This is a genomic window from Mycobacterium sp. 852002-51152_SCH6134967, assembly GCF_001667105.1.
In the GTDB taxonomy this organism is placed as follows: domain Bacteria; phylum Actinomycetota; class Actinomycetes; order Mycobacteriales; family Mycobacteriaceae; genus Mycobacterium; species Mycobacterium neumannii_A.
Window position 1 is genome coordinate 172,379 of the sequence record NZ_LZIK01000012.1, and the last position, 110,284, is coordinate 282,662.

123 protein-coding genes and 1 pseudogene (2 of these 124 cut by a window edge) are annotated in these 110,284 nt (G+C 67.0%); 60 read left to right on the forward strand and 64 right to left on the reverse strand.

Annotation, left to right across the window (positions count from 1 at the left end; translation table 11 throughout):
* Together dxs and nhaA are read right to left on the reverse strand one after the other, a co-directional pair.
* A protein-coding gene (gene dxs, locus A5790_RS03475; RefSeq protein WP_066841408.1) for a 1-deoxy-D-xylulose-5-phosphate synthase crosses the window boundary here: on the reverse strand, positions 1-994 show its 5' portion. It extends 920 nt beyond the left edge of the window; only the first 994 of its 1,914 coding nucleotides appear in the window; its start codon is at positions 992-994; its stop codon lies off the left edge, out of view.
* Between the two features lie 28 nt (positions 995-1,022).
* Entirely contained in the window at positions 1,023-2,351 is a 1,329-nt protein-coding gene (gene nhaA / locus A5790_RS03480; protein ID WP_066841409.1) for a Na+/H+ antiporter NhaA, read from the reverse strand.
* Positions 2,352-2,479: 128 nt separating this feature from the next.
* Between nhaA and A5790_RS03485 the strand changes: the two genes are divergently transcribed.
* Positions 2,480-2,941 carry a hypothetical protein gene (locus A5790_RS03485; RefSeq protein WP_066841410.1) on the forward strand — a complete coding sequence of 154 codons (462 nt, stop codon included), beginning with the start codon at positions 2,480-2,482 and terminating at the stop codon, positions 2,939-2,941.
* A 2-nt stretch (positions 2,942-2,943) separates the two neighbouring features.
* On the opposite strand, the gene A5790_RS03490 is transcribed toward A5790_RS03485, so the two are convergent.
* Genes A5790_RS03490 through A5790_RS03500 form a run of 3 tightly spaced genes read right to left on the reverse strand, consistent with a single transcriptional unit; the run spans position 2,944 to position 6,653 of the window.
* Complete coding sequence (locus A5790_RS03490) at positions 2,944-3,423, reverse strand: MSMEG_6728 family protein (RefSeq protein WP_066841411.1); 480 nt, start codon at positions 3,421-3,423, stop codon at positions 2,944-2,946.
* A gap of 18 nt (positions 3,424-3,441) precedes the next feature.
* Complete coding sequence (locus A5790_RS03495) at positions 3,442-4,632, reverse strand: class I SAM-dependent RNA methyltransferase (RefSeq protein ID WP_082961562.1); 1,191 nt, start codon at positions 4,630-4,632, stop codon at positions 3,442-3,444.
* Between the two features lie 26 nt (positions 4,633-4,658).
* On the reverse strand, positions 4,659-6,653 hold the full coding sequence (locus A5790_RS03500) for an APC family permease (protein WP_066841413.1): 1,995 nt from the start codon (positions 6,651-6,653) through the stop codon (positions 4,659-4,661).
* An 85-nt stretch (positions 6,654-6,738) separates the two neighbouring features.
* Here A5790_RS03500 and A5790_RS03505 point away from each other — a divergent pair, with 85 nt between their 5' ends.
* Together A5790_RS03505 and A5790_RS03510 are read left to right on the forward strand one after the other, a co-directional pair.
* Entirely contained in the window at positions 6,739-7,410 is a 672-nt protein-coding gene (locus A5790_RS03505) for a TrkA family potassium uptake protein (RefSeq protein WP_082961556.1), read from the forward strand.
* On the forward strand, positions 7,407-8,072 hold the full coding sequence (locus tag A5790_RS03510; protein WP_064395309.1) for a TrkA family potassium uptake protein: 666 nt from the start codon (positions 7,407-7,409) through the stop codon (positions 8,070-8,072). The genes A5790_RS03505 and A5790_RS03510 overlap by 4 nt, the downstream gene beginning before the upstream one ends.
* Before the next feature lie 2 nt (positions 8,073-8,074).
* On the opposite strand, the gene A5790_RS03515 is transcribed toward A5790_RS03510, so the two are convergent.
* Both A5790_RS03515 and A5790_RS03520 read right to left on the reverse strand, forming a co-directional pair.
* Entirely contained in the window at positions 8,075-8,758 is a 684-nt protein-coding gene (locus tag A5790_RS03515) for a DUF3159 domain-containing protein (protein ID WP_066841414.1), read from the reverse strand.
* Complete coding sequence (locus tag A5790_RS03520; protein ID WP_064395307.1) at positions 8,755-9,126, reverse strand: OB-fold nucleic acid binding domain-containing protein; 372 nt, start codon at positions 9,124-9,126, stop codon at positions 8,755-8,757. Before A5790_RS03520 ends, A5790_RS03515 begins: the two co-directional genes overlap by 4 nt.
* Positions 9,127-9,260: 134 nt before the next feature.
* On the opposite strand from A5790_RS03520, the gene A5790_RS03525 reads away from it, so the two are divergent.
* Positions 9,261-9,986: a serine aminopeptidase domain-containing protein gene (locus A5790_RS03525; RefSeq protein ID WP_066841415.1), complete on the forward strand. Its 726-nt coding sequence runs from the start codon at positions 9,261-9,263 to the stop codon at positions 9,984-9,986.
* 57 nt (positions 9,987-10,043) lie between these two features.
* Here the strand turns inward: A5790_RS03525 and A5790_RS03530 are convergent, their stop codons facing one another.
* Both A5790_RS03530 and dut read right to left on the reverse strand, forming a co-directional pair.
* On the reverse strand, positions 10,044-10,820 hold the full coding sequence (locus tag A5790_RS03530; protein WP_066841416.1) for a DUF3710 domain-containing protein: 777 nt from the start codon (positions 10,818-10,820) through the stop codon (positions 10,044-10,046).
* 1 nt (position 10,821) lies between these two features.
* On the reverse strand, positions 10,822-11,286 hold the full coding sequence (dut, locus tag A5790_RS03535) for a dUTP diphosphatase (RefSeq protein ID WP_066841417.1): 465 nt from the start codon (positions 11,284-11,286) through the stop codon (positions 10,822-10,824).
* 25 nt (positions 11,287-11,311) lie between these two features.
* Here dut and A5790_RS03540 point away from each other — a divergent pair, with 25 nt between their 5' ends.
* A complete protein-coding gene (locus A5790_RS03540) occupies positions 11,312-11,788 on the forward strand; it encodes a DUF3093 domain-containing protein (protein WP_064395303.1) in 477 nt (158 codons plus the stop codon).
* 17 nt (positions 11,789-11,805) lie between these two features.
* On the opposite strand, the gene A5790_RS03545 is transcribed toward A5790_RS03540, so the two are convergent.
* Positions 11,806-12,108, reverse strand: a complete 303-nt coding sequence (locus A5790_RS03545) for a DUF4193 domain-containing protein (RefSeq protein ID WP_064350907.1) — start codon at positions 12,106-12,108, stop codon at positions 11,806-11,808.
* A 165-nt stretch (positions 12,109-12,273) separates the two neighbouring features.
* Between A5790_RS03545 and cei the strand changes: the two genes are divergently transcribed.
* A complete protein-coding gene (gene cei / locus A5790_RS03550) occupies positions 12,274-12,930 on the forward strand; it encodes an envelope integrity protein Cei (RefSeq protein ID WP_066841418.1) in 657 nt (218 codons plus the stop codon).
* Between the two features lie 22 nt (positions 12,931-12,952).
* On the opposite strand, the gene A5790_RS03555 is transcribed toward cei, so the two are convergent.
* Positions 12,953-13,801 (reverse strand): inositol monophosphatase family protein, encoded by an 849-nt coding sequence (locus A5790_RS03555; RefSeq protein WP_066841419.1) that lies wholly within the window; start codon positions 13,799-13,801, stop codon positions 12,953-12,955.
* 135 nt (positions 13,802-13,936) lie between these two features.
* On the opposite strand from A5790_RS03555, the gene ppgK reads away from it, so the two are divergent.
* Entirely contained in the window at positions 13,937-14,743 is an 807-nt protein-coding gene (gene ppgK, locus A5790_RS03560) for a polyphosphate--glucose phosphotransferase (protein ID WP_066841420.1), read from the forward strand.
* Between the two features lie 172 nt (positions 14,744-14,915).
* The gene (locus tag A5790_RS03565) at positions 14,916-16,436 is read left to right on the forward strand and encodes an RNA polymerase sigma factor (RefSeq protein ID WP_082961563.1); all 1,521 of its coding nucleotides are present in this window, start codon (positions 14,916-14,918) and stop codon (positions 16,434-16,436) included.
* A gap of 115 nt (positions 16,437-16,551) precedes the next feature.
* On the opposite strand, the gene A5790_RS03570 is transcribed toward A5790_RS03565, so the two are convergent.
* Positions 16,552-17,031 (reverse strand): hypothetical protein, encoded by a 480-nt coding sequence (locus A5790_RS03570; protein WP_066841422.1) that lies wholly within the window; start codon positions 17,029-17,031, stop codon positions 16,552-16,554.
* 164 nt (positions 17,032-17,195) lie between these two features.
* The gene (locus A5790_RS03575; protein ID WP_126315875.1) at positions 17,196-17,684 is read right to left on the reverse strand and encodes a hypothetical protein; all 489 of its coding nucleotides are present in this window, start codon (positions 17,682-17,684) and stop codon (positions 17,196-17,198) included.
* A 248-nt stretch (positions 17,685-17,932) separates the two neighbouring features.
* On the opposite strand from A5790_RS03575, the gene A5790_RS03580 reads away from it, so the two are divergent.
* Entirely contained in the window at positions 17,933-18,997 is a 1,065-nt protein-coding gene (locus A5790_RS03580; protein WP_082961564.1) for a methyltransferase, read from the forward strand.
* A 12-nt stretch (positions 18,998-19,009) separates the two neighbouring features.
* Here A5790_RS03580 and A5790_RS03585 read toward each other — a convergent pair whose 3' ends face one another.
* Positions 19,010-19,792, reverse strand: a complete 783-nt coding sequence (locus A5790_RS03585) for a hypothetical protein (protein ID WP_066841424.1) — start codon at positions 19,790-19,792, stop codon at positions 19,010-19,012.
* A 108-nt stretch (positions 19,793-19,900) separates the two neighbouring features.
* Positions 19,901-20,260, reverse strand: a complete 360-nt coding sequence (locus A5790_RS03590; protein ID WP_066841425.1) for a DUF952 domain-containing protein — start codon at positions 20,258-20,260, stop codon at positions 19,901-19,903.
* A gap of 130 nt (positions 20,261-20,390) precedes the next feature.
* Here A5790_RS03590 and A5790_RS03595 point away from each other — a divergent pair, with 130 nt between their 5' ends.
* Both A5790_RS03595 and A5790_RS03600 read left to right on the forward strand, forming a co-directional pair.
* Entirely contained in the window at positions 20,391-20,585 is a 195-nt protein-coding gene (locus A5790_RS03595; RefSeq protein ID WP_066841426.1) for a hypothetical protein, read from the forward strand.
* A 64-nt stretch (positions 20,586-20,649) separates the two neighbouring features.
* A complete protein-coding gene (locus A5790_RS03600) occupies positions 20,650-21,663 on the forward strand; it encodes a YihY/virulence factor BrkB family protein (RefSeq protein WP_066841427.1) in 1,014 nt (337 codons plus the stop codon).
* Here A5790_RS03600 and A5790_RS03605 read toward each other — a convergent pair.
* Positions 21,653-21,889 carry a DUF3039 domain-containing protein gene (locus A5790_RS03605; protein WP_064350987.1) on the reverse strand — a complete coding sequence of 79 codons (237 nt, stop codon included), beginning with the start codon at positions 21,887-21,889 and terminating at the stop codon, positions 21,653-21,655. The two genes, A5790_RS03600 and A5790_RS03605, sit on opposite strands and share 11 nt — an antisense overlap.
* 66 nt (positions 21,890-21,955) lie before the next feature.
* Here A5790_RS03605 and A5790_RS03610 point away from each other — a divergent pair, with 66 nt between their 5' ends.
* The 3 genes from A5790_RS03610 (at position 21,956) to A5790_RS03620 (ending at position 24,293) form a co-directional block, all read left to right on the forward strand.
* Positions 21,956-22,357, forward strand: a complete 402-nt coding sequence (locus A5790_RS03610; protein ID WP_156656287.1) for a DUF3099 domain-containing protein — start codon at positions 21,956-21,958, stop codon at positions 22,355-22,357.
* A gap of 147 nt (positions 22,358-22,504) precedes the next feature.
* Positions 22,505-23,464 carry a sigma-70 family RNA polymerase sigma factor SigB gene (gene sigB, locus A5790_RS03615; protein WP_064426032.1) on the forward strand — a complete coding sequence of 320 codons (960 nt, stop codon included), beginning with the start codon at positions 22,505-22,507 and terminating at the stop codon, positions 23,462-23,464.
* A gap of 133 nt (positions 23,465-23,597) precedes the next feature.
* A complete protein-coding gene (locus tag A5790_RS03620; RefSeq protein ID WP_064417002.1) occupies positions 23,598-24,293 on the forward strand; it encodes a metal-dependent transcriptional regulator in 696 nt (231 codons plus the stop codon).
* Between the two features lie 28 nt (positions 24,294-24,321).
* On the opposite strand, the gene A5790_RS03625 is transcribed toward A5790_RS03620, so the two are convergent.
* Positions 24,322-25,362 carry a DUF4192 domain-containing protein gene (locus A5790_RS03625; RefSeq protein ID WP_066841429.1) on the reverse strand — a complete coding sequence of 347 codons (1,041 nt, stop codon included), beginning with the start codon at positions 25,360-25,362 and terminating at the stop codon, positions 24,322-24,324.
* Positions 25,363-25,523: 161 nt separating this feature from the next.
* Between A5790_RS03625 and sthA the strand changes: the two genes are divergently transcribed.
* From sthA to A5790_RS03645, 4 genes are all read left to right on the forward strand, one after another.
* Positions 25,524-26,930 carry a Si-specific NAD(P)(+) transhydrogenase gene (gene sthA / locus A5790_RS03630; protein WP_094292281.1) on the forward strand — a complete coding sequence of 469 codons (1,407 nt, stop codon included), beginning with the start codon at positions 25,524-25,526 and terminating at the stop codon, positions 26,928-26,930.
* Between the two features lie 138 nt (positions 26,931-27,068).
* The gene (locus A5790_RS03635; protein WP_066841430.1) at positions 27,069-28,058 is read left to right on the forward strand and encodes a proteasome assembly chaperone family protein; all 990 of its coding nucleotides are present in this window, start codon (positions 27,069-27,071) and stop codon (positions 28,056-28,058) included.
* Positions 28,059-28,125: 67 nt separating this feature from the next.
* Complete coding sequence (locus tag A5790_RS03640; RefSeq protein WP_066841431.1) at positions 28,126-29,148, forward strand: alpha/beta fold hydrolase; 1,023 nt, start codon at positions 28,126-28,128, stop codon at positions 29,146-29,148.
* Positions 29,149-29,206: 58 nt separating this feature from the next.
* Positions 29,207-29,893, forward strand: a complete 687-nt coding sequence (locus tag A5790_RS03645; RefSeq protein ID WP_066841432.1) for a PhzF family phenazine biosynthesis protein — start codon at positions 29,207-29,209, stop codon at positions 29,891-29,893.
* 19 nt (positions 29,894-29,912) lie between these two features.
* On the opposite strand, the gene nrdR is transcribed toward A5790_RS03645, so the two are convergent.
* Both nrdR and A5790_RS03655 read right to left on the reverse strand, forming a co-directional pair.
* Positions 29,913-30,383, reverse strand: coding sequence for a transcriptional regulator NrdR (gene nrdR, locus A5790_RS03650; protein ID WP_064350988.1), 471 nt, complete (start codon positions 30,381-30,383; stop codon positions 29,913-29,915).
* Between the two features lie 159 nt (positions 30,384-30,542).
* Positions 30,543-30,998: a LysM peptidoglycan-binding domain-containing protein gene (locus A5790_RS03655; protein WP_066841433.1), complete on the reverse strand. Its 456-nt coding sequence runs from the start codon at positions 30,996-30,998 to the stop codon at positions 30,543-30,545.
* A gap of 220 nt (positions 30,999-31,218) precedes the next feature.
* Here A5790_RS03655 and lexA point away from each other — a divergent pair, with 220 nt between their 5' ends.
* The gene (gene lexA, locus A5790_RS03660; protein WP_066841434.1) at positions 31,219-31,914 is read left to right on the forward strand and encodes a transcriptional repressor LexA; all 696 of its coding nucleotides are present in this window, start codon (positions 31,219-31,221) and stop codon (positions 31,912-31,914) included.
* On the opposite strand, the gene A5790_RS03665 is transcribed toward lexA, so the two are convergent.
* The gene (locus A5790_RS03665) at positions 31,911-34,070 is read right to left on the reverse strand and encodes an LGFP repeat-containing protein (protein WP_066841435.1); all 2,160 of its coding nucleotides are present in this window, start codon (positions 34,068-34,070) and stop codon (positions 31,911-31,913) included. The genes lexA and A5790_RS03665 overlap by 4 nt on opposite strands.
* A gap of 418 nt (positions 34,071-34,488) precedes the next feature.
* On the opposite strand from A5790_RS03665, the gene A5790_RS03670 reads away from it, so the two are divergent.
* Together A5790_RS03670 and A5790_RS03675 are read left to right on the forward strand one after the other, a co-directional pair.
* Positions 34,489-36,774: a molybdopterin guanine dinucleotide-containing S/N-oxide reductase gene (locus tag A5790_RS03670; RefSeq protein ID WP_066841436.1), complete on the forward strand. Its 2,286-nt coding sequence runs from the start codon at positions 34,489-34,491 to the stop codon at positions 36,772-36,774.
* An 87-nt stretch (positions 36,775-36,861) separates the two neighbouring features.
* Positions 36,862-37,119 carry a CsbD family protein gene (locus A5790_RS03675; protein WP_066841437.1) on the forward strand — a complete coding sequence of 86 codons (258 nt, stop codon included), beginning with the start codon at positions 36,862-36,864 and terminating at the stop codon, positions 37,117-37,119.
* Between the two features lie 72 nt (positions 37,120-37,191).
* Here the strand turns inward: A5790_RS03675 and hflX are convergent, their stop codons facing one another.
* From hflX to A5790_RS03700, 5 genes are read right to left on the reverse strand one after another with little or no spacing between them, the layout of a single operon-like run.
* Entirely contained in the window at positions 37,192-38,637 is a 1,446-nt protein-coding gene (gene hflX, locus A5790_RS03680; protein ID WP_156656288.1) for a GTPase HflX, read from the reverse strand.
* A gap of 45 nt (positions 38,638-38,682) precedes the next feature.
* Positions 38,683-39,555, reverse strand: a complete 873-nt coding sequence (gene dapF, locus A5790_RS03685) for a diaminopimelate epimerase (RefSeq protein ID WP_064395279.1) — start codon at positions 39,553-39,555, stop codon at positions 38,683-38,685.
* A 4-nt stretch (positions 39,556-39,559) separates the two neighbouring features.
* Positions 39,560-40,468 (reverse strand): tRNA (adenosine(37)-N6)-dimethylallyltransferase MiaA, encoded by a 909-nt coding sequence (gene miaA / locus A5790_RS03690; RefSeq protein ID WP_066841439.1) that lies wholly within the window; start codon positions 40,466-40,468, stop codon positions 39,560-39,562.
* A gap of 13 nt (positions 40,469-40,481) precedes the next feature.
* On the reverse strand, positions 40,482-41,171 hold the full coding sequence (locus A5790_RS03695; RefSeq protein ID WP_066841534.1) for a hypothetical protein: 690 nt from the start codon (positions 41,169-41,171) through the stop codon (positions 40,482-40,484).
* A gap of 10 nt (positions 41,172-41,181) precedes the next feature.
* Positions 41,182-42,057: a DMT family transporter gene (locus A5790_RS03700; protein ID WP_066841535.1), complete on the reverse strand. Its 876-nt coding sequence runs from the start codon at positions 42,055-42,057 to the stop codon at positions 41,182-41,184.
* Positions 42,058-42,229: 172 nt separating this feature from the next.
* On the opposite strand from A5790_RS03700, the gene A5790_RS03705 reads away from it, so the two are divergent.
* Positions 42,230-43,561: a DUF349 domain-containing protein gene (locus A5790_RS03705; RefSeq protein ID WP_066841440.1), complete on the forward strand. Its 1,332-nt coding sequence runs from the start codon at positions 42,230-42,232 to the stop codon at positions 43,559-43,561.
* 4 nt (positions 43,562-43,565) lie between these two features.
* On the opposite strand, the gene A5790_RS03710 is transcribed toward A5790_RS03705, so the two are convergent.
* On the reverse strand, positions 43,566-43,979 hold the full coding sequence (locus A5790_RS03710; RefSeq protein ID WP_066841441.1) for a lipoprotein LpqH: 414 nt from the start codon (positions 43,977-43,979) through the stop codon (positions 43,566-43,568).
* A 144-nt stretch (positions 43,980-44,123) separates the two neighbouring features.
* Here A5790_RS03710 and A5790_RS03715 point away from each other — a divergent pair, with 144 nt between their 5' ends.
* Positions 44,124-44,561 (forward strand): lipoprotein LpqH, encoded by a 438-nt coding sequence (locus tag A5790_RS03715; protein WP_064395275.1) that lies wholly within the window; start codon positions 44,124-44,126, stop codon positions 44,559-44,561.
* On the opposite strand, the gene A5790_RS03720 is transcribed toward A5790_RS03715, so the two are convergent.
* From A5790_RS03720 to A5790_RS03730, 3 genes are all read right to left on the reverse strand, one after another.
* Complete coding sequence (locus A5790_RS03720) at positions 44,558-45,637, reverse strand: S1C family serine protease (protein ID WP_231987584.1); 1,080 nt, start codon at positions 45,635-45,637, stop codon at positions 44,558-44,560. The genes A5790_RS03715 and A5790_RS03720 overlap by 4 nt on opposite strands.
* 91 nt (positions 45,638-45,728) lie before the next feature.
* The gene (locus tag A5790_RS03725) at positions 45,729-46,055 is read right to left on the reverse strand and encodes a hypothetical protein (protein ID WP_231984613.1); all 327 of its coding nucleotides are present in this window, start codon (positions 46,053-46,055) and stop codon (positions 45,729-45,731) included.
* Between the two features lie 14 nt (positions 46,056-46,069).
* Positions 46,070-46,927: a SigB/SigF/SigG family RNA polymerase sigma factor gene (locus tag A5790_RS03730; protein ID WP_082693878.1), complete on the reverse strand. Its 858-nt coding sequence runs from the start codon at positions 46,925-46,927 to the stop codon at positions 46,070-46,072.
* Between the two features lie 380 nt (positions 46,928-47,307).
* On the opposite strand from A5790_RS03730, the gene A5790_RS03735 reads away from it, so the two are divergent.
* Positions 47,308-47,829: a hypothetical protein gene (locus A5790_RS03735; RefSeq protein WP_066809181.1), complete on the forward strand. Its 522-nt coding sequence runs from the start codon at positions 47,308-47,310 to the stop codon at positions 47,827-47,829.
* Positions 47,830-47,858: 29 nt separating this feature from the next.
* On the opposite strand, the gene A5790_RS03740 is transcribed toward A5790_RS03735, so the two are convergent.
* Positions 47,859-48,467 carry a hypothetical protein gene (locus A5790_RS03740; protein WP_064395272.1) on the reverse strand — a complete coding sequence of 203 codons (609 nt, stop codon included), beginning with the start codon at positions 48,465-48,467 and terminating at the stop codon, positions 47,859-47,861.
* Positions 48,455-50,008 carry a tRNA (N6-isopentenyl adenosine(37)-C2)-methylthiotransferase MiaB gene (miaB, locus tag A5790_RS03745; protein ID WP_066841442.1) on the reverse strand — a complete coding sequence of 518 codons (1,554 nt, stop codon included), beginning with the start codon at positions 50,006-50,008 and terminating at the stop codon, positions 48,455-48,457. Before miaB ends, A5790_RS03740 begins: the two co-directional genes overlap by 13 nt.
* Positions 50,009-50,165: 157 nt before the next feature.
* Here miaB and A5790_RS03750 point away from each other — a divergent pair, with 157 nt between their 5' ends.
* The 4 genes from A5790_RS03750 to A5790_RS03765 are packed head-to-tail and all read left to right on the forward strand — an operon-like array spanning position 50,166 to position 53,321.
* Positions 50,166-50,894 (forward strand): amino acid ABC transporter ATP-binding protein, encoded by a 729-nt coding sequence (locus tag A5790_RS03750; RefSeq protein WP_066841537.1) that lies wholly within the window; start codon positions 50,166-50,168, stop codon positions 50,892-50,894.
* Between the two features lie 16 nt (positions 50,895-50,910).
* Positions 50,911-51,732 (forward strand): glutamate ABC transporter substrate-binding protein, encoded by an 822-nt coding sequence (locus A5790_RS03755; RefSeq protein WP_066841443.1) that lies wholly within the window; start codon positions 50,911-50,913, stop codon positions 51,730-51,732.
* Between the two features lie 27 nt (positions 51,733-51,759).
* Complete coding sequence (locus A5790_RS03760) at positions 51,760-52,443, forward strand: amino acid ABC transporter permease (protein ID WP_066841444.1); 684 nt, start codon at positions 51,760-51,762, stop codon at positions 52,441-52,443.
* The gene (locus tag A5790_RS03765) at positions 52,440-53,321 is read left to right on the forward strand and encodes an amino acid ABC transporter permease (protein WP_066841445.1); all 882 of its coding nucleotides are present in this window, start codon (positions 52,440-52,442) and stop codon (positions 53,319-53,321) included. Before A5790_RS03760 ends, A5790_RS03765 begins: the two co-directional genes overlap by 4 nt.
* On the opposite strand, the gene A5790_RS03770 is transcribed toward A5790_RS03765, so the two are convergent.
* From A5790_RS03770 to recA, 3 genes are all read right to left on the reverse strand, one after another.
* Positions 53,322-54,143 (reverse strand): TIGR03560 family F420-dependent LLM class oxidoreductase, encoded by an 822-nt coding sequence (locus A5790_RS03770; protein ID WP_066841446.1) that lies wholly within the window; start codon positions 54,141-54,143, stop codon positions 53,322-53,324.
* 86 nt (positions 54,144-54,229) lie between these two features.
* Positions 54,230-54,754 carry a recombination regulator RecX gene (gene recX / locus A5790_RS03775; protein ID WP_066841447.1) on the reverse strand — a complete coding sequence of 175 codons (525 nt, stop codon included), beginning with the start codon at positions 54,752-54,754 and terminating at the stop codon, positions 54,230-54,232.
* The gene (gene recA, locus A5790_RS03780; RefSeq protein WP_066841448.1) at positions 54,720-56,864 is read right to left on the reverse strand and encodes an intein-containing recombinase RecA; all 2,145 of its coding nucleotides are present in this window, start codon (positions 56,862-56,864) and stop codon (positions 54,720-54,722) included. Before recA ends, recX begins: the two co-directional genes overlap by 35 nt.
* A 272-nt stretch (positions 56,865-57,136) precedes the next feature.
* Here recA and A5790_RS03785 point away from each other — a divergent pair, with 272 nt between their 5' ends.
* The 18 genes from A5790_RS03785 to A5790_RS03870 all read left to right on the forward strand — a co-directional run bounded on the left by A5790_RS03785 (position 57,137) and on the right by A5790_RS03870 (position 73,217).
* Entirely contained in the window at positions 57,137-57,466 is a 330-nt protein-coding gene (locus tag A5790_RS03785) for a hydrogenase maturation nickel metallochaperone HypA (protein WP_066841449.1), read from the forward strand.
* Positions 57,467-57,468: 2 nt separating this feature from the next.
* Complete coding sequence (hypB, locus tag A5790_RS03790) at positions 57,469-58,284, forward strand: hydrogenase nickel incorporation protein HypB (protein ID WP_066841450.1); 816 nt, start codon at positions 57,469-57,471, stop codon at positions 58,282-58,284.
* 121 nt (positions 58,285-58,405) lie between these two features.
* Positions 58,406-59,461 carry a hydrogenase expression protein HypE gene (locus A5790_RS03795; RefSeq protein WP_066841451.1) on the forward strand — a complete coding sequence of 352 codons (1,056 nt, stop codon included), beginning with the start codon at positions 58,406-58,408 and terminating at the stop codon, positions 59,459-59,461.
* Between the two features lie 87 nt (positions 59,462-59,548).
* Positions 59,549-61,345 (forward strand): nickel-dependent hydrogenase large subunit, encoded by a 1,797-nt coding sequence (locus A5790_RS03800; RefSeq protein WP_066841538.1) that lies wholly within the window; start codon positions 59,549-59,551, stop codon positions 61,343-61,345.
* 3 nt (positions 61,346-61,348) lie between these two features.
* Positions 61,349-62,281 (forward strand): NifU family protein, encoded by a 933-nt coding sequence (locus A5790_RS03805; protein WP_066841452.1) that lies wholly within the window; start codon positions 61,349-61,351, stop codon positions 62,279-62,281.
* Positions 62,278-62,919 carry a DUF5947 family protein gene (locus A5790_RS03810; protein WP_066841453.1) on the forward strand — a complete coding sequence of 214 codons (642 nt, stop codon included), beginning with the start codon at positions 62,278-62,280 and terminating at the stop codon, positions 62,917-62,919. The genes A5790_RS03805 and A5790_RS03810 overlap by 4 nt, the downstream gene beginning before the upstream one ends.
* A complete protein-coding gene (locus A5790_RS03815; protein WP_066841454.1) occupies positions 62,907-63,551 on the forward strand; it encodes a DUF6084 family protein in 645 nt (214 codons plus the stop codon). The genes A5790_RS03810 and A5790_RS03815 overlap by 13 nt, the downstream gene beginning before the upstream one ends.
* Complete coding sequence (locus tag A5790_RS03820; protein WP_066841455.1) at positions 63,548-64,885, forward strand: hypothetical protein; 1,338 nt, start codon at positions 63,548-63,550, stop codon at positions 64,883-64,885. Before A5790_RS03815 ends, A5790_RS03820 begins: the two co-directional genes overlap by 4 nt.
* A gap of 141 nt (positions 64,886-65,026) precedes the next feature.
* Entirely contained in the window at positions 65,027-65,512 is a 486-nt protein-coding gene (locus A5790_RS03825; protein WP_082961557.1) for a hydrogenase maturation protease, read from the forward strand.
* A 3-nt stretch (positions 65,513-65,515) separates the two neighbouring features.
* A complete protein-coding gene (locus A5790_RS03830; RefSeq protein ID WP_066841457.1) occupies positions 65,516-65,779 on the forward strand; it encodes a HypC/HybG/HupF family hydrogenase formation chaperone in 264 nt (87 codons plus the stop codon).
* Complete coding sequence (gene hypF, locus A5790_RS03835; RefSeq protein ID WP_066841458.1) at positions 65,776-68,085, forward strand: carbamoyltransferase HypF; 2,310 nt, start codon at positions 65,776-65,778, stop codon at positions 68,083-68,085. Before A5790_RS03830 ends, hypF begins: the two co-directional genes overlap by 4 nt.
* Positions 68,082-68,801 carry a DUF6390 family protein gene (locus A5790_RS03840; protein ID WP_066841459.1) on the forward strand — a complete coding sequence of 240 codons (720 nt, stop codon included), beginning with the start codon at positions 68,082-68,084 and terminating at the stop codon, positions 68,799-68,801. The genes hypF and A5790_RS03840 overlap by 4 nt, the downstream gene beginning before the upstream one ends.
* Positions 68,798-69,523, forward strand: coding sequence for a hydrogenase assembly protein HupF (locus A5790_RS03845; protein WP_066841460.1), 726 nt, complete (start codon positions 68,798-68,800; stop codon positions 69,521-69,523). The genes A5790_RS03840 and A5790_RS03845 overlap by 4 nt, the downstream gene beginning before the upstream one ends.
* Positions 69,520-70,206 carry an SIS domain-containing protein gene (locus A5790_RS03850; RefSeq protein ID WP_066841461.1) on the forward strand — a complete coding sequence of 229 codons (687 nt, stop codon included), beginning with the start codon at positions 69,520-69,522 and terminating at the stop codon, positions 70,204-70,206. Before A5790_RS03845 ends, A5790_RS03850 begins: the two co-directional genes overlap by 4 nt.
* Positions 70,203-71,297, forward strand: a complete 1,095-nt coding sequence (gene hypE / locus A5790_RS03855) for a hydrogenase expression/formation protein HypE (RefSeq protein WP_066841462.1) — start codon at positions 70,203-70,205, stop codon at positions 71,295-71,297. Before A5790_RS03850 ends, hypE begins: the two co-directional genes overlap by 4 nt.
* A 12-nt stretch (positions 71,298-71,309) precedes the next feature.
* A complete protein-coding gene (locus tag A5790_RS03860; protein ID WP_066841463.1) occupies positions 71,310-71,582 on the forward strand; it encodes a HypC/HybG/HupF family hydrogenase formation chaperone in 273 nt (90 codons plus the stop codon).
* 10 nt (positions 71,583-71,592) lie between these two features.
* On the forward strand, positions 71,593-72,720 hold the full coding sequence (hypD, locus tag A5790_RS03865; protein WP_066841464.1) for a hydrogenase formation protein HypD: 1,128 nt from the start codon (positions 71,593-71,595) through the stop codon (positions 72,718-72,720).
* 53 nt (positions 72,721-72,773) lie between these two features.
* A complete protein-coding gene (locus A5790_RS03870) occupies positions 72,774-73,217 on the forward strand; it encodes a hypothetical protein (RefSeq protein WP_066841539.1) in 444 nt (147 codons plus the stop codon).
* A gap of 4 nt (positions 73,218-73,221) precedes the next feature.
* Here the strand turns inward: A5790_RS03870 and A5790_RS03875 are convergent, their stop codons facing one another.
* Positions 73,222-73,416 (reverse strand): DUF3046 domain-containing protein, encoded by a 195-nt coding sequence (locus tag A5790_RS03875; RefSeq protein ID WP_064395248.1) that lies wholly within the window; start codon positions 73,414-73,416, stop codon positions 73,222-73,224.
* A gap of 9 nt (positions 73,417-73,425) precedes the next feature.
* Complete coding sequence (locus A5790_RS03880) at positions 73,426-74,598, reverse strand: glycosyltransferase (protein WP_066841465.1); 1,173 nt, start codon at positions 74,596-74,598, stop codon at positions 73,426-73,428.
* Positions 74,599-74,640: 42 nt separating this feature from the next.
* On the opposite strand from A5790_RS03880, the gene A5790_RS03885 reads away from it, so the two are divergent.
* Positions 74,641-75,081: a limonene-1,2-epoxide hydrolase family protein gene (locus A5790_RS03885; RefSeq protein ID WP_066841466.1), complete on the forward strand. Its 441-nt coding sequence runs from the start codon at positions 74,641-74,643 to the stop codon at positions 75,079-75,081.
* Here A5790_RS03885 and A5790_RS03890 read toward each other — a convergent pair whose 3' ends face one another.
* From A5790_RS03890 to pgsA, 5 genes and pseudogenes are all read right to left on the reverse strand, one after another.
* The gene (locus tag A5790_RS03890; RefSeq protein WP_066841467.1) at positions 75,082-75,912 is read right to left on the reverse strand and encodes a hypothetical protein; all 831 of its coding nucleotides are present in this window, start codon (positions 75,910-75,912) and stop codon (positions 75,082-75,084) included.
* 15 nt (positions 75,913-75,927) lie between these two features.
* Positions 75,928-76,743: a phage shock protein PspA gene (gene pspA, locus A5790_RS03895; RefSeq protein WP_066841468.1), complete on the reverse strand. Its 816-nt coding sequence runs from the start codon at positions 76,741-76,743 to the stop codon at positions 75,928-75,930.
* Between the two features lie 116 nt (positions 76,744-76,859).
* Positions 76,860-77,180 (reverse strand): transcriptional regulator ClgR, encoded by a 321-nt coding sequence (gene clgR / locus A5790_RS03900; RefSeq protein WP_064395243.1) that lies wholly within the window; start codon positions 77,178-77,180, stop codon positions 76,860-76,862.
* 83 nt (positions 77,181-77,263) lie between these two features.
* Positions 77,264-77,558: pseudogene (locus A5790_RS25310) on the reverse strand (CinA family protein).
* On the reverse strand, positions 77,536-78,132 hold the full coding sequence (gene pgsA, locus A5790_RS03905) for a CDP-diacylglycerol--glycerol-3-phosphate 3-phosphatidyltransferase (protein WP_064426048.1): 597 nt from the start codon (positions 78,130-78,132) through the stop codon (positions 77,536-77,538). The pseudogene A5790_RS25310 and the gene pgsA overlap by 23 nt, the downstream one beginning before the upstream one ends.
* A gap of 41 nt (positions 78,133-78,173) precedes the next feature.
* Between pgsA and A5790_RS03910 the strand changes: the two genes are divergently transcribed.
* On the forward strand, positions 78,174-78,683 hold the full coding sequence (locus A5790_RS03910; protein WP_197696704.1) for an amino-acid N-acetyltransferase: 510 nt from the start codon (positions 78,174-78,176) through the stop codon (positions 78,681-78,683).
* 48 nt (positions 78,684-78,731) lie between these two features.
* Here the strand turns inward: A5790_RS03910 and A5790_RS03915 are convergent, their stop codons facing one another.
* A complete protein-coding gene (locus A5790_RS03915; RefSeq protein ID WP_066841469.1) occupies positions 78,732-81,218 on the reverse strand; it encodes a DNA translocase FtsK in 2,487 nt (828 codons plus the stop codon).
* 98 nt (positions 81,219-81,316) lie between these two features.
* On the opposite strand from A5790_RS03915, the gene A5790_RS03920 reads away from it, so the two are divergent.
* The 3 genes from A5790_RS03920 to A5790_RS03930 all read left to right on the forward strand — a co-directional run bounded on the left by A5790_RS03920 (position 81,317) and on the right by A5790_RS03930 (position 82,964).
* Positions 81,317-81,769, forward strand: coding sequence for a DUF2834 domain-containing protein (locus A5790_RS03920; protein ID WP_066841470.1), 453 nt, complete (start codon positions 81,317-81,319; stop codon positions 81,767-81,769).
* Between the two features lie 68 nt (positions 81,770-81,837).
* Positions 81,838-82,152, forward strand: coding sequence for a putative quinol monooxygenase (locus tag A5790_RS03925; protein ID WP_064349694.1), 315 nt, complete (start codon positions 81,838-81,840; stop codon positions 82,150-82,152).
* Positions 82,152-82,964, forward strand: coding sequence for a mycofactocin-coupled SDR family oxidoreductase (locus A5790_RS03930; RefSeq protein WP_066841471.1), 813 nt, complete (start codon positions 82,152-82,154; stop codon positions 82,962-82,964). Before A5790_RS03925 ends, A5790_RS03930 begins: the two co-directional genes overlap by 1 nt.
* A 297-nt stretch (positions 82,965-83,261) precedes the next feature.
* Here A5790_RS03930 and A5790_RS03935 read toward each other — a convergent pair whose 3' ends face one another.
* Genes A5790_RS03935 through thyX form a run of 3 tightly spaced genes read right to left on the reverse strand, consistent with a single transcriptional unit; the run spans position 83,262 to position 86,632 of the window.
* Positions 83,262-84,941 (reverse strand): ribonuclease J, encoded by a 1,680-nt coding sequence (locus A5790_RS03935; RefSeq protein WP_066841472.1) that lies wholly within the window; start codon positions 84,939-84,941, stop codon positions 83,262-83,264.
* The gene (gene dapA, locus A5790_RS03940; protein ID WP_066841473.1) at positions 84,941-85,843 is read right to left on the reverse strand and encodes a 4-hydroxy-tetrahydrodipicolinate synthase; all 903 of its coding nucleotides are present in this window, start codon (positions 85,841-85,843) and stop codon (positions 84,941-84,943) included. The genes A5790_RS03935 and dapA overlap by 1 nt, the downstream gene beginning before the upstream one ends.
* Positions 85,844-85,867: 24 nt before the next feature.
* On the reverse strand, positions 85,868-86,632 hold the full coding sequence (gene thyX / locus A5790_RS03945; RefSeq protein WP_066841474.1) for an FAD-dependent thymidylate synthase: 765 nt from the start codon (positions 86,630-86,632) through the stop codon (positions 85,868-85,870).
* A 228-nt stretch (positions 86,633-86,860) separates the two neighbouring features.
* Here thyX and A5790_RS03950 point away from each other — a divergent pair, with 228 nt between their 5' ends.
* A complete protein-coding gene (locus A5790_RS03950; RefSeq protein ID WP_066841475.1) occupies positions 86,861-87,160 on the forward strand; it encodes a DUF4193 domain-containing protein in 300 nt (99 codons plus the stop codon).
* A 30-nt stretch (positions 87,161-87,190) separates the two neighbouring features.
* Here A5790_RS03950 and A5790_RS03955 read toward each other — a convergent pair whose 3' ends face one another.
* Genes A5790_RS03955 through A5790_RS03965 form a run of 3 tightly spaced genes read right to left on the reverse strand, consistent with a single transcriptional unit; the run spans position 87,191 to position 89,720 of the window.
* On the reverse strand, positions 87,191-88,408 hold the full coding sequence (locus A5790_RS03955) for a winged helix-turn-helix domain-containing protein (protein ID WP_066841476.1): 1,218 nt from the start codon (positions 88,406-88,408) through the stop codon (positions 87,191-87,193).
* Positions 88,409-88,441: 33 nt separating this feature from the next.
* Complete coding sequence (locus A5790_RS03960; protein WP_066841477.1) at positions 88,442-88,930, reverse strand: dihydrofolate reductase; 489 nt, start codon at positions 88,928-88,930, stop codon at positions 88,442-88,444.
* The gene (locus A5790_RS03965; RefSeq protein WP_066841540.1) at positions 88,920-89,720 is read right to left on the reverse strand and encodes a thymidylate synthase; all 801 of its coding nucleotides are present in this window, start codon (positions 89,718-89,720) and stop codon (positions 88,920-88,922) included. Before A5790_RS03965 ends, A5790_RS03960 begins: the two co-directional genes overlap by 11 nt.
* Before the next feature lie 43 nt (positions 89,721-89,763).
* On the opposite strand from A5790_RS03965, the gene A5790_RS03970 reads away from it, so the two are divergent.
* Complete coding sequence (locus A5790_RS03970) at positions 89,764-90,504, forward strand: dienelactone hydrolase family protein (RefSeq protein WP_066841478.1); 741 nt, start codon at positions 89,764-89,766, stop codon at positions 90,502-90,504.
* Positions 90,505-90,561: 57 nt separating this feature from the next.
* Positions 90,562-91,485 carry a CoA ester lyase gene (locus tag A5790_RS03975; protein ID WP_066841479.1) on the forward strand — a complete coding sequence of 308 codons (924 nt, stop codon included), beginning with the start codon at positions 90,562-90,564 and terminating at the stop codon, positions 91,483-91,485.
* Here the strand turns inward: A5790_RS03975 and A5790_RS03980 are convergent.
* The 4 genes from A5790_RS03980 to dapB are packed head-to-tail and all read right to left on the reverse strand — an operon-like array spanning position 91,479 to position 93,596.
* Entirely contained in the window at positions 91,479-91,937 is a 459-nt protein-coding gene (locus A5790_RS03980; protein ID WP_066841480.1) for a hypothetical protein, read from the reverse strand. The genes A5790_RS03975 and A5790_RS03980 overlap by 7 nt on opposite strands.
* A 2-nt stretch (positions 91,938-91,939) precedes the next feature.
* Positions 91,940-92,398: a flavodoxin family protein gene (locus A5790_RS03985; protein ID WP_066841481.1), complete on the reverse strand. Its 459-nt coding sequence runs from the start codon at positions 92,396-92,398 to the stop codon at positions 91,940-91,942.
* On the reverse strand, positions 92,395-92,862 hold the full coding sequence (locus A5790_RS03990) for a hypothetical protein (RefSeq protein WP_066841482.1): 468 nt from the start codon (positions 92,860-92,862) through the stop codon (positions 92,395-92,397). Before A5790_RS03990 ends, A5790_RS03985 begins: the two co-directional genes overlap by 4 nt.
* On the reverse strand, positions 92,862-93,596 hold the full coding sequence (dapB, locus tag A5790_RS03995; RefSeq protein WP_066841483.1) for a 4-hydroxy-tetrahydrodipicolinate reductase: 735 nt from the start codon (positions 93,594-93,596) through the stop codon (positions 92,862-92,864). The genes A5790_RS03990 and dapB overlap by 1 nt, the downstream gene beginning before the upstream one ends.
* Before the next feature lie 92 nt (positions 93,597-93,688).
* On the opposite strand from dapB, the gene A5790_RS04000 reads away from it, so the two are divergent.
* Positions 93,689-94,207 carry a general stress protein gene (locus tag A5790_RS04000; protein WP_231987585.1) on the forward strand — a complete coding sequence of 173 codons (519 nt, stop codon included), beginning with the start codon at positions 93,689-93,691 and terminating at the stop codon, positions 94,205-94,207.
* Between the two features lie 19 nt (positions 94,208-94,226).
* Here the strand turns inward: A5790_RS04000 and A5790_RS04005 are convergent, their stop codons facing one another.
* The gene (locus tag A5790_RS04005; RefSeq protein WP_066841484.1) at positions 94,227-94,742 is read right to left on the reverse strand and encodes an Lrp/AsnC family transcriptional regulator; all 516 of its coding nucleotides are present in this window, start codon (positions 94,740-94,742) and stop codon (positions 94,227-94,229) included.
* Positions 94,743-94,831: 89 nt separating this feature from the next.
* Here A5790_RS04005 and ald point away from each other — a divergent pair, with 89 nt between their 5' ends.
* Positions 94,832-95,944: an alanine dehydrogenase gene (gene ald, locus A5790_RS04010; RefSeq protein WP_066841485.1), complete on the forward strand. Its 1,113-nt coding sequence runs from the start codon at positions 94,832-94,834 to the stop codon at positions 95,942-95,944.
* A 217-nt stretch (positions 95,945-96,161) separates the two neighbouring features.
* Here ald and bla read toward each other — a convergent pair whose 3' ends face one another.
* The 5 genes from bla to A5790_RS04035 all read right to left on the reverse strand — a co-directional run bounded on the left by bla (position 96,162) and on the right by A5790_RS04035 (position 102,360).
* Positions 96,162-97,058, reverse strand: coding sequence for a class A beta-lactamase (bla, locus tag A5790_RS04015; protein WP_066841486.1), 897 nt, complete (start codon positions 97,056-97,058; stop codon positions 96,162-96,164).
* Positions 97,059-97,077: 19 nt separating this feature from the next.
* Positions 97,078-98,418 (reverse strand): pitrilysin family protein, encoded by a 1,341-nt coding sequence (locus A5790_RS04020; protein WP_066841542.1) that lies wholly within the window; start codon positions 98,416-98,418, stop codon positions 97,078-97,080.
* Positions 98,396-100,654, reverse strand: coding sequence for a polyribonucleotide nucleotidyltransferase (locus tag A5790_RS04025; RefSeq protein ID WP_066841487.1), 2,259 nt, complete (start codon positions 100,652-100,654; stop codon positions 98,396-98,398). The genes A5790_RS04020 and A5790_RS04025 overlap by 23 nt, the downstream gene beginning before the upstream one ends.
* 311 nt (positions 100,655-100,965) lie before the next feature.
* Positions 100,966-101,235 (reverse strand): 30S ribosomal protein S15, encoded by a 270-nt coding sequence (gene rpsO / locus A5790_RS04030; protein ID WP_064394493.1) that lies wholly within the window; start codon positions 101,233-101,235, stop codon positions 100,966-100,968.
* Positions 101,236-101,385: 150 nt separating this feature from the next.
* A complete protein-coding gene (locus tag A5790_RS04035) occupies positions 101,386-102,360 on the reverse strand; it encodes a bifunctional riboflavin kinase/FAD synthetase (protein WP_156656290.1) in 975 nt (324 codons plus the stop codon).
* Between the two features lie 83 nt (positions 102,361-102,443).
* Between A5790_RS04035 and mntR the strand changes: the two genes are divergently transcribed.
* A complete protein-coding gene (gene mntR, locus A5790_RS04040) occupies positions 102,444-103,139 on the forward strand; it encodes a manganese-binding transcriptional regulator MntR (protein ID WP_064394496.1) in 696 nt (231 codons plus the stop codon).
* 171 nt (positions 103,140-103,310) lie between these two features.
* Here the strand turns inward: mntR and A5790_RS04045 are convergent, their stop codons facing one another.
* From A5790_RS04045 to A5790_RS04060, 4 genes are read right to left on the reverse strand one after another with little or no spacing between them, the layout of a single operon-like run.
* The gene (locus A5790_RS04045) at positions 103,311-103,727 is read right to left on the reverse strand and encodes a DUF6632 domain-containing protein (protein ID WP_066841489.1); all 417 of its coding nucleotides are present in this window, start codon (positions 103,725-103,727) and stop codon (positions 103,311-103,313) included.
* A 51-nt stretch (positions 103,728-103,778) separates the two neighbouring features.
* Positions 103,779-104,660, reverse strand: coding sequence for a tRNA pseudouridine(55) synthase TruB (gene truB / locus A5790_RS04050; RefSeq protein ID WP_066841490.1), 882 nt, complete (start codon positions 104,658-104,660; stop codon positions 103,779-103,781).
* Positions 104,657-105,337: a 4'-phosphopantetheinyl transferase gene (locus A5790_RS04055; protein ID WP_066841491.1), complete on the reverse strand. Its 681-nt coding sequence runs from the start codon at positions 105,335-105,337 to the stop codon at positions 104,657-104,659. Before A5790_RS04055 ends, truB begins: the two co-directional genes overlap by 4 nt.
* Entirely contained in the window at positions 105,334-106,290 is a 957-nt protein-coding gene (locus tag A5790_RS04060; protein ID WP_066841492.1) for a metallophosphoesterase, read from the reverse strand. Before A5790_RS04060 ends, A5790_RS04055 begins: the two co-directional genes overlap by 4 nt.
* A gap of 131 nt (positions 106,291-106,421) precedes the next feature.
* Here A5790_RS04060 and A5790_RS04065 point away from each other — a divergent pair, with 131 nt between their 5' ends.
* On the forward strand, positions 106,422-106,991 hold the full coding sequence (locus A5790_RS04065; protein ID WP_066841493.1) for a DUF3558 domain-containing protein: 570 nt from the start codon (positions 106,422-106,424) through the stop codon (positions 106,989-106,991).
* 22 nt (positions 106,992-107,013) lie between these two features.
* Here A5790_RS04065 and A5790_RS04070 read toward each other — a convergent pair whose 3' ends face one another.
* Positions 107,014-108,084 (reverse strand): hypothetical protein, encoded by a 1,071-nt coding sequence (locus tag A5790_RS04070; RefSeq protein WP_066841494.1) that lies wholly within the window; start codon positions 108,082-108,084, stop codon positions 107,014-107,016.
* Positions 108,081-109,235, reverse strand: coding sequence for a sulfotransferase (locus tag A5790_RS04075; protein ID WP_066841495.1), 1,155 nt, complete (start codon positions 109,233-109,235; stop codon positions 108,081-108,083). Before A5790_RS04075 ends, A5790_RS04070 begins: the two co-directional genes overlap by 4 nt.
* Before the next feature lie 43 nt (positions 109,236-109,278).
* Between A5790_RS04075 and A5790_RS04080 the strand changes: the two genes are divergently transcribed.
* Positions 109,279-109,887, forward strand: coding sequence for a TetR/AcrR family transcriptional regulator (locus A5790_RS04080; protein WP_066841496.1), 609 nt, complete (start codon positions 109,279-109,281; stop codon positions 109,885-109,887).
* Between the two features lie 9 nt (positions 109,888-109,896).
* Positions 109,897-110,284: the start of a CocE/NonD family hydrolase gene (locus tag A5790_RS04085; RefSeq protein WP_066841497.1), read on the forward strand. Its footprint extends 1,283 nt past the window's final position; the window shows 388 of its 1,671 coding nt (coding positions 1-388); its start codon is at positions 109,897-109,899; the stop codon falls past the right edge of the window.

Here is a 110,284-nt window from a genome sequence, read left to right on the forward strand (position 1 = left end):
GGCGGCGTGCCGCATAGCCAATCAGCGCCTCGGAGAACGTCGACGTCCAGCCGGGGCCGGGCACCGACGTCGCCAGCCCGGTCTCGGGGTCGATGACACCGCACGCGTGCATCTGGTCGGCCTCATCGTTCTCCGCCGGCGCGTAACCCATGCCTTTGCGGGTGACGACGTGCACGACGACGGGCATGTTGAAGCCCCGCGCCCGGCGCAGCGCGACCTCGACGGCGTGCTCGTCATGGCCGTCGATGGGCCCGACGTACTTCAGGCCCAGGTCGGTGAACATCACCTGCGGCGCCAACGCGTCCTTGATGCCGGCCTTGATGGAGTGCATGCACTGGTAGCAGACCTCGCCGATGACCGGGACGCCGCGCACCGCCTTGCGGCCCTCTTCGAGCACGCGTTCGTAGCCGGGCTGCAGCCGCAGGCCGGCCAGGTGTTCGGCGAAACCGCCGATGGTCGGCGCGTAGCTGCGGCCGTTGTCGTTGACGACGATTACCACGGGCCGTCGCGCCGCGGCGATGTTGTTCAGCGCCTCCCAGCACATACCGCCCGTCAGCGCGCCGTCACCGACGACGGCGACCACATGGCGATTGCGGTGTCCGGACAGCTCGAATGCCTTGGCGAGCCCGTCGGCATAGGACAGCGCCGAACTGGCGTGGCTGGATTCCACCCAGTCGTGTTCGCTCTCTTCGCGGGAGGGATAGCCGGACAGGCCGCCCTTCTTGCGCAGGCTGTCGAACTCGTGGCTGCGGCCCGTCAGCATCTTGTGCACGTAGGACTGATGTCCGGTGTCGAAGATGATCGGATCGTGTGGCGAATCGAACACCCTGTGCAGCGCGAGCGTCAGCTCGACGACGCCGAGGTTCGGGCCGAGATGCCCGCCGGTGGCAGCCACCTTGTGGATCAGGAATTCGCGGATCTCACGCGCTAGATCGCTCAGTTGCGACTGCGTCAGGTGCTGCAGATCTGCGGGCCCGCGGATCTGTTCAAGCATTCGTTCAGTCTACGCACGGCCGTCGCAGTCAGTCGTGTCGAGCTTGGTAGATGTCGGGCACACCGTCGTGGTCGGAATCAGCGGTTTCCTCTTCGTAGATCTGGCGATATTGCCTGTTCCGCAGCCTTAAGAGCACCGCGGCCATGGCAGCGGAAACCAGAGATCCGGTCAGCACCCCGATCTTCACGAATTCGTCACGTTCGGATCCGATGCCGTAGGCGAGGTCGCCGATGAGCAGCGACACGGTGAACCCGATGCCCGCCAGCATGGCGATGCCGAGCACGTCGATCCACCGGACCGCGGCGTCCAGATCGGCTCTGGTGACCGACGCCAGGATCCGCGTGGTCAGGAAGATGCCGACCGGTTTCCCGACCACCAGACCCAGCACGATGCCGAGTGTGATCGGGTCGGTCATCGCCTCGGCGAACCCCGTGTAGCCGCCGATGCTCACCCCGGCGGCGAAGAACGCGAACACCGGAACCGCGAACCCCGCCGACAGCGGGCGCAGGCGGTGTTCGAAGTGTTCGGCCAACCCCGGCCCGGCCTCGGGTCCGCCCGCCGCCTGCGAACGCACGACAGGCACGGTGAAGCCGAGTAGCACACCGGCCACCGTGGCGTGGATGCCCGACTCGTGCATCAGCGCCCAGGTGGCCAGCGCGAGCGGAACCAACAGCCACCACGACCGGATGCGGCGCTGCACGCACAGCGCAAAAAGGGCCAGAGGCGCCAGGGCCGCCAACAACGCGACCCAGTTGATCCCCTCGGTGTAGAAGACGGCGATCACCAGCACCGCAAGAAGGTCGTCGACGACAGCAAGCGTCAACAGGAACGTGCGCAGCGCCGAGGGAAGGTGCGTGGAGATGACAGCGAGCACCGCGACGGCGAACGCGATGTCGGTTGCCGTCGGGATCGCCCAACCCCGCAGGGCGCCGTCGCCGACGTGAGCGGTCACCGCGACGAAGATCAGGGCCGGGGCCACCATTCCGCCGACGGCGGCGGCGATGGGCAGCGCCGCGCGGGCGGGGTCACGCAGGTCGCCTGCGACGAACTCGCGTTTGAGCTCGAGTCCGACGACGAAGAAGAACAGGGCCAACAATCCGTCGGCCGCCCAGGTGCCTACCGTGAGGTCCAGGTGCAGGCCGAACGGTTCGCCGCCGATCTTCAGATCGCGCAGGGCGAAGTAGCTCTCTGACCACGGCGAATTCGCCCACCCGAGCGCGACGGCCGCAGCCACCAGCAGGATCGCGCCTCCGACGGTTTCCCGGCGCAGGATCGAGGTCACCCGGCTGGTCTCGGACCATGATCCGCGGGAGAACAGCGTCCGCCGTCCGAAGCGGCGCAGTGGGTTGGCGGTCACGGTGGGTCCCGATCTGTAGGGGTCGACAAGACAATTGCCGACCAGACTTCCCGGCACACCCTGTCGCTCAACGTATCAACGCGATGTAGCCACCGCAGCGGCAGGCGCTTGGCCTACGTTGGTCCCAAATGATCGTCGAACGTCAGAGCACCATCGGGGCGCCCATTGAGCAGGTGTGGGCGCGCATCGTCACGCCTGAGGGCATCAACCACGAACTGCGGCCGTGGATGACCATGTCGATGCCGCGCGGCAAGAAGGACCTGACCGTCGAGACGATCCCCGTCGGCGAGCCCGTGGGCCGCTGCTGGATGCGGTTGTTCGGGGTGCTGCCGTTCGATTACGACAACCTGACGATCGCCGGCTTGTGGCCGGGCCGCGGCTTCCACGAGGAGTCGACGATGCTGAGCATGCGGCTGTGGCGGCACGAACGCACCCTCGAACCGGCGGGCGACGCCTCAACCGTGGTCCGCGACCGGCTCACCTTCGAACTGCGGGCACCGCTGCGAGTGCTGACGCCGGTCATCGCGGCGGCTGTCGGGGCGCTGTTCGGGCACCGCCAGCGCCGACTGGCCCGGTACTTCAGCGGCTGACGTCAGATCGCGACACGTCGGGGACGGTCGGAACCCGGCCAGACGTAGTCCAGGTCGTCGGGAATGTCGGGGAAGAACGTGCGGTAGTGCTGCGGGTCCTTGCGCACCAGCACCGACTGGTGGCTGCGGTGAAACTCCGGATCGCCCAGCCACGGCGGGACCTCCCCCGCCGCGGCCAACTCATCCTGGGTACGCGGAGTGGCGATGCCGGTGGTGCGGGTCAGGTCGGTGAGCATGGTGGTCGCACACGTGTCGGCGTGGCCCAGCCGGCACCATGCGGCGCAGATGTCGAGCCCGTAGCGGACCAGGGCTTCCTCGTAGCCGGCCCACATCGCCGCTGCGGGGTGATGGCGCCAGCCATAGCCCGGGACGGTCAGGGCGCGAACCACCTGGATGGTCTCGACCCGCTGTTTGCCGAGCCGCTTCGTGTCGAGGACGCGGGCGGTGTCGTCGAAACCCGGGCAGGGCAAAAACGTCTGCATCCTCCGCCGGATACCCGTTTAGCGGCTCAACACCGCGACGCACTCGACGTGGTGCGTGAGCGGAAACGAATCGAAGACCCGCAACTCCTCGACCGTGTATCCGTGTCCGCGGTAGAGACCGACGTCTCGCGCGAATGACGCTGCCTCACAACCGATATGGATGACACGCGGTACCCCGGCGGCCCCCAGCAGGTCGATCACCTCGCGACCGGCTCCGGTCCGCGGCGGATCGAGCACCGCGACGTCGGCCCGCTTCCGCTGGGCGGTGAGGGCGCGGCGCACCGAGTCGGTGACCACCGACACCCATTTCATTTCGCCAAGGGCGGCCCGCGCGGCTCGCGATGCCCCTCGCGAGGTGTCCACCGTGACGACCTTGCCGGTCTCCCCGACCGCTTCGGCGAGCACGGCCGCGAACACCCCTGCCCCGCCGTACAAATCCCACGCGGTCATCCCGGGGCTCAGCTGCGCCCAGCCGGCCACCAATTGGCTGTAGAGTCGCGCCGCGTCGCGATGCGACTGCCAGAAAGCGGTCACGGGCACCCGCCACGTCCGGTCCGCGACCCGCTGGACGGCTTCGTAGTCGCCCTCGATCACCTGCGTGGCGGCCCTGCCCTTGGGCCCGGATTTGGGTCCGGACTGCACGACGTGGCGCGTGCCCTCGTCGTCGATCGCCACGTGCAGATGCGCACCGGGCGGCCAGGTCCGCTCGGCCAGGCCGTCGACCATCCCGCCGGGCAGCTGCGCGCAGTTCAAGTCGGTGATCAGCTCGGCACTGTGGAACCGGTGGAATCCGGGTTCCCCTGCCGCGGTGGTGTCCAACCGCACCCGAGTCCGCCACCCGGTCGCGCCCACGTCACCGACCGGGTCGGCGGCGACGTCGGCTTCGTCGCGCCAGTGGTACCCGCCCAATCGGGCCAACTGGTTGGCGACGACGGCGCCCTTGAGCCTGCGGACCGCCGCGGGCTCGGCGAACGCCATATCGCAGCAGCCGGCGCCGTCCGCACCCGCGATCGGGCAGATCGATTCGACACGGTCTGCCGACGGTTCGATGACCTCGACGGTGTCGGCGTGCAGATACTTGCCACGATCGGCAACGACCCGGACCCTGACCCGCTCCCCGGGCAGCGCGTAGCGGACGAACACGACGCGGCCGTCGTCGCGCGCCACACAGCTGCCACCGTTGGCGGGCGGCCCAGCGGTCACAGTCAGTTCCGACGGCACAGCCGCGACACGGGTCACTCCAGGAATCCCCTGCGCGCGTCGCCGGGCGCCGACTGCGGCTGAAGCGTCTTGAGCCGCTCCGAGGAACTCAGTTGCCACGGCACCGATGTCACCATCACGTTCGGTTCGAACAGCAGGCGGCCCTTGAGCCGCAGCGCACTCTGGTTGTGCAGCAGCTGTTCCCACCAGTGACCGACGACGTACTCAGGGATGAACACCGTGACGACGGTGCGCGGCGACTCCCTGCTGATCCGCTTGACGTAATCGAGGACCGGCCGGGTGACCTCGCGGTACGGCGAGGCGATGACCTTCAGCGGAACGCTGATATCGCTGTCTTCCCACTTGTCCATCAGAGCCCGAGTCTCGCCTTCGTCGACGCTGACCGTGATGGCTTCCAGCGTGTCCGGGCGGATGGCCCTGGCATAGGCCAGCGCGCGCATCGTGGGCAGATGCAGTTTTGAAACCAGCACGATGGCGTGGTTGCGGCTGGGCAGCACCATGTCACTCGCCGCGGCGGCCTGCTCTTCGAGTTCGCGTGCCACCGTGTCGTAGTGCCGGTGGATCAATTTCATGATCCCGAAGAGAAGCCCCATCGCCAGGATCGCAATCCAGGCTCCGGCAAGGAATTTCGTCACCACCACGATCACCAGCACAGTGGCGGTGCAGGCGCAGCCGATCGCGTTGATCACGCGGGAACGCATCATCTTGCGCCGGAACATCGGCTCGGTTTCGGTGCGCAGCAGCCGCGTCCAGTGCCGCACCATGCCGATCTGGCTCAGTGTGAATGCCACGAAGACACCGACGATGTAGAGCTGGATCAGCGCGGTCACCTCGGCGCGGAAAGCCACGACGAACGCGATCGCGGCGAACGCCAGGAACAGGATACCGTTGGAGAATGCCAACCTGTCTCCGCGCGTGTGCAATTGGCGCGGCAGGTAACGATCCTGCGCCAGGATGTCGCCGAGGACGGGGAACCCGTTGAACGCCGTGTTGGCGGCCAGCAACAGAATCAGCGCCGTGACACCGGCGATCAGGAAGAGCCCGACGCTGAAGTCGTGGAAGACCGCGTCGGCCAACTGCGCGATCAGCGTCTTCTGGTGGTAGTCCGCCGGGGCGCCCACGAGCTGTTCGTGCGGTCGCTCCGCGATCTTCACACCGGTTTCCTTGGCCAACATGATGATGCCCATGAACAGGGTGACCGCGAACAGGCCGAGTAACGCCAGGGTGGTCGCGGCGTTGCGCGACTTGGGCTTGCGGAACGCCGGCACCCCGTTGCTGACCGCCTCCACACCCGTCAGTGCAGCGCTGCCGGATGAGAACGCCCGTGCCACAAGGAAAACCAGCGCGAAACCGACGATCTCCCCGTGCTCGGAATGCATCTCGAAATTCGCCGATTCGGCCTGCAGCGGTTCCCCGAGAGCATAGATCTGGAAGAAGCCCCAGCCGAGCATGAGGAACATCCCGACCATGAACGCGTACGTCGGGATGGCGAAAGCGGTTCCGGACTCTCGGATGCCGCGCAGGTTGATCGCCGCCACCAACAAAATCGCGATCACCGCGAACAGCACCTTGTGATGGTTCACGAACGGCACGGCCGAGCCGATGTTCGACATCGCCGAGGACATCGACACCGCGACGGTGAGCACGTAGTCGACCAGAAGCGCGCTCGCCACGGTCAGGCCGGCAGTGGGTCCGAGGTTGGTGGTCACGACCTCGTAGTCCCCGCCCCCGGACGGGTAGGCATGCACGTTCTGCCGGTAGCTGGCGATGACGATCACCATGACCCCGGCCACCGCCAGCCCGATCCACGGCGTCATCGAGTAGGCGGCCAGGCCGGCTACCGAGAGCACCAGAAAGATTTCTTCGGGCGCGTAGGCCACCGACGACAGGGCGTCTGAGGCGAAGACGGGAAGGGCTATCCGCTTCGGCAGCAGAGTGTGCGAAATCCTGTCGCTGCGAAACGGCCTGCCGAGGACCACCCGCCGCGCGAACCTGGATAGCTTGGACACGAGTGCCAAGACTAAGCCCAGCAGCAATTGCCCGTCGGAAAGCTGTAGCGTTCGACTGCACGGGTTCGACAGGAAGGACCGTGGAGTGCGTGTAGTGGTGATGGGCTGCGGCCGGGTCGGCGCGTTGCTCTCGGACAGCCTCTCCCGGATCGGCCACGATGTCGCGGTCATCGACCGCGACGGCACGGCGTTTCACCGGCTCTCACCCGAGTTCAACGGGGAGCGGGTGCTCGGCATGGGCTTCGACCGCGACGTGCTGCTGCGGGCGGGCATCGAAGAAGCCGGCGCGTTCGCCGCGGTGTCCTCGGGTGACAACTCCAACATCATCTCCGCGCGGGTCGCCCGCGAGACCTTCGGCGTCGAGCGTGTGGTCGCCCGGATCTACGACGCCAAGCGCGCCGCGGTCTACGAACGGCTGGGCATCCCGACGGTGGCCACCGTGCCGTGGACGACCGACCGTCTGCTCAACGTGCTGACCCGCGAGACCGAAACCACCAAGTGGCGCGACCCCACCGGCAATGTCGGTGTCACCGAACTGGCGCTGCACGAGGCGTGGGTGGGCCGCCGCATCACCGACCTCGAGACGGCCACCGGCGGCCGGGTGGCGTTCCTGATCCGGTTCGGTGCCGGATTGCTGCCCGATGCGAAGACCGTCATCCAGGCCAGCGACCAAGTGTTCATGGCCGCGATCGCCGGCCATATCGCCGAGGCTCTGGCCATCGCGGCGCTGCCGCCGAGCGAGGACCTCGAGGGATGAAGGTCGCCATCGCCGGGGCCGGCGCCGTCGGCCGGTCCATCGCCCGTGAGCTGGTCGACACCCACGAAGTAACGCTGCTGGAACGCAATCCCGACCACATCGACGTCGACGCGATACCTTCGGCGCAGTGGCGGCTGGGCGACGCCTGCGAGCTGACCCTGCTCGAATCCGTTCAACTCGAGCAGTTCGACGTGGTGATCGCGGCCACCGGCGACGACAAGGTCAACGTCGTGGTCAGCCTCCTGGCCAAGACCGAGTTCGCCGTGCCGCGGGTGGTCGCCCGCGTCAACGACCCGCGCAACGAGTGGTTGTTCGACGAGAGCTGGGGCGTTGACGTGGCGGTGTCGACGCCGCGGATGCTGGCCTCCCTCGTGGAGGAGGCGGTGGCGGTCGGCGACCTGGTGCGGCTGATGGAGTTCCGCAAGGGGCAGGCCAACCTCGTCGAGATCACGCTGCCCGACGACACTCCGTGGGGCGGCAAGCCGGTCAAGCGCCTCGAACTGCCCCGCGACTGCACGCTGGTGGCGATCCTGCGTGGCCCGCGGGTGATCGTGCCCGAGTCGGACGAACCGCTCGAGGGTGGCGACGAGTTGCTGTTCGTGGCCGTCGCCGAGGCCGAAGACCAGTTGCAGGACCTGCTGCTGCACCCGCAGCTGCGCTGAATTCAGCCTCCGGTCGGGGCGTTGGCTTCGTCGGAGGACTCGCGCGCGTTGATGGCTTTCTGCGCGGTCCGGATCGCCAGATAGGTCACCACCGCCGCGACCGCCGTCAACGGCCAGCCCATCGAGATTCGCGCGACACCCAGCCACCCGGTCTGGTCGGCGTCGTAGAGATGCCGCTGAACGATGAAGCGGGAGGCGAACACCGCCGCCCAGAACAGCGTCGCGACGTCGAACGCCGTCACCGCCCTGCGTACCCCGCGCCAGTCCCGGCCATGTCCGTTGACCCAGCCCCAGACATAACCCACGACGGGCCGGCGAATCACCACCGACACGGTGAACACCGCCGCCCAGAACAACGACGTCCAAATGCCAAGCAGGAAGTAGCCTTTCGACTCCCCCATCACGTAGGCGATCAATGCGCAGATCCCGACACCGAAGAAGCCGGAGATCGCGGGCTGGGCGGACTCCCGCCGAGCGAGCCGCCACGCGAGGATGATGCCGGCCACGCCGAGCGCGGCGACGATGGCGGGGATGAGCCCGACGGTCTGGGAGATCGGAACGAATGCCACCACCGGCAACGTCGAGTAGATCAGACCGCTGACCCCGCCCATCTGGTCGAGGACGGCGTTGGCCTTCGTCGGCTGATGGGTTTTCGGCTGCCCCGGTTCGGTTCCGGGGTCGCTCACTTCTGGATCTCGTAGTGCGGGTTGTAGATGGCCTTGGCTCCGTTGTCGAGCTTGCCGACGCGACCGTGCACCTTGAGGGTACGGCCCGACTCGATACCCGGGATGCGGCGCTGACCGAGCCAGACCAGCATCACCGAATCGGTGCCGTCGAACAGCTCGGCCTTCACGCCGCCCGCGCATGCCTTGCCGTTGCATTCGACGCTGCGCAGGGTGCCGATCATCGTCACTTCCTGACCGCGTTCGCAGTCGATCGCTCTCTGGGCGCCGGTCGAGGCGGCTTCGTCGCTGAGCTCTTCGACGTCGAGTTGCTCGGGGTCGTCTGTCAACCGTCGCGTGAGCCGGCGCAGATACCCTTCGGCCGTTGCCATGGCCTCTCCTGACCTATCCGCAGATGCACCTTGGACCTACCCAAGTAATCGCCACGTTAACCCTGTGAGTTACGAGATGCCACGTGGGGTCACCTCGCCACGCCGGGGCTTTTCGACCAAGGCACGATCAGGTCATGACGGTCTTTCTGCGCGGCGTCACGACGGTGCTGCTACCGGGCACCGGATCCGACGACGACTTCGTCTACCGGGCATTTTCCGCCGCGTTGCACGAGCAGGGTGCGACGCTCGTCACACCCGCGCCTCAGCCGCACCGGCTCGTCGCCGGCTACCGGGACGCACTCGACGACGCCGCGCGCAGCGGACCCATCGCCGTTGGCGGCGTGTCGATCGGCGCGGCGGTCGCCACAGCATGGGCGCTGGCGCATCCGGGCCGGACGGTTGCGGTGCTCGCGGCGCTTCCGGCGTGGACCGGCTCCCCGCAGCATGCACCCGCGGCGGCCGCCGCGCGTCACTCCGCCGAACTGCTGCGCCGCGACGGGCTCGCGGCCACCAGCGCGGCGATGCGCGCGTCGAGCCCGCGGTGGCTGGGCGATGAGCTGACCCGGTCGTGGCTCGGGCAATGGCCGGCCCTGCCGGAGGCGATGGAGGAGGCGGCGAACTACGTCGCACCCACCCGCGCCGAATTGGCGCAGTTGGCCGTCCCGCTGGGCGTCGCGGCCGCCAGCGACGATCCCGTGCATCCGATCGAGGTGGCCGCCGAATGGGTGACCGCGGCGCCGCAGGCGGCGCTGCGGACCGTCACGCTCGACGAATTCGGCGCCGACCCGGCGGTGTTGGGAGCCGCGTGCGTGGTCGCCCTGCTGGAGGCCTGCGGCGGGGTCAGGCCTGGCACGCGTTAACCGGTGGATAGCACGCACCTGGTGCGTGGAAGCAACCCCTTAAGGCAATACGGCCATTCAGCCGCCGGTGATTGTCCGCAACTGCTGCATCGCCGACCCTTGTTCGCTGCGGCGCGCGACCGGTGCCTGCTGACCGGGCGGCTGGCCTTGTTGCGCCTGCTGTGCGGCCTGCTGAGCCGCGGCGGCCTCGCGTAGCTGGTTCGCCATCGGCTCCGGCAGCTCGACCGCCAGCGGCGTGCGCACCGGCAACGGAGTCTCTCCGCGACGAACAACGGTGTCGGCCAACGCTTCTCGCGCTTCGGCGGCCAGTGTGTCGATGTGTTCCTGCGGGCCGTTGACGACGCAGCGGATCATCCAGCGGTAACCGTCGACGCCGATGAAGCGCACCACGCCGGGTTGCCCCTGCTGCGCTGCCTGGCCCTGCTGCGCGGCGGCCACGCCGACGACCTCGCGGCCCCACGGCCCGTCCTTGATCGACACCTGGGCGCCGTCCTTGCGCAACGAGTCGGCGAGCTCTCCGGCGATCTCGCGCCACAGGCCGCTGCTCTTGGGAGCGGCGTACGCGGCGACGGTGAACCGGCCGTGTGGAGTGACGACCCATATCGCGCTGGGCACGCCCTGCGGCGTCAGCTCGACCTGGACCTGACCACCCGCTGGCAAGGGGATCAGGACCGAGCCCAGATCCAGTCGGCCGGCGGCGGCCGTCTCGGCGTCGTCGAAGTCCTCGATGTCGAACGGGCCTTCCAGTTCGTCGTCGATCGCGTCGCCCGTCGCCTGCCCGGCGACATCGTCGACGTCACCGATCTCGTTGTCTTTGCGTTTACCGAATGCCATTTCACAAACTCGCATGTCCGCCGGAGGAACCGTGGCCACCTACGCCACGGGTGCTTTCACCAAGACCAGCCTCGTCGAAAGACGTGACCTCGACCAGCTCGGGCAGTTCTACCCGCTGGACCAGCAACTGAGCGATGCGGTCCCCGCGGTTCACGACGATCGGTGCCTGCGGATCGAGGTTGATCAGCGAAACCTTGATCTCGCCGCGGTAGCCGGCGTCGATGGTGCCCGGGCTGTTGACGATCGAAAGCCCCACGCGGGCAGCCAAACCCGAGCGGGGATGCACCAGTCCGACCATCCCGTGCGGGATCGCCACGGCGATACCCGTCGGAACAAGCGCGCGTTCACCGGGCGCCAGTTCGACGTCGAGCGCGCTGAAGAGGTCGACGCCCGCATCGCCGTCATGGGCGCGGCTGGGCATCGGCAGATCAGGATCGAGGCGCACGACCGCCAGAGAAGTGGGCACGACGTCAGAGATTACTCTTGGCCGCGTGTCCGACACGCGCGCCACGACGCAATCCGTTCGCTACCGCGAGCGGCTCTGGGTGCCGTGGTGGTGGTGGCCGCCCGGTCTGGGTCTCGCGGCGCTCATCGCGCTCGAGATCAACATGGGCATTCCCGGCATCCCCGAATGGTTGCCGTACGCAGTGCTGTTGCCTGTCGCCGCCGTCGTCTTGTTATGGCTGGGCCGTACGGAGGTGCGGGTCGTCAGCGGGCCCGGCGGCACCGAGCTGTGGGCTGGTCCCGCGCATCTGCCCGCCAACGTGATCACCCGGTCGGCCAAGGTGCCGCGCAGCGCGAAGTCCGCGGCGCTGGGGCGCCAACTGGATCCGGCCGCCTACGTCGTTCATCGGGCATGGGTGGGCCCGATGGTTCTGGTGGTGCTCGACGATCCGGACGATCCGACGCCGTATTGGCTGGTCAGTTGCCGTCAGCCGGAGAGGGTGCTGGCGGCGCTGAACAGTTGAACCGCTCGGCAGCTCTGTCAGGCAGCGCAGTCCGAACAGATCATCATGCCGTTCTTCTCGCTGGCCAGACGGCTGCGGTGGTGGACAAGGAAGCAGCTCGAGCAGGTGAACTCGTCGGCTTGCTTGGGGACCACGCGTACCGACAGCTCTTCGCCGGACAGGTCGGCGCCGGGCAATTCGAAGGACTCGGCGGACTCCGACTCGTCGACATCGACGACCGCCGACTGGGCCTCGTTACGCCGCGCCTTCAACTCTTCGAGCGAATCTTCCGAGACGTCATCGGTCTCGGTGCGCCGTGGGGCGTCGTAATCGGTAGCCATCGTGTCCCCTCCGAATAAACCTTGTGCAGCAGAGCTTTGTACCAGCGTCGAACGCATCCGCCAAACGATTCGTGCCCGTATGTGTACCCGTTGCACTGTGATTTATGTCACAGGAGGCCTCGTACCATGCGCGGAACGCAGGAACAGGGGCTTTAGAGTGCAAGCGTGGTCGCGCAAATCACAGAGGGAACCGCGTTCGACGAACACGGTCGCCCCTTCCGGCGGCGCAACTTTCTGCCCGCCATCCTGTTGTTCGTCGCCCTCTCGGTGGTGACGTTGATGGTGTGGGTCATCGCCCTGAACCGCCCCGCCGACGTGCCGGAGGCCGCGGTGTGCAATCCGCCGCCAGCGCCCAGTGATCCCAACGCCCCCGCTTCGACGCTGGGTGAGCAGGTGTCGCGCGCCGACATGATCGACGTGAGCCCCGCCCGCCTCGCCGACACAAAGATCAGGGTCCTCAACGCCAGCGGTCAGGGTGGTCAGGCCGCCGAGGTGGCCAGCGCGCTGAAGGACCTCGGCTTCGCCGAACCGACCGCGGCGAACGATCCGATCTACGCGACCGCGCGGCTGGACTGCCAGGGTCAAATCCGGTTCGGCGAAGCCGGACGGGCCGCGGCCGCCGCGGTGTGGCTGGTCGCGCCGTGCACCGAACTGTTCCAGGACGAGCGCGGAGACGACAGCGTCGATCTTGCGCTCGGCACAGAGTTCACGGAGTTGAGCAGCAGCGACGACATCGAGGCGGTGCTGGCGAGCCTGCGCCCCGACGCCACGCAGGCGTCCGACTCGTCGCTGCTGTCGAAGATCCACTCGGGGACCTGCTGAGCCGCGATCGCGCAGCCGCTTTCTACGGTGCGCCCGCGCCGCGCAGGACGTCGTCCAGGGCGGCCGCAACGCCCGGTGCGGCGGCCGTGATGAACCCCGGCCCGCCCGTCGCCCCGCTGCCCTGCGGCAACTGCAGCGTGGCCCCGGCCTCGGCGGCGATCAGCGCTCCGGCCGCCCAATCCCACAGGTGGACGCCGTCCTCGTAGTAGGCGTCCAGTTGACCCGCCGCAACCATGCACAGGTCCAGTGCGCACGATCCGATCCGGCGCACGTCGCGTACTTCGGGGAGGACCCGCGTCAACACAGCGGCCTGCCGGGCCCGCTGTTCGCGGTCGTACGAAAAACCCGTACCCAACAACGACATTGACAGATCGTCGGCGCCGCTGGTGTGCAGCGATGCGGTGCCGTCGGCGTCGCGCAGAGAGGCGCCGTGGCCGAGCGCAGCCGAGTACACCGCGCCGGCGGGCACATTCGCGACCGCACCGGCCACCGATCTGCCGCCGCGCTGCACGGCCACCGACACCGCATAGGCCTCCAGTCCGTAGACGAAGTTGACCGTGCCGTCGATCGGATCGAGCACCCAGGTGAGGTCGTCCCCGTGCGCGGGGGTTCCGCCCTCCTCTTCGCCGAGCACATGCTCACCGGGCCGCAGCTCTGCCAGCCGGTCGCGGATCAGTCGCTCGGCTTCGGTGTCGACGACGGTAACGGGGTCGGTGGGCGAGCTCTTGGTTCGCAGCCCTGAATCGTCTGTCGACGAGCCGGGGGCGCCGAAAACCTCTGCACGGCGCTGCCGTACGAAGGCGGCCGCTTCGGTGGCCAGCTGCTCGGCGACCGAGCGCAGCAGGACGGGATCGGCGTCGTTGTCGGGCATGCACCCATCGCAGCACGTTTCGGTCGTCGTTGTCGCCGACTGTCTCCGACAGGCCCGCGCAGCCACTTTCGAACCACTAAGGTGTGGGGCGCATGACGTGGCTGCGGCACGCCTGCCCGGAGTAGAGGAGCGCTCATGACCGCGACCAATTCACCACCCGTCACCCAGAGCGTCAACGGGAGCCAGCGGCGCGGATTCGGAATCGACGTCGGTGGCAGCGGCGTCAAGGGCGGAATCGTCGACCTGAACACCGGCCAGTTGATCGGCGAGCGATTCAAGCTGGCGACCCCCCAGCCCGCGACTCCCGAGGCGGTCAGCAAGACGGTCGCGGCCGTGGTCCGGGAATTCGGCTGGACCGAGAAGGTCGGCGTCACCTACCCCGGCGTGGTCACCGAGGGGATCGTGCGCACCGCGGCCAACGTCGACAAGGAATGGATCGGCAGCAACGCCAGCGAGTTCTACAGCAACGCGCTCGACGGACAGCCGGTCACGGTTCTCAACGACGCCGACGCCGCCGGGCTGGCCGAGGAGAAGTTCGGCGCGGGCCGGGACAACACCGGCGTGATTGTGCTGCTGACCTTCGGCACCGGAATCGGTTCGGCCGTGATCCACAACGGCGCGCTGCTGCCCAACACCGAGTTCGGTCATCTCGAGGTCGGCGGCAAGGAAGCCGAGCATCGCGCCGCGTCGTCGGTGAAGGAACGCAAGGGCTGGAACTACGAGCGCTGGACCGTCGAGGTGACGAAGGTGCTGGTAGCGGTCGAAAACGCGATCTGGCCGGACCTGTTCATCGCCGGCGGCGGCATCAGCCGCAAGGCCGATAAATGGATTCCGCTGCTCAAGAACCGCACGCCGGTGGTGGCCGCGGCTCTGCAGAACACGGCGGGCATCGTGGGCGCCGCGATGGCTGCTGAGGTGGATGTCACAGCTACCGCCAAGTAGCCACGCCCGGGATTTGCCGCTCGAGGCGGCGTTCTCGCACACTGTCGTTACAATGGTCGACGGCGGCCGCAGCCTGGATAGCGACGATTATCAACCGCCATTATTCGACAGCCGACGCTCATCGATGGGGCTTACCCTGCCCGTGATGAGGTAGCACAAGGAAAGGGTGTACGTGGCAGCGACAAAGGCAAGCCCGGCAACCGATGAGCCGGTGAAGCGCACCGCTACCAAAACCGCCCCCGCCAAGAAGACCGCGGCGAAGTCGGCTAACGGGACGGCGCCGGCCAAGAAGGCCGCCAAGACCCGCGCCACCAAGGCGCCCGCCAAGACCGCCGCCAAGACCGCCGCCAAGACCGCCGCGAAGGCAAGCACGTCAGGCAAGGCACCGGCCAAGGCTTCGAAGGCCGCCAAGACCGCCGCACCCCGCGGTCGCGCCAAGAAGGCCACCGCCGCCGAGCCCGACAACACCAAGGTCGACGCCGAGGCCGACGACCTCGAGACCGACGACATCGAAGCCGAGCCCGGCGAGGACCTCGCGGTCGAAGACACCGATATCGACCTGGCGGATCTCGAGGTCGACGAGGAACCCGCCGAGGAGAGTGCGGAGGCGGCCGAGGGCGACGCGCCCGCCGCGGAAGCCGACGCCGAGGCCGTCGCGGAGGACGACGAGATCGCCGAGCCGTCGGAGAAGGACAAGGCATCCGGCGACTTCGTCTGGGACGAAGAGGAATCCGAGGCGCTCCGGCAGGCCCGTAAGGACGCCGAACTGACCGCATCGGCCGACTCGGTGCGCGCCTACCTCAAGCAGATCGGCAAGGTCGCGCTGCTCAACGCCGAGGAAGAGGTCGAGCTCGCCAAGCGCATCGAGGCCGGGTTGTACGCGACTCAGTTGATGGCCGAACTCGCCGAGAAGGGTGAGAAGCTGCCCGCCGCGCAGCGCCGCGACATGATGTGGATCTGCCGCGACGGCGACCGCGCGAAAAACCATCTGCTGGAAGCGAACCTGCGTCTGGTGGTATCGCTGGCCAAGCGTTACACGGGTCGTGGCATGGCGTTCCTCGACCTCATCCAGGAAGGCAACCTGGGCCTGATCCGCGCCGTCGAGAAGTTCGACTACACCAAGGGCTACAAGTTCTCCACCTATGCCACCTGGTGGATCCGCCAGGCGATCACCCGCGCGATGGCCGACCAGGCCCGCACCATCCGCATCCCCGTGCACATGGTCGAGGTGATCAACAAGCTCGGCCGCATCCAGCGTGAGCTGCTCCAGGACCTGGGCCGCGAGCCCACTCCCGAAGAGCTGGCCAAGGAGATGGACATCACGCCGGAGAAGGTGCTGGAGATCCAGCAGTACGCCCGTGAGCCGATCTCGCTGGACCAGACCATCGGCGACGAGGGCGATTCGCAGCTGGGCGATTTCATCGAGGATTCCGAGGCCGTCGTGGCCGTGGACGCGGTGTCGTTCACGCTGCTGCAGGATCAGCTGCAGTCGGTGCTGGAGACGCTGTCCGAGCGTGAAGCCGGCGTGGTGCGGCTGCGGTTCGGGCTCACCGACGGACAGCCGCGCACGCTCGACGAGATCGGTCAGGTGTACGGGGTGACGCGCGAGCGCATCCGCCAGATCGAGTCGAAAACCATGTCAAAGTTGCGCCACCCGAGCCGTTCTCAGGTTCTGCGCGACTACTTGGACTGACCGACACTTCGGTTCCTGAACTGCAGGTTCACCGCCTCGGCGTCCGATCTGAAATCGGGCAAAGGGCAGGTGTCCCATAGGAACACCTGCCCTCACGCGTCCTAACTGCCGACCTTCATTCGTCAATCACCTCGCGGCAGCCGCAGATGGGGTCCATGTCGGGAAAAGGACCGGCGAAGGGGCTGTGCTCGCCGAGAGCCGGGTGGGACGTGGCGGTTTGGGTCGGCTGCGGCGTGAATCCCGGAGTCATCTGGGCGTGGACCGCGGAATCGCCGGCCGACGTGGGATCAAGCTTGACCCCCGGAATCAGGTGGGCGTGGACCTCGGAGTCATTGGCTGGGGAGGCGGGTGCGGCGTGCTGCTCCGACGATGACGTGCCGGCGTGCTCGGACGACGATGTGCCGGCGTGCTGCTCCGACGACGACGTGCCGGCGTGCTGCTCGGAGTCGTGGGCAGGTGCAGCGGCCGCGGTGCCAGCCACGCCGAGCGCAGCCAGTCCCAGGGCCCCCGCGATGGTGGCAGCGGCGGCGAGTTTCTTGATCGCGCCGACGGTGGTGATGGAGGCTGCGGTCTTCGTGGACGGGCTATCGGTCATCGGAGTCCCTTTTCTCGTAGCCACAGCGTGTCTGTGGTTGAGAAGAGAATCGGGCGATGTCCTCAACAGACTCTCAATGCGCCCGCTGATGCTTCACGACCCGCGCGAAAAGGGTTCGGCCGTACACCGTGCGGCCCCTACTGTGCGACCGCCTGGACTAGTGCCTACGCCGGTGGCGGTGGCGGTGGCGGTGGCGGTCCGATCCTGTTCAGCGTGATTTCGTTGGCGCCGTTGTAGGCGTCGCCGCATATCCCCGGTTCGTAGTAGGAGCGCACACCTTTACCGCTGGCGGCATCCCATGCGTAATTCATGGGCAGATCGTGCTGCGAGCCGTCCTCGCATGTGAGCGCATCTGGTGTCAGGGCGTCGCGAATGATCCACCATCCGACCTGCCAGTAGGCGTTCGCGCTCCATCCTGGCGACTTTCGCTCGGTGTCGCCGGCGCCGTACTCGGTGACGTGCACACACTGGAACGAGTCGCCTTCACATGGCGTGACGACCCACGTCGTCGGGCCCCATTCGTAGGCGACTTCGTAGGTGCCGAGCGCATTCGCCGTGATCTGGTCGACGCCGTACGCGGGGGCTGCTGACCCCACCGCGACCATGCCTGCCGCGAGGACGGATGCCGCCGCGGTCACCCCCCTGCTTCCCATTGGCACTCCTTCGTGTCCGGCTCGCGTCTTAGGCAGTATGCCTCGCAAGGGATCGCCGCTGACTCGATTTACGGTCAACAAAAGCATCCGCGAGTGTCGGGTTGTTCAACGCGATCTCGCATTCGAGTGTGCGTCGAACCGACACTCGCCGCGCCGCGATCGCGCCGGTTCCCGGGCAGCAAACCAGCTGTAACAACGAACCTGTAGTGTTTCGCGCCGTGCCGAACAAGCCCGCGAAGGTTCCTCCCATGCCTGTGGTCCGCGTCGTCGACCGACTGCGGGCGGCTCTGCAATCCGTTCATCGCTCGACGGTGCCCGCGAGCGTCGCCATCCTCGAGATGGCGACCGGAGCGTGGACGACGCAGACGATGTTCGTCGCTGCGAAACTCGGTGTCGCCGACGAACTCGCGAACGGACCGGCGCGCGCCGCAGACATCGCCGAGCGGGTGGGCGCTGACCCCGACGCGCTATACCGACTGATGCGGGCGCTGACGTCCAAAGGTCTGCTCGACCATCGCCGCGACGACACCTTCAGCCTGACGAAAGTCGGAGAAGCCTTGCGCTCCGATCACCCGGAGTCGATGCGCGACATGGTGCTGTTCATCGGCCACCAGGCCCGCTGGGAGGACTGGGGCAGCCTGCTGCATTCGTTGCAGACCGGCGAACCGTCAGTCATCAAGCTGCGTGGGATGCCGTATTTCGACTACTTGGAAACCGATCCCGAACTGGCCCAGGTGTTCAACAAAGCGATGACCGCGACAAGCGGCATCACCAACGAAATAGCGCTCAGCCAATACGATTTCAGCGCTTTCAAACTGATCGTGGACGTCGGTGGCGGCCACGGCCTGCTGCTGTCGACGATTCTGAACCGGGCGCCGGGCGCACACGGCATCGTGTACGACCTGCCCTCTGTGGTCACCGACGCCGCAACCACTTTCAAGGCCGCCGGAGTGGCGGACCGATGCACGGCAGAAGGCGGTTCGTTTCTGGAGAGGGTGCCCGAAGGCGGTGACGCCTACGTGCTGAAGAACATCATCCACGACTGGGACGACGCCACGTCGCTGACGATCCTGCGCAACGTCCGCACCGCGATCGCACCGCACGGCAAACTGCTCCTCCTGGAAATGGTTCTGCCCCAACGGGCGACTGCGTTCATCGGATTCCAGCTCGACCTGGAGATGCTCGTCACCGTGGGCGGCAGAGAACGTACCCGCGCCGACTACGCAGAACTCTTGCGCGGCGCAGGTTTCCGGCTCGACCGCGTCGTCGACACCGTCACACCGATATCGATCGTGGAAGCAACGCCGATCTAGCGCGGCCGCGAGTCACCGCTTCTTGTCGCGCACCTTGTAGGTCGAGGGCCACGATTCGCGCGTCTCGTCGCCGGTCAACGGAATTCCCTTGCTTCCGATCTTGATGTCGTAGGCCTCCTTGCCGGGGCCCACCTCCCGGTTGGCGTGCTCGGTGGCCAGGTAGATCAACTGGTCGATCTCGGCTTCGGCGAATGCGACGAACGACGTCTTGCGGACGATGTCGTCCGCGCCGGCGGCGATGCGGTCCGGCAACACCCGCGTCGCGAACGCCGCGCCTGCCAACAACACGGACGGGATCACCCAGTAGCACAGGAACGACAGCGGTGATTCGGTGTCATGGATCGTCGCGTCGCGGTCGACGATCGGCGGGATCACCGACGACAGCGTCATGCCGCCGAACACCGCCACCCAGATCCACGTCAGCGCAGAGGTGACGCGAGCGAACAGGTCGCTCTTGACGACGTGGGGCTGCTGGCCGGCCTCGGCAAACTCCCGAACGAACGGCTTGCCGATCAGCACACCGGTGAGCGCCACGAGCAAGATGCCGGCGTTGCTCAGCGGCAGCATCCACCGTTCCGAAAACGATTCGTCGAGCGCGAATGTGAGTGCCGTCAAAATCAAAAACGTTGCTACTGCGCCGATTTCGAGTATCCGGCCGGGACCGCCGCGCATCTGCCCCAGCGTGAATGCGCCAAGCGCGACCGCCAGAGCGATCAGGGCCGCGACGATGAACGGAACATTACCGACGAGCACCCAGTAGACGATCCACGGTGCCAGACCTAACAAAATGCCCACGATTTGTAAGTGTACGTAGACCCCTCCCGCGCGTGGAAGTGATCTAGTTTGAGGCGATGCGAGAGCGGCGCACACGGCCTCTGGATCGGCGTACGAGGGAGCGGTCGGTCAGGGCGCCGGCGGAGCGAACCGGCCCTCGGAGTCCGGCAGATAAGACGTGACGCGGATCACAGCTTCGATTGGCAAAGGGCCGTAGAGATGTGGGAACTCCATTCCCACGGGATCAGCGGGCACACCGGGTTCCCAGCGAACCGGAGAGGACAGTCGTGCGGCGTCGATGTGCAGCAGCACTAGGTCGGTACGACCGGCGTAGAGCCGGTTGGCCGGAAGGTGCACCTGCTCGGGTGTCGACAGATGCACGAAGCCGCTCGCGGTCAACGAAGCGGGACAATGCTCGCCGCGTGCTTGAGCAGACTGCCATTCGTCTTTGCTACACAGGTGGACCAGTACGGTGGGCAGTGGGCTCATATAGCCAGCCTGCCGCGCCGGCAACTCGAGGTAACGGTGAGACACGACACACCGGTAGAGCCTTTGGGAACAACGCCGAAAGCCAGAACGTCTGAGACAGTAGATGCACGCGACAGTACGGAGGTCCGCAATGACGAACGCAACGCTCACCAGTCCCCCACTGACCCGGGCTGACCGCTGCGATCGTTGCGGCGCCGCGGCACGGGTGCGCGCGAAGCTCCCGTCGGGAGCCGAGTTGCTCTTCTGCCAGCACCACGCCAATGAGCACGAGGCCAAGCTGATCGAGTCGGCTGCCGTCCTCGAAGTCAGCCCGGTGGAGGCATAGCGTCCGACACGGCTGAGAGCCGCTCTGGGCAGGATCACACTTCGTCAGTAATGCTGGACTGGTCATGAATGACCAGCCCCGGCCGCTGCCGACGAAGCCGTCGCGCCACCACATCCGCCACATCGTGGGGCGCACTTTGTCCAAGAGCTGGGATGACTCGATTTTCTCGGAGTCCGCGCAGGCTGCCTTCTGGTCGGCGTTGTCGCTTCCCCCGCTGCTGTTGGGGATGCTCGGCAGCCTGGCCTACATCGCTCCGGTGTTCGGACCCGACACGCTTCCGATGATCGAGACCCAGATCGTTGACACGGCTGCGCGGTTCTTCTCCACCAATGTGGTGACCGAGATCATCGAGCCGACAGTCCGCGACATCGTCAAGGGCGCCCGCGGTGAGGTGGTCTCGCTGGGCTTCGTCATCTCGCTGTGGGCCGGATCGTCGGCAATCTCGGCATTCGTCGACTCGATCACCGAGGCGCACGACCAGACGCCGCTACGCCATCCGGTTCGTCAGCGGTTCTACGCGCTCGGCCTCTACGTGGTGATGTTGGTGGGCGCGATCATTGCGGCCCCGTTCATTGCGTTGGGGCCTCGCAAGATCGCCACGTACATCCCGGACAGCTGGGATCACGTTCTGCGGTTCGGCTACTACCCGGTGCTGATACTGGCGCTGGTCGTGTCCGTCAACGTGCTCTACCGGGTCTCGCTGCCCAAGCCGTTACCGTCGCACCGGTTACTGCTGGGCTCGATCCTGGCCACGACGGTGTTCCTGTTGGCGACGTTCGGCCTGCGCTTCTACCTGACGTGGATCACCGCGACCGGCTACACCTACGGCGCGTTGGCGACGCCGATCGCCTTCTTGTTGTTCGCGTTCTTCCTCGGATTCGCAATCATGATCGGCGCCGAACTCAACGCCGCGATCCAGGAGGAGTGGCCGGCGGCCGACACGCACGCCAAGCGGTTCGGTTGGTGGTTGAAGGGAAAAGCCGAGTCACTCAACGGCGTCGCGGCCGAAGAAGCACCGACAGCCGCTCCGGTGTCCCCGGCAGCCGCGGGAGCGACGGCCGACCGCGCTACTTCTTGAGTTTCTCGTAGATGCGCTTGCACTCCGGGCACACTGGTGACCCGGGCTTGGCCGACTTCGTCACCGGAAACACCTCGCCGCACAGCGCGACGACGTGGGTGCCCATCACCGCGCTCTCGGCGATCTTGTCCTTCTTGACATAGTGGAAGAACTTCGGGGTATCGCTGTCAGTCCCGTCGTCGACGCGTTCGTCGGTGTCGGTGCGCTCGATCGTCTGGGTTTGCATGACAACCATTTTGCCCGTAAGAAAACCGACCCGTACAGCGGAGCCACAATGTGGGACAGTGAAGGTATGAAACAAAGCCCCGAGCTGAGTTTCGACGACGACGGCCGGCCCGTCCTGATCACTCGCGCCGCCCCCGCCTACGAGGAACAGCACCGCCAACGGGTTCGCAAGTACTTGACGCTCATGTCGTTTCGTATACCGGCCCTCGTACTGGCCGCCATCGCCTATGGCATCTGGCACAACGGCCTGATCTCGTTGGCGATTCTCGTCGGCTCGATTCCCTTGCCGTGGATCGCCGTGCTCATCGCCAACGACCGTCCGCCGCGGCGTCCAGAGGAGCCGCGCCGGTTCGACAACCGCCGTCACTCCTCCGAGGTGCCGACCGGCCAACGGCCGGCACTCGAGCAGCGCACAGTCGCGCCGCCGCAACCCGAGGGGCGTGGCTCGAATGGCGATGTTCCCAGCTGAGACGCTTCTATCCCTTTTCTAAGGACATTCTCAGGTCGGATCCGAGAAACCGCTGATCAGAAGGTGTGAACCAGCCAAGGGCTGGGAACTCTTTGGACCTCGTGGGCGTTGTAGCTCATGACAGTTCGACTTGATCAGGAGGCCGTCATGGCAAATGCCAGCACCATCCGCGTCGACCGGGACCTGGACGCCCAGAGTCCAGCGGCTGACCTCGTACGCGTGTATCTCAATGGTATTGGCAAAACTGCCTTACTCAACGCCGCCGATGAGGTGGAACTCGCAAAGCGCATCGAGGCAGGGCTCTACGCCAAGCACCTGCTCGACACGCGGAAGCGCTTGGGCGAGAACCGCAAACGTGATCTTGCTGCCGTGGTCCGCGACGGTGAGGCCGCGCGTAGGCACCTTCTCGAAGCCAACCTGCGCCTTGTCGTTTCGCTGGCGAAGCGCTACACCGGTCGCGGCATGCCGCTGCTCGACCTGATCCAGGAAGGCAACCTGGGCCTGATCCGGGCGATGGAAAAGTTCGACTACGCCAAGGGATTCAAGTTCTCGACGTACGCCACGTGGTGGATCCGTCAGGCGATCACCCGCGGCATGGCCGACCAGAGCCGCACGATCCGGCTGCCGGTGCACCTCGTCGAGCAGGTCAACAAGCTGGCTCGGATCAAGCGCGAGATGCACCAGAACCTCGGCCGTGAAGCCACCGATGAGGAACTGGCCGCCGAGTCCGGGATCCCGGTGGAGAAGATCACCGATCTGCTCGAGCACAGCCGCGACCCGGTGAGCCTCGATATGCCGGTGGGCAGCGACGAGGAAGCGCCGCTGGGCGACTTCATCGAGGACGCCGAGGCAATGTCGGCTGAGAACGCGGTGATCTCCGAACTGCTGCACACCGACATCCGGCACGTGCTGGCCACGCTCGACGAGCGCGAGCAGCAGGTGATCCGGCTGCGGTTCGGCCTCGACGACGGTCAGCCCCGCACCCTCGACCAGATCGGCAAGCTGTTCGGGCTCTCCCGCGAGCGGGTGCGTCAGATCGAGCGCGAGGTGATGGCCAAGCTCCGCAACGGCGAACGTGCGGACCGCCTCCGCTCGTACGCAAGTTAGACCCCCGACACGATCCCCGCTGCTTCGACCGGCGGGGATCGTGTCGTATCAGCATGTGCCGGTGTCGCAGACGTAACAACGCAGTTCAGGCCCTTTAGCCGGTAGACTCGGCCTCTGACGGAGGGTTAGCGCAATGAATGATCTGGTCGACACCACGGAGATGTACCTGCGGACGATCTACGACCTCGAGGAAGAGGGCGTGGTGCCCCTGCGTGCACGCATCGCAGAACGTCTCGATCAGAGCGGTCCCACCGTCAGCCAGACGGTGTCGCGGATGGAGCGCGACGGCCTGCTGCACGTTGCAGGCGATCGCCACCTCGAGCTGACCGACAAGGGCCGAGCCCTCGCGGTGGCCGTCATGCGCAAGCACCGCCTCGCCGAGAGGCTGCTCGTCGATGTCATCGGCCTGCCCTGGGAGGAAGTGCACGCCGAGGCCTGCCGCTGGGAACATGTGATGAGCGAGGACGTCGAGCGCCGGCTCGTCCAGGTTCTCGACAACCCGACCACCTCGCCGTTCGGAAACCCCATCCCCGGGCTTTCGGAGCTGGGCTTGATCAGCACGTCGTCGGAACGCGACCGGTTGAACCTCGTTCGGTTGACCGAGTTGCCCGCCGGAATGCCCGTCGCGGTCGTGGTGAGGCAGCTGACCGAGCATGTACAGGGTGACGCCGACCTGATCAGCAGGCTCAAGGATGCCGGTGTGGTGCCCAACGCCCGCGTGACCGTGCAGAGCAACGACCACGGCGGGGTGTTGATCGTGATCCCCGGCCACGAACAGGTCGAGCTGCCCCACCACATGGCGCACGCCGTCAAGGTCGAAAAGGTCTGACCTCCCGAGCGACAGCGGCGGCCGGCGGTCAACCGGCCCGTCTTCCGAATGCCTGCCTGGGCGGTAACCGGACTCCCAACTGGTCGGCCAAGCGGTAGCCGGTCGCGGCGAGTTCGCGGATCTGCTCCGGGCGCAGACCGGACTGCAGCGCGGTGTCGAGCATGCGGGCCATCCGGTGGGCGCCGTCGCAGCGCAGCGCCGCCTCCAACGACACCCCCGCCAGCGGACCGTCACCGCGGGCGTAGGCCGAGAACGCCAACAACACCAGCGCTTCGGCCCGCCACGGCTCCGGAAGCCGCCGCGACAACTCCGCCCACAGCGACTCGGCGTGAGCCGCGCGCTCGCCGACTGCGAGCGCGTACAACGTGTCGCGCACCTGCAGATCGGTCAGGGCAGCCGCGATCCGGGTCACCACCTCGTCGGGCAGGTCGTCACCCTCGGACACCCGCGCGGCCGCCGCGATCACCGCCTCGATCTCGCCGCACGCATCGCCCTCCGATCGACCTGCCTGCGCGTCCTCGATCGGACCGGCTAACACCTGGGCGCGAGCGGGATCGGTGACCGCGATGACGTCCTGGAGTTCGGTGCGCCGGGCATAGAGGCGGCGCCCGTCCAGCACGGCGGCCATCGCGAGCGGCGACGCCGACGGGTCGTCCACGGTGCCCGCTGCGCCGCAGCCGTCGGCGCAGTGCCACCGCCCGCCGGCCGCGATCCGGTCGACGACATGCGCGGCGAGCAGTTCGATCCCCCGGTCGGCCAGGGCGGACGCCAGTGCGGCGGCCAGCTCGCGGTATTCGTCGTTGCACAGCCGACAGCCCGCACCGTCCTCGTCGACCACGACAGCGATCGCCGAGTCAGGTCGCGCCGCCGCGGCGACCTCGGCGATGTCCTCGACCGAATCGGTCAGCTCCTCGGAGAGGTCCACCCGCATGACGCATCCCATCGCGCCGCGGTCCACGGTCACGAGCACGAGGGATTTCTCGGGGACGAAGCCCAGAACGGCGGGCAGGGCGGCGATCAGCACCGCGGGGCGGTCGAGGTGGAAGTCGGGTGAAGGTGAGGTCGTCATGGGGTGACCTTCCCCGCCGCCTCGGACGGCAGCCGCCCGTCGACGTTGGTGGCCCGCGCCGCTGTGGATCAATCCGGGGTTGGGGATGAATTCAGCTTCGGTTGAGGCAGTCGGCGTGCAGAACCCGCTCAACCGGCGTACACCTTGTTGCCATGGCTTCCATGCTCGAGTACGACCTCGTGGTCATAGGTTCCGGACCTGGCGGGCAGAAGGCGGCGATCGCCGCCGCGAAGCTCGGGAAGACGGTCGCGGTCGTCGAGCGGGGACGCATGCTCGGCGGGGTGTGCGTGAACACCGGAACGATCCCCTCCAAGACGCTGCGCGAAGCGGTCGTCTACCTCACCGGCATGAGCCAGCGCGAGCTGTACGGCGCCAGCTACCGGGTGAAGGAGAAGATCACGCCCGCCGATCTGCTGGCACGAACGAGCCACGTCATCGGCAAGGAACAAGACGTCGTGCGCTCCCAGTTGATGCGCAACCGCATCGACCTCATCCAGGGCCACGGCAGATTCATCGACGCCCACACCGTCCTGGTAGAGGAACCCACCCGGGGTGAGCGCACCACCGTCAGCGGCGAGTACATCGTGATCGCCACCGGCACCAAACCGGCCCGTCCTGCCGGTATCGAATTCGACGAGAACCGTGTGCTGGACTCCGACGGGATCCTCGACCTCAAGTCGCTGCCCTCGACGATGGTCGTGGTCGGTGCCGGGGTGATCGGCATCGAATACGCGTCGATGTTCGCCGCGCTGGGCACCAAGGTCACCGTCGTCGAGAAGCGCGACAGCATGCTCGACTTCTGCGATCCCGAGATCGTCGAGGCGCTGAAGTTCCACCTGCGCGACCTCGCGGTGACGTTCCGGTTCGGCGAGGAGGTGACGGCAGTGGACGTCGGATCGGCGGGCACCGTGACCACGCTGGCCAGCGGTAAGCAGATCCCCGCCGAGACCGTGATGTACTCCGCGGGTCGGCAGGGCCAGACCGAGCATCTCGACCTCGACAACGCCGGACTGCAGACCGACGCGCGCGGCCGCATCGACGTCGACAGCAACTTCCAGACCAAGGTCGACCACATCTACGCGGTCGGCGATGTGATCGGCTTCCCGGCGCTGGCCGCGACGTCGATGGACCAGGGCAGGCTGGCGGCCTACCACGCGTTCGGCGAGCCGGCGAAGGGCATGACCGACCTGCAGCCGATCGGCATCTACTCGATCCCGGAGGTGTCCTACGTCGGCGCGACCGAGGTCGAGCTGACGCGCAGCGCGATCCCCTACGAAGTGGGGGTATCGCGCTACCGCGAGCTGGCCAGGGGTCAGATCGCCGGCGATTCCTACGGCATGCTCAAACTGCTGGTCGCGACGGACGATCTGCGCCTGCTCGGCGTGCACATCTTCGGCACCAGCGCCACCGAGATGGTGCACATCGGCCAGGCCGTGATGGGCTGCGGAGGAACCATCGACTACCTTGTCGACGCCGTGTTCAACTACCCCACCTTTTCGGAGGCGTACAAGGTCGCGGCCCTGGATGTGATGAACAAGCTGCGCGCGCTCAACCAGTTCCGCGCCTAGCCCGGCCGGGTCGCACCGCAAACGTTTTCACGGCTTCGCGCATGGGATGCCCGCCAGCGGGAACGCAACATGCGCGAGACTAGTTGTCACTGTACGAAGACGTTAACGGTCTGGCACCACCGCAAGGAGGCGAGGCTCATGGCTGACGACGCTGGTCACCCCGAACAGCACTACCAGCCGGAACACTCAGGCATGTACGAGTTGGAGTTCCCCGCGCCCCAGCTGTCGTCCACGGACGGCCGGGGGCCGGTGCTCATCCACGCCCTCGAAGGCTTCTCCGACGCCGGGCACGCAATCCGGTTGGCCGCCCAGCACCTGAAGGACACACTCGACACCGAGTTGGTGGCGTCGTTCGCGATCGACGAGCTGCTGGACTACCGGTCCCGCCGCCCGTTGATGACGTTCAAGACCGACCATTTCACTCACTACGAGGATCCGGAGCTCAACCTGTACGCGATGCGCGACAGCGTCGGCACCCCGTTCCTTCTTCTGGCCGGCCTGGAGCCGGATCTGCGCTGGGAGCGGTTCATCACCGCGGTCCGGCTTCTGGCCGAACGGCTCGACGTCCGCCGCGTGGTGGGGCTGGGCACCATCCCCATGGCGGTGCCGCACACCCGGCCCATCACGATGACTGCGCATTCGAGCGACAAGGAACTCATCGCCGACCACCAGCCGTGGATCGGCGAGGTTCAGGTTCCGGCGAGTGCGTCGAACCTGCTGGAGTTCCGGATGTCGCAGCACGGGCACGAGGTGGTCGGCTACACCGTCCACGTCCCGCACTATCTGGCGCAGACGGACTATCCCGCGGCGGCCGAGGCGCTACTGGCCGAGGTCTCCAGAAACGCGTCTCTCCAGATCCCGCTCGAGGCGTTGGTCACGGCCGGCGCGGAAGTCCTGACCAAGATCAACGAGCAGGTCGAGCAGAGCCCCGAGGTGGCGCAGGTGGTCGCCGCTTTGGAACGCCAGTACGACGCCTACATGGCGGCCCAGGAGAACCGGTCCCTGCTCGCCAAAGACGAGGACCTGCCCAGCGGTGAGGAACTCGGCGCCGAGTTCGAGCGGTTCCTGGCCCAGCAGGCCGAGAAGAAGTCGAAGGACCGATTCGAAGACGGCGACGACGCCGGATAACGGGGGGTGGCCCGGTCAATGGGCGACTCGAGGGGCGCAGTGCGCGGCGGCCCGCTAAGTTGACGCAATGCCGCCTCGAAAGCCGAATCTTCGCCCCGTACGGGATCTCACCCCCGTGCTGCAGTTCCGCACCATCCACGGTTACCGGCGCGCGTACCGGGTGGCCGGTTCGGGGCCCGCGATACTGCTGATCCACGGAATCGGCGACAACTCCACCACGTGGGAGACCGTTCAGTCGAAGCTCGCGCAGCGATTCACTGTCATCGCACCGGACCTGTTGGGCCACGGCAAGTCCGACAAACCGCGTGCCGACTACTCGGTCGCCGCTTATGCCAATGGGATGCGAGACCTGCTCAGCATCCTCGACATCGACCACGTCACGGTGATCGGTCATTCGCTGGGCGGCGGCGTGGCCATGCAGTTCGCGTACCAGTTCCCGCAGTTGGTCGACCGGCTCATCCTGGTCGGCGCCGGTGGGGTCACCAAAGATGTCAACATCGCGTTGCGCTTCGCCTCCCTGCCGATGGGCAGTGAGGCGCTGGCGCTGCTGCGGTTGCCGTTCGTGCTGCCTGCCGTGCAGGCCGTGGGCCGCGTCGCCGGCGGGGTCTTCGGCTCGACCGGCCTCGGTCGCGACCTGCCACAGGTGTTGCGCATCCTCAACGACCTGCCCGAACCGACCGCGTCGTCGGCGTTCGCCCGCACGCTGCGCGCTGTCGTCGATTGGCGCGGTCAGGTGGTGACCATGCTGGACCGCTGCTATTTGACGCAGTCGGTTCCCGTTCAGCTGATATGGGGTAGCTGCGACGCCGTGATCCCGGTCAGCCACGCCCGGATGGCGCACGCCGCGATGCCGGGATCGCAGTTGGAAATCTTCGACGGCTCCGGCCATTTCCCGTTCCACGACGACCCGGACCGTTTCGTCGAGGTGGTGGAGAAGTTCATCGACAGCTCCGAACCGGCGGTCTACGACCAGGAATACCTGCGCGGGCTGCTGCGGGCGGGGATCACCGAAGGCGCGATCTCCGGATCGGCCCACACTCGGATCGCGGTGCTCGACGCGATGGAGACGGACGAACGCAGCGCGACCTGAGCGTCCTGCGCGCAGCGACCCGGCCAACGGCACTCGAATACGAAGTAGCATCGGGCCCATGGCCATCGACGTGACGGTGTTGCGAGTCTTCGCCGACCCTGACGGCAATCACGGAAACCCACTCGGTGTCGTCGACGCCGGCACCGTGGACCCCGACGATCGCCAGCGGATAGCCACCCAATTGGGTTACAGCGAAACTATTTTCGTCGACCTGCCCGCCCCGGGTACGAGCACGGCATACGCGCGTATCCATACTCCGGTCGTCGAGCTGCCGTTCGCCGGACACCCCACTGTCGGCGCGGCGTGGTGGCTCCGCGAGCAGGGCACTCCGGTCCACACGTTGCGGGTCCCGGCCGGCCTCGTCCAAGTTGCCCACGATGACGGCCTGACCTCCGTTCAGGCCCGTGCGGAGTGGGCACCGGAGTTCGCCGTCCACGACATCGGCTCCGTCGACGAGCTCCTGGCGCTTGACCCGTCGGATTATCCCGACGACATCAATCACTACCTGTGGACGTGGATCGACCGGGACAAGGGTGAGTTGCGGTCACGGATGTTCGCGACCGATCTTGGTGTGCCCGAAGACGAGGCCACCGGCGCCGCGGCCGTTCGGATCACCGACTACCTCAGTCGTGACCTGACGATCGTGCAGGGTAAGGGCTCGCACATCTACACCACGTGGAGTGCCGAGGGCTGGGTGCGTGTCGCCGGCCGCGTCGTCAACGACGGCATCAAGCAGATCGACTGATTGGACCTACGACAGCCGGTCAGCTGGCGGTCGGTTGCGGCGAATTCCGATGCGCTCGCAGCGCCTCGATTTCGCGTTCGAAATCCTCGGCCGAGGTGAAGCCGCGATACACCGAGGCGAAGCGCAGGTAGGCCACCTCATCGAGATCGCGAAGCGGCCCCAGGATGGCGAGTCCCACTTCGTGGCTGGGGATCTCGGGCGATCCCGCGGCGCGCACGGTGTCCTCGACCTGCTGTGCCAGCAGGTTCAGTGCATCCTCGTCGACCTGACTGCCTTGGCACGCCCGGCGCACTCCCTTGATGACCTTCTCGCGGCTGAACGGCTCAGTGACACCGCTGCGCTTGACGACGGCCAGTATGGCGGTCTCGACCGTGGTGAACCGGCGTCCGCACTCCGGGCACGAACGCCGCCGCCGGATGGCCTGGCCCTCGTCGGTTTCCCGCGAGTCCACCACGCGCGAATCAGGGTGACGGCAGAACGGACAGTGCATCACCGCTCCTTCGCCGCGCCAACAGAGGACCAACTCGAACCTCTCCGAGCGTACCCGCGGCGGGTTGCGAAAGCCCAGCACCGGGCTGAACGGCACATAGTCGGCCGATCTGTCGGTGAACATGTCTGCGCAGCAAGCTGTTTGGCCGGCCGGTGACCGTCAGCCGACCGGCGCGATCAGTGTCTGGCCGGCGTCCAGTGCGGGCGAGTCGAGCTGGTTGAGCTCGCTGATCCGCTCCATCACCTGGCTCACGGGCGCGTCGGGGGCCACGCGCATGGCGACGTGCTGCAGGCTCTCGCCGGTCTGGACCTGCACCACCGCGAGGCGCTCCGGCACCGCGGTCGAGGTGGTGCCCACGACGCCGCCGAACTGCGCGACCAGGCCGAGCCACATCGTGATGCCCGCCGCGACCAAGGACAGGAGCACCGTGGTGGCGGGGGTGATCGGTCGCCGTCGGTGCGATGCACGCGACATCAGCACGCCGGTTCCCCGGTAGCGGACCGCCGCTGTGCTCGGTCGGGTGGCCGCGGCGTGCCGACGACGGGCGCTCGCGGGCCGGATACCGGTCCTGACCACGCGCGGGGCCTGGAATTCGTGGGTGTCGAGAACGATCATCTGCCTGCCTTCCGATCCGCTGTTTTCGCTCTTGTGTTCGAAGATAGTCGATCACATGTTCGAAAGATAGAACGTGTGATCGAACTGTTGTGAAACGATAGGGCAGGCCACCGACAGAAAAACGATGCGTGATTCTCGCGACTTCCGGACGCATCCCGACTCCGACACGCCCTCGAACACATGTTTGATTAATCGAGTGCGGCGGGTTACATTCGGCGGCATGGACTCCAGCAGCGATAAACCGGACGGCACAGGCGGGGCCAGATCTGTGGACTCTGGACTCACCGAGCGTCAGCGCACCATCCTCGACGTCATCCGCGCATCGGTCACCAACCGTGGCTACCCGCCCAGCATCAGGGAGATCGGCGATGCGGTCGGTTTGACCTCCACGTCCTCGGTCGCGCATCAACTGCGCACGCTGGAGCGCAAGGGCTACCTGCGGCGCGACCCCAACCGGCCGCGCGCCGTCGACGTGCGCGGCGCCGACGACCACGTGAGTCCGATCGTCGCCACCGACGTCGCCGGCTCCGATGCCCTACCGGAGCCGACGTTCGTGCCCGTGCTCGGGCGCATCGCCGCGGGCGGGCCGATCCTGGCCGAGGAGGCTGTCGAAGACGTCTTCCCGCTGCCGCGCGAATTAGTCGGCGAGGGCTCGCTCTTCCTGCTCAAGGTCGTCGGCGACTCGATGGTCGATGCCGCGATCTGCGACGGCGACTGGGTTGTGGTGCGTCAGCAGAACGTCGCCGACAACGGGGACATCGTGGCCGCGATGATCGACGGCGAAGCCACGGTGAAAACGTTCAAACGTACGCGCGGGCAGGTGTGGTTGATGCCGCACAACCCGGCCTTCGATCCGATTCCAGGTAACGACGCCGCGGTGCTCGGCAAGGTCGTCACCGTCATACGGAAGATCTAGTCGGCTCGGACGAAACCGTTCGTGCGCGCGAATTCCTCGCTGGAGAACCAGATTTCGGCTTGTACCTCGTCGTAATCGGCTGAGGTGGGAAGCCAATAGAGCCCCGACTGGGTGTCGGCCTTGATCGGGTAACCCTCGGGCGGCTGCCCGGAGTCACCGAACGGAAGGCGAAACGCCGGGCTGGGTACTTCCGGCTCGTCGATGACGATCCTGGCGTGACGGCCCGTGTCGGTCAGCGGATCCCGTCGCAGAGGTTCGTGTTCCACCGGCAACGCGGGTATATCGCGTTCCTCGAACCCCAGGTCGGGCTCCTCGAATCGCTCGTCAGACGCCGCGTACAGCTCGTCGTCACGTTCTTCGGGTAGCGCGTCGCGCTCGTCGGGTAGCGCGTCGCGGTCCTCGGGCGCACCGTCCTGCTCGCCGGCGGTCTCAGCCGCGCCGGCGGCCAGGCGCCCCGCGGCGATGCCGGCCTCTCCGGAACTCGGTATCCGTGTCGGCGCGGTGTCGACGTTGTCCGGGTTCTCCTCACCCGCGGCGAATGCCGACGTGTCCGAGGCATCACCGAAGTCCGGCGACGGCGCCTCCCAGGGATTGGCCGATGACGCCGAGCCCGACTCCCCCGACGCAGACAACGCGCCCAAACCCTCAGTGGCATACCGATCGCCGAACATCGCCGCGGACGGATCCCCGCCGCTCGACCCGGCTGCCCCCGAACCCAGTGTGCTGTAGGCCTGTTCGGCCTCCGCGCCGTACGAGTCGTCGTAGTGGTCCTCGACGGGACCGGGTCGATCGACGTCGCTACGACGCCGGTTGCGCAGGCTCGCAAACGCCACCAGGCCCACAAGGATCAGCACCGGCACGATCGCCAGCAGCCACCACCAGCTGAAGGCGAACCAGTTCCCGTCACCACCGGAGTCCGAAGCGCGCGGCGTGCCGGGCGTATCGGAGCCCCGCTCGGCGGGGACCTCCAGGCCGGCCAACTCGGTCGCGAGGTTGGGCGGCTCGGTGCTGAACTCACCGGTTGACCGATTCCAGTTGACCACGCCGCCGGTGAACCGCTGCGTGATGACGTCACCCTTCTCGGACTGGTCGGCCATCGGTGCGCCGAGCGTCCCCTCGGCGCCGTCGAGCTTGTCCCACGCCGCACTCATCGCGCCGCGCACCAGCACAGCGCCGTGGTCCGGCGTCCAGAAGATCACCGGTTTGTCGTCGGCGGCGAAGCGCGCCGTCCGGCTCGCGGTGGCCAGCCCGCCGTCGGCCTCACTGGCGATCGGGAATCCGAGATCCCCCTCGGGCCCGCCGAGGCTTTCGTACTTGGCCAGGACCTGACCGGTGACGACTCGCGCACCTGTCGCGGGACTGTAGAAGATCTTGCCGCCGGCGAAGTTCTGCCCCAGACCGTCATCGCCTATCGGGTACGGCGGTCCCTCCGCGGCGCCGAGAGGACCCAGCGGGCCTCCCGCCGCGCGGCGTGCCGCGTTGATCGCCGACGTCGCGTCGCCGGGGATCTGCAGGTCCGCCAATTGCGCGGCGAGGTCGGGCGGCACGGTGGTGAACGTCTTGTCGCGGGTGTTGTAGGTGATCTCGCCGCCGGTGAACTTCTGGGTGATCAGATCGCCGCGGTAGGTCTCGTCGTCGGCGGGCACACCGAGCCGTCCGGTGGAGCCGCCCAAGTTGTCCCATGCCGCGTTGATCGGTCCCCGGACCACACGCGCGCCGGTGTCCTGGGTCCAGAAGATCACCGGGTTGTCGCTGGCGCTGAACGTGACGTTGAAGCTGCCGGGCGCCCGCCCTGGCCCGTCGTCCATGGTCGGGAATCCCAGGTCGCTGTCGGCAGGGCCGCCGAGCGATTCGTACTTCTCCAGGATCGCGCCGCGCATGATGTGAGCGCCGGTATCGGGTGTGAAGAAGATCTTGCCGCCTGCGAAGTTCTGCGCGAACCCGTCGCCCACCGGGTACACGTCGCCCTGCCTGGGACCCAATGGGCCGCCGTCACCGCCGCTGCCGTCCCAGGCCGCGGTGATCGCGGCGTTGGCGGCATCGGATTCCGGTGAGGCGCTCGCCACCGGCGGTAACAGTAGGGCCACGGCGCCCACGAGCAGACCGATCGCCATCCGGCCCAACACCGTGGTGCCCCGGCTGTTCTGCCCGATCATTCGACCTCCCGGGTCGGTACGAAATTTCGCTCGGATTTTCGCACCCGTCCTCTATCTGTCGTCAGACGCCAATTACCAACGAACACGCCGATCTTCGGATGAAAATACCTGCCGATACTCCATTCGCTGTGGATAACCCCGCCGTGCCGCCTCGATTAATCGCGACCGCATCGCCCAATTTCGCACCGCGGTCTCGTTGGCAGCGCAGCAATTAGTTTGCACGCGAGCGTGGGGAATGGCGGACATTCGCGACTATTTGCACAAATATTGGTAGCTACCAGGCAATGTCTCGCGCGATCGACGACCTGTGCACGCGATTGCGGCCGAATTGCCATTCGCTATCCGTGGGCGCCGATGGTTAATCGACCGGTGCGTCGGCCGGACCGGGCCGGCCGGTGTCCGCACCTAGACTGACACCATGGAAGCCCCGGTCAGCCTGACGCACTGGGGCGCCTTCGCCGCCCACATGCGAGACGGCGACATCTACGCGGTCAGACCGTTCGACGGCGACGCGGACCCCTCACCGTTGCTGGGCAATCTGCCGGGATCACTTCGGCACCGCTCACGGATAGCCACACCCGCCGTACGCCGCGGCTGGTTGCGCGACGGGCCGGGTCCGAGCACTCGGCGCGGTAACGACGAGTTCGTCGCCGTCACGTGGGACCAGCTGACCGACCTGCTCACCGACGAGCTGCGCCGTGTCGTCGAAACGCATGGTAACGAGGCGATCTTCGGCGGTTCGTACGGCTGGTCAAGCGCGGGCCGATTTCACCACGCCCAGAGCCAGGTCCACCGCTTCCTGAATCTCCTTGGCGGCTACACATTTTCCCGTCACTCCTACAGCCTCGGCGCGACAGGTGTGATCATGCCGCGCGTCGTCGGCACGCACGACGACCTATTCAAGCGGTCCACCGCGTGGGACGTCATCGTCGAGCACACCGAACTTCTCGTGTGCTTCGGCGGGCTGGCGCTGAAGAACACGGCGATCAACCACGGTGGGACCACCGCGCATCCGGCACGCGATGCGCTGCGACGCTATCGAGCTCGCGGCGGACAGGTCGTGTCGTTCTCACCTCTGCGCGACGACGTCGACGGTGAGTGTGAATGGTTCGCGCCGGTGCCCGGCACCGACGTGGCGATCATGCTCGCGCTCGCCTACGTGCTGGCCACGGAGGGGCTGGCCGACGGCGAGTTCCTGGCCACGTATTGCACCGGTTATGAACGCTTCGAGCGCTATCTCCTCGGAGCGGACGACGGTGTGCCGAAAACCCCTCGGTGGGCGTCGGTGATCTCCGGCATACCCGCCGACGACCTGGTCCGCTTGGCCCGGCGGATGTCGCAGCACCGCACGATCGTCACGGTCAGCTGGTCACTGCAACGCACACGACACGGCGAACAGACGCCGTGGATGGGTCTGGCATTGGCCGCCATGCTGGGGCAGATCGGCCTTGCGGGTGGCGGATTCGGGCACGGCTACGGTTCGATGAACGAGCCCGGCCTGCCGCCGCTGCGGACCGGATTGCCAAGGCTTCCACAGGGCATCAATCCCGTGCGCACGTTCATTCCGGTTGCCGCGATCAGCGATCTGCTGTTGCGGCCCGGTGAGCCGTTCGACTACAACGGCCAACGGCTGGTCTTCCCCGACATCAGGTTGGTGTACTGGGCCGGTGGTAACCCGTTCCACCACCACCAGAACATCCCGCGACTGCGGCGCGCGCTCGGCCGCGTCGACACGCTCGTTGTGCACGAACCCTATTGGACCGCCATGGCCAAACACGCCGATATCGTCGTGCCGTCGACGACATCGTTCGAACGCGACGATTATTCGGGATCGCGCAACGATCCCATGCTGATGGCGATGCCCAAGCTCGCCGAACCGTTCGCCCAATCACGGGACGACTACGCGACTTTCGCCGCGCTCGCGGATCGACTGGGCTTCGGCGACCAGTTCACCGAGAGCCGTACACCGCGACAGTGGCTGGCGCATCTGTACGAGAAGTGGGCGGCCGAGCTGGATTTCGCCGTACCGACGTTCGAGAACTTCTGGAGGCGCGGGCGGCTGCGGTTGCCTGTCGAGGAGGGCCTCACCCTGCTGGCCGACTTCCGCGCCGATCCCGTCACCCACCGACTCGGCACTCCGAGTGGCTTGATCGAGATCTTCTCCGCCGACGTCGACGGCTTCGGCTACGCCGACTGTGCCGGACACCCGAAATGGTTCGAACCCGCCGAATGGCTGGGCGGCCCACGAGCAGCCGACTATCCTCTGCACCTGCTGGCCAACCAACCGGCGTCTCGGCTGCACGGTCAACTGGACGGCGGAGCGGTCAGCCAGAAGTCGAAAGTTCAAGGGCGCGAGCCGATCCGGATGCACCCGCGGGACGCCGCCGCCCGCAGCCTCGTCGACGGCGACGTGGTGCGGGTGTACAACGGCCGCGGGGCGTGCCTGGCCGGCCTGGTGATCGACGATCGCCTGCGGCCCGACGTCGTGCAGTTGTCGACCGGGGCCTGGTTCGACCCCGTCGATCCGGCCGACCCGGATTCGATGTGCGCGCATGGAAATCCGAACGTGCTGACCGACGACGTGGGTACGTCTTCGCTTGCGCACGGCTGCACGGGCGCACATGTGCTGGTGCAGGTGGAGAAGTACACCGGCGATCTGCCGCCGGTGCGGGCACACGAGCCGCCCGTGATCGACGGGCTGTGACGCTTCTCACCGAGAGTTGTCCGATTAGCGAAACCGTGTTTCGGGTATTGGACGGTCACACCGACCGATCGGCAAGGAGGAAGCCAGGTGTCCGACGACAAGAACAGCGGGCCCGAAGAGGCCATCAAGGGCGTCGTGGAAGGCGCCAAGGGCAAGGCCAAAGAGGTGCTGGGCGCGGTCGCGGGTCGCGACGACCTGTACCGCGAGGGCAAGGCCCAGCAGGACAAGGCGGATGCGCAGCGTGACGCCGCACAGAAGGAAGCCGAAGCCGAGAGCGCCCGTGCGGCGGCCAAGACCGCCGAGAAGCGGCAGGAATCCGAGCAGCGGCCGACGGACGACCGGTAGATCTTTTCGAGCGAGGGGCGCAGAGGCACAGCCTCTGCGCCTCTTTGCGTGCTCAGAGCCCGCGGGAACGGGTCAGAACGTCGCGTACTCGCGCAAGGCGGCCGCCAGTGGAACCGGAACCCGGGCCTTGATCCTCGTCCCCTCGGCGGTGTGTTCGGTGGCATCGACGCGGCCATCGGCGTGCACGCGGTTGACCAGATCGCCGCGCTCGTAAGGGATCGTCACGTCGACCACGGTGTCGGTGGGTGTGATCAGCTCGGCCATCCGCTGCTGCAAACGCTCCAGGCCGTCACCCGTGCGCGCTGAGACGAACACCGCATCGGGCAGGGCCCGGCGCAGCTGCGCCAACGTCAAAGCGTCGGCCGCGTCGATCTTGTTGACCACCAACAGTTCCGGCGCCGGAGCGCGGGCGTCGACCGGATCGGACGCCTCCCCCGGAGTGGCTCCGGTGATCACCTCGTTGACCACCGTGCGCACGGCGTTGATCTGCGCGAGCGGATTCGCGTCGGATCCGTCGACGACGTGCACCAGCAGGTCGGCGTCGACGACCTCCTCCAGCGTGGAACGGAAGGCCTCCACGAGCTGGGTGGGCAGGTGACGGACGAACCCTACGGTGTCGGTCAGAACGAACGGCCTGCCGTCGGCGAATTCGCCTCGGCGCGTTGTTGGTTCGAGTGTTGCGAACAATGCGTTCTCCACCAGCACGCCCGCTCCGGTGAGCGCGTTGAGCAGGCTGGATTTACCCGCGTTGGTGTAGCCCACGATCGCGACCGACGGCACCTCGCTGCGCCGCCTGCCGCCGCGCTGGGTGTCGCGGATCTTCTTCATGTCCTTGATGTCGCGGCGCAGCTTGGCCATCCGCTCGCGGATACGGCGGCGGTCGGTCTCGATCTTGGTTTCACCTGGACCGCGCAGACCCACGCCGCCACCCGCGCCGCCGGCGCGGCCGCCGGCCTGCCGGGACATCGACTCGCCCCAACCGCGCAGCCTGGGCAGCATGTACTCCATCTGCGCCAAGGTGACCTGCGCCTTGCCCTCCCGACTGGTCGCGTGCTGGGCGAAGATGTCGAGGATGAGCGCGGTGCGGTCGATGACCTTGACCTTGACCGCCTTCTCCAGGGCGGTCAGCTGGGCGGGGCTGAGCTCACCGTCGCAGATGACGGTGTCGGCACCCGTCGCGAGCACGATCTCGCGAAGCTCGGCGGCCTTGCCCGAGCCGATGTAGGTGGAGGCGTCGGGCTTGTCGCGGCGCTGGATGACACCCTCGAGCACTTCCGAGCCCGCGGTTTCGGCAAGTGCGGCCAGCTCGGCCAGGCTGGCCTCGGCGTCGGCGGCACTGCCTTCGGTCCAGACGCCGACCAGCACCACACGTTCCAGGCGCAGCTGGCGGTACTCGACCTCGGAAACGTCGGTCAGTTCGGTCGACAAACCGGCCACGCGGCGCAGCGCCGTGCGGTCTTCGAGAGCCAACTCGCCCGCGCTCGGGGCGCTGTGAGTTGAAGGATCGGGATACGTCATAGGCGAATAGAGATTCGCACGGAAATCACTTTTCATGCACCCCAATTAACGTTGCGCAACGCGCCACCATTCCTCGGACAGCTCGCCGTGGGCCACCAGGACCGACGGGCCGCGCAGAAAACTACTGGCCTCGGTGACCGTGACCGAGACTTCGCCGCCCGGAATGCGGACCTCGAGGCTGCCGGTTGCCGCGCCGGAGTACGCCAACGCGGCGACCGCGGCCGCGACGGTGCCCGTTCCGCACGACCGGGTCTCCCCGACACCACGTTCGTGCACCCGCATCGTCACCGCGCCGTCCACGGGTGCGGTCAACACCTCGATGTTGACGCCCTCCGGGAACTGCGCGGCGTCGAAGGACACCGGCGCACCGACGTCGAGGGCGGTCAGCTCCTCGAACGTCAGATCGGGGTCGACGCAGGCCAAGTGCGGGTTGCCGACGTCGACAGCAAGGCCGGCGAACGGCCTGCCGCCGACGATCGCCTCCCCGGTGCCCAACTGGTTCACCTTGCCCATTTCGACGGTGACGTCGGCGTTCGTCGCGTCGCAATGGTGCAACACCACCGGCCGGGGACCTGCCAGCGACCCGACCACGAAGTCGTCGCGGCTTTCCAGGCCGCTGGCGCGCAGATAGTGCGCGAACACCCGGACCCCGTTGCCGCACATCTGCGCGATCGACCCGTCGGCGTTGCGGTAGTCCATGTACCAGTCCTCGCCGGCGACGCCCTCCGGGAACTGTTCGAACAAACCGGCACGCTGCGCGGCCTGCGCGGTGGTCACCCGCAGCACACCGTCGGCGCCCAACCCGCGGCGCCGGTCGCACAGCGCCGTCACCGCCGCCGGGGCCAGCGTCAGCTCGAAGTCGAGGTCGGGCAGCAGCACGAAATCGTTCTGCGTGCCGTGTCCCTTGGCGAACCTCACGTGTTCAGGGTACGTCTCGCCACACCCGCAGCGTCTCCTCCGCGAGGCCGCGGCCGGCGCCGTCCAGCCAGGCGATGCGGTGGTCACGGCGGAACCAGGACCGTTGCCTGCGGACATAGCGGCGGGTGCCGACGAACGTCGGCTCGCGTGCCGCCGAGCCGTCGCCACCGGCGTCGAGGTCGGCGAGGACCTGCGCATAACCCAGCGCCCGCGACGCGGTGACCCCCTCACGCAGCCCGCCTTCCAGCAGCGCGCAAACCTCGTCGACGAGTCCGTCAGCGAACATCTTGTCGGTTCGCTGAGCTAGTCTTTCGTCCAGAAGCGTTGTGGGCCAGTCGAGTCCGATGATCGCGGTGTCCCAGCGCGGTGCGCCGATGGTGGGAAACGACGCGGCGAACGGCCGACCGGTCAGTTCGACCACCTCGAGCGCGCGCACGATTCGTCGTCCGTCGGTGGGCTGGATGGAGGTGGCGGCGTCGGGGTCCACGCGGGCCAGTTCCTGATGCAGTGCGGCCGCCCCGATCTCCGCGAGCCGGTGCTCCCAGCGTGCGCGCACCGCCGGGTCGGTGGCCGGGAACGTCCAGTTGTCGAGCAGCGATTGGACATACATCATCGACCCGCCCACGATGACGGGCACCGCACCGCGATCGAGGATGGCCTCGATGTCGTCGGCGGCCGACTGCTGATAGCGGGCCACGCTCGCGGTCTCGATCACCTCGAGCACGTCGAGCTGATGGTGCGGTATCCCGCGCCGCTCCTGAACCGTCGACTTCGCGGTTCCGATGTCCATGCCGCGGTACATCTGCATCGCATCGGCATTCACGATCTCGCCGTCGAGCCGTTCGGCCACGTCCAGCGCCAGCGCCGACTTACCGGTCCCCGTCGGTCCGATGATCGCGATCGGCCGCGTCATCGTGTCCGAGCGCTCATCGTGGCTGCCACAGGCCCGTGAAATAGCCGACGCCGTACGGCGCACCGCGGTACAGCTCCTTGGCCGACCGCGGGCCGGGACCGACCAACCCGGCCAGCACCCCGAAGGCGACCCGCCCCACCACCGACGCGGGCAATCGGGCAAGCGGCGCGGTCTCGCCGCCGGCCAGCGCATCGTCGAGCGCGGTTTGTACGGGGACCGAGTCCGGGTCGAAGCCGCCCGGCGCGGAGGGCGTCAGCGTGTTGGCTCCGTCGGCGACGACGAGGACGCCGACTGGGTCGCCCGCCTCGCCGATCTCGGCGCGCAGTCGCTCGCCGTGGGCCAGCGCGGCGTCGATGTCGTGGCCGTCGCTGTAGACCCGCACCTCGGCGGAGGCCTCGGGGCGGGCCGCACCGCGCACCCAGCCGGTGATCAGCGCGCACAACGGCATCGCGACCGGGTCGCCGTCGGCGCCTGGAGACAACGCGACCCTGACGTCGACGCCGTAACCGGCGAACGTCCCGGCCTGATCGGGACCGACGACCTGATCGCAGGGCCCAACCCCGACCGCTACCCAGCGCGACGGAAGGCCGGCCACCGCGGTGAACACCGCCTCGCGCAGGTCGGCCAGATCCGGCGCGGCGCCTCCGGCGAGTTCGGGCACCATGACCGGTGCCGACGGGACGATCGCGATGGCGCTCAGCACGCCGTCCACGCTAATGCGATGCGGGCTGGGCGGCGGTGGCGGCTTCGCCGCGGGCGAGCGCGGCCGTCGAAACCACCATCACCACCACCGCGACGATCAGCACGAGCCAGCCCTCCTCGCCCGGCCGCAGCGTCTCCCCCAGCACGACGACGCCGAGCACCGCGGCGACCACCGGTTCGGTCACCGTCATCGTCGGCAGCGACGCGGTCAGCGACCCGGCGCGAAACGACGCCTGCTGCCACGCCGTACCCGCGACCGCCACGACCACCCAGACGTACAGCTCGGGGGTCCGCAGCAGGGCTTCGAGCCCGTCCCCGAGACGGTCGACCACACCCTTGGTCAACACGGCGAACAACCCCCACAACGCTCCGGACACCAGCGCCAGTAGCACCGCGCTGACGGGTCCCTTCCAGATGCCGGCGCCGATGACGCACAACGCCAACGCCGGAACGAGCACCACCAGCACCGCGGTCCAGGTTTCCCACGAGGCCCGAGAGTCCCCCTCGGTCGGGTTTCCGACCGTCACGATCACGGCGACCGAGGCCGCCAGCAGCGCCGCCCACGTCCACTGCCAAGGCGTCACCCGCTGATGCGAGAGGCGGGCGTGGATCGGCAGTGCGAACAGCAGCGAGGTCACCAGGATCGCCTGGACGAGGAGCACGGACCCCACGCCCAGCGCGGCGGCCTGCAACGCGAACCCGGCGGCGGCCACGAAGCTGCCCAGCCACCACTGCCGGTCGCGCAGCAGCCGGGTGAACAGCTCCAGATGACCGACCGGCTCGTCGGCGACCTCGTGGGCCTGCCGCTGGTGGATCACGTCGCCGATCGCCACGAACACAGCGGCGCCCAGGGCCAGGACGACGGCCAGATCGACTCCAGCGCTCATGCCGGCCATCGCAGTCCTTCCGTAGGTTGTCGCGACGAGCCTAGGCACGTCATCGGGGAAAGCTGTGCGCACGCGCCCCGACGACCTGTTTGAATAGCGTTCGGACAGCGATCAGGCGCCGCGTTGCGCGGCAGGTACGCGGTACGCCGCGGAGGGTACGAGGATTACCGACATGACGACCAGCCAGCCAGGGGGCCAGTCCTCCTCGCCGAAACCCGCTCCCCGGCCCGGACCGCCGCGTCCCGGACCCGTGCCGCGGCCGGGCCGACCGGGGCCGACGGTGGCCGTGCCCCCGACCAGCGATCCGCACCGGTTCGGCCGCGTCGACCCCGACGGCACGGTGTGGCTGATCACCGGCTCGGGTGAACGGATCATCGGATCGTGGCAGGCCGGCGACACCGAGGCCGCCTACGCGCACTTCGGCAGGCGCTTCGACGACCTGCAGACCGAGGTCGTGCTGATGGAGAGCCGGCTTGAGTCCGGTACCGGCGACGCCCGCAAGATCAAAGCGGCCGCGCAGTCGCTGGCCGAGACCCTGCCGACCGCGCACGTCCTCGGCGACGTCGACGCGATCGCCGAGCGCCTGCAGGCCATCGTCGACCACGCCGACGAGACCGCTCAGGCCGAAAAGGCTCGGCGCGAGGAGTTGCGCGCCGCGCAGACCGCCCGCAAGGAGGCACTGGCCGCCGAGGCCGAGGACATCGCCGCCAACTCCACCCAGTGGAAGGCCGCAGGCGACCGGTTGCGGGAGATCCTCGACGAGTGGCGCACGATCACCGGGCTCGACCGCAAAACCGATGACGCCCTGTGGAAGCGCTATTCGGCGGCACGCGAACAGTTCAACCGCAGGCGCGGCTCGCATTTCGCCGAACTCGACCGCGAACGCGCAGGCGCCCGGCAGGCCAAGGAGGCGCTGTGCGAGCGCGCCGAGGAGTTGGCCGACTCGACGGACTGGGGTCCCACCAGCGCGGCGTTCCGCGAACTGCTGAACGAATGGAAGGCGGCTGGGCGCGCGGCCAAGGACGTCGACGACGCGCTGTGGCAGCGGTTCAAGGCGGCCCAGGACAAGTTCTTCGGGGCGCGCAATGCGGCCAGCGCCGAGCGCGACGCGGAGTTTCGCGCCAACGCGCAGGCCAAAGAGGCGCTGCTGGCCGAGGCGGAGAAGATCGACACCTCCGATCTCGACGCGGCGCGCGCCGCGCTGCGGGTGATCGGCGACAAGTGGGACGCCATCGGCAAGGTGCCCCGCGAACGCGGCGCCGAGTTGGAACGGCGTCTGCGCGCGATCGAGAAGAAGGTCCGCGAGGCGCCGACGCACGGTGTCGATCCCGAAGCCCAGGCGCGTGCCGACCAATTCCGGGTCCGCGCAGAGCAATACGAGCGTCAGGCGGAGAAGGCCGCCGCCGCCGGCCGGGACAAGGACGCCGCCGAGGCGCGCGCCAGCGCCGAGCAGTGGCGGCAGTGGGCGGACGCGGCCGCCGAGGCGCTCGGCAAGACCCGCTGAACGCTCAGCAGTCGGTGGAGATCTCGAACGGCGCGGTGGTGCGTTCGCCCGGATCGTCGTGGAAGAACCCGACCGCCGTGCCGGTGATCGTGAACTTGCCGTCCACCAGGCTGGCTTCGGCCTCACCGGTGGTCTCGTCCCAAAAGCTGCCCGTGAACCCACCCAGGTTGTTGATCTGCACCGAGCGCGCGACGACCGGATCCCCGGTGCGAACCTGGGCGATCAGGCCGGGCGTCTGCTCGAGCGTCTCGAGATTCCACAGCCAGCCCACCTGGGTGCAATCGACGAGGTGCCCGCCGGCATCCTTCCCGTCGATGCTCACATGGACGAGGTGCTTGGCCAGCAGTTCCGGGCCCGACGCGCATCCCGTCGGGATCATCAGCACGGCTGCTGTTGCAACGGCAAATCGTTTGTCCATGGTGCCGCCTCGATGACTTCCCGGCTACTCGTCTTCGCCGGGCGTTGACATTCGCATTCCCCACGGAGATTTGCTGTATACCTCCGGCGTATGGCCGGCAGCCATTGCGGGTATCACTTTGACCCGACTCCCGAAGGTCCGGTCATGGTCGAAGATGTCAGCGTCGCGCGCACCGCGGCAGCACTGTTGCTGACCGCGGGGCTCTCCGGCTGCTCTTCCGCACCGCCGGCTTCACCCGACCCCATGGGCGGCACCGCGACGATGTCCATCAACTCGCATCCCACCGGTGATCGGTACTACGTCAGCTGCGCCAAGGTGAAGTGGCTGCTGACCATCGAAAGCGGGGACACCGACAGGGGTTTCACGGCCATCGTCGATACGGACGACGGCCCCGACGCGCAGGTCGTCAAGATCCGCGACCTCGGCGGGTTCACCGGTTCCGCATGGACCGGTGGCGTCGGTCAACTGCGAGCAACCCGCGACAACGGCCGAATCACGATCAGCGGCACCGGGTACGGGTACTTCGCCGACGACCCTCACCGCCCAGCGACAGCGGCCTTCGACATAACGGCCGGATGCTAGCCCGGTCGCGAGAGTGAGCCCGTGCGCGAACCGATCGTCACCGTCGTTTGTTCACGGTCACCCCCGCGCATGAACATCATCGATTGCTCGGACCCCGGCTGCGTCTGGCGCAAGCCACCCAGTAGGTCCTCGACAGAATGCACCGGTTTGCCGGCGAACTCGACGATCACGTCGCCGGGCCGAAGCCCCGCGAGGGCAGCCGGTGCGCCGGGATCGACGCTGGTCACCAACGCACCGCCGTCGACCTGCACACCCCGCAGCTGCTGGATCGCCGGGGTCAGCCGACCCAGGGAGATACCGAGGTACGGGTGCGTGACTTCGCCGTCGGCGAGGAGTTGATTCGCCACATCGAGCACCGTTGCCGCGGGAATCGCGAACCCCAACGACACCGCGCCCACCGCCGGCGGAATGTACGCCTCGTTGATCCCCACGACCCGTCCCTCGGCGTCGAGCAAGGCGCCGCCGGAGTTACCCGGCGAGATGGGCGCGTCGGTCTGGATCAAATCCACCAACGACTGAGTTTTCGCCGCCGAGCCGGGGATGTCCCGGTGCAGACCCGAGATGACGCCGACGGTCACGGAGTTCTGGAACCCCAGCGGACTCCCGATCGCGACGGCGACCTCGCCGGGCCGGGGCAGATCTTCGCGGAACCGCGGCACCGGCATGTCCTGGCCTTGCGTGCGCACGACGGCCAGGTCGGTCACCTCGTCCGTGCCCACCACGACGCCGGGCGAACGTTCCTCGTCGGCGGTTATGACGGTCACTTCGCGGGCGTCGCCGACGACATGGGCATTGGTCACCACGACGTCGGGGCGTAGCACCACGCCGCTGCCGACACCGCCGTCGCGCTCGACCGTCACCACGCTCGGACTGACGCGTTCCACCAGATCGGCGTAGCCGGTGCGGTCCAGCGCCGAAGGTGGAGAAGCCTCGGTCAACGGCGTCGCCGCCGGAGTCGGTGTCGACGCCGGAGCCGATGTCGACGCGTCCTGTGGACTGGACTGCAGCGTGCATCCGGCGACCGCGACGAGAGCTGCCGCGGCGGCCGCTCCGACACGAAAATGCCTGGTCTGCAAAGGTTTACCTCCTGATTTCAGTATGCACACGGCACGGACCGGCCGCCGGCGATAGCAGCGGCTCGGACTGCCGAGGCGGTGCACGGGCCGGCTAGGGGGACCGCTTGGCTCGCTTCCAGCGAGCACCCAGCACGAGCGCGCCGGCGGCAGCAACGACACCGGCGACCGCCAGCGTGATCGTCCATATCCGCCGGTCTTCGAGATTCATCTGACACAGCCGCGTGAAGTCGGTGTCGGCGACCACCCCACCGGGAACCGGGATGTTGGCTGCGCTGCCGTCGTCGTGCGCGCGGGCGGCGGACAAGTCGGGCGCCACGGCGCTGCCGCACTCGATCGTCAGATTCTCGGGTGATGCCGAAACCGGAGTGAACAAGCCCGCGACGCCGACGATCGCCGCGACGACACCAACGAAAAGCACTATCCGTAGCACAATCATGCACCTGACATACCCATTGCCGCGGATTCCTCGCGGCAAGATTGCCGCAGCCGCTCCAGCGTCGCGCCGAGCAGCCGCGATACCTGTACCTGCGAAACACCGAGGCGCCGGCCGATTTGGCTCTGCGGCAGGTTCTCACAGAACCGCAGCCGCAGGATCAGCCGTTCACGCTCGGTGAGCGTGCTCACCAGTCCGGCGACGGTCAGCGCGTCCTCGACGCTGCTGTAGCGCGGGTCGTCGAGGCCCTGCCGTGCGGCGGCCGGTTCGGATTTCCCATCACCGGGTGCCGCCGCGTCGAGTGACGACGGTCGGTACGCGACAGCCGCGTCGACCGACTGCACCACCTCGTCTCGGTCGACACCGAGCTCGGCGGCCAGTTCGGTGGCCGTCGGCGCTCGGCCGAGACGCTGTGACATCGGACCGATCGCGGCGCGCACGCGCTGGCGGGTGTCCTTGATCCTGCGGGGCACGTGTATGACCCACGTGTGGTCGCGGAAGTGGCGGCGAACCTCGCCCATGATCGTCGGTACGGCGTAGCCGAGAAACGGCCCCTTACTTGGGTCGTAGCGGTCGATCGCCTTGATCAGGCCCAGCCGGGCCACCTGCCTCAGGTCGTCGGCCGATTCGCCGCGGCCGGCGAAGCGGCCCGCGATATGGTCGGCCAGCGGCAAACATCTGGTGATGATCTTGCAACGAAGCGAGTCCCGTCGCGCCCCCTCCGGCGTGCGGCGCAGCTCGCAGCACTGCGGGTGCACGTCGTCGTAGTCGTCTTCGTGAGTCCCCGCCGCGCCCGTGTCGCCCGTCGGTTCCACGGAATCGACGCGATTGGCAGCCTCCAGCAGGGCCGATACCATGACGGCCTCCCCTCTCGGTATTGACGTCGGGCCGGCCCGTCCACCGTTCGACTGGGTGCTGTCGACCGACCTGTAAGTGCAGACTATCGGCGCAGGAATAACGCAACCTGAAAGGAATCTGATAAGAACCCGTGAACCCGGACTCGCAAATTCAGCAAACAGAAGTAGGCGCAGTGGGCCCAGTGCGCCGGTCGGCCGCCGAACGTATAGGGACGCGGTTCGCGGGCAACTCTTCTCACCATGCAAGCTCTCACCGTTGACCCGACCAAAGCCCAGTCTCCGCGAGTGGAAGACCTCGCCGATCCCACTTCCGGGTCGACTGGCTGTGCCTGCCGCACTTCGACTCGCCGGCATGCTTTGCCGCAAGATAGGCAACTCAGATGAAGACACTTACCGTTTCACGGCGTCGCGTTGCGGCGGCCGGTTTGGTGACGAGCGTGTTGGTCGCCGGTTGCGGCGGCGATCCGAACATGGACTCGTCGAACCGGGGCGCGGGTTCGGAGACCGAGACGACGTCGGTCGAGAATGCCTTCATCGTGCCGCGCTTCATACCGGGGTCGTGCGCCATCCAGGTCGGCGATGCGGCGGCGCTCACGTTCACGGTGACTAACAACCGGATCACCGAGCCCGAACGCCTGCTCGGCATCGAGACGCCCGCCGCCGAGGCGATTCGGCTCTCTCCCGATGCGACGCTGCAGATTCCGCCCGAGACGTCGATCGCCGCCGGCCAACCGATCGAAGACGTCACCGACGGCGCCGCAGACTACCCCTTCACGGCCAGAGTCGAGGGGCTTCGGGAATCGGCGACGCCGGGCAAGTCGGTGGACATGACGTTTCACTTCGACAAGCAGGGCGACCTCGTGATGAAGGTTCCGATCGAGGCCTGTCCCACTCAGAAGTAGGCCATTCGGTGTGGCCGCCGTGGGGTAGGTCAGCCGTCGGTCGAGCCGTCGGTCGAGCCGTTGTCGTCGTCGAGGTTCTCGAGCAGACCCTTCTTCTGTTGCTCCGCGGCGGCCCTGCGCCGTTCCTCCTCGGCGGCCGACTGCAGCGCGGTGCGCGCCCACACCGCCCTGGCCCAGTGGAACGTCACGACCGCGACCGCGATCCACGCGATGATCAGCCCGATGCCCGGTCCCGGGTAGCGGTCGGGGGCGGTTTGGCGCGACCACACCGCCAACAAACCGAGAAGCGTCGCCACCGTGGAACCCGCCAGCGCGATCCAAGCCAGCGCCCAGCGCCGGGTGAGCAGGGCGAGCATCGAGAAGCCGACGCCGAACACCAGTACCAGCCAAGCGAATACGCGTAACGGCAGGGTGATCCCCTCGCGCAGCGCCGTTTCGCCGCCGAGGAGCACATCCAGACCGCGCGCGTCGCCGGTGTGCGGCAGGATGAACGACACCAGAAGCACGAACACCCCGATGGCGATCACCAGAGCTCGTGCGCCGGGGTCGATCTCGCCCGCGACGCGCCGCTCGACGGCCTCGATGTCGCCCTTGAACTCGTCAAAACCGTTGTCGTCGGGAGCCGTCACCGTGTGCATCCCGTCGCGGTAGCGGGTGTCGTAGGCGCGCCGATGCCCGGCATGCCCAGGCCGACGCCGGTGCGCGGGCGCCGGCCTTCGGCGTGGGCGTCGCCGGCCCGGGTGCGCCGATGGGTGTGCACGGCCGAATCGGCGATCAGGTGGTGCGGAGCGGCACCGGTCACGGTCGTGGTCACGACGTCGCCGGGGCGGATGTCGAGTCGCTGCGGGTTGAAGTGCACGAGGCGACCGTCGCGGGCCCGACCCGACATCCTGGCCGTCGTGGCGTCCTTGCGGCCCTCACCGGCAGCCACCAGGACTTCGACGGTGTGGCCGACCAGAGCGCGGTTCTCCTCGAGGGAGATCCGCTCCTGAAGGTCGATCAAACGCTGATAGCGTTCGCTCACAACGGCTTTGGGAACCTGATCGGGTAACTCGGCGGCGGGGGTGCCGGGCCGCTTGGAGTACTGGAAGGTGAACGCGCTGGCGAACCGCGCCTGCTCGACGACGTCGAGCGTGGCCTGGAAGTCCTCTTCGGTCTCACCCGGAAAACCGACGATGAGGTCGGTGGTGATCGCCGCGTGCGGTATCGCGACGCGGACTCGGTCGATGATGCCGAGGTAGCGCTCGGCGCGGTAGGACCGCCGCATCGCCCGCAGGATGCGGTCGGATCCGGATTGCAGTGGCATGTGCAGCGTCGGGCACACGTTCGGTGTCTCGGCCATCGCGGCGATCACGTCGTCGGTGAACTCCGCGGGGTGCGGTGAGGTGAACCGCACCCGTTCGAGCCCGTCGATGCCACCGCAGGCGCGCAGCAACTTGGCGAACGCGCCGCGGTCCCGCGGTTCTTCGGGGTCGGCGAAGGACACGCCGTAGGCGTTGACGTTCTGGCCGAGCAGCGTGATCTCGAGCACGCCTTGTTCGACGAGGGTCCGCACCTCGGCGAGCACGTCGCCGGGCCGTCGGTCGACTTCCTTGCCGCGCAGGGCGGGCACGATGCAGAACGTGCAGGTGTTGTTGCAGCCCACCGACACCGACACCCAAGCGGCATATGCGGATTCGCGCGCGGGGGGCAGCGCCGACGGGAACTCCTGTAGCGCCTCGACGATCTCGATCTGGGCCGCGTTGTTGTGCCTGGCGCGCTCGAGCAGCGTGGGTAACGAGCCGATGTTGTGGGTGCCGAACACCACGTCGACCCAAGGCGCCCGGTCCAGCACGGCGGCCCGGTCCTTCTGCGCCAGGCAGCCGCCGACGGCGATCTGCATATCCGGGTTGGCCTGCTTGCGTGGCGCCAGGTGGCTGATGTTGCCGTAGAGCTTGTTGTCGGCGTTCTCACGGACGGCGCAGGTGTTGAACACGACGACGTCGGCGTCCTCGCCCTCGGCGGCGCGTTGGTATCCGGCGCCCTCCAGCAACCCCGAGAGTCGCTCGGAGTCGTGCACGTTCATCTGGCAGCCGTAGGTGCGGACCTGGTATGTGCGGGTTGTCGCCGGCGCATGCGAGGACTCGTCGGTCGCGTGCGGGCGAACGGCCCGCTCGGCCGCTCCCTCTCGCGTCACCATCGAAGTCACGGCCCCATCGTACGGACCGGGCGGTGCGCGGACCCGGGCGGATTGTCGAGTTCCGGGCAGGCATGCCCTTCCCTCGGTAAGGTCTGCACCCATGAAGATCAGCGAGTCGGACGGAAAAGAGGTCGATCCGACTCAGGCAAGCGTGCCCATGATCTCGATCTCGGCTGTCAACAAACACTTCGGCGACCTGCATGTGCTCAAAGACATCAACCTCGAGGTGGAGCGCGGTGAGGTGATCGTGGTGCTCGGTCCGTCGGGCTCGGGCAAGTCGACGTTGTGCCGCACCATCAATCGGCTCGAGCCCATCGACTCGGGCACCATCACGATTGACGGCGAGGTGCTGCCCGAGGAGGGGCGCAAGCTCGCCGAGTTGCGGTCCGACGTGGGTATGGTGTTCCAGTCCTTCAACCTGTTCGCCCACAAGACAATCCTCGAGAACGTCACGCTGGCTCCGATGAAGGTGCGCAAGAAGTCCAAGAACGAGGCCCGAGAGAAGGCGATGCAGCTGCTCGAGCGCGTGGGTATCGCCAACCAGGCCGACAAGTACCCCGCGCAGCTGTCCGGCGGGCAGCAGCAGCGGGTGGCGATCGCACGGTCTCTGGCGATGAACCCGAAGGTGATGCTGTTCGACGAACCGACCAGCGCGCTGGACCCCGAGATGATCAACGAAGTGCTCAACGTGATGACGTCGCTGGCAAAAGACGGGATGACGATGTTGGTCGTGACGCACGAAATGGGTTTCGCCCGCGGCGCGGCCAACCGGGTGGTGTTCATGGCCGACGGCGCGATCGTCGAAGCGGCCGAACCCCAGCAGTTCTTCACCAACCCGCAAAGCGACCGTGCCAAGGACTTTCTCGGCAAGATCCTTCACCACTAGTCGAAAGGAATCTCCAATGCCTCTGAAATTCGAGCGCGTTTCCAAGCGCGTTCTGGGAGCGCTCGCGCTCGCCGTCGCGCTGCCTCTGTCTGTGACCGCATGCGGCGGGGGCGACGAGGACACGATCGTCATCGGCACCAAGTTCGACCAGCCCGGGCTGGGACTGAAGAATCCCGACGGCACCATGAGCGGCTTCGACGTCGACGTGGCCAAGTACGTCGCCCAACAACTCGGTTATCCCGAGGACAAGATCGAGTGGAAGGAAGCCCCCTCGGGTCAGCGCGAGACGCTGATCCAGAACGGTCAGGTGAAGTACATCGTCGCGACGTACTCGATCACCGACGCACGCCAGCAGAAGGTCGACTTCGCCGGGCCGTATCTGATCACGGGGCAGAGCCTGCTGGTGCGCGCCGACAACACCGACATCACCGGTGAGGCGTCGCTGGAGAACAACAAGAAGCTGTGTTCGGTGTCGGGTTCGACACCGGCGCAACGCATCAAAGACAAGTACTCCGGTGTACAGCTGCAGCAGTACGACACATACTCGGCGTGCGTCGAGGCGTTGAAGAACGGCGCGATCGATGCGGTGACGACAGACGAGGTGATCCTGGCGGGCTATGCGGCCCAAAGCCCGGGCGCGTTCAAGGTCGTCGGCGGCACCTTCTCCGAGGAGCGGTACGGGATCGGTTTGAAGAAGGGCGATTCCGAGCTGCTGACGCAGATCAACGACGCGCTGGCCAAGATGGAGCAGGACGGCGCCTGGAAGAAGGCCTGGGACAACAACCTCGGGGCCGCGGGCATCCCCGCGCCGAAGCCGCCGCAGATCAACCAGAGCTGACGGACCTCCCCCGCGCTAGGAGGTCATGTGGAGGTTCTCCCCGGTTACACCGTCGGCCAGATCGTCGAGGCGTTCTGGACGACGATCCAGCTGACGGTCTACTCGGGCATCGGTGCGCTGGTGCTCGGTACGGTGCTGGCCGCGATGCGGCTGGCACCGGTGCCGGTGCTTCGCTGGCTCGGGACGTCATACGTCAACGTGGTGCGCAATACGCCGTTGACGCTGATCATCCTGTTCTGTTCGTTCGGGTTGGCGGGGACCATGGGGATCACGCTGGTCGACCCGAACTCGCCAACGTCCATCGAGGACAGCAACTTTCGTCTGGCAGTGCTCGGCCTGGCGTTGTACACCGCGGCGTTCGTATGTGAGACGGTGCGCTCCGGGGTGAACACCGTGCCGCTGGGCCAGGCCGAGGCGGCCCGGTCGCTGGGGTTGACGTTCGGACAGAATTTGCGACTCATCCTGATGCCACAGGCTTTTCGAGCCGTGATCATTCCGCTCGGGTCGGTGTTGATCGCCTTGACCAAGAACACCACGATCGCCTCGGCGATCGGCGTGGCCGAAGCCGCGCTGCTGATGAAGGAGATGATCGAGAACACCGCGGCGATCCTCACCATCGGAACGATTTTCGCTGCCGGCTTCGTCGTCCTCACACTGCCGACCGGGCTGTTCTTCGGTTGGCTCGGCAAACGGATGGCGGTCAACAGATGAGTACCGCTTCTGTCCTCTTCGACGCGCCGGGACCGCGGGCGCGCGTCCGTAACTGGGTGGTGTCGGCGATCGTCATCGTGGTCACCGCGCTCGTCCTGGTCGCGGTCCTCGTGCAGATGGCGGCCAAAGATCAGCTCACGGCGGCCAAATGGGAGCCGTTCCTGACGGCCGATCTGTGGCGGACGTACGTTCTGCCCGGCGTGCAAGGCACGTTGACAGCCGCCGGGGTTTCGATCGTGCTGGCGCTGATCCTCGGTCTGCTGCTCGGCGTGGGTCGACTCTCGACGCATGGCCTGCTGCGCTGGCCGTGCGCGGTGATCGTCGAATTCTTCCGTGCCGTGCCGGTTCTGATCATGATGCTGTTCGCGTTCGCGTTGTACGCGGCCTACGACATGTTTCCGTCCAAGTATCTGGCGCTGGCAGCGGTCATCACCGGGCTGACGCTCTACAACGGCGCTGTCATCGCCGAGATTGTGCGGGCCGGAGTCCACGCCCTGCCCCGCGGACAGTCCGAAGCGGCCTACGCCCTCGGCATGACCTGGGGCCAGACGATGCGCTCGATCCTTCTGCCGCAGGCGATCACGTCGATGCTGCCGGTGTTGATCTCGCAGCTCGTCGTGGTCCTCAAGGACACCGCGATCGGCTACATCATCACCTTCCTCGAACTCGTGCGCCAGGGCGTGCAGATGGGTACCGCATACGGCAATCTGCTGCCCGCGCTGATCGTGGTCGCGTTGCTGATCATCACCGTGAACTTCACCCTGTCTTGGGTGGCGACCCGGGTGGAGGCGCGGATGCGACGTTCGCGTCGCGGCCCCACGCCGCTCGAGACCGAAGCCGTCGAACAGGAAGGCGCACCGGGCGCAAAAGCCGTGTGATCAGGCCAGTTCGGCGCATCTGGCCAGCAATTCATCGTCGGGCGGCTGATAGAAGGACAACACGACGTGCGGGCAGCCGAGTCGGTCGTACTCGGTCAGCGAGTCCAGCTGGGCGTCGACCTGATCGGGTCGGTCCGGATACAGGAACAACTGCACGCCCCGTCGGATCGACGATGGGTCACGGCTTTCCGCCGCGCACGCGTCGTCGAGCCCGCTGCTGGCCGCCGCCCACTCCTGGGGCGAGGTACTCGGCATATTCCATTCGTCGGCGTGCTTTGCCGCGACACGCAACATCTTCGGCTGTGACGCGCCGACCACGATCGGTGGATGCGGACGCTGGAGCGGTTTGGGGTCGCAGCGCGCCTGCTGCAGCGTGAAGAAGCGGCCGGTGAAGTCGACGGCCTCTTCGGTCCAGAGCCTGCGGATCACCGTGAGCGCCTCATCGACCATCGCGACCCGCTGTCCCGGCGGTGGGAAGTCGATGCCGAAGCCGCGGTGCTCACCCTCGTGCCAGCCGGCCCCGAGCCCGAAATCCAGTCGCCCACCGGAGATGTGGTCGACGGTGACGGCCATCTTTGCCAGCACCGCGGGGTTGCGGTACGTGACACCGGTGACCAGGCAGCCCACCCGGGCGCGGCGCACGACGACGGCCATCGCGGCCAGACTCGTCCAGCCCTCGTGGGTCGGTGCCGCATGATCGACCAGACCGTAGAAATGGTCGTAGTTCCACACCGCCGGGAAACCGAGATCGTCGGCCGCCCGCCAGAACCGCTCGAGGACCGGATAGTCGAAGGTCGGAGCCAGCTTGACGGATACCTGCATGCAATGTGCCTACGCGGTCGGCCATTTCATTGCAACCGGCCACGCTGTGCACCGACGCCTCGAGCCCTCGCTCTGACTTTCCGGTGCTAGACCTGACGGCGCTCGCGTTCGTTGGCCAACGCGATCTTCACGACATCGAACGCCATCGTCTGGCTGTATCCGCGGCGGGCGAGCATCCCGACCAGGCGGCGCGCCAGCTTGGCATCGTCACCGTCGGCCAACTTCTCGCGGCGCAGCTTGTCGGCCACCAGACGTTCGGCGCGGTTGCGTTCAGCCGCAGGGTCGTCCTCGGCCAGCACGGCATCGATGACGTCGTTGTCGACGCCCTTGGTCCGTAACTCCGCGATCAACGCCCGTCGCCCCTTGCCTGCGTTCGCTCGCCGGGATCGGACCCATTGTTCGGCGAAGTCGGCGTCATCGACCAGGCCGACTTGTTCGAGCCGGTCGAGCACCTTGTCGCTGACGTCCTCGGGATAGCCGCGCTTGGCCAGATGGCCGGCCAGTTCGGCGCGGGTACGCGCTCGCGCAGTGAGCAGGCGCAGACACACGTTCCGCGCCTGCTCCTCGCGCGAGGCCTCAGAAGTCGACCGGGGCGGGCAGGACTTCGTCATCGGTCACCACTGCGCCAATGCCGAGCTTCTCTTTGATCTTCTTCTCGATCTCGTTGGCCACCTCGACGTTCTCGAGCAGGAAGCTGCGAGCGTTTTCCTTGCCCTGGCCCAACTGCTCACCTTCGTAGGTGAACCACGAGCCGGACTTGCGGATGAAGCCCTGCTCGACACCCATGTCGATGAGCGAGCCTTCCTTGCTGATGCCCTTGCCGTAGAGGATGTCGAACTCGGCCTGCTTGAACGGCGGCGAAACCTTGTTCTTGACGACCTTGACCCGGGTGCGGTTACCGACCGCGTCGGTGCCGTCCTTGAGGGTCTCGATCCGCCTGACATCCATCCGGACCGAGGCGTAGAACTTCAAAGCCTTTCCGCCCGTTGTTGTCTCAGGTGAGTTGTGCACCATGACGCCGTCGGCGAAGTAGTTGTGGGATCCTTCGACCTCGATGTCATAGCGGCTCATAATCGGATAGTCCGTCTTCGACTCGATTTCCATGACGCATGCCGGCATCAACTGCATCGTCGGATCTACAAACTGTGGTTCGACTTTGAATTGTCCACGGAAGCGCGGAAGCAGCTTGTATGCCAACGAGGGATGCACGAACGGTGCGACTAGCTCCTGGAACATCACGGTAGCCTGCGCAGAGAAGACCAGCACTGCCTTTCCAGCCGTACCAGCGTTCCGCAGTCGCACATCGAGTCCGTGAGTGTCCCGCAGATAATCACGAAGTCGCTCTTGCGAGCCCTTGCTCATCGCTTCCACGCAGATTTCGATTCGACCGCTACCGCCCTGTGTACGTTGCTGCAACCCCTTGGAACGCAAGGTAAATGAGCCGTCGTCCATGTACCAAACCGCGAGAGCTAGCGGCGTAAGGGCCTTAAGATATTCCTCCGACAGGAATTTCTTGCCATCGCCGAGGTACACCGCTGAGCGCAACTCGTGGAGCTCAGCAAGGGGCGTGAAGTCGGCAAATACTGTCCCCTTCTCATTGGTCGACCGGCAATGCGGAATGTTCTCAAGCAGAGAAACCTTCCAGTCGAGGTACTCCGCTTGCCTCGCACCGTGTCCCATACGGAATCGAGCCGACTCAGATCCACGCCGTACTGGCGATGCTAAACATCCATCACCCATTAAGGAGCCGAGGATGACTTCCCACTGTTGATCACTGAGCAAGCTCGGTTGCGCCAACATCACACGGTCACCCACACAGATGTCTTCGGCCTCGCGCCAGCCGCCTGGGGTGCGAATGAGGTGATTGCGAGTCATTGCCAAACTTGCGTGACCGCGTCCTGTCCCGCCTCCCGCTCTATCGACCTTGAAGTGCAGGAACTCTTCGGTCTTCCCATTGTTGAACCAATTGGTCACTTTGCGAGGCACGATCTGCCCGGATTCGAAGTCGTAGGACAGTACCTCGACATCCATCTTCTGGTTCACGATCTTGCCGAGCTTCTCCGTCGAGCCGTCGGCCAGCGTGACATTGGTGTACCAGGATCCGCACCCGAACATCACACCGATCTTTTCGCGAAGCTGGTTGATGAAGATCGCGGTGGTGCCCGAATTACTCAGTGCGCCGGTCATCTTGCGCAACGCCTGGCTCATCAGCCGGGCCTGCAGACCGACGTGGCTGTCACCCATCTCGCCCTCGATCTCCGCGCGCGGCACCAGTGCGGCCACCGAGTCGATGACCAGGATGTCCAGCGCGCCGGAGCGGATCAGCATGTCGGCGATCTCCAGCGCCTGCTCACCGGTGTCGGGCTGGCTGACCAGCAACGCGTCGGTGTCCACCCCGAGCTTCTTGGCGTACTCGGGGTCCAGCGCGTGCTCGGCGTCGATGAACGCCGCGATTCCGCCGGCGGCCTGCGCGTTGGCGACCGCGTGCAGCGCCACGGTGGTCTTACCCGAGGACTCAGGACCGTAGATCTCGACGACCCGGCCGCGCGGCAGGCCGCCGATGCCGAGCGCCACGTCCAGGGCGATCGAACCGGTCGGGATGACCGAGATCGGCTGGCGGACCTCTTCGCCGAGCCGCATCACCGAGCCCTTGCCGAAGTTCTTGTCGATCTGTGCGAGGGCCAGCTCGAGGGCTTTCTCGCGGTCGGGTGCCTGCGCCATGGTGGTCTCCGTCCTTCGGATGTCTAGCTGTTCGGTGATCGGTTTCGATCAGTTGGCCGTGACGCTAGAGGCAGCCACCGACAAGTCGGGACAGGTCGGCCTGACCAGCAGCATCTAGCCGTCGAACACCGCCCACAGTAGACGAACACCTGTTCGACTCTAGGGAGACACGCCGTGCCGTCGGCACCGAGTGTCCAATGGTTCTCCCGTCCACTCCCCGCCGCCCGCCGCGCGGCCTATGGTGAAGACATCCCGGCCGAAACGGGGTCCGCGTGCACGAGATGGCGATAACGCAAAGTGTGGTCGATGCGGTGTGCGAGCACGCCGCGGGACGCCGGGTGCACTGCGTCAAGCTGGAGGTCGGCGCGCTGTGCGCCGTGGTACCCGACTCGATGCGCTTCTGCTTCGAACTCGCCACCGCGGGCACAGTCGCCGACGGCGCGCGCCTGGATCTCGATGTGCAACCCGGCGCCGCGCGCTGCCACACCTGCGGGCAGAGCTTCGAACTGCCCGATCTGATCCTCTTGTGCCCCTGCGGCAGTGCGGATGTCGAGGTGACCGCCGGGCGGGACCTGAAGATTCTCTCGATGGAAGTGAGTTGAGCATGTGCGCAACCTGCGGCTGCGGCGACCACGGCGCGACCGTCACCATGCCGGGACACGACCACCCCCACGAAAGCGACCAACACCACGGGCACGACCATCACCACGGGCCTGGCCACACCCACGATCATCCCCACACCGAGACCGTCACGCTCGAGCAGAGGGTGCTCGCCAAGAACGACGAGCTGGCCGATCGCAACCGCGCCTGGCTGGCCGCGCATGACATCGTGGCATTCAATCTGACCAGCTCCCCGGGAGCCGGCAAGACCACGCTGCTCGAGCGTACGATCCGCGAGCTCAAGCCGGATCGCCCGGTGGCGGTCATCGAGGGCGATCAGGAGACGCTGCTGGACGCCGAGCGCATCAAGGCCACCGGAGCGCGCGCGGTACAGATCAACACCGGTGCGGGTTGCCACCTCGACGCCGAGATGGTGCATCGCGCGCTACGGGCGTTGGACCCGGAACCGGGCTCGATCCTGTTCATCGAGAACGTCGGAAACCTCGTCTGCCCCGCGATGTTCGATCTGGGCGAGCAAAGCAAGGTCGTCGTCATCTCGGTGACGGAGGGCGACGACAAACCGTTGAAGTATCCGCACATGTTCGCGGCGGCCCGACTCGTGATCGTCAACAAAATCGACTTGCTGCCGTACGTCGCCTTTGATCTTGAAAAGTGTTGCAGCTACGTGCGATCGCTGAACCGCGAGGCGCAGATTCTCCCAATGTCGGCGGTCACGGGCGATGGTAGCTCGCAGTGGTACGACTGGATCGCCGATTGCGCAAAGTCGGCTACTTCGTCCGCACCCGTTGACAAGCCATAGCCCCCGGAGTAAACCCAAGTTCAGCGTCGGAAATCGGCGCCACGACACCACGTGATGTGGGAGCCCCAGCCCGGCTCCCGGTCGTGAGGGCCCCAGCCCGGCCCCCAGGAAGCTGTGACCTATGCCAACGGAGGCAGCAGTCAAAGCAGAAGAGGCCTTGATCCACGTTCTGTGGATCAATGCCGGTTTGAGTTGTGACGGCGATTCGGTGGCGTTGACTGCCGCCACCCAGCCCAGCATCGAGGAGATCGCCCTTGGCGCGCTCCCCGGGCTGCCGAAAATCGCCGTCCATTGGCCCCTGATCGATTTCGAATGCGGACCGAACGGGGGCGCCGACGATTTTCTCGAGTGGTTCTTCAAGGCCGACCGAGGAGAGTTGGAGCCGTTCGTTCTGGTTGTCGAGGGGTCGATCCCGAACGAGAAGATCAAAGCCGAAGGCTACTGGTGCGGTTTCGGCAACGACCCCGCGACCGGCCAACCGATGACGACGAGCGAATGGCTGGATCGGCTGGCGCCCAAAGCCACTGCCATCGTCGCGGTCGGGACCTGTGCCACCTACGGCGGCATCCATGCGATGGCCGGCAATCCGACCGGCGCCATGGGCGTGCCCGACTACCTCGGTTGGGAGTGGAAGAGCAAGGCAGGCATTCCGATCGTCTGCGTCCCCGGATGTCCGATCCAGCCCGACAACCTCGCCGAAACCTTGACCTACCTGTTGTACATGGCCACGGATCAGGCTCCGATGATCCCCCTTGACGACGCGTTACGCCCGCAGTGGCTGTTCGGCGCCACCGTGCACGAGGGATGTGACCGGGCCGGCTATTACGAACAAGGCGATTTCGCAACCGAGTACGGTTCGCCGAAATGCATTGTCAAGTTGGGCTGTTGGGGTCCGGTCGTCAAGTGCAACGTGCCGAAGCGCGGCTGGATCAACGGTATCGGCGGTTGCCCGAACGTGGGTGGCATATGCATCGGCTGCACCATGCCGGGATTCCCGGACAAGTTCATGCCGTTCATGGACGAACCACCCGGCGGCAAAGTGTCCACCGCGGCGTCAGGTCTGTACGGATCGGTGATCCGCAGCCTGCGCAATGTCACGGGCCGCACCGTCGACAAAGAACCCAAGTGGCGCCATCCCGGCACGCAACTCACGACCGGAGCGACCCGCACCTGGTAGGTGTGGTTCGTCCCGGGGCGCGCAGGCGTGCTTTCGGGTATCGAAACGGCCTGTGACGCTTCTCAGCAGAAGAAAGAGAAGAGTTCGATGACAACCATCATCCCCGAGCCGTCACACGTGAAGCGCGATCCGGGCCAACTCGTGGAGATGGCGTGGGACCCCATCACCCGGATTGTCGGCAGCCTCGGCATCTACACCAAGGTCGACTTCGACAACCGCGAGGTCGTGGAGTGTCACAGCACCTCGTCGATCTTCCGCGGCTATTCGATCTTCATGAAGGGCAAGGACCCGCGCGACGCCCACTTCATCACGAGCCGCATCTGCGGCATCTGCGGCGACAACCACGCGACGTGCTCGTGCTACTGCCAGAACATGGCCTACGGCGTCAAACCGCCGCATCTCGGCGAATGGCTGATCAACCTCGGCGAGGCCGCCGAGTACATGTTCGACCACAACATCTTCCAGGAGAACCTGGTCGGTGTGGATTATTGCGAGAAGATGGTCGCCGAGACCAATCCCAGCGTGCTGGCCAAGGCCGAGAACACCCAGGCGCCGCACGCCGACATGCACGGCCACCGCACGATCGCCGACATCATGCGCTCGCTCAACCCATTCACCGGTGAGTTCTACCGGGAGGCGTTGCAGGTCAGTCGTTGGACGCGAGAGATGTTCTGCCTGATGGAAGGTCGGCACGTTCATCCGTCGACGCTTTACCCCGGTGGCATCGGCACCACCGCGACGGTCCAGTTGATGACCGACTACATGACGAGGCTGATGCGCTACGTCGAGTTCATGAAGAAGGTCGTGCCGATGCACGACGATCTCTTCGACTTCTTCTATGAGGCCCTCCCCGGCTACGACCAGGTGGGCCTGCGGCGCACGCTGCTCGGCTGCTGGGGATCATTCCAGGATCCCGAGGTGTGCAACTTCGAGTACAAGGACATGGAGCGCTGGGGCGACGCCATGTTCGTCACACCCGGAATCGTGATCGACGGCAAGCTGCACACCCACTCGCTTGTCGACATCAACCTTGGTATCCGAATCCTGTTGGGCCACTCGTACTATGACGACTGGACCGATCAGGAGATGTTCGTCAAGACCGATCCGCTGGGCAATCCCATCGACCGACGGCACCCCTGGAACCAGCACACCAACCCGCGACCACAGAAGCGCGACTTCGACGGTAACTACAGCTGGGTGATGGCTCCGCGCTGGTTCGACGGCACGGACCACCTGGCGCTGGACACCGGCGGCGGGCCGTTGGCACGGCTGTGGTCCACCGCGCTCGCCGGGCTGGTCGACATCGGCTATGTCAAGGCGACCGGCCAAAGTGTGCAGATCAACCTGCCCAAGACCGCCTTGAAGGGCCCGGTCGAGCTCGAGTGGAAGATCCCGCAATACGGCAGCAACACACTCGAGCGCAATCGCGCCCGAACGTACTTCCAGGCCTATGCGGCCGCCTGCGCGCTGCACTTCGCGGAGAAGGCGTTGACGGAGATCCGCGCCGGCCGCACCAAGACCTGGGAGAAATTCGACGTACCCGACGAGGGCATCGGATGCGGGTTCACCGAGGCGGTACGTGGAGTCCTGAGTCACCACATGGTGATTCGCGACGGCAAGATCGCCAACTATCACCCGTATCCACCGACACCGTGGAATGCGAATCCCCGCGACAGCTACGGCACACCGGGACCCTACGAGGACGCGGTCCAGGGCCAGCCGATCTTCGAGGAGAACGACAGGGAGCACTTCAAGGGCATCGACATCATGCGCACCGTTCGAAGTTTCGACCCGTGCCTGCCATGCGGCGTGCACATGTACCTGGGTAAGGGGAAGACCTTGGAGCTGCTGCACTCCCCCACCCAGTCCGTCACCGGGGAATAGGGAATGGCCCCGCCGATCGAGAACGACGCGCAATGGCGTACGGCGGGTGACCGGATACAGGCCCTGCTCGATGCGTCGGCCGCAGGCGGCCCCGCCGCACACGAGCGGGCGGTCCAACTCCTCGGTGAGGTCACCGATCTCTACGGCGCCGCACTCGAGCGGATGCTGCGGATCGCGGTGAGCGCCGACGCCCGGACCGCGGAGCGGCTGGCCCGCGACGATCTCGTCGCCAGCCTGCTGCTGGTGCACGGTTTGCATCCGCATGACGTCCACCGCCGCGTCGAGAACGCGTTGGACAGGGTACGGCCCTACCTCGGCTCACACGGCGGCGATGTCACGCTCCTCGGAATCGACGACGACTCACACGGATTCACGGTCCGCCTGCAGTTCGCCGGCAGCTGCAAGAGCTGCCCCTCGTCGGCGGTCACCCTGGAGTTGACCGTTGAGGACGCCATCCGGGCGGCGGCCCCCGAGGTAACCGCGATCGAGGTGGTGCAGCCCGACTCCGGTGCCACCGTGATACCACCGGCGACGCTGTTCAGCCGTGTCCAGCAACGTGCACCGGCGCAGGCCACGTGGTACCCCGTGCCCGAATTCGCCGACCTGGCGCCCGGTGAGGTCGGCGGGTTCACCGTTGCGGGAACCACCGTGTTGGCATGCCGGATCGACGATGAGGTGTTCGCCTATCGCGACCGCTGCGGCGCCTGCCACAAATCGCTGGCCGGCGCCGCGCTGCACCGCCGCATCGGGTCACCCGCGGGTGACGCGGTGCTGCGCTGCCCGCGCTGCCATGCCCATTTCGATGTCGTGCACGCCGGAGCCTGCGTCGACGAACACGCTGACCCGTTCGCTCACCTGCAACCCGTCCCGCTGCTGGCGCGCGACGGCGTGCTGTCGATCGCGATGGCCGAACCGACCGCGGCGGGTGTGGCATGAGCAGCGCCTACGACGTGCTCGCGAAGATCCGGGCCAGCCGCGGTGCTCCCAAGCCCGCGGGTGAGCGCTGTGAGATGTGCGCCGAGCAGATCCCTGGCGAGCACCAGCATGTCGTCAATGTCGAGGCGCGGCAGCTGATGTGCGTATGCCGCGGCTGTTATCTGCTCTTCACCGACGTCAGCGCGGAGCTCCGCTACCGCGCCGTGCCCGACCGCTGGTTGGCCTTTCCCGACTTCGGGCTCGGACGCCGCGAGTGGCTGCTCCTCCAGATCCCGGTCGGGCTGGCCTTCTTCTTCCGCAACTCGACGTTGAACCGCGTGGTGGCCTTCTACCCCGGCCCGGCGGGCGCGACCGAATCCGAACTGGACCTGTCCGTGTGGGACGAAGTCCGCGCGGCGGACCGGCGAGTCGACCTGCTCGCCGACGACACCGAGGCGCTGCTGGTCCGGGTACCGGATGACGAAAACCGCGGCCCAGCATGCTTTTTAGTGCCTATTGACGCCTGCTACGAGCTTGTCGGCACGCTCCGTCGGCTGTGGCGCGGATTCGACGGCGGCCAGCAGGTCCGAGACTACGTGAACGGCTTCTTCGAACAGGTTCGTGCCCGAGCCAAGGTGGTGGCGCCGTGCCAGAGCTGACCTTCGCAGTGCTCGACATCTGCGCCGAACCGTACGCGGTGGCACCGGTGCTAACTGCCCGGATCGGTATCGCCGCCGACGGTGACGAAACCGTGCACGCCATCGCGCTGCGGTGCCAAGTCCGCATCGAGCCGCTGCGCCGGGGTTACACCGATCGTGAGGCGCTCGGGCTGCTCGACCTGTTCGGGCCACGGGAACGCTGGGACACCACACAACACAACTTCCTCTGGCAGCACACCAGCACCATGGTGCCGGGGTTCACCGGCACCACACAGGTCGAACTGCCGCTCGAGTGCACCTATGACCTCGAGGTGACCGCGACCAAGTACTTCCGCGCCGTGCGCGACGGTGCCATCCCACTACAGTTCCTCTTCAGCGGAACGGTTTTTACCCGCGGTGAAAAGAACTTCAGCGTTCAGCAGGTCCCCTGGGATCGCGAGGACCACTACGACCTGCCCGTGTCGACGTGGCACGACCTGATGCGCCTGCACTTTCCCAACACCGGTTGGTTGCGGCTGAGTCACGACACCATCGACGCGCTGTCCGAGTTCAAATCAGCCCGCGGCCTCCTGAACTACGACGACGCGATCGTCTCGCTACTGGCCGCTCACACCGCAGAGGAGATTCGATGACCGCAGACTGGGATCACGCCCGGGCCGTCGCGGACGCGGTGCTCTACGAGGGGTACCTGCTGTATCCCTACCGAGCGAGCTCGAGCAAGAACCAGTCCCGTTGGCAGTTCGGCGTTCTGGGACCGAACGGCGCCGCGGAGGCCGCCATCGGAGAAGACGCCTCGCTGTCCACCCAGGTGCTGCTGGACCCGCACGGCATCCCGATGGTTACCGGTGTGATCCGCTTCCTGCAATTGCAGCGCCGCAGCGTCGAACGCGACGCCGGGGGTGGATGGTTCGAACCGGTCGGTGAGCTGCGTTCGGGGACCGATGCATGGGTCAGCTGGGACGAGGCCGTCGAGTGCGAGATCCCGATCGACCCGTTCCCGGTCATGAGCCTGCCTCGGACATTGGACATCTCGGTTCCGTCGGCGAGAGAGATCGAGCCCGTCGCGGGCGGCAGGCTGGTGCGGACGCGCCGGGATCTGAGCGGCCGACTCGACGTCTCCGCCGAGCAGGACGGCGACTTGCTGCGGCTCACGTTCGATGTGCGCAACACCGCAGCACCGGCCGGCGACAAGGACGAGGCGATCGCCGTGTCACTGATCGGGACCCACCTCTTGCTGGAGGTCGCCGACGGTGAGTTCATCTCCCTGCTCGAACCGCCGGCGTGGGCCGCCGACGCCGTGGCGCGGTGTCGCCAGTACCGCTGCTTTCCGGTGCTCGCCGGCCCGGCGCCACATCGGGATCTCGTGCTCGCGTCGCCGATCATCCTCTACGACCACCCCGAGATCGCCGCGCAGAGCAAGGGTGCCCTCTACGACTCGACCGAGATAGACGAGATCCTGACATTGCGGATCATGACGATGACCGACGACGAGAAGGCGCAGGCACGCGCGACCGATCAACGTGCCGCGGCGATCATCGACCGCTGCGACTCGATGTCGCCCGAGGCGATGCTCGATCTGCACGGCGTGCTGCGGAACCCGCACGCGCCGAGCGGTGAACCGGACCTGATCCCGGAAGTCCCGGCCGGCGTCGAATGGTGGGATCCCATGGCCGATATGGCTGTGCGGCCGGATTCGGATGCCGTGCTGGTCAATGACACTCGCGTCGCCCGCGGCACCCGAGTCAGGCTGCGCCCTTCCCGGCGGGCCGACGCTCAGGACGTGTTCTACGCCGACAAGATCGCGCGGGTCACCTCGGTCCACGAGGACGTCGACGGTGAGCACCACATCGGCGTCGTCATCGAGGACGATCCCGCAGCCGACCTGCACGACTGGTACGGCCGCTACCTGTACTTCGCACCTGACGAGGTCGAACCTCTGGTTGAAGGGAGTCCGCAATGGAAGTGATTGGCTGGATCGCGGTCGGAGCCGTGGCGGTCGTGGCCGTGGCGGCGGCGTTGATCGGCATCCGCTCCGTACCGGATGCGCGGCGCTACATGAAGATGCGCCGCATGTGACCGAAAACGAGGTGTCCTTATCTCCCAACCTATCTCCCGCATCCTGGTAGCCGGGCTCGGCAACATCTTCCTCGGGGACGACGGCTTCGGCCCCGAGGTCATGCGCTGCGTGCCTGCGGGTCTCGCCGGAGCGCACGTTGTGGTGAGGGATTACGGGATCGGCGGCATGCACCTCGCCTACGACCTGCTCGACGGCTGTGACGCCCTCGTACTCGTCGACGCCATCCCCGACCGCGGGGCACCGGGCACACTCCACGTCTTCGAGGCCGATCTCGGAAACACCCCCGGGGCAACGGGTCTCGACGCGCACGCAATGGATCCCGCGGCAGTGTTCGCCAGCCTCGATGCCCTCGGCGGTACTCCGCCCTACACCGTGGTGATCGGGTGCGAGGTCGACAACGTCGACGAGGGTATCGGACTGTCGGACGCCGTCGCGGCGGCCGTACCGGAGGCGGTGCAGGTGATCGGCGAGGTGGTTGCCGGGCTGCTGGCTCGCGCCCCGGTGGCGGAGGGCTGAACGATGTGTCTGGGGATACCGGGGCAGGTCGTGACGATGCTGGACGGCTACGGCGATCAGTTGGCCCTCGTCGACGTCGCGGGCGAGCACCGCAAGGTCAACGTCGGCATGCTGCCCGAGGAGACCTTCGCACCGGGCGACTGGGTCATCATCCACATGGGGTTCGTCGTGGAGAAGACCGACAAAGAAGGGGCCGACGCCGCGCTCGCGGGCCTGCAGTTGATGGGCCGAGGCGAACCGACGCCGGGCATCGAGGATTCGCCGTGATTACGCGCCACCGGCTTCGCATCCGGGTCCGCGGAGTGGTCCAGGGAGTCGGCTTCCGCCCCTTCGTGTACACGACGGCAGCCGCGCTCGGGCTGACCGGAAGTGTCCGCAACGACGGCTCGGGCGCGCTCATCGACGTCGAGGGCGAAACGGCCGATGTCGAGGCCTTCCTGATCCGGCTTCGTGACCATCCACCGCCGCTGGCGGTGATCGAAAGCATCGAGACCGAACAGCTTGCGGCCGCGGGCGGGACCGGTTTCGTCATCGCCGACACCACGCGAACCGACGGTGGCCGCACGCTGACCTCCCCCGACGTCGCGATGTGCGCCGACTGTGCCGCCGAACAACGCAACCCGCACAACCGACGCTTTCGTCATGCGTTCATCAACTGCACCAACTGCGGGCCGCGCTTCACCATCATCGCCTCGCTGCCCTACGACCGGCAGGCCACGACCATGGCGGCCTTCGACATGTGCGAGTCCTGCGCGCGTGAATACCACGATCCCGCCGACCGAAGATTTCACGCCCAGCCCGTCTGCTGCCCCGACTGCGGCCCCACGTTGACGTACCGCGACCACGCGGACGTCACCGCGACGGGCGAACCCGCACTGACGCGGGCGCGCCGGTTGCTCATCGAGGGAGGCATCCTCGCGGTCAAGGGCATCGGTGGCTACCACCTGGCCTGCGACGCCGCCGACGAACGCGCGGTCGCCGAGTTGCGTGCCAGAAAGCGCCGCGGCGACAAGCCGTTCGCGGTGATGACACCCGACCTCGCTACCGCCCACGCCCTTGTCGAGATCGACGAACCGTCGGCGCGGTTGCTGACCGGACCGCAACGCCCCATCGTGCTGATGCCGCGGCGGACGGGCGCCCCGGTCGCCGACGCGGTGGCGCCGCACAATCGGAACCTTGGTGTCCTGCTGGCCTATACCCCGCTGCACACGCTGCTGTTCGGCCTGCCGGGCGACGAACCTGGACCGCAAGCGCTGGTGATGACGTCGGCGAACCTCTCCGGTGAGCCGATATGCTTCACCGACGACGCGGCACTGCAACGGCTTTCACATCTCGTCGACGGCTGGCTCATGCATGACCGCGAGATCCTCGTTCCGTGCGACGACTCCGTCATGCGGGTGGTTCCCCTCGGTGACGAACGCCGGGGCGTGGTGGAGGTGCCGATCCGGCGATCGCGGGGGTATGCGCCACTGCCTGTGGCGTTACCGGTTCCGGTACCACCCTCGCTCGCAGTCGGCGCCGACCTGAAGAACACCATGGCGGTCGCGGACGGCAGGTACGCGTGGCTGAGCCAGCACATCGGCGACATGGACGACCTGGCAACGCTGTCCGCGTTCGATTGCGCCCACCGGCATCTGCAGGAGCTGACGTCGGTGACCCCGCAGGCGTTGGTCGCCGACGCGCATCCGCTGTACCGCTCGACCCAGTGGGCCCGGCGCAACGCGGCCGGGCGGCCCGTCAGGACCGTCCAACATCATCACGCGCACATCGCCGCGGTGATGGCCGAACACGGTCTCGACGGATCCACCCAGGTGCTCGGATTCGCGTTCGACGGCACCGGTTACGGACCCGACGGGGCGGTATGGGGCGGTGAGGTGTTACTAGCGAACTACAAAGGCTTCCAACGGCTCGCCCACCTGAAGTACGTTCCCCTCGCCGGCGGTGACGTCAGCGTCCTGCGCCCCTACCGGATGGCCCTGGCTCATCTGCGGTCGGCGGGAATCGCCTGGGATCCCGGACTGCCCCCGGTGTCGGCCTGCCCGCCTGACGAGCGTGACGCACTCGACCGACAACTCGAGACCGGTCTCGGATGCGCGCCGACCTCCAGCATGGGCCGATTGTTCGACGCGGTGTCCTCGCTGGCCGGGGTGCGGCAGATCGTCCACTACGAAGCTCAGGCCGCCATCGAGCTGGAGGGCATGTCCCGCGGCGTCGATTGCGGCACAGAGCCTTACGCATTCAGCGTCGACACATCCGACTCCGCGGCGGTGATCGATCCCGCGCCCGTACTTGACGCTATCGTCGCTGACCTCCGTGGGGGCGTCCCCCCGTCCGGCATCGGCGCCCGGTTCCATCGCGCGGTCGCCGACCTGGTCGTCGACCTCGCTTGCACACACGCCGACTCGTCGCGTCCCGTGGCCCTGTCCGGGGGGGTCTTCCAGAACGCGCTGCTCCTCGAGTTGACGCTGAACGGGCTACACGACAGGGGCATCGACGCGATGACCCATCGCATGGTGCCGCCCAACGACGGCGGTATCGCGCTCGGCCAGCTCCTGGTGGGGAACGCGTCATGAACGGCAAGGACGGTCGTACGGAGTTCGGCCGCTACGCGTACCCGCCGAACGAGCTCGGTTACTGTGGACCCGCCGAGGTCGACGCCACCTCCGGGCTCGCCTCGCATGCACGCGAATTCGATGGAGCCTGGCCGTACCTGTGCGCCATCGCCGAGGCGGTCGGCGCCTCGGACGCACTCGACGAAGAGGTCGTTCGCGCTTACTGGATCGGCGGTCGCGCGCTGAGCAAGGTGGACCCCGAGCACCTGCTCGCCCGGCTACGTGCCTCATTCACCGGCCAAGTCACCGGACTGCTCGACGCGGTGCCCGCCACCGCCGATGTCCTGGCCCACCACAGCTTCCACGTCTTCGTCGTCTACCCCTGGGTGAGGTTTCTTCGCCGTGACGCCCGGACCGCGTTGGACGTCATGCAATCCTGCCGCATCCGTTGGGGAACCGTCCTCACAGTCACGGGCGAGCATGCGGAAATCGCCTCACGGCCACTGCACCACACGGACGGACGGTTGACGCTGGGCGACCCGCGGCCCGAGCACATCTCATGGATGAGGGGTGACGTCTCACTGGCGCCGGCCCCGCAACCCGGAGCAGTGGTCTCCGCCCACTGGGACTGGGTCTGCGCAACACTGACCGACGAGGAAGGCGCCGAGCTCGAGGCGGCGACGCAGACCACGCTGAAATTGGTGAACTCCGTTATCGGACAGGAAGTATCGCGATGACGACCGTTGAACGACCGTATGTCGGCGACGAGTTATCCGCCGACCTGGCCGCCGCCGCGCTGGATCTGGCCCGCAGGTTCAACGACGGCGCAACCCTGTGGGTGATCTCACCGCAATGGGAACCGCACGCCCACCACATCGCCGTCGAGTTCGTGCACCCGGTGATCATGGGCAAGCGGGCGCTTCCGTCGGTCGCCCTCGTCGAACCGGATCCGGTCGCGCAGGCGCGGGTGGCCAGCCGGCCCGGTGATCTGCTGGTCGCGGTGGCATCAGCGGACGAACCGTCTGTCATCGACGCCGTGCAGCGCGCCCGCGCGTGGGGCGTCCTGACGTTGTGGATCGGCTCCGGACGGCGTCCGCCTGCGGGAGCGGCGAACCACATCCTCTGGATCGACACCGACGACCCGATGGTGCCCGCCACCGGAGCGTTCGTGCTGCTGTATCACCTGCTGTGGGAGCTCACCCACGTCTGCTTCGAGCATCCGGGTCTGCTCAAGACGGCGGAGTCCGCCACCGCATGCGTGACCTGCAGCGACGAAGGCCGACTCGGCGAGGTGGTCCTGGAGCCGGTCGATGCGACGAGCCCGGCCCTGGTCCGGACCGCCGAAGGCGAGGAATGGGTCGACGTCACGCTGATCGGGAACGTCGCCCCGAATGAGCTCGTACTGCTTCACGCCGGAACGGCCATTTCGCGCGTCGAGCCCGAGGAGGTCCCCCGATGACAGACTCCGATGCCACCGGCTTCCTGTATCCATTCATCGACTCCGAGGAGACCGACGCGGCAAGCCTGCTCGACGATCTCGCGGCCTCGGCCCGCGGAAAGGCCGCGGAAAGCGCCCGGCTGCAACGCGAATCGCTTGCCGAGTACCGTGATCCGTTGACCACGGCCGGAATGCAGATGGCCGAACGGTTCCGCCGCGGCGGGCGGCTGTACACATTCGGCAACGGCGGAAGCTCCACCGACGCCGCGACGTTGGCGTCCCTGTTCAGCCGGCCGGCGCGCGGTCGGCCGGTCGCCGCGTGGTCCCTCGCCGCCGACAACGCCGTGGTGACCGCGCTCGGCAACGACGTAGGGTTCGAGCTGATCTTCAAGCGTCAGATCATCGCCCACGCCCGAGACCGCGACGTCGCGATCGCGCTGTCGACGTCAGGCAACTCCGACGACCTGATGACGGCGATCACGGAAGCCAAGCGACGGGGCTTGCTGACCCTGGGCTTCTCCGGGCACGACGGTGGCCGGATGGCGGCCACCGACGACCTCGACTTCTGTTTCACCGTCCACTCGCAGAGCATCCACCGCATCCAGGAGAGCCACGCGATGCTCGGCTACCAGCTCTGGTCGGTGGTGCAGAAACATCTACAGACCGACACGGCGCGCGCACTGAATGGAGCACACACCTCATGACCCACGCTACGAGCGCGGCCGAGCGCGAAAACCGCGTCCTGGAACGGATCGACAAATTCCGTCAGCGTCGACCGCGTCTACTCGACGACGTAGTGACGCTCGCGCACGGGGCGGGCGGAAAGTCGTCGGCCGCGCTCGTCGACGCGGTGTTCCTCGAGGCCTTCCGCAACGACGAACTCGAACAACTCGGTGACGCCGCGGCCGTCCGGATTCCGTCGGGCGAACGGCTCGCGTTCTCGACCGACTCCTACGTTGTCTCCCCGAGGCGTTTTCCCGGCGGCTCCATCGGCCATGTCGCGGTGCACGGCACCATCAACGACCTCGCGGTCTCCGGTGCTCGTCCGCAATGGCTTTCGGCCGCATTCGTCATCGAGGAAGGCTTTCCCATAGCCGAACTGCGCGAAATCGTCGCGGATATGGGCGAAGCGGCGTCCAACGCCGGTGTGCAGATCGTCACCGGCGACACGAAGGTCGTCGGCAAGGGTGCCGCCGACGGCGTCTACATCTGCACCGCGGGCATGGGTTTGGTTCCCGAGGGCCGCCGACTGTCCCGCGACAGCGTGGATCCCGGCGACAAGGTCGTGCTGTCAGGCACGATCGGCGAGCACGGGATGGCCGTCATGCTGGCGCGCGGCGATCTGGCCATCGACGCCGACATCGCCTCGGACACCGCGCCGGTGCACGAACTCGTCGAGCTCCTGCTGACCGCGGCGCCGTCGACCCGGTGGATGCGCGATGCGACCCGCGGCGGTGTGGGTACGGTGGCCAACGAACTCGTCAAAGACGCGCCGTTCGCGATGATCCTCGACGAGGAGAGGCTGCCCGTCCTGCCGCAGGTGCTCGGGGCGTGCGACATGCTCGGCATCGACCCGCTCTACGTGGCGAACGAAGGCAAGTTCGTCGCCATCGTGCCCGCCGACGAAGCCGATGCGGCGGTGTCCGCGTTGCGCGGCCACCCGCAGGGCGCGCAGGCCGCGGTGGTCGGCGAGATCGTCCCCCAACCCCACGGAATCGTCGCGCTGCGAACGTCGTTCGGCGGCAGCCGGATCGTCGACATGCTCGTCGGCGACCCGCTGCCGCGGATCTGTTGAGAGGAGACCGACATGTGCCTCGGCATCCCCGGTCAGGTGGTCGACATCGTCGACGCCGAACAATCGCTGGCCAAGGTCGACGTCAATGGCGTCCGCAGAACCATCAGCGTGCGCCTGCTGGCCGACGACAACCTGCAGGTCGGCGACTGGGTCCTGGTCCACGTCGGGTTCGCGATGGCCAAGATCGACGAACGCGAGGCCACCCTCACCCTCGACCAGGTGCAGAAGATGGGCGCCGACTACGCCGCCGAGATCGAAGCGTTCAACTCGTCCGAAATCGCTTGAGAGGCAAGCCATGAGATTCGTCGACGAATTCCGCGACCCAGCCGCCGCACGCGCGCTGGTCAGATCCATCACCGCTCTGGCCGGCGACGACGAGTTCAAATTCATGGAGGTGTGCGGCGGCCACACCCACACCATCTACCGCCACGGCATCGAGCATCTGCTGCCGGAGACGGTCGGTCTGGTACACGGGCCCGGATGCCCGGTGTGCGTCATCCCGATGGGACGCGTCGACGACGCGATGTGGCTGGCCGAACAACCGGACGTCATCTTCACGACGTTCGGCGACATGATGCGGGTGCCAGGATCGCGGGGCAACCTCATCGAGGCGAAGGCCCGCGGCGCCGACGTGCGCTTCGTGTACTCGCCGCTGGACGCCCTCAAGATAGCGCTCGACAACCCCGACAAGCGGGTCGTGTTCTTCGCAGTGGGCTTCGAGACAACCGCGCCGTCCACCGCCGTGACGCTGGTGCGCGCGAAAGCTTTGGGCGTGGGTAACTTCAGCGTGTTCTGTAATCACGTCACGATCGTTCCGCCGATCAAGGCGATCCTGGAGTCTCCCGACTTGCGGTTGTCCGGATTCCTCGGGCCCGGACACGTCTCGACGGTGGTGGGGCTGCGCCCCTACCGGTTCGTCCCCGATGTGTACGGAAAACCCATGGTGGTTGCGGGATTCGAACCCCTCGACATCCTCGCGTCGGTGCACATGCTGCTGCAGCAGATTCGGGGCGGCCGCTGCGAGGTCGAAAACCAGTACACGCGGGTGGTGCGACCCGAAGGCAACACCCAGGCACTCAAGCTGATGGCGCAGACGTTCGAGCTGCGACCGCATTTCGAGTGGCGGGGGCTGGGATTCATCTCGCAGAGCGCGCTGCGGCTCCACCCCGACTATGCCGACTTCGACGCCGAACGCACCTTCGCCATGCCGGGTGTGCGGGTGGCCGATCCGAAGGCGTGCCAGTGCGGCGAGGTGCTGAAAGGCGTCATCAAACCGTGGGAGTGCAAGGTTTTCGGTACGGCGTGCACACCGGAGACACCGATCGGGACGTGCATGGTGTCCCCAGAAGGTGCCTGCGCGGCGTACTACAACTTCGGTCGGTTGCACCGTGAGACGGCGTTGGTCCTGGGTCAGCGCCCCTGAGGCCGTCGATTCGTCGCCGCAGATCCAGTGGCGACAAGTGAGGAGTGATTGTCATGACAGAGCCGGAGGAACGGGGAAAGCGCGGAACCGGATCCGATGAACCATCGGGCGGGCCGGTGGACCGCCCGTCGGACACATATCAAGGTGACGAATCCGTCCCCGAACACGACGACGGTGGAAAGCCGGACTTCGAGACGGGATTTACCAACGAGCCGCCCAAGGACGTCAAACCCGAGGTTCCCCCGTACGCGGGTCGGCAGACGTCGGCCAAGCCGGAAGGCCGGGGAGACGACGGCGGCGAACGAACCGCGGGCGCTGTGAAACCGGCGACGGATGCAGCGAGCAAGGCGCCGTCGCCGAGCGAGACCGAGGGCGGTGCGACGGCCTCTCCCGCCGACGAGCAACCGGCGTCACAGATGCCGGAGTCCGACCGCGGCGACGATCGGGTGGGCCCGTCACACACCGTGGGCACCGGTCGCGCCGAGGACAAACGCTAGCGATTCACCACTGATCGCGCGGGACGTCGAAGTCCGAGCACAGCGCGCGCCAGACGTCGCGCGGATCGACGCCGTCCTCGATGGCCTGTTCGGCGGTGCGCCCGTCCAATCCGCTCAGGACGTGGTCGACGAGCAGCGACGAGCCTCGCACCGGACCGAACTGTTCCTCGACGAGCTGGTGAAATTCCGTCAACCGCACGAGCCCAAACTACGCCGACGCGGCCAGCGCTTCATGGCACACCCGTACCGGATCTTCGACGTCGGCGACCGTCGCGCCTGCGCGTCGCGCAGCCTCCCGGTAGCTGTGCGTATCCAACACCTCGCGCACCGCCTGCGCGAGCGCATCCGGGGCGAGAGGACGCACCAGCTGCGCACTCCCCTGCCGCACAACACGATTGGCGATCTCCCATTGGTCACCCCCGCCGGGGACCACCACCATCGGGACTCCGGCCAGCAGCGTCTTGGCCACCATGCCGTGACCGCCTCCGCAGATCACCAGGTCGGCGTGCGTCAACAGTTCGTCCTGTCGTCCCAGCCCGACCACCGCCCACGGCGGCACCGCGACCTTCGTGCCGCCCAGTCGCGACACCACGACGCGCGATCCCGGTGGCAACGCCTCCCCTGGCGTCAAGGTCTCCAACGCGACATCGGCGAGGCCGCGTTCCCCGGTGGTGGCGGTCGACGGTGCGACGACCACGACGGGTCCGTCGCCCGGTGGGATGTCGAGCGTCGCCGACGTCGGCTCGAAGTGCAGCGGACCCACCACCACGGCTTCGGCGGGCCAGTCCGGCCGCGGCACCTCCAGCGCCGGCAACGTGGCGATCAACCGTCGGTGCGGGCCGGGATCGTCTGCGGGCAAATCGATTTGCACACGCGCCGCCGAGCGCTGGCGAATGCCCTGCCGCCACGACCGGGCGGAGAGGGCGCGTAGGATCGCGTCGCGCAACCGGCCGCGGACGCCGACGCCGGGCGCCAGCCCGCTGCCGATCGGCGGGAGGCCCTTCGACGGCCGGTACAGCGGGTGCGGATTCAACTCGACCCAGGGCAGCCCGAGCAGTTCGGCGCAGAACCCGCCCGCCGTGGTGATGGCGTCGGAGACCACGAGCTCCGGCGCGAGCTGACGCATCTGCGGCGCGTTGAGCACGGCCATCCGGGCGCCACGCTGGTGGACCTTCGCGCCGGCGTCGGCGTCGTCGTCGGTGTCCACCGGATCCAAGCCGAGGAGTTCGACGGCGGCCACCCCGGCGTCGCGGGCCGTGTCCAGCCATTCCGTCCCGGTCAGCAGCGTCGGCGTATCCCCGTTGGCCAGGAAACGAAGGCACAACGCGAGTGCCGGAAAAGCATGTCCCGGATCCGGTCCAGCAACCACCGCCACGCGCATTGGGCTACCCTGCCACAGCCGCGCGGCACTAGGCTTGCGCCCATGACCGACCAGGCTCCTGAACTGAAAACCGACGTCGACAACATCCGGGCGGTGGAAACGTTCCTCTACGCCTTGCAGGACGAGGATTTCGACACCGCCGACGGCCTGCTCGCCGATCACGCCGAATGGCACAACGTCGGCTACCCCACGATCCGCGGCCGCCAGCGCATCATCGGCCTGATGCGTCGCGGTCAGGGCCGGTTCGGCTTCGAGGTGAAAATTCACCGCATCGCCGCCGACGGCAGCTCCGTGCTCACCGAACGCACCGACGCGCTGGTGTTCGGGCCGGTGCGCCTGCAGTTCTGGGTGTGCGGAACGTTCGAGGTGCACGCCGGCCGAATCACGTTGTGGCGCGACTACTTCGACACTCTGGACTTCCTCAAGGCCACGGTGCGCGGTCTGGTCGCGGCGGTGTTCCCGGCGCTGCGCCCCACGATGTGACTACGCCCCGCGGACGTGGCCCAGTTCGTTGAACGCCTCGGCCCAGCCGACCAGCCGATCGGTGGCATTGGACAGCTCGTCGCGGTAACGCTGTTGCCACATCGGTGAGGTCGACGTCGGACCGGCGTTCGCCGCCGACACCAGTTGTGCTGCGGCGTTGACCATTTCGCCGTACTGGCGCGCCCCGTGATCGAGTTGCGCCGTGAACGCCTGAATAGTGGGCATCAGGTGGGCGCGCGATTGCGGCGTCGCGCGGACTGCCCGTTCCATGGACATCACTTCGTTCGCGGTGGCTGCCATGGTCGTCGCGGTCTGGTTCGCCGCGGCGGCCAGCTCGCGGAGTTCGTCCGGCGGCAGCATCCGCCCCCGCTCCAGGACCCCGAGCAGGGAGAAGAATCCACGCTCGGAGGTGGCCAACGCCGCCATCGGCGGGCGTGCGGCCGATCCCCACGGTGGAAGCCTGCGGGTGGCGCGGGACCGCGGAGGGGGCAGCGGCTCGCGTCGCAGCCAGCGGTACCGCAGGAACGTCAACGTGGCCAAGAAAGCGGCGCCGACGGCGATCGGCGACGGGATGAGCAGCGCCCATGCGGGAACATCCCATGCGGCCACCACGCCGGTCACGCCGATCCAGAACACGCAGGAAATCGTGAAGAACACGGTGAGCCGCAGCGCCCAGCGGCGCTTGCGGAGCAGCTTGGCGCGCGGGTCAGCGGCGGCGTTCAGCTTGTCGGCCAGGACCTCGGACCACTCGGCGGCCGTGTCGATGCCGTTCTGGACACCCCGTTGCACCAGCGAGCGCAACGACTCGGGTCGAGGGCTCTGCGAACTCACTGGTGTCCTCACGAACTATTGAGACAGCGGATTTTCCGGTGTCGCCTGCTGCGGATTGGTCGCCGGGGTCGCGGGCTGCGGCGCGGCGTTGCCGCCCGCGGGCAACTGCTCACCGCGCATCGAGGCGCGGATCTGCTCCAGCCGGGAATGCCCGGCCATCTGCACGCTCGCCTGCTGGACCTCCAACATTCGGCCCTGCACCGAGTTCTGCGCCAACTCGGCCTCGCCCATCGCGTTGGCGTACCGGCGCTCGATCTTCTGGCGCACCTCGTCGAGGCTGGGCGTGGTGCCCGGGGCGGCCAACTCGCTCATCGAGCGCAGCGACGAGCTGACCTGCTCCTGCATCTTGGCCTGTTCGAGCTGGGACAGCAGCTTGGTGCGCTCGGAGATTTTCTGCTGCAGCATCATCGCGTTCTGCTCGACGGCCTTCTTGGCCTGGCCGGCCGCGTTGAGCGCCTGGTCGTGCAGGGTCTTGAGATCCTCGACGCTCTGCTCGGCGGTTACCAGCTGCGCCGCGAACGCTTCGGCGGCGTTGTTGTACTCGGTGGCCTTGGCGGCGTCGCCGTTTGCGACGGCCTGATCGGCCAGCGTCAACGCCTGCCGCACGTTGACCTGTAACTTCTCGATGTCGGCGAGCTGGCGGTTCAGACGCATCTCCAGCTGGCGCTGGTTGCCGATCACCTGGGCGGCCTGCTGGGTCAGGGCCTGGTGCTGGCGCTGGGCTTCTTCGATGGCCTGCTGAATCTGCACTTTCGGGTCGGCGTATTCGTCCACCTTGGAGCTGAACAGCGCCATGAGGTACTTCCACGCCTTGACGAACGGATTGGCCATGTCAGTTCACTCCGCCTTCGTGTCGTTGTGTCGGACTCGCCGGCCCGGCTTCCCGTGCTGCCCAATCTATCGGGTCAGCGCGTATCACCACAGTCGGTCGTGGTCGGCTCAGCGCGTCAGGCGACCGCCATCGACACGACCTGCGGGATGACCACCTTGGTGGTGGCGTCGATGTTGGCGGCACCGGCGAAGGCGGCGCTCTCCTCACGCTCCATCTCCTGACCGGCGTCGAAGAGCACCTGAGACAGCGGAACGTCGAGGGCGCCGCAGATCGCGCTGAGCAATTCGCTCGAAGCTTCCTTGCGGCCGCGTTCGACCTCGGAGAGGTAGCCCAGACTGACCCGGGCGGTGTCGGACACTTCGCGCAGGGTGCGTCCCTGGTCGACGCGGGCACGACGCAGCACGTCGCCGATCACCTCGCGCAGCAATGCCGTCATCGTGCTCTCCCTTCGGAGTCAGTATCTGGGGATCCAATAGGGCAACGCTGAGCGTGGGCCTGTGGGTTCCCGGATGGCGCAGATCACTGTCGAGTGAGGGCCGACCGCAGGTGCACGACGGCCTCCCCGACCGCGGCGAGGCGGATCTCCCAGCGCGATCCGTCCAGCCGCAACTCGACGACGTCGGTCTTGATAGGCCCGGCGATGCCGAGGAATACCGTGGCCGCCGCGTAGCACCGCGCTCGCCCCCGGCACGCCGGCCAGTGTGGCCGCCAGCAGGCCCGCGGTCAGCGATTCGGCGGTCGCGACCGTCTGCCCGCGCACGGTGAGGTCGGCGACAAGCGCGCGGGCGTCGTCACTGACCAGCGGGTCGTCCACGGGAGTCCTTGATGGCCGTCACCACGTAATCGACCCCTGTGACGACCGTCAGGATGACCGCCGCACACATGACCACCCACGCCGCGGCCAGCCACGCACCCGACAACGGCAGCACGAACAGCCCGATCGCCACCCCTTGTACGAGGGTCTTGAGCTTGCCGCCGCGGCTGGCCGGGATCACGCCGTGACGCAACACCGCGAACCGCAATACCGTGATGCCGATCTCCCGGGTCAGGATCACCACCGTGATCCACCAGGGCAGGTCGCCCAGTAGCGAAAGCCCGATCAGTGCAGCGCCGATGAGGGCTTTGTCCGCGATGGGGTCGGCCAGTGTGCCGAACTCGGTCACCATGCCGTAGTTGCGCGCGAGCGCCCCGTCGAACCGGTCGGTGATCACCGCGACGGTGAACACGACGAATGCGGCTATCCGCCAGAATGTTTCATGCCCGTCGCCGACGAACAGCACCACCAGGAAAACCGGAACCAACGCCATCCGCACGCCGGTGAGCACATTCGCGATGTTCGCTACACGGGCGCGCGGGACCAGCGGATCAGTATGGGGTTGGCCCGACACCGCAACAGAATATCGGTTGCTCGAACCGATACTCTCCACCTGTGAGCGCAGAATCCGGCGAGGTCGTCGTGCGGCGTGCGCGAACTTCGGATGTCCCCGCCATCAAAACCTTGGTCGACATCTACTCCGGCAAGATCCTGCTGGAGAAGAATCTGGTGACGCTCTATGAGGCCGTTCAGGAGTTCTGGGTCGCCGAACTGGGCGGCGAGCTGCTCGGCTGCGGCGCGCTACACGTGTTGTGGTCCGACCTTGGAGAGGTGCGCACCGTCGCCGTGCATCCCAAGGTCAGGGGCCAAGGCGTCGGGCACGCGATCGTCGACAAACTGCTCGACGTCGCGCGTGAGTTGCGCCTCGAGCGGATCTTCGTGCTCACCTTCGAAGTCGAGTTCTTCAGCAGGCACGGGTTTCGCGAGATCGACGGCACACCCGTCACCGCCGAGGTCTTCGAAGAGATGTGCCGCTCGTACGACACCGGTGTCGCCGAGTTCCTCGACCTGTCCTACGTCAAGCCGAACATCCTCGGCAACACCCGAATGCTGTTGACCCTTTAGCGATTTGTGCACACTTTGTTGCGCTGAGCGCTCCTGGCGGTGCACAAATCACTCGTCGTCTTCTGGGGTGTCGGCGCCGCGGATCGACGCCAGCGTCGCGGCCAGTTCGTCGGGTTTGACGAGAACCTCGCGGGCCTTGGAACCCTCGCTCGGCCCGACGATGTTGCGGGTCTCCATCAGATCCATCAACCGGCCCGCCTTGGCGAAGCCGACGCGCAGTTTGCGCTGCAACATCGACGTCGACCCGAACTGGCTCGACACCACCAACTCGACCGCCTGCAGGAAGACGTCCATGTCGTCGCCGATGTCGGGGTCGACGTCGGTGCGCTCGCTGTTGGTCTTGGCGTTGGTGACGCCCTCGGTGTACTCCGGTTCGGCCTGCGACTTGGTCGCTTCCACGACGGCGTGGATCTCGTCGTCGGTGATGAACGCGCCCTGCAGACGGATCGGCTTGTTGGCCCCCATCGGCAGGAACAGTCCGTCGCCCATGCCGATCAGCTTCTCGGCGCCCTGCTGGTCGAGGATGACGCGGCTGTCGGTCAACGACGACGTGGCGAACGCCAACCGTGACGGCACGTTGGTCTTGATCAGGCCGGTGACGACGTCCACCGACGGCCGCTGCGTGGCCAGCACCAGGTGAATGCCTGCCGCGCGAGCCTTCTGGGTGATGCGCACGATCGCATCCTCGACATCGCGCGGGGCGGTCATCATGAGGTCGGCCAACTCGTCGACGATCGCGACGATGTAAGGGTAGGGCTTGTACTCACGCTGACTGCCGAGCGGCGTGGTGATCTCGCCGGAGCGCACCTTCTTGTTGAAGTCGTCGATATGGCGCACGCGTGAGGCCTGCATGTCCTGATAGCGCTGCTCCATCTCCTCCACCAGCCACGCCAGCGCGGCGGCGGCCTTCTTCGGTTGGGTGATGATCGGCGTAATGAGGTGCGGGATGCCCTCGTAGGGGGTCAGTTCCACCATCTTCGGGTCGATCAGGATCATCCTGACCTCTTCCGGCGTGGCCCGCACCAGCAGCGACACCAGCATCGAGTTCACGAAGCTCGACTTACCGGAACCGGTCGAGCCGGCGACCAGCAGATGCGGCATCTTGGCGAGGTTCGCCGAGATGTACTCGCCCTCAATGTCTTTGCCCAAACCGATGACGAGCGGGTGGTGGTCACCCCGGGTACTTGGATCGGTGAGCACGTCAGCCAGGCGGACCATCTCGCGGTCCACGTTGGGAACCTCGATACCGACCGCACTCTTGCCCGGGATCGGCGCCAGCATCCGAACACTCTCGGTCGCGACCGCATAGGCGATATTGCGTTGCAGCGCAGTGATCTTCTCGACCTTGACGCCCGGACCGAGTTCGACCTCGTACCGGGTGACGGTCGGGCCGCGAGTGCATCCGGTGACCGATGCGTTGACCTTGAACTGGTCGAGCACCTCGGTGATCGCCTCGATCATCCGATCATTGCCCGCGCTCCGCCGTTTCGGAGGATCGCCGGCGATCAGAAGTTCGAGCGACGGTAGCGCGTACGGTCCGTCGACCACGCGGTCCAGCGTCATCGTCGACTGCTTTTGCTTCTTCTTACGCGTCTTGGCGGTCGGTTCGGGAATCGTCGGCGCTTCGTCGGAGAGCGGATAGTTCTCCATCGGCGTGCCGGTCGGCCAAGCCTGTTCGGCGTCGTAGGCGTTCGGGTCGCCGGGTGGGAATGAATCGTCGTAGTAGCCGTCGGAGAAATCGTCGGACTCGGATATGACGGCGGTGTCCTCGTCGTCGTACTCGTCGTAGTCGTATTCGTCGTAACCGCGGGCGGAGAACATGGAGCGCACGGTCGAGGGCACTTCGCGAATCGTCGTGCCGGTCACCAGCAATACCCCGAACAACACACCGATGAACAACAGCGGGGCGGCGATCCAGGCAGTTAACCCCTCGGAGAGCGGACCGCCGATCGCGAACCCGAAGAAGCCCGAGGCATGTCGACGTGCCGCCGGATCCTGCGGCGAACCGGCCCACAGATGCCACAGCCCGAGCGCGGGTAGCGCGATCATCACCGAACCTAGGATCAGCCTCGGCCTGGCGTCCGGATCCGGTTCAGTGCGCATCAGCGTCACACCGACTGCGGCCAGGGCGATGGGAACGAGTACGACGGCCGCGCCGATCAGCGTCCGCCAGAACGTGTCGAGCCAGTCCCCCACCGGACCGGCGGCGCCGAACCACGAACTCGCCGCGATGATCACCGCCAGGCCCAGCAGCGCCAGGGCGATGCCGTCACGCCGATGACCGGCTTCCAGGTCGCGGGCCCGACCGACCGAACGCGCGGTGGTGCCCGCGCCTTTGGCCACCATCAGCCAACCCGCCCGCACACCGCGGCCCACCGCGGCACCGGCCGACGAAATGGGTGACGACGTCCGGCGCGGTGACGTGGTCTTGCGCGGCGCCGGCTTGCGGCGCGGCGCGGCCCGGCCACCGGAGCGCACACTCTGTTTCGACCTGGTCGAACGACTTCCCGAGCGCGCGGCGGTCTTACTAGGCATGCCTGTAAGCCTAGTCGCTTCAGCCCCAGAATCACCATCTGCCACACGGGTAACAGATTCGTATCGATTGACCCGCTTTTGCGACTTACCGTGCGGAAATGACCGAAACCAACACGTCGGCGGGCCTGCCGACCACGACCAAAGTGCTGTGCGCTGCATACGGCAGCATCGCGGTCGTCGCGCTGATCGCCACCTGGAGCCAGAACCTGGCCTACCTCGACCGCGGGGCGGACTTCCTCCGCGTGTTCTGGGAAGAAACCAAGGTCAACCCGGCGTCGCGATCCATCACCGCCGACATCGCCCTGTTCCTGCTCGCCGCGGTGATCTTCATGGTGTTCGAGGCGCGCAAACACGGCATCCGATTCGTCTGGATCTACGTCGTCGCCTCGTTCCTCATCGCAGTCAGCGTGACGTTCCCGTTGTTCCTTCTCGCGCGCGAATTGCGCATACATCGCACCGAGGCCACGCGGATCGGAGCACCGGACGCCGTCGGTCTCGTCGTCATCGCGATCCTCACGGCGGCCTTCACGATCTGGGTCGACGTGGTCTGAGCGTCGCGGGTGTCGGTGAGTAGGCTTTTCACTCGTCCAGCAGCACTCACCGAGGAGTCAAGCCGCAAATGCCTGTCGTAGTCGTCGCCACCATGACCGCCAAACCCGAATCCGTTGACACCGTACGGGACGCGTGCAAGAAGGCCATCGAGGCGGTGCACCAGGAGCCCGGTTGCGAGCTCTACGCGCTGCACGAGGCCAACGGCACCTTCGTGTTCGTCGAGCAGTGGGCCGACGAGGATGCCCTCAAGACGCACAGCACCGCTCCGGCCATCGGTGAGCTGTTCGGTGCGGTGGGCGAGCACCTTGACGGGGCCCCGGACATCAAGATGCTGCAGCCGGTTGTCGCCGGCGACCCGAGCAAGGGCGCGCTGCGGTCCTGATGCCCGGGCTCGCAGGCAAAGTCGCGTTCATCACGGGTGCGGCGCGCGGGCAGGGCCGCGCGGAGGCGGTGAAGTTGGCCTCCGAGGGCGCCAACATCATCGCCGTCGACCTCTGTGACCAGATCGCCTCGGTGCCTTACCCGTTGGCGACGGCCGACGATCTGGCCGAGACCGTGAAGCTCGTCGAGGACACGGGCGCGCGGATAGTGGCGCGCCAGGCCGATGTTCGCGACCAGAATGCGTTGGCCTCGGCAGTGCAGACCGGCGTCGACGAGTTCGGCCGTCTCGACATCGTCGTCGCCAACGCCGGTATCGCGCCGATGCAGTCGGGCGCCGACGGGTGGCGCGATGTGATCGACGTGAACCTCACCGGCGTCCATCACACGGTCGAGGTCTCCAAGGCTGCACTGATCGCCACCGGCGAGGGCGGCTCGATCGTGCTCACCAGTTCGGTGGTCGGTCTGGTCGGGATGGGCAGCGACGATCCCGGCGCGATCGGCTACGTCGCCGCCAAACACGGCATCGTCGGGCTGATGCGGCTGTATGCCAATCTGCTTGCACGCCACAGTATCCGCGTCAACTCGGTGCACCCTGCCGGCGTGGACACCCCGATGATCAACAACGAAGCGACGCGGCAGTGGCTGGGCAGCATCGCGGAGAAGAGCCCGCAGGACATGGGCAACGCACTTCCGGTGCAGGTGTTGCAACCCGAAGACATCGCCAACGCGGTGGCGTGGCTGGTCTCCGACGCGGCGCGTTACGTCACCGGTGTCGCGCTTCCCGTCGACGCGGGGTCGATCAACAAGCGCTGAGCTCTTGCCCGGGAGAAGTGCCGCACCTCGGTGCTGCGAGATGTGCCGGACCCTCGGTCGATGCTTCGCCGGCGTCGTCGCGGTCGAACGGTTTCCATGTGGCTCGGCACTCGGCACTCGCAGCCGTCTCTTTGTGTCGGCGATCCCTCTCGGACTGCCCAGCTACGAGCGAAATATTCGTCAGTAGCGAATAATTCGCTCAGAGGCGGGCAGCCCCACAACTGGGTCCCGCGAAGACTGGTGAGGCTGGACATACCGGCGACCGGCACCGCGACGGGACCTAGCCAAACCTAAGAGTCAGATCTCGATGACCGTCGGCACGATCATCGGCTGGCGCCGATAGGCCTCCCCTACCCATTTACCGACGGCGCGCCGCGACGCCTGGGCGATGCGGTTGATATCGGTGACCCGTTCGGCCACAAGCGCTTCGAGTGCCTCTTCGACTTTGCGGGTGGCCGGCTCGAGAGCCTTCGGGTCCTCGGAGAAGCCGCGGGAGTGCAGGTGCGGCGCCGCCGCGGGCTTACCGGTGCCGCGCTGGACGACGACCGTGATGCCGATGAACCCTGAAGAGAGCGTGAGCCGTTGACCGACCACGGCGTCCCCCACATCGCCGGTGACCAGCCCGTCGACGAACATCTTGCCGGTGGGCACCGCGCCCGCGATCGACGCCCGTCCGGCCACCAGGTCGACGCTCACGCCGTTCTCGGCCAGCACGATGTTGTCCTCGGGAACCCCTGTGCGGGCGGCCAAACCGGCGTTGGCACGCAACATCCGCCAGGTGCCGTGCACGGGCATCACGTTGCGCGGACGCACGCCGTTGTAGAGAAACAGCAGTTCACCAGCGTAGGCGTGCCCGGTAACATGCACCCGCACTTGCGCATTCGTGACGACACGCGCGCCGATCTTCGCCAGCGCGTCCAACACCCCGAAGATCGCTTCCTCGTTGCCCGGTATCTGCGACGACGACATGATGATGAGGTCGCCCGGGGTCAAGGTGATGCTGCGGTGCTCACCGCGCGACATCCGCGACAGCGCCGCCATCGGCTCCCCCTGCGTTCCGGTGGTGACGAGCACGACGCGTTCAGGTGCCATCATCTCCGCGGCGCCGATGTCGATGATGTCGTCATCGTTCTCCAGCGTGAGGTATCCGAGTTCCTTGGCGATCCCCATGTTGCGGACCATCGACCGCCCGACGAACGCCACCTTGCGGCCCAGCGCCACCGACGCGTCGATGATCTGCTGCACGCGACCGACATTGGAGGCGAAGCAGGCCACGATGACGCGGCCCTGCGCGCTGCGGATCAGCCGGTGCATGTTCGGGCCGATCTCGCTCTCCGACGGCCCCACACCGGGAATCTCGGCATTGGTCGAATCGCACAGGAACAGGTCCACCCCGGCATCACCGAGCCGCGACATACCGGGCAGGTCGGTGGGTTTCCCGTCGGGCGGAGACTGATCGAGCTTGATGTCGCCGGTATGCAGCACCGTGCCGGCGCCGGTGTGGATCGCGATGGCCAGGCAGCCGGGTATCGAGTGGTTGACCCCGAAGTATTCGCACTCGAACACGCCGTGTCTGGAACTCTGGCCCTCGTCGACTTCGACGAACACGGGTTTGATCCGGTGTTCGCGGCACTTCTCGGCCACCAAGGCGAGCGTGAACTTCGAACCGACCACCGGGATGTCGCGGCGAAGCTTGAGCAGGAACGGGATCGCGCCGATGTGGTCCTCGTGCGCGTGGGTCAGTACCAGCGCCTCCACCTCGTCGAGGCGGTTCTCGATCAGGCGCAGGTCGGGAAGGATCAGGTCGACGCCGGGCTCGTCGTGGGTGGGGAACAAGACCCCGCAGTCCACGATCAGCAACCGGCCCAGATGCTCGAATATGGTCATGTTGCGGCCGATTTCGCTGATCCCGCCCAGCGCAGTGACCCGAAGTCCGCCTGGGGCCAGTGGCCCCGGTGGGTTCAGTTCTTCGTTCACTACCGCAGCACCGCGGCCGCCCGCATATCTGCGGCCAGCGCGTCGAGTTGTGCAGGGGTGGCCGGTACTTGCGGCAGCCTGGGGTCACCGGCGTCGAAGCCCTGAAGTCGCAGCCCGGCCTTCGACAGCGTCACGCCACCGAGCCGGGCCTGCGCGTCGACCAGCGGGCCCAGCGTGACGTTGATCTTGCGGGCCGTCGCGATATCGCCGGATTGGAAGGCCGAGAACATATCTCGCAGCTGGCTGGCGGCGAGGTGGCCCCAGACGCTGACGAATCCGACGGCGCCCATGGCCAACCAGGGCAGGTTGAGCGCGTCATCCCCGGAGTAGTACGCCAGCCCGGTCTCGGCGATGATCTGCCCGCCACCGTGCAGATCGCCCTTGGCGTCCTTGACGGCCACGATGTTGGGGTGCTCGGCGAGCATGCGCAGCGTCTCCCACTGGATCGGCACCACCGACCGCGGCGGGATGTCGTAGAGCACCACCGGAAGCGGCGTCGCATCGGCCACCGCGGTGAAGTGGGCCAGCAACCCAGCCTGCGGCGGGCGCGAGTAGTACGGCGTCACCACCAGGAGCCCGTGTGCGCCCTCGGCCGCACACGCTTTGGCCAGATGCACGCTGTGCGCGGTGTCATAGGTGCCCGCACCGGCGATGATGCGTGCCCGGTCACCCACGGCGTCGAGTACCGCCCGCAGCAGTGCGATCTTCTCTGCATCGGTCGTGGTAGGCGACTCGCCGGTGGTCCCGGACAGCACCAGGCCGTCACAGCCGGCGTCGACGAGTCGTGTCGCCAGCTGGGCCGCGGCTTGGGTGTCGAGCATGCCGTCGGGCTTGAACGGAGTCACCATCGCGGTCAGCACGGTGCCCAACCGGGCCCTCACATCGATTCCGCTGGTGCTCACGGGGCTCAGATTACTCGTTGATGGTCACGCTTCCGTGGCCAGAGGGGATGTGGCGACCTCCGTGCCGTCGGACAGCGTGGAGATCTCGAAGTCGCTGAACACCTGGGGTGCGACGTCGACCAGGTGGCGCAGGCACTCGATGGCCAGCCGACGAATCTCGACGTCGGCGTGCTCGCTGGCCCGCATCGCGATGAAATGCCGCCACGCGCGGTAGTTGCCGGTCACGACGATGCGGGTCTCGGTGGCGTTGGGCAGCACCGCACGGGCGGCCTGTCGCGCCTGCTTGCGTCGCAGCACACCGAGTTGCTCCCCGGGCTCGCCGCCCCTGAACTTGGCTTCGAGGCGTTCGAGCAGCTCGGTGTAGGCGGTGCGGCTGGCGTCGGCGGCGGCGGCGAACATCTCGGTCAACTCGGGGTCGTCCTCGATACTCGGCGGCACCACCACCTGCGCGTCGTGCTCGGGAACGTACCGCTGCGAGAGCTGCGAATACGAGAAGTGGCGGTGACGGATCAGCTCGTGTGTGCACGACCGCGAAATGCCGGTGATGTAGAACGACACCGAGGCGTGCTCGAGCACCGAGAAATGCCCGACGTCGATGATGTGCCGAATGTAGGCCGCGTTGGTGGCGGTGCGCGGATTGGGCTTCGACCAGCTCTGATAGCACGCGCGGCCGGCGAACTCGACGAGCGCGGGTCCGCCGTCGGCGTCGGTTTCCCATGGCACTTCCGGCGGCGCGGTGAACTCCGTCTTGGCGATCAGCTGGACGCGCAGCGGCGAGGTCTCGGCCACGGCTCACCCTAACGCGGGCCGTCGGCGATGCCCGTGAGCGCCGAGATTGCGCCGAGCCGAACGCCGGGTGTGCGGTTTCATCCGCGACTCGCCGGTCGCAGCGGATCAGATCGCACATTCGGCGGCGAACCAAGCGAAGAATCCAGGTTTCGACCGCGCGCGGGCCGGGAACAAATCCGTTCTCAATCCGTGTTACCCAAACGCCGATCTAGAGAGGGAGGGTGACCAATGGCCACCGATTACGACGCACCGCGGGTGAAGGAAACCGACGAAGCGGTCGATGAGTCACTCGAGGCGATCGCCGCCCGGCGCGGTCAGGCTGACATCGCAGTTCTCGACGTCGATGACGGTGACGCGGTCGACCCGATCATCCTGCCCGATATGGACCTGTCCGGTGAGGAGCTCACGGTCCGGGTGATCCCGAAGCAGGCCGACGAGTTCACCTGCTCGAGTTGCTTCCTGGTGCAGCACCACAGCCGGCTGGCACTGCAATCCGGCGACCGCACGATCTGCGCGGACTGCGTCTGAGCGTCGTTTCCGGCCGGGTGTCGGGTTGTGTCAACCCGACTCTCGGCGCAAGTCGTCGACCAGGTCCCCGTTCGCGCCGACCGTGACGACTGACAACCCGAGCCACGACGCCATGGTCCGCAGTTCGTCCGCCAACACCGGAGCTACCCGCGACCGCTCTGCGCCCTCCTCCGCGAACGCACCCACAACGTGCAGGACGCCCGCGGCCCGATCGGCCTTCAAGTCCACCCTTCCGACCAGTTCACCGTCGAGCAGAAACGGCCACACGTAGTAGCCGTACTGCCGCTTCGGCGCCGGGGTGTAGATCTCGATGCGGTACCTGAAGCCGCCGAACAAGCGCTCCACCCGCGGCCGGAAGAAGATCAACGGGTCGAAGGGGCACAGCAGCGCCGTTCCGCGGTCGCGTCGCGGAATGATCTGTCCCGCCCGCAGATACGCCGGTCCCTTCCAACCGTCGACCTCCACCGGTTCCAGCTCGCCGTCGGCGACCAGTTTCGCGATCGCAGGCTTCACCTGCGCCGGCGACAACCGGAAATAGTCGCGGATGTCCTGCTCGGTGCCCACCCCGAGAGCGCCCGACGCCCTCAGCACCAACTCCCTGACGGCATCCGCCTCATCGACCTCACGAGCGAACACCTCCGGCGGCAGCACCCGCTCCGACAGGTCGTAGTGCCGGGCGAATCCGACCCGAGTGGCCGTCGTCAGCACCCCCGAGGCAAACAACGCCTCGGTCACCCACTTCGTGTCGCTGCGGTCCCACCACGGACCCTTCCGGCCGCGTTGTTCGGCGCCCAGATACGCCTCGATCTCGCCTGCGGTCGACGGGCCCAACTCCGTCACGGCGCTCACCACGTCGTCAACCAGCTTGGCGTTCTTCTTGACGATCTCCTTGCCCCACCGGCCGTGCGTGTACTCGCGCATCCGCCACCGCATCAGCGGCCAGTCGTCGACGGCCATCAGCGCTGCTTCGTGCGCCCAGTACTCGACCAGTATCCGAGGAGCGCGCGCCGAATGACTCCACGCCGCCCGATCGAGCACATCGCGGTCGTACGGGCCGAGCCGGCTGAACACCGGCGCGTAGTGCGCGCGCACCGACACCGACACCGAGTCCAGCTGCAGGACCTGTATCCGAGAGATCAGCCTGCGCAGGTGTGCACGCGTGACGGGGCCCCGCGGACGCGGCTCGGCGAAGCCCTGCGCGGCGACGGCGACACGGCGGGCCTGATCGGCCGTGAGTCTGGTCGGCACGTCTTCATCGTGCCGGACGCCACCGACAGTGCGTCAGCGCCGCCGGTAGCTGTAGAACCGGTAGCGCAATCCCGAGGTGCTGGTCAGCCAATCCCCCGCCGCACCTACCCAGGACTCGTCGAGCACCGGGGCCATCACGTCGGAGTCCTGACGCGGCAGCTCGATCTCGACCTCGGTCACCTCGCAGCGGGTGGCGACCTGCAGGGCAGCCAGGTAGATCTGCGCGCCGCCGATCACCCAGACCGGGTCATCGGTCAACGCCTCGTCCAGCGACGCCACCACGTCTGCCCCCTCGGCCGCATAGTCGCGCCGGTGGGTGAGCACCACGTTGCGACGCCCGGGCAACGGACGGACCTTGGCGGGCAGCGACTCCCACGTCAACCTGCCCATCACGACCGTGTGGCCCATCGTCAGTTCCTTGAATCGGGCCTGGTCCTCGGGCAGGCGCCACGGGATACCGCCGCCGCGGCCGATGACACCAGAGCTCGATTGTGCCCAGATGAGCCCGACGTTAGACCGCAACCGGGGCCTTGATCGCCGGATGCGGGTCGTAATTGAGGATGGCCACGTCTTCGTAGGTGTAGTCGAAGATCGAATCGCGCGGCGCGAGAACGAGTTCGGGGTACGGCCGGGGATCGCGGCTGAGCTGCAACTGCACCTGCTCGACGTGATTGTCGTAGATGTGGCAGTCGCCGCCCGTCCAGATGAACTCGCCGACCTCCAACCCGGTCTGCGCCGCCATCATGTGGGTCAGCAGCGCGTAGCTGGCGATGTTGAACGGCACCCCGAGGAACAGATCGGCGCTGCGCTGATACAGCTGGCACGACAGTTTGCCGTCGGCGACGTAGAACTGGAAGAACGCGTGGCACGGCGGCAACGCCATCTGCGGAATCTCCCCGACGTTCCACGCCGAGACGATGTTGCGGCGCGAGTCGGGATCGGACTTCAGCAGCTCCAGCGCGGCGCTGATCTGGTCGATGTGCTCGCCCGACGGCGTCGGCCACGATCGCCACTGCACCCCGTACACGGGGCCCAGATCCCCTGTCGGAGAGGCCCATTCGTCCCAGATGGTGACGCCGCGCTCCTGCAGCCAGCGTACGTTCGAGTCGCCGCGCAGGAACCACAGCAGCTCGTACACGATCGACTTGGTGTGCACCTTCTTGGTGGTGATGAGCGGAAAGCCGGCCGCGAGGTCGTAACGCATCTGGTGGCCGAACACGCTGCGGGTGCCGGTACCGGTGCGGTCCGACTTGGGGGTCCCGCGCTCCATCACCAGCCGCAGAAGATCCTCGTACGGGGTGGCAATCGGCACGTCGGTCAGCTTACTTCCAGACCCGGCGAGTAGAACGGAGGCCATGCCGAGCATCTCCGCGACCGTCACGACTCCTGACGGCACCTGCCCCGTGACCCTGCACACCCCGAACGGCCCCGGACCGTGGACCGGTGTGGTGATGTACGTCGACGCCGGCGGGGTCCGCGACACCTTTCAGGAGATGGCCGCGCGGCTGGCGGGCTTCGGCCACGCCGTGCTGCTCCCCGACGTGTACTACCGCCACGGCAACTGGGAGCCGTTCGACATGCAAACCGCGTTCACCGACCCGAAGCAGCGCAAACGCCTGTTCGGAATGATCTCCTCGATCACCCCGGACATGATGGCCTCCGACGCCGCGGCGTTCTTCGACTTCCTGCAGTCACGGCCGGAGGTCAAGGGCGACGCATTCGGCGTCTGCGGCTACTGCATGGGCGGGCGGACCTCGGTCATCGTGGCCGGTCGTGTGCCCGACCGGGTCGCGGCGGCGGGATCGTTCCACGCCAGTGGCCTGGTCACCGACGAACCCACCAGCCCGCACCTGCTCGCCGACCGGATGAAGGCCACCGTCTATGTCGCAGGCGCAAAGAAGGACCAGGGCTTTACGAACGCGCACGCCGAGACCCTCGACAAGGCTCTGACCGCAGCGAACGTCGCCCACACGGTGGAGTTCTATCCGGCCGGCCACGGCTTCGCGGTGCCCGACAACGCCCCGTACGACGAAGAGGCCGCCCAACGGCACTGGATCGCTCTGCAGGAGCTGTTCGAATCCGCTCTGCCCAATTGAGGCGCATTTCACCGGGTCCGATCACAGCCTTCCGGGGCGATACGCGACGATAATCCGATGGACGTTCAGGATCACGGCGCTCACGCGGACCACGAGGACGTCGGTTCGCGTATCGACCCGGTGCTGGCCCGCAGTTGGCTGCTGGTGAATGGCGCACAGTACGACCGGTTCGCCCCTGCCGTGCGGTCCCGAGCCGACATCGTCGTGCTGGACATCGAGGACGCGGTCGCGCCGAAGGACAAGACCGTCGCCCGCGACAACGTCATCCGCTGGCTGACCGAGGGCAACACCGACTGGGTGCGCGTCAACGGCTTCGGAACGCCGTGGTGGGCCGATGACCTCGACGCGCTCGCGAGAACATCGGTCGGTGGGGTGATGCTGGCGATGGTCGAATCCGTCGACCACGTCACCGAAACGGCCAATCGGCTACCGGGGGTGCCGATCGTCGCGCTGGTCGAGACGGCCCGGGGGCTCGAACGCATCACTGCGATCGCCGCGGCCAAGGGCACGTTCCGGCTGGCCTTCGGCATCGGCGACTTCCGGCGCGACACCGGCTTCGGCGAGAGTCCGACCACCCTCGCTTACGCGCGGTCGCGGTTCACGATCGCGGCCAAGGCCGCCCACCTCCCGAGCGCGATCGACGGCCCGACGGTCGGTTCGAGTGCGCTCAAGCTCAGCGAGGCCACGGCGGTGTCGGTCGAATTCGGTATGACGGGCAAGATCTGCCTGACACCCGAGCAGTGCACCACGATCAACGAGGGGCTTTCCCCGTCGCCCGAGGAAATCGCCTGGGCCAAAGAGTTTTTCGTCGAGTTCGAACGCGACGGCGGTGAGATCCGCAACGGGTCCGATCTGCCCCGTATCGCCAGGGCAAACAAGATCCTCGATCTGGCCCGCGCGTACGGCATCGAGGTCTCGGAGTTCGACGACGTCGACGATCCGGCGCACATCCCGGCTCCCTCGGACACCTACCACTACTGAGATCTACGACGTCCGCGCAGCACCATCTGCAGCGACCGCAGCAGACCGCGTGCGGCGTAGATCCCGGCGACAATCGTCGCGAGGATCATCACGATGAACATCAGCAGCCAGTTCGTCCGGTCGTGGTCGACGTTCCACCAGACGATGGTGAACAGGATCGCGCAGAGAAACACCACGATATCGCGCCAGCTACCGCGATAGGACATCGCCGCCAGCCGCAGGTCGCGGCTGCGCTCAGCGGCGCTGATCATGTCTTCGATGCGATGGTCGATGCTGGCTTTCAGCCGCGCCTTGAGTTCGGGTTGGTCGTCGGGTATGCGCTCGAGCAGGTCCATGTCTTTGGCGATCATTCCGCGGAAGTCAGGTCCGCGGAGGTTGCCCGCGGCGATCCCGAGTAGTGCCCCGCCGGCGAGTGGCGCGGCGCCCAAGGCGAGTTCGGCGATTCCCGGCATGGCTAGTCCTCCATCAGCGTCGCGGCCAGTGTGCCACCGAGTTCGTAGGCGCGTTCCCGCACGCCCGCGTCGACACCGCCGACGACCTCGAGCGCATCGGCGGCCTTGGTCAGGGCGAGCCCGGTCGCGAGCTTGTCCACCGCGTTGACCGCGCCGACGGTGTCGTTGTTGCCGTGCACCCACACGCCGTACGGCCGGCCGCCGACGTGATCGAGGCTCGGGTAGTAGACGGTGTCGAAGAAGTGCTTGAGCGCGCCGCTCATGTACCCGAAGTTGGCCGTGGTCCCGAACAGGTAGCCGTCCGCGTCGAGCATGTCGGGCAGGGTGGCGGCCAGCGCGGGACGAACCACGGTCTCGACGCCCTCGATGTCGGGGTCCCCGGCGCCGGCGAGGACGGCCTCGAGCAATTCGCGGGTTCCCGGCGACGGGGTGTGGTGCACGACCAACAGAGTCTTACTCATCGGTCCCGCTCCTCCATCTCGACAGCCCTCTTCATCGCTTCGCGCGCCCGGCTGCGGTCACCGGCGTAGTCGTAGGCACGCGCCAGGCGATACCACCGTCGCCAGTTCTGCGGGTCGTTGTCCAGTTCCGCACGCACGGTGACGAACAACGCGTCTGCGGCGTCGCGCTGGATTCGCCCGGACGGCATCCGCGGCAGCGCGCTGACGTCGAGTTCCATCCCCTCGTCGTGGCAGATCCGCGCGAGCCGCTGATGGGCCAGGCCGGCGCGCAGCGTGCTGAGCATGGCCCACAGCCCGATCAGCGGAAGCACCATCAGCGCCAGCCCCAACCCGACTGCGGCGGGCTCCCCGGTCGTGACGAATGCCATCGCCAGGCGGCCGAGCAGCACGAAGTACACGACCAGTGCCACACACATGAAGCCGATCAGCAGTTGGATGCGCAGGACGCGCCCGCCTTCGGCCATCAGAGGTCGAGGAGCGGCTCGATACCCACGGTGAGCCCCGGCCGTTCGGCCACCCGCCGCACCGCGAGCAGGACTCCGGGCACAAAGGAGGTCCGGTCCAGGCTGTCGTGCCGGATGGTCAGCGTCTCCCCCTGCGTGCCGAACAGCACCTCCTGATGAGCGACCAGCCCCGCCAGGCGCACCGAATGCACCGGAACCCCGTCGACGTCAGCACCCCGCGCACCGTCAAGACCGGTGCTCGTGGCATCGGGGTTGGGCGGCATGTCTTTTCGCGCCTCGGCGATGAGTCGCGCGGTGCGCGCCGCGGTGCCGGACGGGGCGTCGGCCTTGTGCGGATGATGCAGCTCGATGACTTCGACCGATTCGAAGTGCCGCGCGGCCTGCTGCGCGAAATGCATGGACAGCACCGCGCCGATCGCGAAGTTCGGCGCGATCAGGACCGCTGCCTCCGGTTTGGCGCCCAGCCAATCCCGGACGGTGGCCAACCGCTCGTCGGTGAACCCGGTGGTGCCGACGACGGCGTGTATCCCGTTGCCGATGAGGAACTCGAGGTTGTCCATCACGACGTCGGGGTGGGTGAAGTCGATGACGACCTCGGTCTGGCCGTCGGTCAGCAGGCTCAATGGGTCGCCCGCGTCGACTCCCGCGGTGAAGGTCAGGTCTTCGGCGGCTTGCACGGCCTCCACCATCGTCGCGCCGACCTTGCCCTTTGCCCCCAGCACTCCGACTCGCATGGCGTCACCTTATCCACCCGGGGCCCAGCTTGATCGACGCGACCGGATCGGCGCATTCGGTGGCGGCACTCCCTGAAAGCGGGTAACCATGCATGACGACACCGGAACGACAGCAGATGGAGTTCGAAGTGACGGATATGAGTGGCCGGCCCGAGCATCAGGTGGGCGATCAGCGGCCCGCACGCCAGGTCATCGCGACGTTCGACAACTATCCCGACGCGCAACGGCTGGTGGACCGCATGTCCGACGGCGGCTTCCCCGTCGAGCACGTGCGAATCATCGGCGACGATCTGCGCACGGTCGAACGCGTCACCGGACGTATGACCAAGGGGCGGGCGGCGTTCGCCGGCGCAGCGAGCGGCGCCTGGTTCGGGTTGTTCATCGGGCTGCTGTTCGCGATTTTCACGGTGGGTCCGGTGTGGATCGTGACCATGCTGATCGCGCTGGCGATCGGCGCGTTCTGGGGCGCGGTGTTCGGGTTCGTCGCGCATGTGGCGACCAGAGGCGAGCGGGACTTCTCCAGCGTCGAGACACTCGAAGCCCGGCGCTACGAGGTGTGCGTGCCGCCGCAGTACGCCGCCGACGCGGCGCGTTACACCCAAATACCCTGAGCGGCAAAGCTTCCCGCCGCTAGAGCGGCGACGCCCCTCGCAGGTGTTCGAAGATCAGCGACGTCTGCGTACCGGCCACGTCGGCGTCGGCGTTGAGGTTCTCCACCACGAACGACCGTAGGTCGTCGGTGTCACGCGCGGCGACGTGGAGGATGAAGTCGTCGGCACCCGCGAGGAAATACACGTCCATCACCTGCGGCCTGCGCCGGATCTGCTGGATGAAGCTGTGGATCCGCCCGCGAGCGCTGGACTGCAGGCTCACCGAGATCATCGCCTGTAGCGGCAGACCGATCGCGGCTGGATCGATGTCGGTGTAGAAACCGCGTATCACCCCCGACTCCTGCAGTCGGCGGACCCGGCCGTGGCATGTCGACGGCGCAATCCCGACCGCCTCGGCCAGTGCGTTGTTCGAGATTCGCGCGTCACGGTGCAGCGCGGTGAGAATCCGGCGGTCGACGTCGTCGAGGGGAACCGGGCGAACATCCTTCGGGCCGACGCCCCCCGAGACCCGCGAGAATGAAGATGTTTCGCTCATACCGCGACCCTACAGAATTTCAAGCGCAGTAATTGCTGATCAAATGAAGCTTCTTCACACTGGAGGCAGAAACCAGCAGAGGAGCGATCATGCGTGTCGGCATCCCGACCGAGATCAAGAACAACGAATACCGGGTCGCGATCACCCCGGCCGGAGTCGCCGAGTTGGTGCACCGCGGCCACGAGGTGATCATCGAAGCCGGTGCCGGCGACGGTTCGGCAATCTCGGACGCCGATTTCAAACGCGCAGGCGCTCAGCTCATCACCAGCGCCGACCAGGTGTGGGCCGAGGCCGAACTCCTGCTCAAGGTCAAGGAGCCGATCGAAGCCGAATACCACCGGATGCGTCGGGGCCAGACGCTGTTCACCTACCTGCACCTCGCCGCGTCGCGGACGTGCACCGAAGCGCTGCTGGCCTCGGGAACGACGTCGATCGCCTACGAAACCGTCCAGACCGCCGACGGGGCCCTTCCGCTGCTGGCCCCGATGAGCGAGGTTGCCGGACGGTTGGCGGCCCAGGTCGGGGCCTACCACTTGATGCGCAGCCACGGTGGCCGCGGCGTCCTGATGGGCGGCGTGCCGGGCGTGGCTCCCGCCGACGTCGTCGTGATCGGCGGCGGAACCGCCGGCCGCAATGCCGCGCGGGTGGCCGCGGGCATGGGCGCGAACGTCACCGTGTTCGACGTCAGCCTCGACAAGCTGCGCGACGTGGATGCGGAGTTCGGCGGGCGCGTCGGAACCCGGTACTCGTCGGTCCTGGAGCTCGAGGACGCGGTGAAGGACGCCGACCTCGTCGTCGGCGCGGTCCTGGTGCCGGGCGCCAAAGCGCCGAAATTGGTGACGAATTCGACTGTCGCCCACATGAGGCCGGGCGCGGTGCTGGTCGACATCGCCATCGACCAGGGCGGGTGCTTCGGGGATTCGCATCCGACCACGCACGACGACCCGACGTATGCCGTGCACGACACGCTCTTCTACTGCGTCGCCAATATGCCCGGCGCGGTGCCCCGCAGCTCGACCTTCGCCCTGACCAACGCGACCATGCCGTACGTGCTCGAGCTGGCCGACCAGGGCTGGCGGGCGGCGTGCCGGGCCGATGCCTCGCTCGCGAGGGGTCTGTCCTCCCACGAAGGCGCCCTGCTGTCCGCACAGGTCGCCGCCGACCTCGACCTGCCGTACACGGATCCGTCGATGCTGCTCTGAGCCCACGCTCAGCGTGTTTGCCGGGCACCCTTAAACCTGCCGGTGCAAAAAGATAGGGATTCGCCCGATTCCTCCGTCGCGCTCCATGCCATACCGTTTAGTCCAGCGGCTGGCGCTCGGTGCAGGGAGGCGAAGAGCGTGGGGGGACAGCCGCTGACAAGCCAGCTTGACCCGGTCCCGAGGGGTGACCGGGCAAAGCTGGCGCCTTCGTTCAATATCAGGTCAGAAGGCCGGCGACCAGCACAGACGCCACTTCACCGACCAGCTGCCGGTCGTTCGGGACGTCGGGGTCGTTTGCCGCGGTCCTGGTCATGATCGCCAGCAGCAATCGCTCACCGGCCGGGCCGAACGCGATACCGACATCGTTCGTGCTCGCGAAGTCACCGCTGCCGGTCTTGTCGGCCGTTGCCCAGCCCGGCGGCAGCACCGGTCGCACGCTCGATGTCTGATTGGCCCGCATCCAGTCCTCGAGCTGCCGGCGTTGCGGCTCGGCGAGCGCGTTGCCTGTGAGTATCGCCCGGTAACCGTTTCCGACGGCCTCGGGTGTGGTGGTGTCGCGCGGATCTCCGGGGACCGCCGCGTTCAGCTCGATCTCCCAGCGGTCGAGTCGGGACCGTTCGTCGCCGATGCTGCGGGCGAAGTCGGTCACGCCGGACGGACCACCGATCACCCGTAGCAGCCAGTTGCCCGCGGCGTTGTCGCTTCGCTGCAGGGCGGCCTGACACAGCTGCGCCAGCGTCATCGTCTGCCCGACGTGCGCCTCGGTCACCGGCGAGTTGGGCACGATATCGCCCGGCTCGATGGTGATGCGATCGGTGAGCGCGAGCTCACCGCGCTCGGCCTTCTGCAGCACCCGCGCGGCGGCGTAGGTCTTGAACGTCGAGCACATCGCGAACGGGTCCTGAGCGCGATGCGCGATGGTGCGCCCGGTGCCGAGATTGGTTGCGAACACCCCGATCAACGCGTTCTGCCGACGCTCCATCTCGCCGAGCCGGTCCTCGATCGGCTGTAAGGGACGGTTGGGGTCGGCCATGGCGGCCTTGTGCGGTGAAGCGGCGAGCGCCGCGAGTGTCAATCCACCAATCAGAACGTGACGACGCGGTAACCCAGTCATGGGGCCCCAGCGTAGGTGATTAGCCGGCGATGGCCCGAAGCGGCTGAGGCAGTGACCGTTTCGATTGAAGCGGACCCAACACAGCGCCGCCGTAGGGCCGCCGCAGAAGCCGGCGCGCGACGGCGTTGACCTCGTCGAGCGTGACCGCGTCGATCTTCGCCAACGTCTCGTCGATGGTGCGGTGCTCACCGAAATGCAGTTCGCTGCGGCCGATGCGGTTCATTCGCGATCCCGAATCCTCCAGGCCGAGCACCAGTCCGCCGCGCAGGGAACCCTTCGCGATCCGGCACTCGTCTTCGGTGATCCCGTCGCTTGCGACGGCCTCGAGCACATCGGTGGTCACGCGGGCAACCTCGTCGAAGCGGTCCGGCAGGCAACCCGCGTACACCGACAGCGCGCCGCTGTCGGAGAAGGTGTCGATCGTCGAGTACACCGAGTACGCCAACCCACGAGCCTCCCGAATCTCCTGGAACAGCCGCGAACTCAGGCCCCCGCCGAGCGCGGTGTTCAGCACCGACAGCGCCCAGCGGTGCTCCCAGTGCCGTCCCGGTGTGCGCACACCCAGCGAAAGGTGCGTCTGTTCGGAGTCCCGGTTGACCAGTTCCAGGCTCGGGCGTCCACCCACCCGGCCGGCACCTTTGCGGGGCGGCACCGGTGTGCGGCCACGCATCAGACGCGCGCCGAAGTACTCGCGCGCCAGCGACACCACGTCGTCGTGATCGACGTTGCCCGCCACCGCGAGCACCATCCGCTCGGGGGTGTAGCGGCGGACGTGGAAGGAGTGCAGTTGGGCGCGGGTCATCGAGGAGATCGAGTCCACGCTGCCGATCACCGGGCGTCCAACCGGATGCGAGCCGAACATCGCGGCGAGGAACTCGTCGCCGAGGGTGTCCTCGGGATCGTCGTCGCGCATCGCGATCTCCTCCAGCACCACGTCGCGTTCGACCTCGACGTCCTCGGCCGCGCACTGTCCGCGCAAGACGACGTCGGCGACGAGGTCGACGGCCAACTCCAGATCGGAGTCGAGCACGTGCGCGTAGTAGCAGGTGTGCTCGCGGGCGGTGAAGGCGTTCAGCTCGCCGCCGACCGCGTCGACGGCCTGCGCGATGCTCACCGCCGACCGGGTCGGCGTCGACTTGAACAGCAAGTGCTCGAGGAAGTGCGCCGCACCCGCGACACTCGGGCCCTCGTCGCGCGAACCGACGTTGACCCATAGCCCTACCGACGCCGAATGCACCGACGGGAGGTACTCGGTGACCACACGCAGGCCACCGGGTAACACCGTGCGACGCACTGCCTCCGCTGATCTGTCGCCACGTTCGGTGTGGCGCAACGCCCTAACTGCTGGCCGCTGCGGCATCTGCCGGCGCGGCGTCGGAATTGGACGCGGCTCCATCTTCCTGTTCGTCGACGAGGATCAGCGAGATCTTCCCGCGGTTGTCGATGTCGGCGATCTCCACACGCAGCTTGTCGCCGACCTTGACGACGTCCTCGACCTTGGCGATCCGTTTGCCACGTCCCAGCTTCGAGATGTGGACAAGCCCGTCGCGACCCGGAAGCAGCGACACGAAGGCGCCGAAATCCGTTGTCTTGACGACGGTTCCGAGGAACCGCTCGCCGACCTTGGGCAGCTGCGGATTGGCGATCGCGTTGATCTTGTCGATCGCCGCCTGCGCCGACGGTCCGTCGGTCGCGCCGACGAACACCGTGCCGTCGTCCTCGATGGAGATCGACGCGCCGGTCTCCTCGGTGATCTGGTTGATGATCTTGCCTTTGGGCCCGATCACCTCGCCGATCTTGTCGACGGGCACCTTGATGGTGGTGATCCGCGGGGCGTACGGGCTCATCTCGTCGGGCCCGTCGATGGCCTCGGCCATCACCTCGAGGATCGTCAGCCGGGCGTCCTTGGCCTGCGACAGCGCACCGGCGAGCACCTGCGACGGAATGCCGTCGAGCTTGGTGTCCAACTGCAGCGCGGTGACGAACTCCTTGGTGCCCGCGACCTTGAAGTCCATGTCGCCGAACGCATCCTCGGCACCGAGGATGTCGGTGAGCGCGACGAACCGGCGCTCAGTCTTGCCATCAACCTCGATGTCGTCGGACACCAGGCCCATCGCGATGCCCGCGACCGGAGCCTTGAGCGGCACACCGGCGTTGAGCAGCGCGAGCGTCGATGCGCATACCGAGCCCATCGACGTCGAACCGTTGGAGCTCAACGCCTCCGACACCTGGCGGATCGCGTACGGGAACTCCTCGACGCTGGGCAGCACCGGCATCAGCGCCCGCTCCGCCAGCGCACCGTGGCCGATCTCGCGGCGCTTCGGCGAACCGACACGGCCGGTCTCACCGGTCGAGTAGGGCGGGAAGTTGTAGTGATGCATGTAGCGCTTGGAGGTTTCAGGCCCCAGCGAGTCGATCTGCTGGGCCAGCTTCATCATGTCGAGGGTGGTGACGCCCAGAATCTGGGTCTCGCCACGCTCGAACAGCGCGCTGCCGTGCGCCCGCGGGACGACGGCGACCTCGGCACTCAGCGCGCGAATGTCGGTGATACCGCGGCCGTCGATGCGGAAGTGATCGGTCAGGATGCGTTGGCGCACAAGCTTTTTAGTCAGCGAGCGGAACGCGGCGCCGACCTCCTTCTCGCGGCCCGCGTACTGCTCGGCCAGCCGCTCGAGCACCTCGGCCTTGATCTCGTCGGTGCGGTCGTTGCGCTCGGCCTTACCGGCGATGGTCAGCGCCTCCGACAATGCGTCGGTGGCCACCGAGGCGACGGCGTAGTAGACGTCTTCGCCGTACTCAGGGAACACCGGGTAGTCGGCGGTCGGCTTGGCGGCGCGCTCGGCCAACTCCTGCTGCGCTGCGCACAGGCTCGCGATGAACGGTTTGGCGGCCTCCAGGCCCTCGGCCACGACGCTCTCGGTGGGCGCCTGCGCACCGCCGGCGATCAACTCGACGACGTTGTCGGTGGCCTCGGCCTCGACCATCATGATCGCCACGTCGCCGCCCTCGATGGCACGACCGGCGACGACCATGTCGAACACCGCCCGCTCGAGCTGCTCGACGGTCGGGAAGGCGACCCAGGTCCCGTCGATCAGCGCGACACGCACGCCGCCGACCGGCCCGGAGAACGGCAGGCCCGCGATCTGCGTGGACGCCGACGCCGCGTTGATCGCGACCACGTCGTACAGATCCTTGGGATCCAGGCTCATGACGGTGACCACGACCTGGATCTCGTTGCGCAGGCCGGCGACGAACGTCGGCCGCAGCGGGCGGTCGATCAGCCGGCAGGTCAGGATCGCGTCGGTCGACGGGCGGCCCTCGCGGCGGAAGAACGAACCGGGGATGCGACCCGCGGCATACATGCGCTCTTCGACGTCGATGGTCAACGGGAAGAAGTCGAAATGATCTTTGGGGGTCTTGCTGGCCGATGTCGCCGAGAGCAACATCGTCTCGTCGTCGAGGTAGGCGACGACGGCGCCGGCGGCCTGCTGGGCCAGCCGGCCGGTCTCGAAACGGATGGTGCGGGTGCCGAAGCTCCCGTTGTCGATCACGGCGGTCGCTTCGTACACGCCGTCTTCAATTTCAACTACAGACATAGGTGTCCGTATGGCCTCTCTGGTTCAGTGTCTCCACTGTTTAGCTGTTTTCGCGTCGTCACAGCGCTTGAACCACCGGCCTCGATGCGGCTACGGCCATCGATCGAAGCTGCCGGCAGTTCTTCCGGCAGCCACTACCGAAGACCGCGCGATCGAGCAGGTCCTGGTTATGACACGCGGGAACGGTGCTCGCGGAGCTGCGAAAACCGCACCCAGGTCGTTCGCGCCTCAATGGCAGTCGAACGAGGCCATCGTACTCTGCGAGGAGTACCCGGCCGAATCCCGTCGCGCGTTCGCGCGCCGGTACGAGGTCAGCGACGCAGGCCGAGTCGTTCGATCAGCGTGCGGTACCGCTGGACGTCGACCTGGGCCACGTACTTGAGCAGCCGGCGCCTGCGGCCGACGAGCAGCAGCAGACCACGCCGAGAGTGGTGATCGTGCTTGTGCACCTTCAGGTGCTCGGTGAGGTCGATGATCCGCTTGGTCAGCAGGGCGACCTGCGCCTCCGGCGAGCCGGTATCGGTGTCATGCAGGCCGTAGTCGCTCAGGATCGACTTTTTCTCTTCGGCGGTAAGCGCCACGAAACAACTCCATCTTTTTCAGTCCGCGGGAAGGGGAGGGGTGGGCCCCGGGAAGGCGCGGCCGCCGCGAACTGCAGCGCACGCCCGGTCGGCAGGCAGTCTAGCAGCGGCCGAGGTGAGCGGCGAAATCGCAGCTCAACGGTGCCGGTGTCACCGAGCCAGGACTGTGCGGGCGTGTTCGGTGTCGCGCCCCATCTGCTCGACCAGGTCGTCGACGTTGGCGAACTTCTCCTGGCCGCGCAACCGGGCCACGAAATCGACGGCGACGTGCTGACCGTACAGGTCGGCGGTGGTGTCGAGCACGAATGCCTCGACGGTGCGGGTGCGTCCGGAGAACGTCGGATTGGTCCCCACCGAGACCGCGGCCTGGTACCGCTCGCCGGGGATGACGCTGCCCGCGACCGGACCGTGGCCGAGCACGGTGAACCACGCCGCGTAGACGCCGTCGGCGGGAATCGCCGAGTACATGGGCGGCGCCACGTTGGCGGTCGGAAAGCCCAGCACCTTGCCCCGTCCGTCGCCGCGCACCACGACCCCCTCGACGCGGTGCGGGCGCCCCAACGCCTCGGCCGCGGCGACGACGTCGCCCGCGTCGACGCAGGACCGGATGTAAGTCGAGGAGAACGTGACGGCCCGGTCGGTGTCGGCCACTTCGGAGACCAGGGTCATGCTCTCCACGGCGAAGCCGAACCGCTCGCCGGCCTGGCGCAGCAACTCGACGTTGCCCGCCGCCTTCTTGCCAAACGTGAAGTTCTCCCCCACAACGACCTCGACCACGTGCAGGTGTTCGACCAGGAGTTCGTGGATGTAGCGCTCCGGGGTCAGCTTCATGAAGTCGGCGGTGAACGGCATTACCAGGAAGACGTCGACGCCGAGTTCCTCGACCAGTTCGGCGCGCCGGGTCAGCGTGGTCAGCTGGGCGGGATGGCTGCCCGGGAAGACAACCTCCATCGGGTGCGGGTCGAAGGTCATCAGCACCGTGGGCACGCCGCGGGACCGGCCGGCCTTGACCGCGTGGTTGATCAGCTCCTGGTGTCCGCGATGCACACCGTCGAAAACCCCGATGGTGACCACGCATCGGCCCCAGTCCGTCGGGATCTCGTCTTGTCCCCGCCAGCGCTGCACGAGGGCAAGCCTACGGCGCGACAGGGGTCCTCCGCGTCGCCGGATCCCCCAGATCAGGTGAGTATTGCCTAAACTTTGTCATTGTGAATCCTGCCGGCGATGCGCGTGACCTGACGACGGTTGCCCAGGACTACCTGAAAGTCATCTGGACCGTTCAGGAGTGGTCGCAGGAGAAGGTGAGCACCAAGTTGCTGGCCGAGCGTCTCGGCGTGTCGGCCAGCACCGCCTCGGAGTCGATCCGCAAGCTCGCCGACCAGGGCCTGGTCGACCACGAGAAGTACGGCGCGGTGACGCTGACGGAGGCCGGCCGGGCCGCCGCCCTGGCGATGGTGCGCAGGCACCGGCTGATGGAGACGTTCCTCGTGCGCGAGTTGGGTTACAGCTGGGACGAGGTGCACGACGAAGCCGAGGTCCTCGAGCACGCGGTGTCGGACCGGATGCTCGACCGCATCGACGCCAAGCTCGGGCATCCGACGCGCGATCCACACGGCGATCCGATTCCGGCCGCCGACGGACGCGTGCCCGCCCCGGACGCGCGCCAGTTGTCGGCCTGCAACGACGGCGACCGCGGCACGATAGCGCGCATCTCGGACGCCGATCCTGAGATGCTGCGGTACTTCGACAGTGTCGGCATCAGCCTGGACTCGCGCCTTCGTGTGGTGGCCCGGCGCGACTTCGCCGGCATGATCTCGGTGGCCATCGAGTCGACAGACGGCGACGACACCACCGTCGAGCTGGGAAGCCCTGCCGCAGAAGCGATCTGGGTGGTCGCGAGCTAGCGCGATGGTGGCTGTGGCGGGCCGCCGGCCACTGCGACGAGTGCCCGCCTATCAGCGAATTATTCGCTGCCAGCGAATTTTTCGCTGCAAGGCGGGCGCCTTCCCGAATGGTCGGCGGCGATAACCGGCCGCCGGATTTTCGCCATGGCTCCACATCCGCGGGGTGTCCCCTCAGCTTCGTTCGACGGCGGCCGGCTGTTCCTCGGACATCGTGAGGCCGGAAGCCCGCACGAGCACCGCCAACACGATCGCGACCAACAGCAGTGCGGGCACATCGCCCACCAGATGCCCGGTCTGGTGCTCACCGCGCACCGACTGCACCGCCATGATGACGGCGTGCACGACGCTGGACCACACCGTGAACCAGATCAGGCTCAGATGAGCGCGCGGATTACGCGCCGCCCACACCAGAAAGACCCCGAGGGTCGCATACAGCCCGACGATCATCATGAAGTAGTCGGAGTGATGCGGCGGTCCCGGATGCCACGCCCAACCTGACGGCCACACCGCGGCAAGCGGATACAGGCAGAGGGCAACCACGCCGAACACGCCCAATGCGACCTGAAGAGCTTTGTACGGAGACGCCATTTTCGGCTCCCATCTCTAGGACGGCGTCAGTATGCGCCCGGATGCGCCGGCCTACAAGGTCGCCGGACGCAGCACGACGACCGACTTCGTGCGTTCCGACCGGTCTTCCAGCAGCGCGATGACCTGACCGTCCTGAGCCGTCGCGGCGTAAATCCCGTCGATGCTCGCCGGTTCGAGCGGTCGGCCGTGCCGCACGTCCTCGGCCTCGTCTGAGGTCAGTTCCCGCCGCGGGAAGGCCAAAAGACATGCGGTGTCGAGGCTGTACGACAGTCGTGGGGTTTCGGCGAGCTCGTCGAGCGTGCGCGCCTCACTCAACCCGAATCCGCCGACTCTGGTGCGACGCAACGCGGTGAGATGCCCACCGACTCCCAGCGCGGCGCCGACGTCGCGGGCCAGTGCACGAATGTAGGTGCCGCTGGAGCACTCCACCTCGACGTCGACGTCGACGACGCCGGGTTCGCGGCGGACGTCTAGCACCGTGAACCGCTCGATACACACCCGGCGGGGTGCCAACTCGACGGCCTGCCCTTCGCGCGCGAGTTTGTAGGCGCGCTGTCCGCCGACTTTGATCGCGCTCACCGCCGACGGGACCTGGTCGATCTCGCCGCGAAGGTCCGCGACCGCGCGCTCGATGCACTCGTCGGTAACGACGTCGGCCGAAACCTGCTGCAGCACCTCGCCTTCGGCGTCGTCGGTCGAGGTGGTTTGCCCGAGCCGGATGGTCGCGGAGTACGCCTTGTCCGTCGCCGTCAGCAGTCCAAGTATCTTGGTGGCGCGCTCGATCCCGACGACGAGAACGCCGGTGGCCATCGGGTCAAGGGTCCCGGCGTGGCCGACCTTGCGGGTGCCGAAGAAGCGACGGCAGCGGCCGACGACGTCATGGCTCGTCATGCCCACGGGTTTGTCGACGATGACCAGACCCGCCTGTGTCATAGCACGATCGCGGTCAGCGCCAGACCGTCGCGGACCGACCACCGACCGGCCAGGGATTCCAGCGGGGTTCCGTGCATCGCCGCCGGGTCGATCAGGATTCGCGAGACGAAACTGCCGGAGGTGCCGCTGTCGTCGACGTCGAAGACAATGTGCGCGTCCTCGAAACCCAGCCACCGGCGGGTCACCGGGAACCACGCCTTGTAGGTCGCCTCTTTGGCGCAGAACAGGATTCGGTCCCAGTGCAGTTCGCCCGGCAGCTGTTTCAGTTCGATTCGCTCGGCGGGCAGGCTGATCGCGTCGAGCACACCGTCGGGCAGCACACCGTGCGGTTCTGCGTCGATGCCCACCGACCGCACCTCGGCCTGCCGGCCGACCACAGCCCCGCGATAGCCATCACAGTGCGTCAGCGAGCCGACGATGCCGTCGGGCCACCGGGGTTCACCCTTCTCCCCCTTCAGAATCGGCACCGGTCCGACACCGATCTCGGAGAGTGCCCGTCGCGCGCAGTACCGCACCGTGACGAACTCGTTGCGCCGCTTGGCGACCGACCGCGCGACCAGAGGCTCCTCCTCGGGCAGCGGCGCCAGGCCCGGCGGGTCGCGGTAGACCTCGGCAGCTGCCAGGCCCGGCGTCGTCGCCGGCAGCACACCGGACAGCAGCGACGCGGCGACCGTCATCGCGAAACCTGCCTGTCGCGGATCCGCTGCTGCACCTTCTGCGCGTTCTCCCGCATCTCCTGGGTGATCTGGAAGTGGCCGCCGAACTCGTTGAGGTACCCGGGCGGATACTGCGGGTCGGGCAGGATCTGGCGCATCCAGCGATATGGCTTGCGGCGGCGCCACTCTCGCGGATATCCGACAGACACCTCCTCGAACCGCACACCGTCGTACCACGTCGTGCGCGGAATGTGCAGGTGTCCGTAGACGGAGCACACCGCGTTGTAGCGGGTGTGCCAGTCGGCGGTGGCGGTGGTGCCGCACCACAGCGAGAACTCGGGGTAGAACATCGCGTCGCAGGGTTCGCGAACCATTGGGAAGTGGTTGACGAGCACCGTCGGCGTCATCCAGTCGAGGTCCTCGAGTCGCTTGCGGGTGTAGGACACCCGGTCGCGGCACCACGCGTCGCGGGTGGCGTAGGGCTCGGCGGACAGCAGGAACTCGTCGGTGCCGACGACGTTGCGCTCGCGCGCAATGGCCAGTCCCTCGGCCTTGGTGGCGGCGCCTTCGGGCAGGAAGGTGTAGTCGTACAGCAGGAACATTGGCACGATCGTGGCCGGACCGCCCTCCTCGGTCCACACCGGGAACGGGTGCTCGGGGGTGATGATGCCCATCTCGTCGCACATGTTGACCAGGTAGTCGTAGCGGGCCTTGCCGAAGATCTGCATCGGGTCGCGGTTGGTGGTCCACAGCTCGTGGTTGCCCGGAATCCAGATCACCTTGGCGAACCGTTTGCGCAACAGGTCCAGGGCCCAGCGGATCTCGTCGGTGCGTTCGGCGACGTCGCCGGCGACGATGAGCCAGTCGTCGAGCGAGGCCGGATGCAGCGACTCGGTCACGGGTTTGTTGCCTGTGTGACCCGTGTGCAAGTCGCTGATCGCCCAGAGCGTGGGTCGTCGGCCGTCGCGTGTCACAACTGACCAGGGTACTTAACCGGATGCGCGCGGCTCGTCCGGCAACTAGAACAGGTTCTTGTTTCTCTTCGGGTGCTGGCAGCGGCCCGCTACACTCCCCGCAGGGTCGGACCGACGAACAAAGGGGTGACATGCTCGCCAAGCTGCGCTTGGTCTCGGCACTGTGCGCACTGATCGCTGCGGTGATGGTGGTGTGGCAGGCCAACCCGGCCGGCGCCCCGCGGGTGGACGCCGTCGACATTCCGATGACGAATGTCACGACGTCGATCAAGTGGCCCGTCATCGAGACCACCGACCCGTCGCCGTTCAACCCGTGCAAGCAGATTCCGCTCGAGGCGGTGCAGGCGATCGGTCTGACGTTCACCCCGCCGACACCGGAGGATCAGCTGCGGTGCAGGTACGACGCGGGCAACTATCAAATGGCCGTGGAGGCCATCGTCTGGCGCACCTACGAGCAGACGCTGCCCGCCGATGCGGTCCAACTCGACATCGACGGACACCGCGCGGCGCAGTACTGGGTCATGAAGCCGACGGACTGGAACAACCGCTGGTGGATCACCTGCATGATCGCCTTCGACACCAGCTACGGCGTGCTGCAGCAGTCGCTGTTCTACTCGCCGATCTACTCCGAGCCCGACCCCGACTGCATGCAGACCAACCTGCAGCGCGCGCACGAGCTGATTCCGCACTACGTGTTCTGAGTCTTCTGATCGGCCCGCGCGTTCAGCTGTCGTGTTCGATGCGGTCCATCGGGCTGGACCGCTCTAACATCCCGATCGTCTCCTCGCCGTCCCAGCGGTAGCGCACACCGGCCTGCTGCAGGGCCGGGAACGTCCAATTGGCCATCTTCTCCAGTTGTTCGGCGGGGAGCTCAGCGGGATCGGTGATGTCGTGGGTGGACAGCACCGTCTCCCCCTCGATGTGCACGGTTCCGCGGGCCGTTTCGAGCACCAGTGACACATCCTCGCCGCGCGGCCGCAACCGGCGCAGCCACGGGGCCTCGACGACGCGGGCGGGGATCAGGCCGGCCGGGTCTCCGAGGTACAGGTAACCCTCGTTGTAGTTCGGCTGGCCGTCGGGCCGCGGCGGGTAGGCGATGTAGCCGAACGCTCGTCCGCTTCCGAACAGCGCGGACTGCCAGCAGTGCCCCCAGAACCCCTCCAGTCGGCGCACGCCTTGGCGACGGATGCGCAGCCCGCCTCCCGACAACGGGTGCCGACGTCCGGCCACCTCCACGATCCCGTCGGCGCGGAACAACTGTTCGTAACGGGCGCCGCCCATCAACTCCCCGACCACCGTCGTCTTCAGTTGGTCGGCGGCGTCATCGCGCATCGCCCCCTGAATCCACGGTGGCACCGCCATTCTCGCCTCGACCTCGAATCGCACGTCGACAAGCGGGCCGCTCTTGTCGCCGGTTATGAGCGCCTCCGAGGACGTCTGGACGGCCTGACCGTCGAACGTCACCGTCCACGTGTCGAACGGCGCCACGCACTCGAACGTCAGCGGCCCCGCGCCGAGCACTGTCGGCTCGCCGTTGCGGCCCTCGACCGGCGCGCTCTGCCCGTCGGCGCGCAAGCGGTAGACGCGTCCGTCGGCGAACGCCAGGTTGACCTGCAGTCCGTGAGCGTCCCAGTTGGACGCGACCGCCTCGATGCCGATCCTGGGCAGGCCGACCTCGCCGCGGTCGTCGAACACCCAGAAGCTCACCGAATCCCGCATCTCGGGGTCGTGCGGTCGCTCGACGAACATGTGCTCGCGGGCCGGGTCGATGCCGCCCGTTACGTCGACGGTCATGCGGTGCTTTCCTCCTGCTGGCCGTAACGCCCAGAGCCGCCGGCGTAGGCGTCCACGTAGGCCGCGAACAACGGCCGAATTACGCTGTCGTCCAATCCGAATGCCACCGGGTCGGCCTTGGGGTGCGGCTCGCGCTTCTCGGCGTTCTCGGTCCACCACGCCCGCATACCGGCCTCGAACCGTTCGGTCACCGTCTCGCCGAGCCAGCTGTACAACCGCTTGACTTCGCCGATCGGATCGTTCTGCATGACCCGAAAGTCGATGTCGTAGAACCGCTCTGCAGCCTTATCGCGGAACGCCATCGCCCGCGTGATCCCCGTCGACCACTGGGTGACGTTCAGTTCACCGAGATAGCGCCGGTCGAGGTGATCGGTGAAACCGCCGACGATGTCGGCGTAGACGTCGACGACCGACAGCAGCACGTCGGTCGGATCGCGGTGCGTCATGACGAAGCGGGCATCGGGGAACACGCGGTCGAGGCAGTCCAGCGAAAGCACATGTGCCGGCGACTTGAGCCGCCATGGGCGCGTCGGTTCCCCCCACTGCAGCAATCTGAGGACCCGTCGTTCATAGCGGTACGTCGACGTGAAATCGGCTCGGTCGCAGAGCCATTGCGAGTAGGTCGGAATCTGTGCGTAGGCCTGGAAGATCTGGGACTTGAAGTCGAGCGCCATCAGGTCCAGGCATTCCATCGGTCCGCGGATGTCGGTGGGCACGTGGTGGCGGGTGCCCACGAGGACGGGCCGCTGATCCGGCGGGATGCGCGGGTCGTCGCCGCGCACGGTCGACGGTGGCGGGCACGGCTGAGCGGACTCCCAGCTGCGCACGTAACGGACGTCGGGATCCTGCGCGAGCAGGAACGACAGCGCGGTCGATCCCGTCCGCGGCAGGCCCAACCCGAACAGCGGCGCGGCGATCTGCTCGTCGTCGATGTCGGGGTGGCGGCGGTACCAATCCTCTACCTGGAGCCGCTGCGACAGGTGCAGCCCGATGCGGTTGTAGACGAAGTCCTCGCCGCGCGCGTTGAGCCGGGCTTCTTCGCTCAGCGCACGGACGAGGATCTCGAGGCCCTCGCGGAACGAGTCCTCGCCGAAGTCCTCGAGTCCGGTGCGCTCGACGGCCGCGGCCATCAGATCCTCGACGGATGCCACACTGCACCTCCCACCGAATTGGTGACAGTACACTGCCACTACTATGGCCGGCTCGTCAACGCGCTCGTACGACAACAGCGTCCGCAGGCGCAAGGCAGCACACACCCGCGAGCGCATCGTCGCCGCGGGCAGTGCGCTGGTGCATGAGTTCGAGACGTGGGACTGGCGCGAGCTGACGTTCAAGGCCGTCGCCGCGCGGGCCGGGGTCGGCGAGCGGACGGTGTACCGGTATTTCCCGACCGAACGCCATCTGCACGACGCGGTGATGCAACGGCTCGAGACCGAAGCCGGGGTGTCCTATGAGGACGTCACGCTGGCGAACCTGAGTGAGGTGACAGGGCGGGTTTTCGCGTCGCTGCAACGCTTCTCGGTCAAGCACAGCACACCGTCGCCGGTCGATCCCGCGTTCGTCAGCTCCGACGTCCGCCGCCGCGATGCGCTGTTGCGAGCGGTGACCGAGGCCTCACCGCAGCTCCCCGACGAACAGCGGCGCGCGATCGCAGGCCTGCTCGACGTGCTGTGGAGCCCGCCCACCTACGAGCGCCTGGTCGCGGTGTGGGGCCTGGACGGCGACGCGGCCACCGGTGCGATCGACTGGTTGATGGCCCAGGTGACACAGGCGATCGAACGCGGCGGCATCGAGTCTGCGTAGCCTCGTGACGTGACCGCATCCTCCGTCGCCGCACCGCCGGCATCCCGTTCGAAGGTCAAGCAGCTCACCGGACGCACCGTGTCACGCCTGCTGCGGCTGCCGCCGCACACCACCGACTTCACCGTCCACAAGGTCCGTGTACCGATGCGCGACGATGTCGAGCTGCGCGCCGACCACTATGCGCCCAGCACACCGGACCCCGCCGGCACGCTGCTGGTCCGCTGCCCCTATGGCCGCGACTTCCCCTTCGCCGCCATCTACGGACGCGTCTACGCCGCACGCGGCTATCACGTCGTCCTGCAGAGCGTGCGCGGAACCTACGGCTCCGGCGGCGACTTCGACCCGATGGTCAACGAGATCGCCGACGGCGCCGACACCGTCGAGTGGCTGCGCAACC

Excerpts from the sequence above, each read along its gene's own strand:
- A5790_RS03700 (WP_066841535.1), bottom strand. The coding sequence starts at position 42,057 with ATGAGCGCTGGAGTCGATCTGGCCGTCGTCCTGGCCCTGGGCGCCGCT.
- A5790_RS03705 (WP_066841440.1), top strand. The coding sequence starts at position 42,230 with ATGACGACCAGCCAGCCAGGGGGCCAGTCCTCCTCGCCGAAACCCGCT.
- A5790_RS03605 (WP_064350987.1), bottom strand. The coding sequence starts at position 21,889 with ATGCAAACCCAGACGATCGAGCGCACCGACACCGACGAACGCGTCGAC.
- A5790_RS03590 (WP_066841425.1), bottom strand. The coding sequence starts at position 20,260 with ATGAGCCCACTGCCCACCGTACTGGTCCACCTGTGTAGCAAAGACGAA.
- recA (WP_066841448.1), bottom strand. The coding sequence starts at position 56,864 with ATGGCGCAGGCACCCGACCGCGAGAAAGCCCTCGAGCTGGCCCTCGCA.
- A5790_RS03800 (WP_066841538.1), top strand. The coding sequence starts at position 59,549 with ATGACAACCATCATCCCCGAGCCGTCACACGTGAAGCGCGATCCGGGC.
- A5790_RS03950 (WP_066841475.1), top strand. The coding sequence starts at position 86,861 with ATGGCCACCGATTACGACGCACCGCGGGTGAAGGAAACCGACGAAGCG.
- A5790_RS03485 (WP_066841410.1), top strand. The coding sequence starts at position 2,480 with ATGATCGTCGAACGTCAGAGCACCATCGGGGCGCCCATTGAGCAGGTG.
- A5790_RS03885 (WP_066841466.1), top strand. The coding sequence starts at position 74,641 with ATGACCGACCAGGCTCCTGAACTGAAAACCGACGTCGACAACATCCGG.
- A5790_RS04005 (WP_066841484.1), bottom strand. The coding sequence starts at position 94,742 with ATGAGCGAAACATCTTCATTCTCGCGGGTCTCGGGGGGCGTCGGCCCG.
- A5790_RS03750 (WP_066841537.1), top strand. The coding sequence starts at position 50,166 with ATGATCTCGATCTCGGCTGTCAACAAACACTTCGGCGACCTGCATGTG.
- A5790_RS03645 (WP_066841432.1), top strand. The coding sequence starts at position 29,207 with ATGGCCATCGACGTGACGGTGTTGCGAGTCTTCGCCGACCCTGACGGC.
- nrdR (WP_064350988.1), bottom strand. The coding sequence starts at position 30,383 with ATGCACTGTCCGTTCTGCCGTCACCCTGATTCGCGCGTGGTGGACTCG.
- A5790_RS03625 (WP_066841429.1), bottom strand. The coding sequence starts at position 25,362 with ATGACGACCTCACCTTCACCCGACTTCCACCTCGACCGCCCCGCGGTG.
- lexA (WP_066841434.1), top strand. The coding sequence starts at position 31,219 with ATGGACTCCAGCAGCGATAAACCGGACGGCACAGGCGGGGCCAGATCT.
- A5790_RS03820 (WP_066841455.1), top strand. The coding sequence starts at position 63,548 with ATGACCGCAGACTGGGATCACGCCCGGGCCGTCGCGGACGCGGTGCTC.
- A5790_RS03770 (WP_066841446.1), bottom strand. The coding sequence starts at position 54,143 with ATGCAGGTATCCGTCAAGCTGGCTCCGACCTTCGACTATCCGGTCCTC.
- A5790_RS03755 (WP_066841443.1), top strand. The coding sequence starts at position 50,911 with ATGCCTCTGAAATTCGAGCGCGTTTCCAAGCGCGTTCTGGGAGCGCTC.
- hflX (WP_156656288.1), bottom strand. The coding sequence starts at position 38,637 with ATGACGTATCCCGATCCTTCAACTCACAGCGCCCCGAGCGCGGGCGAG.
- A5790_RS03555 (WP_066841419.1), bottom strand. The coding sequence starts at position 13,801 with ATGCCCGACAACGACGCCGATCCCGTCCTGCTGCGCTCGGTCGCCGAG.
- A5790_RS03985 (WP_066841481.1), bottom strand. The coding sequence starts at position 92,398 with ATGAGTAAGACTCTGTTGGTCGTGCACCACACCCCGTCGCCGGGAACC.
- A5790_RS03740 (WP_064395272.1), bottom strand. The coding sequence starts at position 48,467 with ATGCACACGGTGACGGCTCCCGACGACAACGGTTTTGACGAGTTCAAG.
- recX (WP_066841447.1), bottom strand. The coding sequence starts at position 54,754 with ATGACGAAGTCCTGCCCGCCCCGGTCGACTTCTGAGGCCTCGCGCGAG.
- A5790_RS03810 (WP_066841453.1), top strand. The coding sequence starts at position 62,278 with ATGAGCAGCGCCTACGACGTGCTCGCGAAGATCCGGGCCAGCCGCGGT.
- bla (WP_066841486.1), bottom strand. The coding sequence starts at position 97,058 with ATGACTGGGTTACCGCGTCGTCACGTTCTGATTGGTGGATTGACACTC.
- A5790_RS03545 (WP_064350907.1), bottom strand. The coding sequence starts at position 12,108 with ATGGCTACCGATTACGACGCCCCACGGCGCACCGAGACCGATGACGTC.
- A5790_RS03860 (WP_066841463.1), top strand. The coding sequence starts at position 71,310 with ATGTGCCTCGGCATCCCCGGTCAGGTGGTCGACATCGTCGACGCCGAA.
- A5790_RS03640 (WP_066841431.1), top strand. The coding sequence starts at position 28,126 with ATGCCGCCTCGAAAGCCGAATCTTCGCCCCGTACGGGATCTCACCCCC.
- A5790_RS03665 (WP_066841435.1), bottom strand. The coding sequence starts at position 34,070 with ATGATCGGGCAGAACAGCCGGGGCACCACGGTGTTGGGCCGGATGGCG.
- A5790_RS03595 (WP_066841426.1), top strand. The coding sequence starts at position 20,391 with ATGACGAACGCAACGCTCACCAGTCCCCCACTGACCCGGGCTGACCGC.
- A5790_RS03850 (WP_066841461.1), top strand. The coding sequence starts at position 69,520 with ATGACAGACTCCGATGCCACCGGCTTCCTGTATCCATTCATCGACTCC.
- A5790_RS04020 (WP_066841542.1), bottom strand. The coding sequence starts at position 98,418 with ATGCCGCAGCGGCCAGCAGTTAGGGCGTTGCGCCACACCGAACGTGGC.
- miaA (WP_066841439.1), bottom strand. The coding sequence starts at position 40,468 with ATGACGCGGCCGATCGCGATCATCGGACCGACGGGGACCGGTAAGTCG.
- dapB (WP_066841483.1), bottom strand. The coding sequence starts at position 93,596 with ATGCGAGTCGGAGTGCTGGGGGCAAAGGGCAAGGTCGGCGCGACGATG.
- A5790_RS03600 (WP_066841427.1), top strand. The coding sequence starts at position 20,650 with ATGAATGACCAGCCCCGGCCGCTGCCGACGAAGCCGTCGCGCCACCAC.
- A5790_RS03845 (WP_066841460.1), top strand. The coding sequence starts at position 68,798 with ATGACGACCGTTGAACGACCGTATGTCGGCGACGAGTTATCCGCCGAC.
- A5790_RS03530 (WP_066841416.1), bottom strand. The coding sequence starts at position 10,820 with ATGGCATTCGGTAAACGCAAAGACAACGAGATCGGTGACGTCGACGAT.
- A5790_RS03880 (WP_066841465.1), bottom strand. The coding sequence starts at position 74,598 with ATGCGCGTGGCGGTGGTTGCTGGACCGGATCCGGGACATGCTTTTCCG.
- sthA (WP_094292281.1), top strand. The coding sequence starts at position 25,524 with ATGCTCGAGTACGACCTCGTGGTCATAGGTTCCGGACCTGGCGGGCAG.
- A5790_RS04065 (WP_066841493.1), top strand. The coding sequence starts at position 106,422 with ATGCTCGCCAAGCTGCGCTTGGTCTCGGCACTGTGCGCACTGATCGCT.
- hypE (WP_066841462.1), top strand. The coding sequence starts at position 70,203 with ATGACCCACGCTACGAGCGCGGCCGAGCGCGAAAACCGCGTCCTGGAA.
- A5790_RS03730 (WP_082693878.1), bottom strand. The coding sequence starts at position 46,927 with ATGGTATCGGCCCTGCTGGAGGCTGCCAATCGCGTCGATTCCGTGGAA.
- A5790_RS03925 (WP_064349694.1), top strand. The coding sequence starts at position 81,838 with ATGCCTGTCGTAGTCGTCGCCACCATGACCGCCAAACCCGAATCCGTT.
- A5790_RS03570 (WP_066841422.1), bottom strand. The coding sequence starts at position 17,031 with ATGACCGATAGCCCGTCCACGAAGACCGCAGCCTCCATCACCACCGTC.
- A5790_RS03635 (WP_066841430.1), top strand. The coding sequence starts at position 27,069 with ATGGCTGACGACGCTGGTCACCCCGAACAGCACTACCAGCCGGAACAC.
- ppgK (WP_066841420.1), top strand. The coding sequence starts at position 13,937 with ATGACCGCGACCAATTCACCACCCGTCACCCAGAGCGTCAACGGGAGC.
- A5790_RS03915 (WP_066841469.1), bottom strand. The coding sequence starts at position 81,218 with ATGCCTAGTAAGACCGCCGCGCGCTCGGGAAGTCGTTCGACCAGGTCG.
- A5790_RS03975 (WP_066841479.1), top strand. The coding sequence starts at position 90,562 with ATGGACGTTCAGGATCACGGCGCTCACGCGGACCACGAGGACGTCGGT.
- pspA (WP_066841468.1), bottom strand. The coding sequence starts at position 76,743 with ATGGCCAATCCGTTCGTCAAGGCGTGGAAGTACCTCATGGCGCTGTTC.
- A5790_RS03655 (WP_066841433.1), bottom strand. The coding sequence starts at position 30,998 with ATGATCGTTCTCGACACCCACGAATTCCAGGCCCCGCGCGTGGTCAGG.
- A5790_RS03840 (WP_066841459.1), top strand. The coding sequence starts at position 68,082 with ATGAACGGCAAGGACGGTCGTACGGAGTTCGGCCGCTACGCGTACCCG.
- A5790_RS03580 (WP_082961564.1), top strand. The coding sequence starts at position 17,933 with ATGCCTGTGGTCCGCGTCGTCGACCGACTGCGGGCGGCTCTGCAATCC.
- A5790_RS03970 (WP_066841478.1), top strand. The coding sequence starts at position 89,764 with ATGCCGAGCATCTCCGCGACCGTCACGACTCCTGACGGCACCTGCCCC.
- A5790_RS03510 (WP_064395309.1), top strand. The coding sequence starts at position 7,407 with ATGAAGGTCGCCATCGCCGGGGCCGGCGCCGTCGGCCGGTCCATCGCC.
- A5790_RS03805 (WP_066841452.1), top strand. The coding sequence starts at position 61,349 with ATGGCCCCGCCGATCGAGAACGACGCGCAATGGCGTACGGCGGGTGAC.
- sigB (WP_064426032.1), top strand. The coding sequence starts at position 22,505 with ATGGCAAATGCCAGCACCATCCGCGTCGACCGGGACCTGGACGCCCAG.
- ald (WP_066841485.1), top strand. The coding sequence starts at position 94,832 with ATGCGTGTCGGCATCCCGACCGAGATCAAGAACAACGAATACCGGGTC.
- A5790_RS03735 (WP_066809181.1), top strand. The coding sequence starts at position 47,308 with ATGAAGACACTTACCGTTTCACGGCGTCGCGTTGCGGCGGCCGGTTTG.
- truB (WP_066841490.1), bottom strand. The coding sequence starts at position 104,660 with ATGACACAGGCGGGTCTGGTCATCGTCGACAAACCCGTGGGCATGACG.
- A5790_RS03795 (WP_066841451.1), top strand. The coding sequence starts at position 58,406 with ATGCCAACGGAGGCAGCAGTCAAAGCAGAAGAGGCCTTGATCCACGTT.
- A5790_RS03765 (WP_066841445.1), top strand. The coding sequence starts at position 52,440 with ATGAGTACCGCTTCTGTCCTCTTCGACGCGCCGGGACCGCGGGCGCGC.
- A5790_RS04000 (WP_231987585.1), top strand. The coding sequence starts at position 93,689 with ATGACGACACCGGAACGACAGCAGATGGAGTTCGAAGTGACGGATATG.
- A5790_RS04080 (WP_066841496.1), top strand. The coding sequence starts at position 109,279 with ATGGCCGGCTCGTCAACGCGCTCGTACGACAACAGCGTCCGCAGGCGC.
- A5790_RS03930 (WP_066841471.1), top strand. The coding sequence starts at position 82,152 with ATGCCCGGGCTCGCAGGCAAAGTCGCGTTCATCACGGGTGCGGCGCGC.
- A5790_RS03670 (WP_066841436.1), top strand. The coding sequence starts at position 34,489 with ATGGAAGCCCCGGTCAGCCTGACGCACTGGGGCGCCTTCGCCGCCCAC.
- A5790_RS04070 (WP_066841494.1), bottom strand. The coding sequence starts at position 108,084 with ATGACCGTCGACGTAACGGGCGGCATCGACCCGGCCCGCGAGCACATG.
- miaB (WP_066841442.1), bottom strand. The coding sequence starts at position 50,008 with ATGGTGACGCGAGAGGGAGCGGCCGAGCGGGCCGTTCGCCCGCACGCG.
- A5790_RS03620 (WP_064417002.1), top strand. The coding sequence starts at position 23,598 with ATGAATGATCTGGTCGACACCACGGAGATGTACCTGCGGACGATCTAC.
- A5790_RS03990 (WP_066841482.1), bottom strand. The coding sequence starts at position 92,862 with ATGGCCGAAGGCGGGCGCGTCCTGCGCATCCAACTGCTGATCGGCTTC.
- A5790_RS03710 (WP_066841441.1), bottom strand. The coding sequence starts at position 43,979 with ATGGACAAACGATTTGCCGTTGCAACAGCAGCCGTGCTGATGATCCCG.
- A5790_RS04025 (WP_066841487.1), bottom strand. The coding sequence starts at position 100,654 with ATGTCTGTAGTTGAAATTGAAGACGGCGTGTACGAAGCGACCGCCGTG.
- hypD (WP_066841464.1), top strand. The coding sequence starts at position 71,593 with ATGAGATTCGTCGACGAATTCCGCGACCCAGCCGCCGCACGCGCGCTG.
- A5790_RS03575 (WP_126315875.1), bottom strand. The coding sequence starts at position 17,684 with ATGGGAAGCAGGGGGGTGACCGCGGCGGCATCCGTCCTCGCGGCAGGC.
- A5790_RS03520 (WP_064395307.1), bottom strand. The coding sequence starts at position 9,126 with ATGGCAACGGCCGAAGGGTATCTGCGCCGGCTCACGCGACGGTTGACA.
- A5790_RS03980 (WP_066841480.1), bottom strand. The coding sequence starts at position 91,937 with ATGCCGGGAATCGCCGAACTCGCCTTGGGCGCCGCGCCACTCGCCGGC.
- clgR (WP_064395243.1), bottom strand. The coding sequence starts at position 77,180 with ATGACGGCATTGCTGCGCGAGGTGATCGGCGACGTGCTGCGTCGTGCC.
- A5790_RS03920 (WP_066841470.1), top strand. The coding sequence starts at position 81,317 with ATGACCGAAACCAACACGTCGGCGGGCCTGCCGACCACGACCAAAGTG.
- hypB (WP_066841450.1), top strand. The coding sequence starts at position 57,469 with ATGTGCGCAACCTGCGGCTGCGGCGACCACGGCGCGACCGTCACCATG.
- A5790_RS03490 (WP_066841411.1), bottom strand. The coding sequence starts at position 3,423 with ATGCAGACGTTTTTGCCCTGCCCGGGTTTCGACGACACCGCCCGCGTC.
- A5790_RS03870 (WP_066841539.1), top strand. The coding sequence starts at position 72,774 with ATGACAGAGCCGGAGGAACGGGGAAAGCGCGGAACCGGATCCGATGAA.
- A5790_RS04055 (WP_066841491.1), bottom strand. The coding sequence starts at position 105,337 with ATGACGGTCGCCGCGTCGCTGCTGTCCGGTGTGCTGCCGGCGACGACG.
- A5790_RS04045 (WP_066841489.1), bottom strand. The coding sequence starts at position 103,727 with ATGGCGTCTCCGTACAAAGCTCTTCAGGTCGCATTGGGCGTGTTCGGC.
- A5790_RS03715 (WP_064395275.1), top strand. The coding sequence starts at position 44,124 with ATGGTCGAAGATGTCAGCGTCGCGCGCACCGCGGCAGCACTGTTGCTG.
- A5790_RS03830 (WP_066841457.1), top strand. The coding sequence starts at position 65,516 with ATGTGTCTGGGGATACCGGGGCAGGTCGTGACGATGCTGGACGGCTAC.
- A5790_RS03525 (WP_066841415.1), top strand. The coding sequence starts at position 9,261 with ATGACGGTCTTTCTGCGCGGCGTCACGACGGTGCTGCTACCGGGCACC.
- A5790_RS03610 (WP_156656287.1), top strand. The coding sequence starts at position 21,956 with ATGAAACAAAGCCCCGAGCTGAGTTTCGACGACGACGGCCGGCCCGTC.